Origin of the sequence: Nocardia sp. XZ_19_231 (genome assembly GCF_015355705.1) — a bacterium.
Taxonomy (GTDB): domain Bacteria; phylum Actinomycetota; class Actinomycetes; order Mycobacteriales; family Mycobacteriaceae; genus Nocardia; species Nocardia salmonicida.
Map to the genome: position 1 here is coordinate 227,520 of NZ_JACUZI010000006.1, position 115,343 is coordinate 342,862.

106 protein-coding genes (2 of these 106 cut by a window edge) are annotated in these 115,343 nt (G+C 67.8%); 41 read left to right on the top strand and 65 right to left on the bottom strand.

The genetic code is table 11. The features are described from left to right. The 6 genes from IBJ82_RS26230 to IBJ82_RS26255 all read left to right on the top strand — a co-directional run. Nucleotides 1-288: the 3' portion of a hypothetical protein gene (locus IBJ82_RS26230; RefSeq protein WP_194828651.1), read on the top strand. Its footprint begins 210 nt before the window's first position; only the last 288 of its 498 coding nucleotides appear in the window; the start codon falls outside the window, past its left edge; it ends in the stop codon at nt 286-288. Between the two features lie 127 nt (nt 289-415). After that, complete coding sequence (locus IBJ82_RS26235; RefSeq protein WP_228537725.1) at nt 416-955, top strand: DUF3558 domain-containing protein; 540 nt, start codon at nt 416-418, stop codon at nt 953-955. A gap of 9 nt (nt 956-964) precedes the next feature. After that, nucleotides 965-1,345, top strand: a complete 381-nt coding sequence (locus IBJ82_RS26240; protein ID WP_194828777.1) for a hypothetical protein — start codon at nt 965-967, stop codon at nt 1,343-1,345. Then, on the top strand, nt 1,342-2,661 hold the full coding sequence (locus IBJ82_RS26245) for a hypothetical protein (protein ID WP_194828653.1): 1,320 nt from the start codon (nt 1,342-1,344) through the stop codon (nt 2,659-2,661). Before IBJ82_RS26240 ends, IBJ82_RS26245 begins: the two co-directional genes overlap by 4 nt. Further along, nucleotides 2,648-3,418, top strand: a complete 771-nt coding sequence (locus IBJ82_RS26250) for an ESX secretion-associated protein EspG (RefSeq protein WP_194828654.1) — start codon at nt 2,648-2,650, stop codon at nt 3,416-3,418. The genes IBJ82_RS26245 and IBJ82_RS26250 overlap by 14 nt, the downstream gene beginning before the upstream one ends. Before the next feature lie 77 nt (nt 3,419-3,495). Further along, nucleotides 3,496-4,626: a Fic family protein gene (locus IBJ82_RS26255; RefSeq protein WP_194828655.1), complete on the top strand. Its 1,131-nt coding sequence runs from the start codon at nt 3,496-3,498 to the stop codon at nt 4,624-4,626. Between the two features lie 98 nt (nt 4,627-4,724). On the opposite strand, the gene IBJ82_RS26260 is transcribed toward IBJ82_RS26255, so the two are convergent. Beyond that, complete coding sequence (locus IBJ82_RS26260; RefSeq protein ID WP_194828656.1) at nt 4,725-5,699, bottom strand: hypothetical protein; 975 nt, start codon at nt 5,697-5,699, stop codon at nt 4,725-4,727. Nucleotides 5,700-5,801: 102 nt separating this feature from the next. Here IBJ82_RS26260 and IBJ82_RS26265 point away from each other — a divergent pair, with 102 nt between their 5' ends. Both IBJ82_RS26265 and IBJ82_RS26270 read left to right on the top strand, forming a co-directional pair. Beyond that, a complete protein-coding gene (locus IBJ82_RS26265) occupies nt 5,802-6,410 on the top strand; it encodes a TetR/AcrR family transcriptional regulator (protein ID WP_194828657.1) in 609 nt (202 codons plus the stop codon). Between the two features lie 109 nt (nt 6,411-6,519). Continuing rightward, nucleotides 6,520-7,272, top strand: coding sequence for an LGFP repeat-containing protein (locus IBJ82_RS26270; RefSeq protein ID WP_370585487.1), 753 nt, complete (start codon nt 6,520-6,522; stop codon nt 7,270-7,272). A gap of 60 nt (nt 7,273-7,332) precedes the next feature. Here the strand turns inward: IBJ82_RS26270 and IBJ82_RS26275 are convergent, their stop codons facing one another. The 5 genes from IBJ82_RS26275 to IBJ82_RS26295 form a co-directional block, all read right to left on the bottom strand. Next, nucleotides 7,333-7,686: a YbjN domain-containing protein gene (locus IBJ82_RS26275; RefSeq protein WP_228537726.1), complete on the bottom strand. Its 354-nt coding sequence runs from the start codon at nt 7,684-7,686 to the stop codon at nt 7,333-7,335. An 83-nt stretch (nt 7,687-7,769) separates the two neighbouring features. After that, complete coding sequence (locus IBJ82_RS26280) at nt 7,770-8,591, bottom strand: isoprenyl transferase (RefSeq protein WP_194828658.1); 822 nt, start codon at nt 8,589-8,591, stop codon at nt 7,770-7,772. A gap of 76 nt (nt 8,592-8,667) precedes the next feature. Next, nucleotides 8,668-9,456, bottom strand: coding sequence for a DNA repair protein RecO (gene recO / locus IBJ82_RS26285; protein WP_194828659.1), 789 nt, complete (start codon nt 9,454-9,456; stop codon nt 8,668-8,670). A gap of 47 nt (nt 9,457-9,503) precedes the next feature. Then, entirely contained in the window at nt 9,504-10,103 is a 600-nt protein-coding gene (locus IBJ82_RS26290) for a TetR/AcrR family transcriptional regulator (protein ID WP_062988238.1), read from the bottom strand. Then, nucleotides 10,090-10,956, bottom strand: a complete 867-nt coding sequence (locus IBJ82_RS26295; protein WP_194828660.1) for an alpha/beta fold hydrolase — start codon at nt 10,954-10,956, stop codon at nt 10,090-10,092. Before IBJ82_RS26295 ends, IBJ82_RS26290 begins: the two co-directional genes overlap by 14 nt. A 141-nt stretch (nt 10,957-11,097) precedes the next feature. Between IBJ82_RS26295 and IBJ82_RS26300 the strand changes: the two genes are divergently transcribed. Further along, nucleotides 11,098-12,525: an amidase gene (locus IBJ82_RS26300; RefSeq protein WP_194828661.1), complete on the top strand. Its 1,428-nt coding sequence runs from the start codon at nt 11,098-11,100 to the stop codon at nt 12,523-12,525. Between the two features lie 12 nt (nt 12,526-12,537). Here the strand turns inward: IBJ82_RS26300 and IBJ82_RS26305 are convergent, their stop codons facing one another. From IBJ82_RS26305 to hrcA, 9 genes are all read right to left on the bottom strand, one after another. Then, nucleotides 12,538-15,384, bottom strand: coding sequence for an ABC transporter substrate-binding protein (locus tag IBJ82_RS26305; protein ID WP_370585488.1), 2,847 nt, complete (start codon nt 15,382-15,384; stop codon nt 12,538-12,540). Between the two features lie 85 nt (nt 15,385-15,469). Next, nucleotides 15,470-16,381: a GTPase Era gene (era, locus tag IBJ82_RS26310; RefSeq protein ID WP_194828662.1), complete on the bottom strand. Its 912-nt coding sequence runs from the start codon at nt 16,379-16,381 to the stop codon at nt 15,470-15,472. Then, a complete protein-coding gene (locus IBJ82_RS26315) occupies nt 16,374-16,709 on the bottom strand; it encodes a hypothetical protein (protein ID WP_063003472.1) in 336 nt (111 codons plus the stop codon). The genes era and IBJ82_RS26315 overlap by 8 nt, the downstream gene beginning before the upstream one ends. Beyond that, a complete protein-coding gene (locus IBJ82_RS26320; protein WP_194828663.1) occupies nt 16,702-18,072 on the bottom strand; it encodes a hemolysin family protein in 1,371 nt (456 codons plus the stop codon). The genes IBJ82_RS26315 and IBJ82_RS26320 overlap by 8 nt, the downstream gene beginning before the upstream one ends. Beyond that, a complete protein-coding gene (ybeY, locus tag IBJ82_RS26325; protein WP_194828664.1) occupies nt 18,069-18,617 on the bottom strand; it encodes an rRNA maturation RNase YbeY in 549 nt (182 codons plus the stop codon). Before ybeY ends, IBJ82_RS26320 begins: the two co-directional genes overlap by 4 nt. An 82-nt stretch (nt 18,618-18,699) precedes the next feature. Then, a complete protein-coding gene (locus tag IBJ82_RS26330) occupies nt 18,700-19,764 on the bottom strand; it encodes a PhoH family protein (RefSeq protein ID WP_194828781.1) in 1,065 nt (354 codons plus the stop codon). Between the two features lie 168 nt (nt 19,765-19,932). Further along, the gene (locus IBJ82_RS26335) at nt 19,933-20,673 is read right to left on the bottom strand and encodes a 16S rRNA (uracil(1498)-N(3))-methyltransferase (protein WP_194828665.1); all 741 of its coding nucleotides are present in this window, start codon (nt 20,671-20,673) and stop codon (nt 19,933-19,935) included. Nucleotides 20,674-20,677: 4 nt separating this feature from the next. Further along, nucleotides 20,678-21,832, bottom strand: a complete 1,155-nt coding sequence (gene dnaJ / locus IBJ82_RS26340) for a molecular chaperone DnaJ (RefSeq protein ID WP_194828666.1) — start codon at nt 21,830-21,832, stop codon at nt 20,678-20,680. Nucleotides 21,833-21,962: 130 nt separating this feature from the next. Then, nucleotides 21,963-22,997, bottom strand: a complete 1,035-nt coding sequence (gene hrcA, locus IBJ82_RS26345) for a heat-inducible transcriptional repressor HrcA (RefSeq protein ID WP_194828667.1) — start codon at nt 22,995-22,997, stop codon at nt 21,963-21,965. 354 nt (nt 22,998-23,351) lie between these two features. On the opposite strand from hrcA, the gene IBJ82_RS26350 reads away from it, so the two are divergent. Then, a complete protein-coding gene (locus tag IBJ82_RS26350; RefSeq protein ID WP_194828668.1) occupies nt 23,352-23,765 on the top strand; it encodes a hypothetical protein in 414 nt (137 codons plus the stop codon). A 457-nt stretch (nt 23,766-24,222) separates the two neighbouring features. On the opposite strand, the gene IBJ82_RS26355 is transcribed toward IBJ82_RS26350, so the two are convergent. The 4 genes from IBJ82_RS26355 to IBJ82_RS26370 all read right to left on the bottom strand — a co-directional run bounded on the left by IBJ82_RS26355 (nt 24,223) and on the right by IBJ82_RS26370 (nt 27,460). After that, nucleotides 24,223-24,675, bottom strand: a complete 453-nt coding sequence (locus tag IBJ82_RS26355) for a hypothetical protein (RefSeq protein WP_194828669.1) — start codon at nt 24,673-24,675, stop codon at nt 24,223-24,225. 601 nt (nt 24,676-25,276) lie between these two features. Next, the gene (locus IBJ82_RS26360; protein WP_194828670.1) at nt 25,277-25,519 is read right to left on the bottom strand and encodes a hypothetical protein; all 243 of its coding nucleotides are present in this window, start codon (nt 25,517-25,519) and stop codon (nt 25,277-25,279) included. A gap of 240 nt (nt 25,520-25,759) precedes the next feature. Beyond that, nucleotides 25,760-26,947 carry a radical SAM family heme chaperone HemW gene (gene hemW / locus IBJ82_RS26365; protein WP_370585495.1) on the bottom strand — a complete coding sequence of 396 codons (1,188 nt, stop codon included), beginning with the start codon at nt 26,945-26,947 and terminating at the stop codon, nt 25,760-25,762. 84 nt (nt 26,948-27,031) lie between these two features. Then, nucleotides 27,032-27,460 carry an SgcJ/EcaC family oxidoreductase gene (locus IBJ82_RS26370; protein WP_194828672.1) on the bottom strand — a complete coding sequence of 143 codons (429 nt, stop codon included), beginning with the start codon at nt 27,458-27,460 and terminating at the stop codon, nt 27,032-27,034. A gap of 436 nt (nt 27,461-27,896) precedes the next feature. On the opposite strand from IBJ82_RS26370, the gene IBJ82_RS26375 reads away from it, so the two are divergent. The 6 genes from IBJ82_RS26375 (at nt 27,897) to IBJ82_RS26400 (ending at nt 35,034) form a co-directional block, all read left to right on the top strand. Beyond that, nucleotides 27,897-29,681 carry a nitrite/sulfite reductase gene (locus tag IBJ82_RS26375; RefSeq protein ID WP_194828673.1) on the top strand — a complete coding sequence of 595 codons (1,785 nt, stop codon included), beginning with the start codon at nt 27,897-27,899 and terminating at the stop codon, nt 29,679-29,681. A 44-nt stretch (nt 29,682-29,725) separates the two neighbouring features. Then, on the top strand, nt 29,726-30,421 hold the full coding sequence (locus IBJ82_RS26380) for a phosphoadenylyl-sulfate reductase (RefSeq protein WP_194828782.1): 696 nt from the start codon (nt 29,726-29,728) through the stop codon (nt 30,419-30,421). Further along, complete coding sequence (gene cysD, locus IBJ82_RS26385) at nt 30,400-31,377, top strand: sulfate adenylyltransferase subunit CysD (RefSeq protein ID WP_228537684.1); 978 nt, start codon at nt 30,400-30,402, stop codon at nt 31,375-31,377. Before IBJ82_RS26380 ends, cysD begins: the two co-directional genes overlap by 22 nt. Before the next feature lie 115 nt (nt 31,378-31,492). Further along, complete coding sequence (locus IBJ82_RS26390) at nt 31,493-32,788, top strand: sulfate adenylyltransferase subunit 1 (RefSeq protein ID WP_194828674.1); 1,296 nt, start codon at nt 31,493-31,495, stop codon at nt 32,786-32,788. Further along, nucleotides 32,788-33,720 carry a sirohydrochlorin chelatase gene (locus IBJ82_RS26395; RefSeq protein WP_194828675.1) on the top strand — a complete coding sequence of 311 codons (933 nt, stop codon included), beginning with the start codon at nt 32,788-32,790 and terminating at the stop codon, nt 33,718-33,720. Before IBJ82_RS26390 ends, IBJ82_RS26395 begins: the two co-directional genes overlap by 1 nt. Nucleotides 33,721-34,038: 318 nt before the next feature. Next, complete coding sequence (locus tag IBJ82_RS26400; RefSeq protein WP_194828676.1) at nt 34,039-35,034, top strand: hypothetical protein; 996 nt, start codon at nt 34,039-34,041, stop codon at nt 35,032-35,034. Nucleotides 35,035-35,376: 342 nt separating this feature from the next. Here the strand turns inward: IBJ82_RS26400 and IBJ82_RS26405 are convergent, their stop codons facing one another. Further along, on the bottom strand, nt 35,377-36,000 hold the full coding sequence (locus IBJ82_RS26405; RefSeq protein WP_194828677.1) for a TetR/AcrR family transcriptional regulator: 624 nt from the start codon (nt 35,998-36,000) through the stop codon (nt 35,377-35,379). 103 nt (nt 36,001-36,103) lie between these two features. Between IBJ82_RS26405 and IBJ82_RS26410 the strand changes: the two genes are divergently transcribed. Further along, nucleotides 36,104-37,522: an MFS transporter gene (locus tag IBJ82_RS26410; protein WP_194828678.1), complete on the top strand. Its 1,419-nt coding sequence runs from the start codon at nt 36,104-36,106 to the stop codon at nt 37,520-37,522. A gap of 14 nt (nt 37,523-37,536) precedes the next feature. Further along, nucleotides 37,537-38,232 (top strand): SGNH/GDSL hydrolase family protein, encoded by a 696-nt coding sequence (locus IBJ82_RS26415; protein WP_194828679.1) that lies wholly within the window; start codon nt 37,537-37,539, stop codon nt 38,230-38,232. A 21-nt stretch (nt 38,233-38,253) separates the two neighbouring features. Here IBJ82_RS26415 and IBJ82_RS26420 read toward each other — a convergent pair whose 3' ends face one another. Beyond that, complete coding sequence (locus IBJ82_RS26420) at nt 38,254-39,192, bottom strand: YafY family protein (protein WP_194828680.1); 939 nt, start codon at nt 39,190-39,192, stop codon at nt 38,254-38,256. 94 nt (nt 39,193-39,286) lie between these two features. Between IBJ82_RS26420 and IBJ82_RS26425 the strand changes: the two genes are divergently transcribed. Then, entirely contained in the window at nt 39,287-39,685 is a 399-nt protein-coding gene (locus IBJ82_RS26425; RefSeq protein WP_194828681.1) for a VOC family protein, read from the top strand. A 4-nt stretch (nt 39,686-39,689) separates the two neighbouring features. On the opposite strand, the gene IBJ82_RS26430 is transcribed toward IBJ82_RS26425, so the two are convergent. Beyond that, nucleotides 39,690-40,487 (bottom strand): HAD family hydrolase, encoded by a 798-nt coding sequence (locus IBJ82_RS26430; RefSeq protein ID WP_370585489.1) that lies wholly within the window; start codon nt 40,485-40,487, stop codon nt 39,690-39,692. Nucleotides 40,488-40,668: 181 nt separating this feature from the next. Continuing rightward, the gene (locus IBJ82_RS26435) at nt 40,669-42,915 is read right to left on the bottom strand and encodes an Hsp70 family protein (RefSeq protein WP_194828682.1); all 2,247 of its coding nucleotides are present in this window, start codon (nt 42,913-42,915) and stop codon (nt 40,669-40,671) included. Between the two features lie 525 nt (nt 42,916-43,440). Here IBJ82_RS26435 and IBJ82_RS26440 point away from each other — a divergent pair. Further along, nucleotides 43,441-44,202, top strand: coding sequence for an SDR family NAD(P)-dependent oxidoreductase (locus tag IBJ82_RS26440; protein ID WP_194828683.1), 762 nt, complete (start codon nt 43,441-43,443; stop codon nt 44,200-44,202). A gap of 61 nt (nt 44,203-44,263) precedes the next feature. Here IBJ82_RS26440 and IBJ82_RS26445 read toward each other — a convergent pair whose 3' ends face one another. The 7 genes from IBJ82_RS26445 to IBJ82_RS35490 all read right to left on the bottom strand — a co-directional run bounded on the left by IBJ82_RS26445 (nt 44,264) and on the right by IBJ82_RS35490 (nt 51,325). Further along, entirely contained in the window at nt 44,264-45,850 is a 1,587-nt protein-coding gene (locus IBJ82_RS26445) for an FAD-dependent oxidoreductase (protein ID WP_194828684.1), read from the bottom strand. 12 nt (nt 45,851-45,862) lie between these two features. Continuing rightward, nucleotides 45,863-46,876 carry a diiron oxygenase gene (locus IBJ82_RS26450; protein WP_370585490.1) on the bottom strand — a complete coding sequence of 338 codons (1,014 nt, stop codon included), beginning with the start codon at nt 46,874-46,876 and terminating at the stop codon, nt 45,863-45,865. Nucleotides 46,877-47,235: 359 nt separating this feature from the next. After that, entirely contained in the window at nt 47,236-48,231 is a 996-nt protein-coding gene (locus tag IBJ82_RS26455) for a sulfate/molybdate ABC transporter ATP-binding protein (protein ID WP_194828685.1), read from the bottom strand. Next, on the bottom strand, nt 48,228-49,034 hold the full coding sequence (gene cysW, locus IBJ82_RS26460) for a sulfate ABC transporter permease subunit CysW (protein WP_194828686.1): 807 nt from the start codon (nt 49,032-49,034) through the stop codon (nt 48,228-48,230). Before cysW ends, IBJ82_RS26455 begins: the two co-directional genes overlap by 4 nt. After that, nucleotides 49,031-49,882 (bottom strand): sulfate ABC transporter permease subunit CysT, encoded by an 852-nt coding sequence (gene cysT / locus IBJ82_RS26465; protein ID WP_370585496.1) that lies wholly within the window; start codon nt 49,880-49,882, stop codon nt 49,031-49,033. The genes cysW and cysT overlap by 4 nt, the downstream gene beginning before the upstream one ends. A 92-nt stretch (nt 49,883-49,974) precedes the next feature. Then, nucleotides 49,975-51,024: a sulfate ABC transporter substrate-binding protein gene (locus IBJ82_RS26470; RefSeq protein WP_194828687.1), complete on the bottom strand. Its 1,050-nt coding sequence runs from the start codon at nt 51,022-51,024 to the stop codon at nt 49,975-49,977. 211 nt (nt 51,025-51,235) lie between these two features. Beyond that, nucleotides 51,236-51,325 carry an Ms4533A family Cys-rich leader peptide gene (locus IBJ82_RS35490; protein WP_019045829.1) on the bottom strand — a complete coding sequence of 30 codons (90 nt, stop codon included), beginning with the start codon at nt 51,323-51,325 and terminating at the stop codon, nt 51,236-51,238. Between the two features lie 74 nt (nt 51,326-51,399). Here IBJ82_RS35490 and IBJ82_RS26475 point away from each other — a divergent pair, with 74 nt between their 5' ends. Then, nucleotides 51,400-52,449, top strand: coding sequence for a M48 family metallopeptidase (locus IBJ82_RS26475; RefSeq protein ID WP_194828688.1), 1,050 nt, complete (start codon nt 51,400-51,402; stop codon nt 52,447-52,449). Nucleotides 52,450-52,560: 111 nt separating this feature from the next. Here IBJ82_RS26475 and IBJ82_RS26480 read toward each other — a convergent pair whose 3' ends face one another. Further along, complete coding sequence (locus tag IBJ82_RS26480) at nt 52,561-52,797, bottom strand: hypothetical protein (protein ID WP_194828689.1); 237 nt, start codon at nt 52,795-52,797, stop codon at nt 52,561-52,563. 141 nt (nt 52,798-52,938) lie between these two features. Here IBJ82_RS26480 and IBJ82_RS26485 point away from each other — a divergent pair, with 141 nt between their 5' ends. Further along, complete coding sequence (locus IBJ82_RS26485) at nt 52,939-54,906, top strand: glycoside hydrolase family 15 protein (RefSeq protein WP_194828690.1); 1,968 nt, start codon at nt 52,939-52,941, stop codon at nt 54,904-54,906. A gap of 7 nt (nt 54,907-54,913) precedes the next feature. Here the strand turns inward: IBJ82_RS26485 and IBJ82_RS26490 are convergent, their stop codons facing one another. Further along, the gene (locus tag IBJ82_RS26490) at nt 54,914-56,716 is read right to left on the bottom strand and encodes a GTPase (RefSeq protein ID WP_194828691.1); all 1,803 of its coding nucleotides are present in this window, start codon (nt 56,714-56,716) and stop codon (nt 54,914-54,916) included. Between the two features lie 44 nt (nt 56,717-56,760). After that, nucleotides 56,761-58,755: a hypothetical protein gene (locus IBJ82_RS26495; protein WP_194828692.1), complete on the bottom strand. Its 1,995-nt coding sequence runs from the start codon at nt 58,753-58,755 to the stop codon at nt 56,761-56,763. A gap of 279 nt (nt 58,756-59,034) precedes the next feature. Between IBJ82_RS26495 and IBJ82_RS26500 the strand changes: the two genes are divergently transcribed. From IBJ82_RS26500 to IBJ82_RS26510, 3 genes are read left to right on the top strand one after another with little or no spacing between them, the layout of a single operon-like run. Beyond that, nucleotides 59,035-59,475, top strand: a complete 441-nt coding sequence (locus IBJ82_RS26500; RefSeq protein ID WP_194828693.1) for a hypothetical protein — start codon at nt 59,035-59,037, stop codon at nt 59,473-59,475. A 36-nt stretch (nt 59,476-59,511) separates the two neighbouring features. Further along, a complete protein-coding gene (locus IBJ82_RS26505) occupies nt 59,512-60,204 on the top strand; it encodes a response regulator transcription factor (protein WP_194828694.1) in 693 nt (230 codons plus the stop codon). After that, nucleotides 60,201-61,493 (top strand): HAMP domain-containing sensor histidine kinase, encoded by a 1,293-nt coding sequence (locus tag IBJ82_RS26510; protein ID WP_194828695.1) that lies wholly within the window; start codon nt 60,201-60,203, stop codon nt 61,491-61,493. Before IBJ82_RS26505 ends, IBJ82_RS26510 begins: the two co-directional genes overlap by 4 nt. Nucleotides 61,494-61,513: 20 nt before the next feature. Here the strand turns inward: IBJ82_RS26510 and lepA are convergent, their stop codons facing one another. Next, entirely contained in the window at nt 61,514-63,352 is a 1,839-nt protein-coding gene (gene lepA, locus IBJ82_RS26515; protein ID WP_194828696.1) for a translation elongation factor 4, read from the bottom strand. Nucleotides 63,353-63,458: 106 nt separating this feature from the next. Between lepA and IBJ82_RS26520 the strand changes: the two genes are divergently transcribed. Next, on the top strand, nt 63,459-64,010 hold the full coding sequence (locus IBJ82_RS26520) for a type II toxin-antitoxin system PemK/MazF family toxin (RefSeq protein ID WP_056821455.1): 552 nt from the start codon (nt 63,459-63,461) through the stop codon (nt 64,008-64,010). Nucleotides 64,011-64,065: 55 nt separating this feature from the next. On the opposite strand, the gene IBJ82_RS26525 is transcribed toward IBJ82_RS26520, so the two are convergent. The 4 genes from IBJ82_RS26525 to IBJ82_RS26540 form a co-directional block, all read right to left on the bottom strand. Then, nucleotides 64,066-64,842 carry an aquaporin gene (locus IBJ82_RS26525; protein ID WP_194828697.1) on the bottom strand — a complete coding sequence of 259 codons (777 nt, stop codon included), beginning with the start codon at nt 64,840-64,842 and terminating at the stop codon, nt 64,066-64,068. A gap of 66 nt (nt 64,843-64,908) precedes the next feature. Then, the gene (locus IBJ82_RS26530) at nt 64,909-65,751 is read right to left on the bottom strand and encodes a transglutaminase family protein (RefSeq protein ID WP_194828698.1); all 843 of its coding nucleotides are present in this window, start codon (nt 65,749-65,751) and stop codon (nt 64,909-64,911) included. Continuing rightward, nucleotides 65,748-66,725 (bottom strand): alpha-E domain-containing protein, encoded by a 978-nt coding sequence (locus tag IBJ82_RS26535; protein ID WP_194828699.1) that lies wholly within the window; start codon nt 66,723-66,725, stop codon nt 65,748-65,750. Before IBJ82_RS26535 ends, IBJ82_RS26530 begins: the two co-directional genes overlap by 4 nt. A 5-nt stretch (nt 66,726-66,730) precedes the next feature. Beyond that, on the bottom strand, nt 66,731-68,356 hold the full coding sequence (locus IBJ82_RS26540) for a circularly permuted type 2 ATP-grasp protein (protein ID WP_194828786.1): 1,626 nt from the start codon (nt 68,354-68,356) through the stop codon (nt 66,731-66,733). A gap of 297 nt (nt 68,357-68,653) precedes the next feature. On the opposite strand from IBJ82_RS26540, the gene rpsT reads away from it, so the two are divergent. After that, complete coding sequence (gene rpsT, locus IBJ82_RS26545) at nt 68,654-68,914, top strand: 30S ribosomal protein S20 (protein ID WP_063056037.1); 261 nt, start codon at nt 68,654-68,656, stop codon at nt 68,912-68,914. A gap of 114 nt (nt 68,915-69,028) precedes the next feature. After that, entirely contained in the window at nt 69,029-69,289 is a 261-nt protein-coding gene (locus tag IBJ82_RS26550) for a hypothetical protein (protein WP_194828700.1), read from the top strand. On the opposite strand, the gene IBJ82_RS26555 is transcribed toward IBJ82_RS26550, so the two are convergent. The 4 genes from IBJ82_RS26555 to IBJ82_RS26570 form a co-directional block, all read right to left on the bottom strand. Further along, nucleotides 69,290-70,498, bottom strand: coding sequence for an LCP family protein (locus IBJ82_RS26555; RefSeq protein ID WP_370585491.1), 1,209 nt, complete (start codon nt 70,496-70,498; stop codon nt 69,290-69,292). It abuts the gene before it with no gap. 205 nt (nt 70,499-70,703) lie between these two features. After that, nucleotides 70,704-71,675: a DNA polymerase III subunit delta gene (gene holA / locus IBJ82_RS26560; protein ID WP_194828702.1), complete on the bottom strand. Its 972-nt coding sequence runs from the start codon at nt 71,673-71,675 to the stop codon at nt 70,704-70,706. 9 nt (nt 71,676-71,684) lie between these two features. Further along, nucleotides 71,685-74,456, bottom strand: coding sequence for a ComEC/Rec2 family competence protein (locus IBJ82_RS26565; RefSeq protein WP_194828703.1), 2,772 nt, complete (start codon nt 74,454-74,456; stop codon nt 71,685-71,687). A gap of 444 nt (nt 74,457-74,900) precedes the next feature. After that, entirely contained in the window at nt 74,901-75,914 is a 1,014-nt protein-coding gene (locus tag IBJ82_RS26570; protein WP_194828704.1) for a ComEA family DNA-binding protein, read from the bottom strand. 178 nt (nt 75,915-76,092) lie between these two features. Here IBJ82_RS26570 and IBJ82_RS26575 point away from each other — a divergent pair, with 178 nt between their 5' ends. Beyond that, entirely contained in the window at nt 76,093-77,055 is a 963-nt protein-coding gene (locus IBJ82_RS26575; RefSeq protein WP_194828705.1) for a DUF2332 domain-containing protein, read from the top strand. A 5-nt stretch (nt 77,056-77,060) separates the two neighbouring features. Here IBJ82_RS26575 and lexA read toward each other — a convergent pair whose 3' ends face one another. The 12 genes from lexA to IBJ82_RS26635 all read right to left on the bottom strand — a co-directional run bounded on the left by lexA (nt 77,061) and on the right by IBJ82_RS26635 (nt 87,703). Continuing rightward, complete coding sequence (lexA, locus tag IBJ82_RS26580) at nt 77,061-77,711, bottom strand: transcriptional repressor LexA (protein ID WP_194828706.1); 651 nt, start codon at nt 77,709-77,711, stop codon at nt 77,061-77,063. Nucleotides 77,712-77,744: 33 nt separating this feature from the next. Beyond that, complete coding sequence (locus IBJ82_RS26585) at nt 77,745-78,239, bottom strand: GNAT family N-acetyltransferase (RefSeq protein ID WP_194828707.1); 495 nt, start codon at nt 78,237-78,239, stop codon at nt 77,745-77,747. A 72-nt stretch (nt 78,240-78,311) separates the two neighbouring features. Continuing rightward, nucleotides 78,312-79,154, bottom strand: coding sequence for a DegV family protein (locus IBJ82_RS26590; RefSeq protein WP_194828708.1), 843 nt, complete (start codon nt 79,152-79,154; stop codon nt 78,312-78,314). A gap of 3 nt (nt 79,155-79,157) precedes the next feature. Then, entirely contained in the window at nt 79,158-80,789 is a 1,632-nt protein-coding gene (gene octT / locus IBJ82_RS34840; RefSeq protein ID WP_228537685.1) for a diglucosylglycerate octanoyltransferase, read from the bottom strand. Continuing rightward, complete coding sequence (locus tag IBJ82_RS26600; RefSeq protein ID WP_194828709.1) at nt 80,779-81,438, bottom strand: histidine phosphatase family protein; 660 nt, start codon at nt 81,436-81,438, stop codon at nt 80,779-80,781. The genes octT and IBJ82_RS26600 overlap by 11 nt, the downstream gene beginning before the upstream one ends. Continuing rightward, the gene (gene rsfS, locus IBJ82_RS26605; RefSeq protein WP_056821472.1) at nt 81,435-81,851 is read right to left on the bottom strand and encodes a ribosome silencing factor; all 417 of its coding nucleotides are present in this window, start codon (nt 81,849-81,851) and stop codon (nt 81,435-81,437) included. The genes IBJ82_RS26600 and rsfS overlap by 4 nt, the downstream gene beginning before the upstream one ends. 46 nt (nt 81,852-81,897) lie before the next feature. Then, nucleotides 81,898-82,539, bottom strand: coding sequence for a nicotinate-nucleotide adenylyltransferase (gene nadD / locus IBJ82_RS26610; RefSeq protein ID WP_194828710.1), 642 nt, complete (start codon nt 82,537-82,539; stop codon nt 81,898-81,900). Between the two features lie 44 nt (nt 82,540-82,583). Further along, nucleotides 82,584-83,654 carry a hypothetical protein gene (locus IBJ82_RS26615; RefSeq protein ID WP_194828711.1) on the bottom strand — a complete coding sequence of 357 codons (1,071 nt, stop codon included), beginning with the start codon at nt 83,652-83,654 and terminating at the stop codon, nt 82,584-82,586. A 161-nt stretch (nt 83,655-83,815) separates the two neighbouring features. Next, the gene (locus IBJ82_RS26620) at nt 83,816-84,157 is read right to left on the bottom strand and encodes an MmcQ/YjbR family DNA-binding protein (protein ID WP_194828712.1); all 342 of its coding nucleotides are present in this window, start codon (nt 84,155-84,157) and stop codon (nt 83,816-83,818) included. A gap of 11 nt (nt 84,158-84,168) precedes the next feature. Next, complete coding sequence (locus IBJ82_RS26625) at nt 84,169-85,560, bottom strand: VWA domain-containing protein (RefSeq protein ID WP_194828713.1); 1,392 nt, start codon at nt 85,558-85,560, stop codon at nt 84,169-84,171. A 2-nt stretch (nt 85,561-85,562) separates the two neighbouring features. Further along, the gene (locus IBJ82_RS26630; protein ID WP_194828714.1) at nt 85,563-86,435 is read right to left on the bottom strand and encodes a MoxR family ATPase; all 873 of its coding nucleotides are present in this window, start codon (nt 86,433-86,435) and stop codon (nt 85,563-85,565) included. A gap of 2 nt (nt 86,436-86,437) precedes the next feature. Continuing rightward, the gene (locus tag IBJ82_RS26635) at nt 86,438-87,703 is read right to left on the bottom strand and encodes a glutamate-5-semialdehyde dehydrogenase (RefSeq protein ID WP_194828715.1); all 1,266 of its coding nucleotides are present in this window, start codon (nt 87,701-87,703) and stop codon (nt 86,438-86,440) included. A 173-nt stretch (nt 87,704-87,876) separates the two neighbouring features. Here IBJ82_RS26635 and IBJ82_RS26640 point away from each other — a divergent pair, with 173 nt between their 5' ends. The 11 genes from IBJ82_RS26640 to IBJ82_RS35215 all read left to right on the top strand — a co-directional run bounded on the left by IBJ82_RS26640 (nt 87,877) and on the right by IBJ82_RS35215 (nt 100,501). Then, nucleotides 87,877-88,752: a ribokinase gene (locus tag IBJ82_RS26640; RefSeq protein WP_194828716.1), complete on the top strand. Its 876-nt coding sequence runs from the start codon at nt 87,877-87,879 to the stop codon at nt 88,750-88,752. Between the two features lie 82 nt (nt 88,753-88,834). Further along, the gene (locus IBJ82_RS26645) at nt 88,835-90,058 is read left to right on the top strand and encodes an RtcB family protein (RefSeq protein WP_194828717.1); all 1,224 of its coding nucleotides are present in this window, start codon (nt 88,835-88,837) and stop codon (nt 90,056-90,058) included. Between the two features lie 143 nt (nt 90,059-90,201). Continuing rightward, complete coding sequence (locus IBJ82_RS26650; RefSeq protein ID WP_194828718.1) at nt 90,202-92,325, top strand: ATP-dependent DNA helicase RecQ; 2,124 nt, start codon at nt 90,202-90,204, stop codon at nt 92,323-92,325. 76 nt (nt 92,326-92,401) lie between these two features. Further along, nucleotides 92,402-92,791 carry a hypothetical protein gene (locus tag IBJ82_RS26655; protein ID WP_228537686.1) on the top strand — a complete coding sequence of 130 codons (390 nt, stop codon included), beginning with the start codon at nt 92,402-92,404 and terminating at the stop codon, nt 92,789-92,791. Between the two features lie 207 nt (nt 92,792-92,998). Next, nucleotides 92,999-93,433: an EXLDI protein gene (locus tag IBJ82_RS26660; RefSeq protein ID WP_194828719.1), complete on the top strand. Its 435-nt coding sequence runs from the start codon at nt 92,999-93,001 to the stop codon at nt 93,431-93,433. 28 nt (nt 93,434-93,461) lie between these two features. Beyond that, nucleotides 93,462-95,633: an MMPL family transporter gene (locus tag IBJ82_RS26665; protein ID WP_194828720.1), complete on the top strand. Its 2,172-nt coding sequence runs from the start codon at nt 93,462-93,464 to the stop codon at nt 95,631-95,633. A gap of 78 nt (nt 95,634-95,711) precedes the next feature. Next, nucleotides 95,712-96,671, top strand: coding sequence for a non-homologous end-joining DNA ligase (gene ligD / locus IBJ82_RS26670; RefSeq protein WP_194828721.1), 960 nt, complete (start codon nt 95,712-95,714; stop codon nt 96,669-96,671). Between the two features lie 142 nt (nt 96,672-96,813). Next, nucleotides 96,814-97,764, top strand: coding sequence for a D-isomer specific 2-hydroxyacid dehydrogenase family protein (locus tag IBJ82_RS26675; protein ID WP_194828722.1), 951 nt, complete (start codon nt 96,814-96,816; stop codon nt 97,762-97,764). 86 nt (nt 97,765-97,850) lie between these two features. Further along, nucleotides 97,851-98,582 carry an ESX secretion-associated protein EspG gene (locus IBJ82_RS26680; RefSeq protein WP_194828723.1) on the top strand — a complete coding sequence of 244 codons (732 nt, stop codon included), beginning with the start codon at nt 97,851-97,853 and terminating at the stop codon, nt 98,580-98,582. 36 nt (nt 98,583-98,618) lie between these two features. Beyond that, nucleotides 98,619-98,993 (top strand): hypothetical protein, encoded by a 375-nt coding sequence (locus IBJ82_RS26685; protein WP_194828724.1) that lies wholly within the window; start codon nt 98,619-98,621, stop codon nt 98,991-98,993. After that, nucleotides 98,990-100,501, top strand: a complete 1,512-nt coding sequence (locus tag IBJ82_RS35215; protein WP_194828725.1) for a hypothetical protein — start codon at nt 98,990-98,992, stop codon at nt 100,499-100,501. The genes IBJ82_RS26685 and IBJ82_RS35215 overlap by 4 nt, the downstream gene beginning before the upstream one ends. Nucleotides 100,502-100,698: 197 nt before the next feature. On the opposite strand, the gene proB is transcribed toward IBJ82_RS35215, so the two are convergent. From proB to IBJ82_RS26735, 9 genes are all read right to left on the bottom strand, one after another. Continuing rightward, nucleotides 100,699-101,814 carry a glutamate 5-kinase gene (proB, locus tag IBJ82_RS26695; protein WP_194828726.1) on the bottom strand — a complete coding sequence of 372 codons (1,116 nt, stop codon included), beginning with the start codon at nt 101,812-101,814 and terminating at the stop codon, nt 100,699-100,701. A gap of 106 nt (nt 101,815-101,920) precedes the next feature. Next, the gene (gene obgE / locus IBJ82_RS26700) at nt 101,921-103,384 is read right to left on the bottom strand and encodes a GTPase ObgE (protein WP_062985264.1); all 1,464 of its coding nucleotides are present in this window, start codon (nt 103,382-103,384) and stop codon (nt 101,921-101,923) included. Nucleotides 103,385-103,475: 91 nt separating this feature from the next. Next, nucleotides 103,476-103,742: a 50S ribosomal protein L27 gene (rpmA, locus tag IBJ82_RS26705; RefSeq protein ID WP_056821498.1), complete on the bottom strand. Its 267-nt coding sequence runs from the start codon at nt 103,740-103,742 to the stop codon at nt 103,476-103,478. Between the two features lie 24 nt (nt 103,743-103,766). Next, nucleotides 103,767-104,078 carry a 50S ribosomal protein L21 gene (gene rplU, locus IBJ82_RS26710; RefSeq protein WP_194828727.1) on the bottom strand — a complete coding sequence of 104 codons (312 nt, stop codon included), beginning with the start codon at nt 104,076-104,078 and terminating at the stop codon, nt 103,767-103,769. A 261-nt stretch (nt 104,079-104,339) separates the two neighbouring features. Continuing rightward, nucleotides 104,340-107,525, bottom strand: coding sequence for a translation initiation factor IF-2 N-terminal domain-containing protein (locus tag IBJ82_RS26715; RefSeq protein ID WP_370585492.1), 3,186 nt, complete (start codon nt 107,523-107,525; stop codon nt 104,340-104,342). Between the two features lie 534 nt (nt 107,526-108,059). Next, complete coding sequence (ndk, locus tag IBJ82_RS26720) at nt 108,060-108,476, bottom strand: nucleoside-diphosphate kinase (RefSeq protein ID WP_194828729.1); 417 nt, start codon at nt 108,474-108,476, stop codon at nt 108,060-108,062. 52 nt (nt 108,477-108,528) lie between these two features. Beyond that, nucleotides 108,529-108,924, bottom strand: coding sequence for a DUF4233 domain-containing protein (locus IBJ82_RS26725; protein WP_194828789.1), 396 nt, complete (start codon nt 108,922-108,924; stop codon nt 108,529-108,531). Between the two features lie 5 nt (nt 108,925-108,929). After that, complete coding sequence (locus IBJ82_RS26730) at nt 108,930-110,300, bottom strand: folylpolyglutamate synthase/dihydrofolate synthase family protein (RefSeq protein ID WP_194828790.1); 1,371 nt, start codon at nt 110,298-110,300, stop codon at nt 108,930-108,932. 107 nt (nt 110,301-110,407) lie between these two features. Next, nucleotides 110,408-113,086, bottom strand: coding sequence for a valine--tRNA ligase (locus tag IBJ82_RS26735; RefSeq protein WP_194828730.1), 2,679 nt, complete (start codon nt 113,084-113,086; stop codon nt 110,408-110,410). A gap of 300 nt (nt 113,087-113,386) precedes the next feature. Between IBJ82_RS26735 and IBJ82_RS26740 the strand changes: the two genes are divergently transcribed. Beyond that, complete coding sequence (locus IBJ82_RS26740) at nt 113,387-114,079, top strand: AAA family ATPase (protein ID WP_370585493.1); 693 nt, start codon at nt 113,387-113,389, stop codon at nt 114,077-114,079. Here IBJ82_RS26740 and IBJ82_RS35495 read toward each other — a convergent pair whose 3' ends face one another. Continuing rightward, on the bottom strand, nt 114,080-115,027 hold the full coding sequence (locus tag IBJ82_RS35495; RefSeq protein ID WP_194828731.1) for a diacylglycerol kinase family protein: 948 nt from the start codon (nt 115,025-115,027) through the stop codon (nt 114,080-114,082). Continuing rightward, nucleotides 115,024-115,343: the final stretch of an FAD-binding oxidoreductase gene (locus IBJ82_RS26750; RefSeq protein ID WP_228537688.1), read on the bottom strand. It continues 1,309 nt past the right edge of the window; only the last 320 of its 1,629 coding nucleotides appear in the window; the start codon falls outside the window, past its right edge; it ends in the stop codon at nt 115,024-115,026. The genes IBJ82_RS35495 and IBJ82_RS26750 overlap by 4 nt, the downstream gene beginning before the upstream one ends.

Below are 115,343 nucleotides of genomic sequence, written 5' to 3' on the forward strand. Positions count from 1 at the left end.
ACCAACAACTCGATGATGTCGGAAGGGCCGCCGTGGCGGGTCCGCGTCACGATGGAGGAGGTGAACCCGCCCCAGGAGTTCATCGACCGTGCGCTGGCCAACCTCGAAGCGATGACCACACGGGGATTCACACTCGAACCGAGCCAGCGGCCGGACGACGACCCGGCGAATCGGTTCTACCGAGATTCACACGGCTACACCGTCTCGTCGTCCCGCGACACCTCCGTGGGGCCGACAAAAGAAGTGCGGTTCTCGATGACGGCGACCTCACCTTGCGCGGCGGAGTAGGACGGAGCTGTCGCGATGAGCATTGCAGTGACTACGATCTCGGGAGGGGGACGTCATGAACGAGCACCGGTTCTGTGGGAGGGACGAAGGCATGGCAGTTCGAGGCAGCGCGGTTCGGATGTTCGGCATGCTCGGGGCGGTGGGGTTGGCTGTCGTTGGATGTGGGGGTGGGGAGCAGGGGACGGCTGGTCCGCAGACGAGTGCTGTGAGTGTGGCGGCGAGTCCTACTTCGGTGGATGCCGAGGCAAAGGTGTGGGATCCGTGTTCGTTGCCGGACTCGGCGATCAGCGGGACCGGTCTGAACGTCGGCAGTCGAAAGAGCGAGGTGGCCGGGGTCGACTTCACAGGCTGGAAGACGTGTAGTTGGCAGGACTCTGCCAAGCAGTACACGTTCTCGGTCCTGTCGTCGGAACACACTCTCGCCGAATCCCGAGCGCGAACAGACTTCACCGACTTCACCGAGACGACCGTGGGCTCGCACAAGGCGCTCCAACTTCGGACAACCGGATCCACGTACGAACTGGGTTGCACTGTCGCCGTTGAGGTCCCGAATGGGTCGGTCCTGTTCAGGCTTCTGAACCGCGTCAGCGCATCCTCGCCGCCTGCGCCGTGCCCGGAGGTACGCGGACTCACCGACAGCCTCGCTCAATACCTTCCCGAGGGCTAGCGGGTGACCATGCTTTTGAGCATCGACCCCGGCGAGTGGAGCCAACTCTTGGTTCAGGCGGAAGCCGGTCAGCTCTCGCTCGATCCCGAAGTCGGCAAGGATCTGGACAAGGTTTGCGACGACCACCTGGATCGACTGGAAGAGGTTTACGCCCAGGTTGACCAGGTCCGCAATATCTCCGGCTTCGGCTCGTTCGACTCGAGTCAGACGCTGGAGCGGAAGTTCTCGCTGACCGCGTCAGGAGGCGACCGCCCGCTGGACGAAGTCCTCAAGAAGCACATCGAGGCTGTTCAGACAGCGAAAGAGGTTGTCGCCAAGGCGATTGCGAACTTCGTCGCGCAGGACGAAGCGACCGGCGCCGAGATCTCCGCGACGGGAGAACACCTGTGACCTACGAGGACTACAAGGCCAAGGTGATCGCCGCGCAGGAGCAGTGGAACATCGAGCGTGCCAAGATCTACGACCGCCAGCGATCGGGCAACTACTCCACGATTTTCGACGGCGACACCCAACCTCCGCACATCACCACCCCCGACAACTACGACAGCATGACGCTCGAGCAGATGCAGGCAGCGGTCGCGGTGATGAAACCGCAACTCGTCGATGATGCGGTCACCGCATGGGCGAATATCGGCGGCGCGCTGATGGGCACGTTCACCGGGTTCAACCAGCAGTTCGCACGCACAGTCACCGGCGCAGGCGGCCACAGCGGGTGGACAGGCGCGGCAGCGTCCGCAGCGGTCGCTGCCGTGAACAACTATGCGCAGCAATCGATCCCACTGTCTCAGGCCGCGACCGCGATCAGCCTTAAGCTGAACGAGATGCGCACCGGAATCGAGCAGACCCAAGCGTTGATGCCCGGCCTCACCGAGCGCGCCAACGTCACCGGCAAGTCGCTGCCCGCCGACGGCGTGATGAAGGTCGACGATCACAACCGCGAAGAGGCCACCCAGGAGGCGCGCCGGATCCTGCGGTCCGTCTACAGCCAGGTCGCAGGCCAAACCGACGTCGGCGTCCCCTTTCTGCCCACCGCACCGACGATCGCCAGTGACGACGGCGGCGTGCCCGGTAGCAACGGCGATACGAATACCGATGGCGCCCAAGGTGGTACGAACGGCGGCGCTACGACCGGGAACCCGTCAACCGGCGAACCAGGTGCCGACACAACCACGGCGGAACCGAACTCCGAACCAGCCTCGACCACCCCACAATCCACCGAGGCCGCCTCAACCAGCCCACAAAGTTCCACTGCTGCACCGCAATCCAGCACACCGACCGCCTCGACCCCCACCGCGGCAACTCCGACGGCGACCACCCCCGGCGTCGGCACTCCGAACACGGGTCGACCCGGCGGCGGGTCCACAGGAGGCCGAGGCGGCTCCACCGGCGGGGGCGCCAACGGTGGCCGCGGCGGCTCCGCACGCGGCCCCGCCACCCCGGGAAAGAGCGCACCGGGCAGTCCCGCCGCGGCCGCAGCCGCAGCGGCGGGCACCCGCGCGGGCACGGCAGCCGGCAGTGGTCGCGGCGCCGCGGGAATGGGCGGCATGGGCGCGCCGGGCGCTCGGGGCGGCTCGGATGACGAACGCACCAAGGGCATTCCCGAGTACCTGATCACCCAGGAGAACGGCGAGCTCTTGCTCGGCACGAACGAGATCCGGACCGTACCCCCAGTGATCGGCGGAGACAACGACAGTGCACCGAGCTGAATTCACCGGGATCGAATTCGACATCCTCTGGTCCGGCTACGGGCGTGATCGTCTCCCCTACCCCCTCCAATACCGCACCGACATAGTCGAATTCGACGAACTGAAGCGGCATCGCGAGGAAGCCGTGGAGCGCCTGCTCGGAAAATATGATCCGGCGATCGAACGCGCCATCGCCGTCCTGCTCGACCCCGAAGCCAGAGTCGAATCCAAAGGCTATGTAGGTCAAGATAATTCGACCATCATTCGCTTCCACGGCGCGGTCCGCGGCGAGGCAGGCGCCACCCTAACCCAAGCACCGGGCGCGGACGAGGACACCGGAGCCAACGTCACGCTGACCTACTGCACCCCCGCCCAGGTAGCCGCCCTGACGGTCGCCGCCCTCCCCCGCACCAAACCTGGCAAGAAGCCCCCGATCGAGGTCCGTCGCGACCAGTTGGCCGCCGAAGAAGACCACTTCGAATACCGAGCGGGCCGCCTCAGCTCCGTCGACCAACTCAACCGCATCTTCCACCGCCCCCGTCGAGCCTTCGGCGAAATCTCCGCCCTCTCCGGCCCCGCCCTTGACTCGCGCCCCACCCCCGCCCGCACCTTCTGGTGGATGGACTACGCCGACGGCCGCTACTACGTGAAAACCGGCGACCCCATCATCGCCGAACCCCTCCCCACCGACCGCATGATCGCCGGGGTCCACCGCATGCTCACCCGAGCCCAGCGCTACCACCAGGAATTCGGCACCGACGACTACCGCACCGGGTGACCGAGAAACCCCCGATGCAGCGATTACCACGCTTATTCGCTTCAAATTATGCAGCGAATAAGCGGTAGTATCGCTGCATGGCGAACCGTGGGTACATCTGGGAGGCGACGGACTGGCCTCACTTCACCTACGACGCCGCGCTGCTCGCCAAACCGACGGCAGAGGTCGCGCTCGCGCAGGGGCACCTGCACGGTCGACTCACACACGCCGACGACGCCACACAGGAACGCGCGGGCTTGGAAGCCCTTACCACTGACGTCGTGCAATCGAGCGCTATCGAAGGCGAGTTACTCGATGCGGCGTCGGTCCGATCGTCCATCGCTCGCAGGCTCGGTGTTGATATCGGTGCGACAGCCCCGACCGACCGCAGGGTCGACGGTGTCGTCGACATGATCCTCGATGCAACCCGCCATCACGACCAACCGGTGACTGCGGAACGCCTGTTCGGCTGGCACGCCGGACTCTTTCCCACCGGCTACTCCGGCATCTCCCGAATCCGGGTGGGCGGCTGGCGAACCGATGAAACCGGCCCGATGGAGGTGATCTCCGGACCATACGGTCGGCAGCGAGTCCATTTCGAAGCCCCACCCGCGTCCCGCGTCGACGACGACATGCATCGATTCCTGACGTGGCTCGACGCGGAAACCCCCGAACCCGCGGTGCTGAAAGCCGGTCTGGCACACCTATGGTTCGTGACGATTCATCCCTTCGATGACGGAAACGGCAGAATCGCCCGCGCGATAGGCGATCTCGCCTTGGCCCGTTCCGAACGCAGCCCTCGCCGCTTTTACAGCCTGTCCGCTCAGATCCAGCGCGACCGCAAGAACTACTACTCCATCCTCGAAAGCACTCAACGCGGCGACCTCGACGTCACCGCCTGGCTGCTCTGGTTCCTCGATGCACTACGCCAGTCAATCGACAACGCAGATCGAACCATCGACGCAGCGCTCGCGAAAGCCCGCTTCTGGCGCACCTGGGATACCACCGAGATGAACCCCCGTCAGAGAGAAATGCTCAACCGAATTCTGGACGGTTTCAATGGGAAGCTGACAACCCGCAAATGGGCAATCATCACCAAAACGTCCCAAGCCTCCGCCCTCCGCGACATCAACGAACTCATCGATCTCGGCGCATTGCGACGCTCGGACTCGAGTGGCCGAAGCACATCCTACGAACTGACGGAAGCCGTCAAACCGATCAAGGAGTAGGTGCCGCACCTCCGCATATCACCGCAACGAGTCCTGTCGACATCAGAGCAAACTGCTCCGCACGAAAGCTTTCGTGCGGAGCAGTTTCACGGGGATGGTCAGGCGGGGACGGCCACCGGTTCAGGAGCTGCGGTAGGGGCGCTCGTCTGGCGGGAGCGCAAGGCGCCGAGGCCGAGGAGGGCGACACCGCCTACTGCCCAGGCGAGTAGGACGGCGAGCGGGGCGATGGCGTCGGCACCGTCGAAGTAGGCGACCGAGCGGAGGAGCGAGGCGGCGGCGCCAGGAGGGAGCACCTGGCCGATGGTGCCCCAGGGCTGGGGCAGGAGTTCGGGGGCCGAGGTCGCGGCGGAGAACGGGTTGCCGATCAGCAGCATGGTGAGGGCGCCGATACCGATGCCGGGGCGGCCGATGGCGGCGGCCAGGCCGACGATGACCGCGGCGACGGCGAAGGAGGCGAGGCCCGCGATAGCGGCCAATTCGAGGTAGGAGCCGGGCAGGATCGAGAGCCAGGTGTGGAAGATCAGGGTGCTCAGGAGCCCACCTGCGATGCCGAACGCGGCCAGGCCGGCGAAGCGGGCGCCGAAGGCAGGGATCAGCAGGGTGAGCAGAACCCCCGCGGCCATGCCGGACATGACGAGAGGCAGGACCATCGAGCCGAAGCCGGCGCCGCGCTGGTCGTCGGGGTCGATGGCGATCACGTCCTGAACGGGAGCGGCGGGGACACCGCTGAGCTGTTGCGCGACGGCGGTGAGCTGCTGGGCCACGGCAGGCGAGGCGGCGGAGGCGACCAGGACCTGCGGTGCGCCGTTGCCGGTGACGATGGCGCCGTAGATCTCGTTGTCGACCATCGCGCTTCGCGCCTCCTCCGCGTTGGCGACGGTGGTGATCTCGAAGGCGTCGGGATCGCGCTGCCGCAGTTGCTGGGCGACCTGAGCGGAGGCAGGGCCCGCGACGGCGATCGGCAGGTCGCGCGGGCTGATATTGACGGCGGGCCAGGCGAAGGCGATCAGCATCATGGCCTGGATCGCGGTGGCCGCGAGGCCGAGAGCTACTGCTCGGCGGGTGATCGTCATGCGGTTCTCCCATTAAAGCGAATGTTCGTTCTTTTTGGTGTTTCCACCGTGACACCGCCCACCTCGCTTGTCAAGAACGGACATTCGTTTTACTTTTGACCCATGCCCCGAGTCAGCGAAGAACACCTGGAACGCCGCAGGCAGCAGATCCTCGACGCCGCGCAGCTGTGCTTCGCCCGCAAGGGCTTCCACGAGACCTCGATGCAGGACGTGTTCGCCGAATCGCAGATGTCGGCGGGTGCGGTCTATCGGTACTTCACCAGCAAGAACGAGATCATCGGCGCGCTCGTGAATCGGACGATGGGGCCGTTGCGCGAACGGCTCGCCGAGATCATCCGCGACGAGATCCCGCCTCCCCCGGCAGAAGTCATCCGGCTGCTGACCACCGAGATCGTCAAGCGGAGTGGACCCGAAGGGCCGCTGCGACTGGCCCCGCAGGCGTGGGCGCTGGCCCTGGTCTCGCCCGAGGCGGCCGTCCCGGTACGCGCGGCCATCGCGTCGATGCGCGAGCTGTGGTTCGAGTACGCGGACCGGTTGTGTGAAACCGGCTGGCTGCCCCCCGACACGGATTCCGACGTGATCGCCAAGACACTCATCGGGTTGCTGCCCGGTTTCATCCTGCAGCACCTGCTGCTCGGGGACGTCGAACCGGACGAATTCGCCCGCGGCCTCGCGATCATGCTGCCGGGACCACCGCATCACCCCAGGTGAGAAACGACACTGTTGCCACCGGCTCCCAACGGGTAGGTTCGGGTGCGGCACCGGAGGGGGTCCCGAGCGCCGGACATCGTTGAATACCGATCCGACCAGGGAGTTTCCTGTGACATTGCACCATCGAACCCTTCGATCACGCGGCCTGGCCGCGCTGGCGACAGTTACCGTCGCGGCCGCGCTGCCCGCGGCCATGGCAGGCACCGCGCAGGCCAGGATGATCGGCGGATTCGAGGTGGGCGGCGCGATCGAGGCTGAATACGACCAGGCGGGCGGGTCTGCGCTGGGCGAGCCGACCTCCCCGGAAGCCGACGCGGCGGCCGGTGGCAAGTACCAGACCTTCGCCAACAACGTGGCCATCTACTGGCACCCCGGCACCAACGCCAACACCGTGACGGGCCAGATCCGGGACAAGTTCGCCCAGACGGGCAACGAGTCGGGCAAGCTCGGCTACCCGACCACCCGCGAGCAGACCACCCCGTCGGGCGGCGGTCGCTTCAACCACTTCCAGAAGGGCTCGATCTACTGGTCCGTCGGCACCGGCGCGCACCAGATCAGTGGCCCGATTCTCGACAAGTGGGCTGCGCTCGGCTGGGAATCGAGCCCGCTGGGCTTCCCGCTCACCGACGTCTCCGCGGCGGGCAAGGGCGACGGCCAGTTCACCATGTTCCCGACCGGCGCCATCTACTGGACATCGAAGACCGGCGCGCACGCGGTATGGGGCAGCATCCAGGCCGACTGGATCCGCGCGGGCGGCGAAGGCGGCCGCTACGGCTACCCGACCAGCGACGAATACGACTACCAGGGCGGCAAGGCCCAGGATTTCCAGGGCGGCAAGATCACCTGGAACCCGGAGCGCTGACTTCGGTGGTGGCGGGGCCGGTCCCCGCCACCACCGCCGCTCGAACCTCGATCGGAGCTATCAGGGCGCGAGAAGCCCCTGACGGGCTCGGCTCGCGCCGGACAGGGCCAGCAGCAGCATGGTGGTGAGGGCCCCGTCATCGAGGCCTTCGGCGGGGAAGGTGTAGCGCAGGATGACATCGCCCAGTTGGCCACGGGCGATCAGCGTGACCGAGCCGAACTGGATTTCGTTGTTGCGCTCGGCGACGCGCTTGTGCAGGGCCGCCTTGAGCGGACGATCCCAGGCCAGGACACTGGTCAGGGACAGCACGGTGAGGCCGGGGGCGAGGGTGACGGCGCGGATCGAGCACAGTGCGCCGTCGTATTCGAAACCCAGCGACCTGTCGGAGTCGACGCGGACTTCGATGTCCTGCATCTGCAAGCAGGCACCGGCCCGCGCCTGCAGGTCGAGTTCCGGGGTGAGTAGCGCATCCATGTCGGCTCCGTCTTGACTGTCGCTCATTTGGCGCCACCGAAGCGACGATCGCGCTTGGCGTATTCCAGGCACGCGTCCCACAGGTTACGCCGGTCGAAGTCGGGGAAAAGCGTGTCCTGATAGACGAATTCGGCGTAGGCGGCCTGCCAGATCAGAAAGTTCGAGCTGCGGAACTCACCGGAGGGGCGAAGGAACAGGTCGACGTCGGGCATATCGGGTTCGTCGAGATATTTCGCGACGGTGGTCTCGTCGACCTTCTCCGGGTCGATCTCACCCGCGGCCACCCGGCGCGCGATTTCCCTTGCGGCATCGGCGATTTCGGCACGGCCACCGTAGTTGACGCACATGGTCAGCGTCATCACGTTGTTGTCCTTGGTGAGCTCTTCGGCCACCTCGAGTTCCTTGATCACGCTGCGCCACAGGCGAGGCCGGCGACCGGCCCAGCGCACGCGCACACCCATCTCGTGCATCTCGTCACGGCGGCGGCGGATCACGTCGCGGTTGAAGCCCATCAGGAAGCGCACCTCGTCGGGGCTGCGCCGCCAGTTCTCGGTGGAGAAGGCGTAGGCGGACAGCCACTTGACGCCGATCTCGATGCAGCCTTCGACGGAGTCCATGAGCACGGCCTCGCCGCGCTCGTGTCCGGCGGTGCGCGGCAGGCCACGTTCCTGGGCCCAGCGGCCGTTGCCGTCCATCACCAGCGCGACGTGGTTGGGCACGAGCTCCGGCGGGATCGCGGGCGGGCGCGCGCCGGAGGGATGCTGGGACGGCGGGCGCACGGTGCGGGTGCCGCCGTCCGGCTTGCTCGCGGGAGAAGAGTCACGACGCAGGATCACGGCATCCATCCTGCCTGATCGCCAGGTGCGGGCTGCACGGGCTCCGGATTGAGGAGCGAGGCGGTCGGTGTAGAGCGTCGACCGGTCAGCCGACCCGGCCGACGACAGCGGCGTCGGACCGATCCGTGGACGGGGATTCGATGCGGGATCGCTCGATCAGCGGCAGCGTGCGCAGCTGACGTTCCAGATGCCACTGCAGGTGGGCGGCGACGAGACCGCTGGCCTGGCGGCGGACATTCTCGGGGACGCTGTCGATGTAGGCCCACTCCCCCTTCAACAGGGCGACGAGCAGATCGAGCACCCCGGTGACAGGCGTGCTCGCGCCCGGCGGGCGACAGTGCACGCAGACCGCGCCGCCCGCTGCCACGTGGAAGGCGCGGTGCGGGCCGGGGGTCGCGCAGCGGGCGCATTCGTCGAGCGCGGGCGCCCAACCGGCAAAGCCCATGGCGCGCAACAGGTATGCGTCGAGAATCAGTTCGTGCGGGCGCTGCTTGGCGGCGATGGCACGCAGGGCGCCCGCGGTGAGTACGTGCAGCTTCGGGGCGGGTGCGCGTTCTTCGCCCGCGAGGCGTTCGGCGGTTTCGAGGATGGCGCACGCGGTGGTGTAGCGGCCGTAGTCGTCGATGATGTCGGAGGCGAACGCCTCGACGGTGATGACCTGGGTGACGATGTCGAGTGTGCGACCCGGGTGCAACTGCACGTCGATGTAGGAGAACGGCTCGAGCCGAGCCCCGAACTTCGACTTGGTGCGCCGCACCCCCTTCGCCACCGCCCTGACGAGCCCGTGTTGCCTGGTCAGGAGCGTGACGATGCGATCGGCCTCGCCCAGCTTGTGCTGGCGAACCACAACCGCCTCATCCCGATACAACCGCACGTGGCCAGTCTTGCATGCGGGCCCGACAGCGCCGTCACGGACACGGATCAGGATCGGAGCAGACCGGCGATGAGCAGCAGCAGCGATTGCTGGGTTTCGATGCGGGCGCGGTCGGGGTCATCGGCGTGGGCGACGATGAGCGAGGCTTCGGTGATGGCGCTGAGCAGTAGTTGCGCGAGTACCGGGACCGGGGCGACCGGGATCAGGCCCGCGTCGGTGGCGCGTTGCAGTTCGGCGGTGATGAGGCCGAGTCCGTGGCGCGCTTCGAATTCACGGAAGGCGGGCCAGCCGAGCACGGTCGGGGCGTCCATCAACACGATGCGCAGCATTTCCGGGCGGGCACAGATATCGAGGAACCGTGCCAGACCAGCGGTCATGCCGCCGATGATGTCGGCGCGGTCGACAGCGGCCACGGCGCTCGCGATCTCCTCGGTGGCCTCGGTCTCGACCTGTTCGAGGACGGCGAGGAACAGTCCGCGCTTGTCGCCGTAGTGGTGGTGCAGGGCGCCGCGGGTGACACCGGCGGCGGCCACCAACTGCTCGGCCGACGTACCGGCGAAGCCGCGCTCGGCGAACAGGCTGCGGCCTGCCTGCTCGAGCGCGGCTCGGGTAGTGCGGGAACGATCCTCCTGACTACGGCGCTGCATGCAGCCGAGTGAACTCCACGATCAGTTCGGTGAGCAACTCCGGCCGGTCCTCGGCGACGAAAGTGTAGGAATTGTCGATGGTGCGCAGGCTCGCCCGCGGTAGATCGGCGACCAGTCGTTCGGCCAGCGCCATCGGGAACAGTTTGTCCTCGGTCGACCAGACCACCAGCACCGGGACATCGACCGTGCCGAAGTGTTCGGCGGCGGCCACGGTGCATCGCTTGTCGACACCGGCGGCGAAGCGGCGCAGGTCGTCGCGGATAGCGGCGTTGCGACGGGCGGGCCCCAAATAGGACTGCGCAATCTCTTGCGGCAGTCCGCGTTTGGTGACCATCCCGAATCCGAGTGGCAGTCGCTGCATGAATTCGAAGCGCATCGGCGCCAGCAGCGGGCGGATCACGCCAGGAATCTTCGCCACCTTCAGCAAGCTCGCGAAAGGCTGCGGTGGGAACACTTCGTAACAGTCGACGGCGGCCAGGACGACGCGGCCGATCCGTTCCGGTCGGCGAGTCATCAGGATCTGGGTGAGCGCGCCGCCGGTGTCGTTGGCGACGACGGTGACATCGGTGAGGTCGAGTGCGTCGAGGAATTCGGCGATCAGGTCCGCGATGCCGGTGGGGCTGAGGTCGGCATCGGGCAGCGGGATGGTGTGGGATCCGAGTGGCCAGTCGGGTGCGAGGCAGCGGTGCCCGGCGGCGACGAGGCCGGGCACTACCCCGCGCCAGATATCGGCGTTGACGAGCAGTCCGTGGACGAAGACGACCGGCGATCCGGTGCCGGTGTCGTGATAGCTGATGCGGCCGGACGACAGAGCGATCTCGTGCGCCGGGCCGAGTGCTGAGCTGATTCCCATGGGTCCTCCCCTGGTCGAATACTGGACGCCTCCACTGTTACATACATCCAGTATGTATGTCTATACCCACCCTAGGGGATGTGGACGGGTGACCAGCTTCGGGTTACCGTCGAGCCAAGTACCTGCAGAGATGGAGCTCACATGTCCGCGCCCGACCACATCGCGCCGAATTCCTCGGCCGACCTCGGTCTCACCGACCTGTCCTCGGCGATCGCCGAGGGCAGCATCTCCTCGGTTGCGGCCGTGGCCGACGCGCTCGACCGGATCGAGGCGTCGCAGCCGACGCTCAACGCGTTCCGGGTCGTGCGTCGCGAAGCCGCGCTCCGGGAGGCGGCCGAGGCGGACGCGCGCGTAGCGGCGGGTGTGCGGTTGCCGCTGCTGGGTGTGCCGATCGCCGTCAAGGACGACACCGATATCAGCGGCGAGATCACCGCGTTCGGGTGCGGTGGGGAATTCGCGCCGAAGACCGCGGACGCCGAATCGGTGCGCCGGTTGCGCGCGGCAGGCGCGGTGATCGTCGGCAAGGCCAATACCTGCGAACTGGGACAGTTGCCGTTCACCAGTGGCGACGCGTTCGGATACACCCGTAACCCGTGGGATCGCACGCGCACGCCGGGTGGGTCATCGGGCGGGTCGGCGGCGGCGGTCGCGGCCGGACTGGTCCCCGCGGCACTGGGTTCCGATGGTGCGGGTTCGGTGCGTATCCCGGCCTCGTGGACGAACCTGGTCGGGATCAAGCCGCAGCGTGGGCGCATCTCCACCTGGCCGCTGGCGGAGGCGTTCAACGGGCTCACCGTCAACGGCCCGCTCGCGCGCACCGTGCGGGACGCGGCGATGCTGCTCGACATCGCCGCCGGACCGCACGACGGCGACCGGCACAGGCCCGCGCCGATCGATGCGAGCGCAGCGGTCGGGCGCGACCCCGGCAGGCTCAGAATTGCCCTCTCCCTGAGCATTCCGTACACCGCGACCAAGACCGCGCTCGATCCACAGATCGCGGCAGCCGTGCACGCGCTGGCGGGCACTCTGCGCACGCTCGGCCATACCGTCACCGTGACGGACCTGCACTACGGGTTGATGATCGGCGCGTCCTTCCTGCCGCGCTCGCTGGCGGGGATCAGCCGCGTGCACCGGGATATGCGCGGAGCTGTTGTCGACCCGCGGACCACGGCCAATTCGCACATCGGCCGAGTACTCAGCGGGCCCGCACTCGCCGCGGCGCGACTCGCGGAACCACTGCTGCACAAGCGAATCGGTTCGTTCTTCGACGACTACGACCTCGTGCTGGCGCCCACCACCGCGACCCCTCCCCCGCAGGTGGAACAGATCGATGGCATCGGCGTCGGCGCGACCAACAACCTGATCACCGCCGCGTGCCCGTACACGTGGCCGTGGAACGTGCTCGGCTGGCCGAGCGTGAACGTGCCGGCAGGCTTCACCGAATCCGGGCTGCCGATCGGCGCGCAATTGATGGGCACCGCAGACAGTGAACCGCTGCTGATTTCTCTTGCGGCCCAGCTGGAGTCAGAACTGCACTGGGACCGCAATCGTCCCGTGCGGTGGTGGTGATTCACCGGGGCGCTAACGCCCCGGTTCGATCCACCCTTCGAGATCGCTCTTCGTGCCCGACGGACAACCGTCCTGGCCGGTCTGCCGAGGAAACATCATCAGGCAGCGCTGCGGGCCGGATCCGCCGACCGCGGTGGTGACCAGGACCGCGATCGACGAGCCGTCGGCGACGCGACTGGTCGAGAAGCCGAGAGTGCCGGTGACGCCGCGATAGTCGGACTCGCGCAGCTGGACCGCGATGGCGGTGCGGTTCGGCGGGAGGTCGGCGAGGACGCCACGGCTGTTGCGCACAGCTTGGACGAACAGGCCGCTCACGTCGAAGGCCAGACCGGTGCGGTCGCCTGCCCAGGTGGGCCGGTAGTCGGTGAGCCCGGGGTAGCCACGAAGGTCTTCGATCAACCCGGCCAGTTCGGTGCACAGCTGTTCGTGCTCGAACGGGACCGGCTGGTCGCCGAGTTTGCCTATGCCGCTGACACAATCGGCGCCGCCGAGCATGACCGGCGAGGCCTTGGACACGTAGCGCACGGTGAGGTTGGCGGGCAGTGCGGCGGTGGCTTTCGGATCGGTGATCAGCCTGGTCACCGCGTCGTTGCCGAGGATCGCCGGGCCCGCGCCGCTGAGGCAGCCTCGACTCACCGATTTGGCGAAGGTGGGGAAGTCGTCGTTGCGGCCCGCGAAGAACAGCAGGGTGCGGCGGTCGAATCCGACCGTTTCGCACGGTGCGGGAAAACGGTAGAGCTGCTGTTGTTCGCGCCAGCTCATACTCTCCTGCGCTACCCCGCGTTTGGTGAGTTCCTTCTGCACGTCCTCGACCAAGGTGGTCACGTACAGGTCACCGGCGGCCTCGGGGTGATAGATCGCCACCTTGTCGTAGCGGGGCGCGCCGGTGAGATCGCGAGCGCCCTGCACATAGTCGGCGACGAGGCGGGCCTGCACGCTATTGCTCGGTGCCGCTTGGAAATACAGCGGAGAGGCCTCTTCGAGACCATCCGCGGACAGCGTGGTGGCTACCGCGGGCACACCCAGCTCGCCGAGACGGGTGATGGCTCTGCGGGTTTCGTCGTTGCTGCGATCGATTCCGACGACGCCGAGCACGCTGGGGTCATCGGCCACGAGCTCGCGCAGCGGATTGTCGACCACCCACCCGGCATGGCGCATATCGGAGCCGCCATTGGCGATGATGATGCGCAGCAACGGTTCCGATTCGTCGGAGGCCAGTAACGCGCGGCGCTGCTGCACCGCCAGACCGGCGAGTTCCTCCACCTGGGCGTGCGGGTAGCGCACATTGGTGTCGACGTAGCTGAGGCCGGCGAAGTACACCAGCGAGATCAAGGGGCGGTTCGGATTGCTCGCGCGCGCGTCGGACGCGGCGACGTTGAGCCGGAACACCTCTCGCTGCATCGCCGACAGCTCGGGGTCGTCGGCGAAGGTCTGCCGGGGGTTGTCGCTGTAGCCGACGCATTCACCGCCGCGCAGACTCACCGAGACACCGCCGGTCCACGGCCAATGCGAGCACTGCTCCCCACGCAGCGGCGGAAAATAGACCAGCGTCGCGGCCACGGCGATCACGATCGGGATCAGCACGCACAGACCGACGAACCAGCTGCGCGCGGCGAGCGGCGGCGCGGGCGGCAGTGCGAGACCACGGAATCGGGCGTCGCTCACGCGCGGTGTGGTGTCGGGCGGCAGGATCGCGCGCAACGGCAGGAACCACGCGTCGGCCTGGCGATGAGTGCGCCGGTTGTCGATCTCGCGCACCCACTCCTGTAGTGGATCGGGCGGTTGTGGGGACGGCGTGTCGGCGAGACTTTCCAGGGTGCGCAGTGGGCGCAGATCACTGATGTGCGAGAGCTCGCCGACCTCGCGACTCGGCCCCTCGTCCCGCAACGCCACGACCACCAGCGGATCGAAAAGGCCCGTCTCGTTGCGGATTTCGTTGATCCAGGTGAGGATGCGCGCACCGTCGCTGCCCTCGGCGAGACCGCCGAGCAACGCCACCGGGTACGCGGTGCGCCGCCAACTCGACGGGCGCCAGATCCGGCGTCTGTAGGCGTCGCGCAGGTCCTCGAGAAACGCGTGTACGAGCAGCTTGGCGACCTGCTCCTCGTTCTCGTCGACCCGATGCGAAGCGGTGAGCCGGGACGCGAAACCCAGGAAGCTGCCCGACAATTCGGGCGCCAGGTAGCGCTGGTGCAGGAACCACCGCGTCACCTTCGACATACCGGGGATGCGCCCGGACACCCACAGCCACAACCGCAGCACCGGCCACAGGGCCAGCACACCGAAGACCACGCGTGAAATCGTGTCGCCCGCAACACCTTCGGCGGTGTCGGAGCGGCTCGTCGGCGAACCGCTGCGCAGCAGTTTGGGCAGCCTGCGGCGCAATTCGTCGGGCGCCTCGGATTCGTCGGAGGTCACCCGCTGGCGGGTCAGCCAGTCGGCGGTGCGGTAGCGCGGGAACTTGATCGCACCCATCGCGGTGTCGTCGGCGGCGAAACCGGCCACCAGATGCTGGACGATCGGCAGGCAGTGGCCCGGGATCTCCTGATCATTGGCGTGCGGGCTCGCGTCGATCGCGTTGAGGTCGGGGGTGAGCTGGGTGCGCGGCAGGTCGGGCGCGTGCAGGTCGATCTTGGCACGCGGAGTCGCTCGCCTGCCATCGGATTCACTGAGCCAACTGTAGATTTCGCCGACCAACGCCGTATGCCCGGTGACGCCGACAACTTCGACGATCGGGCGGGGCAGCGCACGCCGCCCGCGTACCAGGGTGCGCAGCACGCGCGGACGGGCGTCGGGAATCTCCAGCGCCCGCAGCAGCTCGAGCAGCTTGCCGACATCATTGGCATCGGGCACTTCCACGGCCTCCCCCGGACGTTCAGTGAAGCACGCCGAACGAACCGGCGTGTTCGCCGAACGATACCCCGAAGCACCGACACTCAAACGGTCAAAAGCCCAGCTTCCCCAGCTGTTTCGGGTCGCGCTGCCAATCCTTGGCGACCTTCACGTGCAAGTTCAGGTAGATGCGAGTACCGAGAATGTGCTCGATCTGTTTGCGGGCATTGGTGCCGACCTCTTTGAGGCGGGCGCCGTTCTTGCCGATGATGATCGCCTTCTGGCTGGGCCGCTCGACATACAGCAGGGCATGCACTTCGAGCATGTCCTCGTTCGCCGCGTAGGGCTCGATGTCTTCGATGACCACGGCCAGCGAGTGCGGCAGTTCGTCGCGCACGCCCTCGAGCGCGGCCTCGCGGATCAGCTCGGCCATGAGGGTTTCCTCCGGCTCGTCGGTGATCTCACCGTCGGGGTAGAACGCCGGGCCCTCGGGCAACTGCGAGGCGATCAGGTCGACGAGCACCTCGACCTGTTCGCCCTTCACGGCCGAGACCGGAATGACCTCGGACTCGGGGCCGAGCAGCTTCACCAGCGCCATCAGCTGATGGGCGATCTCGTCGCGACCCACCTTGTCGATCTTGGTGACCACGCCGAGGATCTTGGTCTTGGGCGCCATCATCTTGATCTGCTCGACGATCCAGCGGTCACCGGGGCCGATCTTCTCGTCGGCCGGGATGCACAGCGCGATCAGGTCGACCTCGGAATAGGTGTCGCGGACCAGGTCGTTGAGGCGCTGGCCGAGCAGGGTGCGCGGGCGGTGCAGACCGGGGGTGTCGACCAGGATCAGCTGGGCGTTCTCGCGGTGCACGATGCCACGAATGGTGTGGCGGGTGGTCTGCGGTCGCGAGGAGGTGATCGCGATCTTGGTGCCGACCAGCGCGTTGGTCAGCGTCGACTTGCCGGTGTTCGGGCGACCGACGAAACAGACGAAGCCGGAATGGAATTCCTTGCCGGAGTCAGCCACCGTGCACCTCGCTCAGCACGGCGCCGGTGCGGTCGGTGCGCACGATCGAGGCCGAAGGCGAGACCTCACGGACCGCGTCGATACCCGCGTCGTCGGCGTCACCGGCGACGACGACCGCCGCTTCGAACCCCTCCGCGCCACTCGAGATCGCGGCGGCCACAGCGGCTTGCAACGCGGTCAGGCGCAGAGCGGTCAGCGCTACCTCGCCCGCGGCGTAGGTGCGCCCGTCGGTGTCGCGCACCGCGGCGCCGCTCGCGCCTCCGGTGCGGCCGAGCGCACCACGCGCCAGCACCAGCAGTTTGTTGTCCTCGGCGTCCAGTTCACTCATGGTTTTCTCCGTTGTCGTCGGGCACGCGCACCTGGTCGGTGTCGGCGGTTGCCTCGTCGGTCGCGCCCTTGCGGGGCTTGTCGGTCTTCTTCTCTGCTTTGTCTGCTTTGTCGGCGGCCCGGCGCACCAGCACGGTGTTGACGCGCATGCGCCCGCGCGCGTCGGCGCCACCTTCGCCGCGCAGCACCAGCCCGTAGACGGTCACCTTGGAGCCGGGCAGCGGAACGCGGCCCAGCTCGTGCGCGAGCAGCCCGCCGACGGTGTCGACGTCGTCGTCCTCGATGTCGAGGCCGTACAGCTCCCCCAGGTCCTCCACCGACAGCCGCGACGAGATGCGGTAGCGGCCGTCACCGAGGTCCTCCACGGGCGGAGTCTCGTCGGTGTCGTATTCGTCGTTGATCTCGCCGACGATTTCTTCCAGCACGTCCTCGATGGTCACCAGCCCCGCGATGCCGCCGTACTCGTCGACCAGCAGCGCCATGTGATTGCGCCGCCGCTGCATCTCGTCGAGTAGAGCGTCGAGCGGCTTGGAATCGGGGACGAAGATCGCGGGCCGCATGACCTCGCGCACCGATACCTTGCGGGCGCGATCGGCATAGGGCACGAGGTCTTTCAGGTAGACCACGCCGCACACGTCGTCGACGTTCTCACCGATCACCGGGATCCGGGAATGGCCGGAGCGCACGGCCAGCGACATCGCCTGGGCGGCGGTCTTGTCGTCCTCGATCCACACCATCTCGGTGCGCGGCACCATCACCGCGCGGGCCGGGGTGTCGCCGAGTTCGAAGACCGACTGGATCATCCGGCGTTCGTCGTCGGCTACCACGCCGCGCTCGCGGGCCATGTCGACCACCTCGCGCAGCTCGATCTCGGAAGCGAAGGGGCCGTTGCGGAATCCCTTACCGGGGGTGATCGCGTTGCCGAGCAGAATGAGCAGACGACTGACCGGGCTGAGCACGGCGCCGATGATCTGCAACGGCACGGCGGCGGCCAACGCGATCGAGTAGGCGTGCTGGCGGCCGAGCGTACGCGGGCCGACGCCGATCACGACGTAGGAAACCACTACCATCAACGTGGCGGTGACCAGCAGTGCCGTGCTCTCGTTCCACAGTTCCAAGGTCGCCGCGGCCAGCAGCACGGTGGCGGTGATTTCGCACAGAATACGCAGCAGGACAACAAGATTCACATAGCGCGGACGGTCGTCGACGATCTTGCGCAGCCGTGCGGCGCCGGAGCGCTCCTCGCGGACCATGTCGTCGAGCCTGGCCCGCGACACCGTGTTCAGCGCCGAGTCGACACCCGCGAACACCCCGCCGATGCCGATCAACACGATCGCCAGCGAGATCAGGGTCAGTTCTGTCACGCGGGGCCTTCACCGGGTGCGGTGAAACCTGCCTTGCCGAGTAGTCGGTCGTCACGCTCGGCCAGCTCGACCCGGCGCTGTTCCTCACGCAGGCTCACGTACCACTCCTCGAGCAGCTGGGCCTGCAGCGCGAACATCTCCTTCTCCTCCTCCGGCTCGGCATGGTCGTAGCCGAGCAGGTGGAGCACGCCGTGCACGGTGAGCAGGGCCAGCTCGTGGTCGAGCGAATGGTCGGCTTTCTGTGCCTGACCCATCGCGAACTCCGGGCACAGCACGATGTCGCCGAGCATGGACGGGCCGGGCTCGGGGCTGTCGGGACGACCGCCGGGCTCGAGCTCGTCCATCGGGAACGACATCACGTCGGTGGGACCGGGCAGGTCCATCCAGCGCACGTGCAGGTCGGCCATGGTGTCGAGATCGACGAGCACCATCGACAGCTCGGCGGCCGGATGGACGTCCATCCGAGCGATCACGAAACGTGCGACGCTGACCAGGTCTTCTTCGGGAACGTCCATGCCCGATTCGTTGGCGATCTCGATGCTCACCTGTTCAGGGTACGGTGCTGGCCCGACGCCGCCGGGAGCGGCATCGGGCCAGCTTGATCGTGTCCCGCCTCGATTCCGCCGGTTAGCGACGGTCGGTGCGGCCCGCTGCCCTGCGCTGGGCTCGATTGCCCGGGTAGTGCGGGCCCGGGACCGCGCGGGTCTCGGATTCGAAGCGGTCGTAGGCGTCGACGATGTCGGAGACCAGCCGGTGGCGCACCACGTCGGCGCTGGTGAGCTCCGAGAAGTGGATGTCTTCGATATCGGTGAGGATCTCCGCGGCTGCCCGCAGACCCGAGCGCTGCCCATTGGGCAGGTCGACCTGCGAGATGTCACCGGTGACCACCATCCGCGAGCCGAAGCCGAGGCGGGTGAGGAACATCTTCATCTGCTCGGCCGTGGTGTTCTGCGCCTCGTCGAGAATGATGAACGAATCATTGAGGCTGCGACCACGCATGTACGCCAGCGGCGCGACCTCGATGACACCTGACGCCATCAACTTGGGGATGGCTTCGGGGTCCATCATGTCGTGCAGGGCGTCGTAGAGCGGACGCAGGTACGGGTCGATCTTGTCGTTGAGGGTGCCGGGCAGGAAGCCGAGCCGCTCGCCCGCCTCGACCGCGGGCCTGGTCAGGATGATGCGGGTGACCTGCTTGGACTGCAGGGCCTGCACCGCCTTGGCCATGGCCAGGTAGGTCTTGCCGGTGCCCGCGGGGCCGATGCCGAACACGATGGTGTTGTCATCGATGGCGTCGACATAGCGCTTCTGGTTGAGCGTCTTGGGGCGGATGATCTTGCCGCGCCGCGACAGGATGTCCAGACTCAGCACCTCGGCGGGCGATTCGGACACGCCCTCGTCGGTGAGCATCGAGATGGTGTGGCGAACTGCCTCGGGGGTGATCACCCGGTTGCGGCCGGTGAGCGCCACGAGCTGCTCGATGACCCGTTCGGCCAGCGCCACATCGCCGGCTTTACCGGTGATGGTGACGGTGTTGCCGCGGACATGGATATCGGCCGGGAGCAGTTTCTCCAGCTGACGCAGGTTCTGGTCGGCCGAGCCGAGGAAACCGAAAACCGACTCCGGGGCGAGCTCGATGCTGGAACGCACGGTCCGCGCCGCGGGACCAGCATTGTTACCGCCTGCGCCGATGTCTGATACGGGGTTGGTGGGGTTGCCGATCTCGCCTGAGTTCTTCAAAAGTGGCTACAGCCTGCTTCCGGTTTCGACCTGGTGTTCGATGAGATCAGTTTACCGCCGAGCACTGACACCGCACAGTGGTTAAAAATGTGCCCGTGGTATGCGGCGACCCATTCCGACTCACCAGCGCGAAGTCAACGCTCCCAGCGCACCGAGCGCGACAGCTGCCGCGGTGGAGGTGCGCAGCACGGTGGGGCCGAGTAGCACGATGTCGGCACCGGCCTCTTCCAGCGCTGCCAGTTCGGCGTCGTCGAGGCCGCCTTCGGGACCGACGATCAAGACCACTTCGCTCGCCTGCGCCAGCGCAAGCTCGGTGAACTTGCCCGCGCCGGATTCGTGCAGGGCCGCAACGATCGCGCCGTCCGCCTTGGCTTTTCGCACCAGCTCGACCAGATCGCGGGTGCGGTGCAGGCCTGCGATCTCGGGGATGTAGGCGCGACGGGACTGCCGGGCCGCGGACTTGGCTGCCGCGCGCCACTTGTCGATTCCCTTGGCGGCCTTGGACTCCCAATTCGCGACGCAGCGCGCGGCCTGCCAGGGGACGATCAGGTCCGCGCCTGCCTCGGTCATCAACTCGACGGCCAGCTCGGAGCGATCGGACTTGGGCAAGGCCTGCACCACGGTCACCTGCGGGCTGGGCGGGGTGGCCAGGCGGCGGTCACGGACCGCGAGCTCCAGGCGATCCTTCTGGGCCGCAACGACTTCGGAGTCGGCGAGCACACCGTGCCCGTCGGACAGGGTGATCGGCTCGCCGACCTTGATCCGGCGCACGGTCGCCGCGTGGCGACCCTCCGGACCGTCCAGCACCGCGACGGCACCCGGTTCGGGCACCTCGTCGAGGTAGAAGACCGTCGCGGCCACGGCCTCAGCGTCCGCTGAACGACGCGCGCAGCCGGGCGAACAGGCCGCTGTTGTGCTCGGACTGGGTAGACATCACCTCGGCGCGATCCTTGTCACGCATGCCCTTGAACTTGCGCAACAGATCGGTCTGCCTGCCGTCGAGCTTGCTCGGCACCACGATGTCGAGGTGAGCGAGCAGGTCGCCACGCGCGCCAGAACGCAGGCGCGGCATGCCGTGCGCACGCAGCTGGATGACCTCGCCGGGCTGGGTGCCCGCCGCGATGGTGAGTTCGGTGGGGCCGTCGAGGATGGTGTCGACGACCACGGTGGTGCCGAGGATCGCGTCGACCATCGGTACACGGACGGTGCAGTGCAGGTCGTCACCGTCGCGAACGAAGGTGTCGTGGGGCTGCTCGACGACCTCGACGTAGAGGTCACCGGCGTGGCCGCCACCGGGGCCGACCTCGCCCTGAGCGGCCAGGCGAACCCGCATACCGCTGGCGACACCGGCCGGGATGGGCGCGGCGATCTCACGACGAGCGCGCACTCGGCCGTCGCCACCGCACTTGTTGCAGGGGTCGGGGATGGTCTCGCCGGCGCCACGGCAGGTGGGGCAGGGACGCGAGGTGAGCACCTGGCCGAGGAACGAACGCTGCACCGACTGCACCTCGCCCGCGCCGTCGCAGGTCTCGCAGCGGATCGGCTTGGAGTTGCCGTTGGTGCCGGAGCCCACGCAGACATCGCACAGGATCGCGGTGTCGACGGTCAGATGCTTGGTGACGCCGACCGCGCATTCGGCCAAGCTCAGCCTGGTGCGGATCAGCGAGTCGGCGCCGGGCTGCACGCGGCCACGCGGCTTGCGCTGGCCACCGCCTTGGCCGCTCATCCCGCCGAAGAAGGCCTCGAAGACGTCGCCGAGACCGCCGAAGCCCGCACCGTTGAATCCTGCTCCGCCGCCGCCGTTTTCGAGCGGGTCACCACCGAGGTCGACGATCCGGCGCTTCTCGGGGTCGGTCAGCACCTCGTAGGCGGTGGAGACTTCCTTGAAGCGGGCCTGTGCACCCTCGTCCGGGTTCACATCGGGGTGCAGTTCGCGGGCCAGTTTGCGGTAAGCGCGCTTGAGCTCCTGGTCGGTGGCATTCTTGCCGACGCCGAGCAGTCCGTAGTAATCCCGTGCCACGTGAGTTCTCTAGTCCTTGGTCGGTGTGGGCCGGCCGAGCGCCGGGCGCATCCTTTAGTCGAATCCACTCAACTTTACCGGCCGAAGTATCGACCTTAACAGTCCGGTTGTTGTCGTTCCCGCGCTGGCTTCACCTTTCGGCGAGCACCTCGCCGATGTAGCGGGCGACGGTCGCCACCGAGGCCATGGTGCCCGGGTAGTCCATGCGGGTGGGGCCGAGCACGCCCATACCGCCCAGTACTGCACCGGCCGCGCCGTAGCCGGTGGAGACCACCGAGGTGCCGCGCATCTGCTCGACCTGGGTCTCCTCGCCGATCTGCACCATCACCTGACCCGGCTGCTGCGCGGCGGCGAGCAGTTTGAGCACGATGACCTGTTCTTCCAGAGCTTCCAGCACGGTGCGCAGGGAGCCGGGGAAGCCGAAATCGGCGACATTGCGGGTGAGGTTGGCGGTGCCGCCGAGGACCAGGCGTTCTTCGGGATGCTCGACCAGCGTCTCCACCAAGACGGTGGAGACCCGGATCAGCACGTCACGAATCTTGGCCGGCGCGCGTTCTGGCACCCCGGCTACCGCGGCGCTGGCCACCGAGAGCAGTTTTCCGTCCATGGCGCCGCCGAGCAGGCCGCGCACGGCGGCGAGATCCTCGTCGGAGATCACCGCGCCCAGATCGACGATGCGTTGGTCGACGCGGCCGGTGTCGGTGATCACCACCAGCAGCAGACGGGCCGGGTTGAGTGCGACGACCTCGATGTGGCGCACGATCGCGGCCGAGACCGTGGGGTACTGCACGACGGCGACCTGGCGGGTGAGCTGGGCCAGCAGGCGCACGCCGCGACGCAGGACGTCGTCGAGGTCGACACCGGACTCGAGGAACTCCATGATCGCCCGACGTTCGGCGCCGGAGAGCGGTTTCACCTCGGCGATCCGGTCGACGAACTCGCGATACCCCTTGTCGGTGGGGATGCGCCCCGAGCTCGTGTGCGGCTGGGTGATGTAGCCCTCGGCCTCGAGCACCGCCATGTCGTTGCGGATGGTGGCACTGGAAACACCCAGGTTGTGCCGTTCCACGAGGGACTTGGAGCCGATCGGTTCCTTGGTGGCGACGTAATCCGCGACGATCGCTCGCAGGACCTCGAAACGTCGATCCTCGGTGCTCGACGCCATCGACCCCACCTTCCTCGCTCGTGCCTGGTACGTCACGCCTGCCGTGCTGCGTTCGCACAGGGTCGCACGTCGACGCTCGCAGCGTCTTGTTGTCCAGTCTAATTGTCTTGTTCTCGATCCCCGGATCGCACGGCTGTCCGGCATCGAACTGTCACACGGGGATATCCGGCTGTGGGGGCGGGATTCGGCCCGCCGACTCGGTCGAGCGCGGCGGCGAGTTATCCACAGGCCCTAGTTGTCCACAGATACGGTTTCGGGGGTTGTCGGGCTCGGGGGGCGAGCGTAGTTTCGGGACTGGATCAGGGGATCTACCAGCAATTTTCGGCTATCGGCACGTGGCGCGGGGAGGCAACTGTGGTGCATCAGGGTGGGGCCGGCGAGGTGCGGCAGATCGGGTCGAGCGCGGTCGCGGTGCGGCCGGCGGAGTTCGCCCGAATCGACGATGCATGTGCGGAATTTCTGCGGGTGATCGCGCGGATTCGGGCACTTGCCGTGGAAGTCGGCGATCAGACGCAGTGGGGATTGGGCGAGGCGCAAGCGCGGTTGATATCCGGTTCCGCTCTGGTGGCGCGCTTGCGTTCCGTGGCAGCGGCGAAGGAGAACAGCATCGCGGCCGTATTGGACGCGCATTCACGGGTCGTGGGCGATATTCGCCAGTCGTTCCGTGATGCGCGCGATCTGATGGTGGTTGCCGACGAAGAGTGGTCTTATCGACTTCGTTCGGCGGAAACCTCTGCAGGACAGCGGATTTCCATGGAGTCAGTGTGACCGCCCACGCGCCGAGCGGTATTCGGGGCGGCGGGAACACATATCCGGACTATTCGAGCGACCCCATCGAATCGGGTGTTCCCGGCGGAGGAGAGAACACACATTCTTGGCGACACCACGAGATCGTCGCGGCATTCGCGGCGCTCGAGGTGACCGACGCGTTGACGCAAGCGGACCGGTTCGAGCAGATCGCCCGGTGGTGGGACGACGGCTTACACGCCTTCCGACACGCGGTGGATGGGTCGCTCGCCCTGGCTTGGTCGGGCGTGGGCGCCGCCGCGGCTGGCTCCGCGGTCGAAGGCTATGTCGCGCGAGCGCACGATCTGACGCTCGCTTTGGAGGAGTTGCCGAGTGTCGTTCGGGCGGCTGCCGAGGCGATCGTGGCGACCAAATACGCGGTCGGGTCGCCGGTCGCCGGGGGCTCCGACGCTGCGGCGTGGTCGGCGAGCAGGGCGGTTCACGCCACGGGTTCAGCATCGACGCACGGTGCGACCTCGGTCGCGGAGGAGGACGCGCGAGCCGCGATGCGGGAGCGGTATGTGTTGCCGTTCGCCGAGCTGGTCTCTCGTATTCCGTTGCTGCCCATACCGTTTCGGCCGTTCGACTCCGGCAGATCGAGCGATCGACAGTTGCTGATCGGCACGGCGGGGCAATCGCGAGGAGAGAGGCGTGCGTGGCCGCCGGGCGAGGTCTCGGCAGGAGCCGGGGAGAACCCGTTCGCCGCGACCGGGGACAGCTCGGACCTGATCAGAGCGATCGCGGATTCGGAAACGATGGGACGCGATGGTCGCGAAACAGGAGTTCCGACCGGCGGTTCGGACAGACTCGACAGCCGGTCGGCGGAATCCGATGACGGGGCGACGCGTTCGGGCAGCGCTACGACCGTGGCCTCGGCGCCAGCGGGTGTCACCGGCGCGACACTGCCGAGCGGCCCGGCTGCGTTGATCACACCCGGCGGCTCAGGGTCGCCCGCAGCGCCTCCCGGGAATTTCGCGGCGGCCATCGACCCCGCGGTCGATTCGGCGGGGCGCGATCCATCGACTGACTCAGCGACTGGGCGTACGGGGCCGACCGCCAGCATGAGGGGTTCTTGTGACCGAACCTCGGGGAGCGCTCCGCGATACCAGCCGCCTGGTCAGCACGACGTGTCGAGGCCACATATCGGGCACAGCATTCCTGGATCGGCAGGCCCGGTCATCGGGGCCAACCCACCGTCGGGCTATACCCCAGCCAAGTCGGTCGATCGCTACTTCCAGTGCGCGGCATCACAGACAGTGCCGACACCCGGTATGGAAGCCGTGCGAGGCCTGCCGGAGTACTTGATCACGTCGGCGAATACCGCGGAACTGCTCGGTGAGCCACGACCGGCGGTAGCAGGTGGCGTAATCGGGGGTGGCGATGACTTCGTGCCCGGCGAGCAGCGCTCACCGGCGACTCGGGGCTGACGGCGATGTCAGCGAGTCGACGGGATTCTTCAGCAATGGCCGCCCGGTCGGGCGGCCGATGCTGAATCAGACTCGGGCAGCTGCGCCGCAGCGAGCGGCCGAGTCGGGAGCGCCGACCTCTTTGCCCGCGAGGGCATCCAGGCCGAGCATCGCCAGCAGCGAGCCGCAGTCGTCGGCGTCGTTGGAGTGCGACGCGACCGTCCTCGCGGCGACTGCGCACTGACGCGCGGTCTCCGCCTTCTCAGCGGAGCGCGCTTCAGCGAATTCGCTCTGCTCGTGGACGAGGGTGATGTGCCGTTCGGTGGACATATAACTCCCTAGGATCGAGTTGAAGCTTACGCCCCTAATCGTTATCTTCCACCCCGAACATACCGAACATACCCTTAGAGCACCCCACTGTTCCGGGCCCCTCATCAGGTGTGCATCGGATTGTTCCCCCACTATGACCGGGCATTCTCTGGTGCCGATCCCCAGGGCGAAAAATCTCGAAATTCAGATCACGCTGACATCACCGCCGCGCGATTCCCCAGCGGGCGGAATGGGAATGAGTCAGTCGAGAAGGTCGCGGACGATGCCATCGGCGAGGAGACGCCCTCGGTCGGTGAGCACCAAGTTGTCGCCGGTGATGCGGGCGAGGCCGTCGGCGAGGATCCGGTCGAGGGCGGGGGCGGCGGACGGGGCCAGGTCGGCGAGGGGCAGGCCGGTGCGCAGGCGGACCGTGAGCATGAGGTGTTCGGTGTAGCGCTCGTCGTCGGTGAGGGCTTCCCAGCCCGCGGCGGGGAGGCCGCCGAGGGCTACCCGGTCGGCGTAGCGGGCGGGGTGTTTGACATTCCACCAGCGAACGCCGCCGACGTGGCTGTGGGCGCCGGGGCCCGCCCCGAGCCAGTCACCACCGTCCCAGTAGCCGAGGTTGTGCCGACAGCGGGCGGAATCGTTTGCGGCCCAATTGGATACCTCGTACCACGTCAGACCGGCGGCGGCGAGGCGAGCATCGATGCGTTCGTAGCGGGCGGCGAGGACATCGTCGTCAGGTGCGGGCAGTTCACCACGCCGGACCTTGCGTGCCAACGCGGTTCCGTCTTCGACGATCAGGGAGTAGGCAGAGACATGATCGACACCGGCCGCCAGCACCGCGTCCAGACTCAGGTCCAGATCAGCGTCGGTCTCGCCGGGAGTGCCGTAGATCAGGTCGAGGTTCACGTGATCGAACCCGGCCGCGCGCGCTTCCTTCGCCGCGGCGACCGCGCGCCCCGGGGTGTGCGTGCGGTCGAGCACCTTCAACACGTGCTGTGCGGCGGACTGCATACCGAGCGAGATCCGGGTGTATCCGGCCGCGCGGAGCCGCTCGAAGAACTCGGGCGAGGTGGATTCCGGGTTGGATTCGGTGGTCACCTCGGCGCCGACGGCCAGGGTGAAGTTCGCCCGCACCGCATCCAGCACCGAGGCCAGACCGTCGCCACCGAGCAGCGACGGCGTCCCCCCGCCGACGAAGATCGTCGATACGTCAGGGGTCGCGCTCGGCAGGGCACCGAACTCGGCCGCGGCGGTCGCGAGCTCACCGCGCAACGCCTCCAGCCACGACTGGGGCGAGGCCGAAGTACCCAACTCCCCCGCCGTATAGGTGTTGAAGTCGCAGTACCCGCAGCGCGTGGCGCAGAACGGCACGTGCACGTACACCCCGAACGCGCCGCCCCCGAAATCGCGCAGCACCGGCCGATCGGCATCGGCCGGTGTCACGCCGGGAGGCCCGGAAGCAGCGCTGGTAGTCACTCCTCCAGTCTGCCGGGCCCTGGTACTGCGCCCCGCGCGACCCCTCTCGCGTCAGTCCGTCACGACAGGGGTGTTCTGGTTGGCGGTGAGCACCCAGGCGCCGTCCTCCTTCGTCATCACATACATCGGCGTGCCCTGACCGGACAGCTCGCCGTCGAGGGTGAAGTAGCTCTGGCGGATCTTGACGGCGGCGACATCGGGCCGCAGGAAGAGCACGTGCTCGACCTCGTAGGTCGCCGAGCCGTGCGTCGTCGCGCCGGGCAGCACCTGAGCGGTGAACTCGGCGATGGCCGGGCGGCCGAACAGGCGCTTGCCGTGGCCGGTGGTCCAGATCGCGTCTTCGCGGAAGACGGCGACGAACTCCTCGGCCAATTCGTTGGCCTGGGCGTGCGCGATGGTGTCCACGACGGCGCGGATGGCCGCGAGTTCGGCGTCGAGATCGGCGGGGGTCTGACCGGTGGCAGTGGCGTCGTTGCTCATGGCACTACTGTGCAACCTCGAGCGCGCTCCAGGTCAACCGAGCTGTGCGACACCGCACACGCGCCCGCTCGGGCGTATCACAAGTCGGTTCCGGACGGCGGGCTATGACCCCCGTCACAGAACAGGACGCCCGTCCAGGGAATTTCCCCCAAAAGTGCGGGAAATATCTCCTTGCTGTCGGAACGACCAGGCTGACGTGGCACAATAGGCACATGCACGCAACTGGAGTACGACTCGTGGCCCGTCGCCACGTCGACTTCCAGCGTGTCTGTAGCGCCTGTTGTCGGCCCGGTTTCCACCGGTAGCGCAGCGGCGTCCACGCCCGGGTCATCCCCCGGTGCCTTCGACTTTCATCGGCCCGCTGACCGCCTGACGCGAGCCAGCCCCTCGCGCCTTCAGCACGGATGTCCAACCACCCCGCAGGAGCGACCCCACCATGACGTCGAGCACCGACGCCGGTTCGACCGAACAGTCGACGGCGCAGGCCCGCACTGAGCGTTCAGCTGCCCAGCGCCCGGCCCGCCCGAGCACCGATGCCCCGGTCGCACCGCGCGCCCGCACCGGAAAGCCGGTCCGCCGCCGCTCCGAAGGCCAGTGGGCCCTCGGTTACCGCGAGCCCCTGAACCCGAACGAACAGTCCAAGAAGGACGACAACCCGCTCAATGTGCGCGCGCGCATCGAGAACATCTACGCCAAGGGCGGCTTCGACTCGATCGACAAGGCCGACCTGCGTGGCCGTTTCCGCTGGTGGGGTCTCTACACCCAGCGTGAAGAGGGCTACGACGGCACCTTCACCGACGACGACAACATCGACCTGCTCGAAGCCAAGTACTTCATGATGCGGGTGCGTTGCGACGCGGGCGCCCTCAGCGCCGCCCAGTTGCGCACCGTCGGACAGATCTCCACCGAGTTCGGCCGCGACACCGCCGATCTGTCCGACCGCGAGAACGTCCAGTACCACTGGATCCAGGTCGAGAACGTCCCGGAGATCTGGCGTCGGCTCGAGTCGGTCGGTCTGCACACCACCGAAGCGTGCGGCGACTGCCCGCGTGTGATCCTCGGTTCGCCGCTGGCCGGTGAGTCGCTCGACGAGATCATCGACCCGACCCCGGCGATCGACGAGATCGTCAAGCGCTACATCGGGAAGAAGGAGTACTCCAACCTTCCCCGCAAGTTCAAGACCGCGATCTCGGGCCAGCAGGACGTGGTGCACGAGATCAACGACATCGCCTTCGTCGGCGTGAACCATCCCGAGCACGGCCCCGGTCTGGATCTGTGGGTCGGTGGCGGTTTGTCGACCAACCCGATGCTGGCCCAGCGCGTCGGTGCGTTCGTGCCGCTCGACGAGGTGCCCGATGTGTGGGAAGCGGTCGTCGCGCTTTACCGCGACTACGGCTACCGCCGCCTGCGTACCAAGGCCCGGCTGAAGTTCCTGATCAAGGACTGGGGCATCGAGAAGTTCCGTCAGGTCCTCGAGGACGAGTACCTGAAGCGCAAGCTCATCGACGGCCCCGCCCCCGAGCAGCCTGCCAAGCCGATCGACCACGTCGGTGTGCAGAAGCTGCGCAACGGCCTGAACTCCGTGGGGTTCTCCCCCATCGCCGGTCGCGTCTCGGGCACCATCCTGAGCAAGGTCGCCGACGCGGCCGAGAAGTACGGCTCCGACCGCATCCGCTTCACCCCGTACCAGAAGCTGATCGTCCTCGACATCGCCGACGACCAGGTCGACGCGCTGATCGACGAGCTCGAACCACTCGGTCTGCAGGCCCGTCCCTCGGTCTGGCGTCGAAACCTGCTGGCGTGCAGCGGCATCGAGTTCTGCAAGCTCTCCTTCGTCGAGACCCGCAAGCGTTCGCAGGTGCTCGCACCGGAGCTCGAGCAGCGCCTCGCCGATATCAATGCCGAACTCGATGTGCCGATCACCATCAACATCAACGGCTGCCCGAACTCGTGCGGCCGGTCCCAGATCGCCGATATCGGCTTCAAGGGCCAGCTCGTCGACGACGGCACCGGGAATCAGGTGGAGGGTTTCCAGGTTCATCTCGGTGGCAGCCTCGGCCTGGACAGCGCGTTCGGTCGGAAGTTGCGTCAGCACAAGGTGACCAGCGTCGAGCTCGGCGACTACATCGATCGCGTCGTCCGCAACTTCGTCAAGAACCGGGAATCCGGGGAACGCTTCGCGGTGTGGGCTGTACGCGCCGACGAGGCCGACCTCCGATAGTCGATGAGGAGACCCCCACTGTGACAACGAATCTCGCGGCGAAGATGTCCGAAGAAGAACTGCGTACGCTCGCCGAGCAGGGCGCGGCCGAGCTGGGCCCCGATGCCTCGCCCGCCGACCTGATCGCCTGGACCGACCGCAACTTCGGCAACGGCTACATCGTCGCCTCGAACATGCAGGACGGTGTGCTGGTCCACCTGGCCGCGCAGACCCGCCCCGGCGTGGACGTGCTGTTCCTCGACACCGGCTATCACTTCGCCGAGACCATGGGCACCCGCGACGCGGTCGAGGCCGTGTACGGAGTGAACGTGGTGAACGTGCGGCCCGAGGCCAGCGTCGCCGAGCAGGACGCGCTGCTGGGCAAGGATCTGTTCGCCCGTGACGCCGCCGAGTGCTGCCGGCTGCGCAAGGTCGTCCCGCTGAAGAGGTCGCTGAGCGGCTACAACGCGTGGATCACCGGCATCCGCCGCGTCGAGGCGCCCACCCGCGCCAACGCGCCGCTGATCTCGTTCGACGAAGGTTTCGGCCTGGTGAAGATCAACCCGATCGCACCGTGGTCCGACGACGAGATGCAGGCCTACATCGAGGCCAACGGCATTCTCGTCAATCCCCTGGTGGAGGAGGGTTACCCGTCCATCGGCTGCGCACCGTGCACGCGCAAGCCCGAGCCGGGATCCGATCCGCGCAGCGGCCGTTGGGCCGGTATCGCCAAGACCGAATGCGGATTGCACCAATCATGACCATCACCACCACTGGGAGTGAGCCTGTGAGTACCAACACCACCGAACGCGAACTCGGCCTGACCGAGTTCGACACCCTCGCGGCGCTGGAATCCGAGGCGATCCACATCTTCCGTGAGGTCGCGGGCGAATTCGAGCGCCCTGTGATCCTGTTCTCCGGCGGCAAGGACTCCACCGTCCTGCTGCACCTGGCACTCAAGGCCTTCTGGCCCGCGCCGCTGCCGTTCACGCTGCTGCACGTGGACACCGGGCACAACCTCGACGAGGTGCTCGAGTTCCGCGACAAGGTGGTCGAGCGCTACGGCCTTCGCCTGCACGTCGCCTCGGTCGAGGAGTACCTCGCCGACGGCCGCCTGACCGAACGCCCCGACGGCATCCGCAACCCGTTGCAGACCGTGCCGCTGCTCGACGCCATCACCGAGCACCGTTTCGACGCGGTCTTCGGCGGCGGGCGCCGCGACGAGGAGCGTTCGCGCGCCAAGGAGCGGATCTTCTCGCTGCGCAACGCCTTCGGCCAGTGGGACCCGAAGCGTCAGCGGCCCGAGCTGTGGAACCTCTACAACGGCAAGCACGCCGCGGGTGAGCACGTGCGCGTGTTCCCGCTGAGCAACTGGACCGAGCTCGACATTTGGCGCTACATCGCCCGCGAGGACATCGACCTGGCTTCGATCTACTACGCGCACGAGCGTCCGGTGTACTCGCGTGACGGCATGTGGATGACCCCCGGCGTGTGGGGCGGCCCGAACGAGAACGAGGTCCTGGAAACCCGTTCGGTGCGCTACCGCACCGTCGGCGACGGTTCCACCACCGGCGCCATCATCTCCGACGCCGCCGACAACCAGGCCATTCTGGCCGAGGTCGCGGCGTCCCGACTGACCGAACGCGGTGCCACCCGCGGCGACGACCGTGTGTCCGAAGCCGCCATGGAAGACCGCAAGCGCGAAGGCTATTTCTGATGCGTTCCGATCTACTCACCAGACCGAACGCGGTGCACAGTGCCCGACTCGGGGCGAGCGACGACAGCGTGTCGGAAGCCGCCATGGAAGACCGCAAGCGAGAGGGTTATTTCTGATGTCCGACCTATTGAGGCTGGCCACCGCCGGTTCTGTCGACGATGGTAAGTCCACCCTGGTCGGACGCCTTCTCTACGACACGAAGTCCGTGCTGGCCGATCAGATCGACGCCGTCACGCGCGCCTCGGTCGACCGTGGGCTGTCCACGCCTGATCTGTCGCTGCTCGTCGACGGCCTGCGCGCCGAGCGCGAGCAGGGCATCACCATCGATGTGGCGTACCGCTACTTCGCTACGCCCAAGCGGTCTTTCGTGCTCGCCGATACCCCGGGGCACGTGCAGTACACGCGCAACACAGTCTCGGGCGCGTCCACCGCGCAGCTGGTGATTCTGCTGACCGACGCCCGCAAGGGTGTCATCGAGCAGACCCGTCGCCACGCCGCCGTGCTGGCGCTGCTCGGTGTGCCGCGTCTGGTGCTCGCGGTGAACAAGATCGACCTCGTCGACAACCCGGCCGAGGTATTCGCCGAGATCTCCGCCGAGTTCAACGATCTCACCTCCAAGCTGGGCTGGGCCACCGAAGACGTCATCGAGATCCCGGTCTCGGCGCTGCACGGCGACAATATCGCCAGCCGCTCCGAGAACACCCCGTACTACGATGGCCCCTCGCTGATCGAGCACCTGGAATCGGTTCCGGTGGACGCGGATTCGACCGGCACGCACGCGCTGGGTCTGCGTTTCCCCGTGCAGTACGTGATCCGCCCGCGCACCGCCGAGTACCCCGATTACCGGGGCTACGCGGGTCAGATCGCGGCGGGTTCGGTCTCGCCCGGTGACGAGATCGTGGTGCTGCCCTCGGGCAAGAAGACCACCGTCGAGCGCATCGACACCCCCGACGGCGAACTGGCCGTGGCACAGGTCGGACGCAGCGTGACGCTGATCCTGGCCGACGAGGTCGACATCTCGCGTGGCGACATCATCGCCTCGGCGCACGACGCGCCGGAGCCGATCGACACCTTCGACGCGACCGTGTGCTGGCTCGGCGACAAGGGTCTGCGTCCCGGCGCCCGGCTGCTGCTCAAGCACGGCGCCAAGACCACGCAGGCCATCGTCGGCGCGCTCGTGGAGCGGTTCGACGAGCAGACGCTGACCGCGCAGCCGAGCCCGGAGTCGTTGGAGCTCAACGACATCGGTCGTGTCTCGCTGCGGCTGGCCGAGCCGATCCCGGCCGACGACTACCGCACCAACCGGCACACCGGGTCGTTCCTGCTGATCGACCCCGCCGGTGGCAACACCCTCGCGGCCGGCCTGGTCGGCGACGTGCTGGCTTCGGTCGAGGTCGGTACCGCGGTCTGATGTATCGCCTGTCCGCCCCGCCGCGTGGTGCCGTTTCGGTGCCACGCGGCGCAGGCGGGCCCGCGTTGATCGCGGTCGCCCACGGCAGCCGTGATCCGCGTTCGGCGGCGACCATGGCCGCCGTGGTCACCGAAGTCGCCGCCGCCCGGCCCGATACCCCGGTTCGGCTGGCTTTCCTCGATCTCAGCGCCCCTTCGGTGGACGAGGTGGTCGATGACCTCGCCGCGCAGGGGCACACCGACGTGATCGTCGTTCCCCTCCTACTGGGCAGTGCTTTTCACGCGCGTGTCGACCTCCCGGCCCTACTGGCCGATGCCACCCGTCGGCACCCCCGGCTACAACTCACCCAGGCACCTGTACTCGGCCCCGATCCGCTGCTCATCTCGGCACTCGCCGATCGGGTCGCAACGGCGTGGCGGCTCCCGTCACTTACTGCCCCGGCGGCGACGAATTCGCAACCGTCGGCGCAGCTGTCAGCGGACCATGGCTCGACGGCGACCACACTTCACGCCTCGGTGGGACCATCGTGGCTCGCGCCACTGAGCGTGGTGACTCCGGCGACCGGACCGATAGGTAGCCCTTCGCTGGGGATCGCCGTCGCCGCTGTCGGATCGCGCGATGCCGCGGCCAATCGGCGGACCGCCGTCGTGGCGCGCCGACTGGCGGCCGTCACCGGCTGCCCCACCGAAATATGCTTCGCGACAGTCGAACCCGGCCTCGCTCCCACCCTGGATCAACTGCGCGCCCGCGGTGCGGAACGCATTGTCGTCGCGCCGTGGTTCTTGGCGCCGGGGCTGCTGACCGATCGGCTGGCCGCCGCCGCGCCCGAGGTCGTGCATGCCGACGTCATCGGCGCGCACACCGCGCTGGTCGACGTGATCTGGACCCGTTACGACGACGGCGTCGCCGCCGATCTCGAACTCTCCGCCTGATTCCGGCGCGATCCCGGCTGCCGACTTCCCCACCAGTCGTAGCCCGACCTGCGATCTACGCCGGCCGGACTCGCGGAGGCGAGTGCAAGGCCATCCAGGTCCTCACCGCGACCCGCGCCGCCCCTCTGATGGACACCGTCGGCAGCAGGGCCACACGTACCGAGATCGTCATCCGCAGAGCAGCTGGTAGCACGGCATATCTATAGCCCGAGCGTTCGACACTCCAGTGCCGCAGCTCACACGCCTCCACCCCTGTACTTAATACCCCCCAGGGGTATAGTTCAAGTCAACGCACAGCGAACTGAGAGAGGCGAAACGATGACCACCAACGCCCACGCCGGACACCCGGACCACGCCGCTACCGCAGCCGAGCCCGCACACGGCGATCACCTGAACCACACCGCTCACGGAACCCCTGCCGACAACCACGACCACGGACGACATGCGGCCGCCGAGCAAACCGCGCCCACGCACACGACCGCCCACGCAGACCACGGTCCGGCCACGCACACCACCGGCCACGCCGAACACAGTGGCGCGCACGCAGGACATGCTGCCGGGCACGATGCGGGTTCACCCGGCGGACTGCAGATCACGCAGGACGGATACACGCTCGATCTCGATACCGCGATCGCCGAACCGGGCAGGATCGACTTCCGGTTTCGGATCCTCGGACCGGATGGATCGGCCGTGACCGAGTTCGACACGATTCACGATCGAGAACTGCACCTGATCGTGGCGCGACGGGAGTTGACCGGGTTCTGGCACGTGCATCCGCAGCGGGAAGCGGACGGCACCTGGGTGATCCAGCTGGAACTGCCGGAGGCGGGGGCCTACCGGGTGTTCACCGATATCGCCCCGCGGGCACTCGGCCGGACGATCACGATCGGCGCGGACCTGGCCATCGCGGGACACTATGCGCCGCAACCTGTTCCAGCGGTAGCTCGCGCCACCGAGGTCGACGGCTACGAGGTGACGGTAGACGGCGAGTTGCGCGCCGAAGGCGATCTGTTGACGCTCACCGTGCGCAAGAACGGCGAGCCGGTAACCGATCTACAGCCCTACCTGGCGGCTTTCGGACACCTCGTCATCCTTCGCGCGGGAGACCTCGCCTACGTCCACGTGCACCCCAACGGCGAACCCGGCGACGGCGTCACCCCTTCGGGCCCCGAAATCACCTTCCACACAGCAGTTCCCGGCCCGGGCACCTATCGACTGTTCCTCGATTTCGAACACGACGACGTCGTCCGCACCGCCGCCTTCACTCTCACCACCGCTCCACAGCACACCCCCGAACACAGCCACCACCAGTGATCCCGGCCGTGCCCACGCACCACACGGCCTCATCACACGGAGCACAGACGGCGCCGCTACCCTCACCGGTGGCGGCGCTGTTCCGTTCCGCCTCCCCGTCGGAACAGTGTCATCTCCGCTGCGGCCCGGCCACCCTGGAATTCCCAGCCATCACCATCGCAGAACTCCGCGCCGCGTATTCCGGCCGGAATCAGGCGCTACTTCGGCAACACGGGCGAGCTCGCCAGTTCCCGGCGAGTGGCCCATACTTCCGGAATCACTGACCGAAGCGAGTCGACGAAGCAGCGTTTCTCGTCGCGACAGAGCTGAATACGCGCGCCAACAGACCGCGAGAGCGCCGGGCTAGGTCCCACTCGGCACGTGCGACAGCAGGCGGGTCGCGATGGTACGGGCCACCTCGACGCGGGCCGAATCGCCGGTCTGGCGGGCGATATTGGCGGCGCTCACGATCGCGTCGAGCTCGAAGACCAGCAGATCAGGGCTGACGTCGGCGAGTTCGTTCATGGCTTGGGCCTTGCGGACCTCGTCGGCAAGGAAGGACAACCAGCCGTCGTGGTCGGCGACGACGGCGTCGCGCACGGGGCCGGGCTTGCTGCTGAATTCGGTGAGGGTGGCCACCCGGAAGCAGCCGCCGGGGAAGGGGGGATTCTCGATGTGGGCGAACCAGTTGTCGACCATCGCGCGAACCCGGGCTCCGCCGCGCGGGGTGCGCAGGCCGGGGGTGATGACTCGCTCGATGAAGATGTCGCGGCCCGCCTGGACAGCGGCGAGTTGCAGGGCTTCCTTGGTGCCGAAGAGGGTGGCGATGCCGCTCTTGCTGATGCCCAGATCGGTGGCGAGCCGGCCGATGCTGAGGCCATCGAGGCCTTCGACGGAAGCGAGTTCCGCGGCGCGGCGGGCGATGGTGGCGCGGGCGCGGGCGCCCTTGGCCAACCGCTGGTCGCTCGGTTCCGTCAGCTGGGTCATAGGAATCATTGTTCCACCGCGGGGTTGCAAAGGCGAACGATCGGTCGTACTTTTATTTACGAACGATCGTACGTTCTTATTTCTCTCCCTCGAAGGACTCCGCATGACCGACGTGTCAGCTCGGCCCGAAGATCCGCTCAACACCATGACTCCCGACTCCAGCGCCGCGGGCCGCACCCTCGCAGTGGCCGCGGGTGCCGCATTCATCGCCTTCCTCGATCTCTCGGTCGTCAATATCGCGTTCCCGACGATCGCCCTGAGTTATCCCGGCACCTCCACCGGCACGCTGACCTGGATCGTCAGCGGCTACGCGATCGCGTTCGCCGCACTACTCACCCCGGCCGGTCGCATCGCCGACGCCCTCGGCCGGCGGCGTCTGTTCGCCCTGGCACTGGCCGGATTCGCCGTCACCTCACTGCTGTGTGGACTCGCGCCCGGCGCGGACTGGCTCATCGCGGGACGAGTTCTGCAGGGCATCACGGCGGCATTCATGGTGCCCGCGGCACTCGGACTTGTCCTGGAGGCCACGCCTCGGGCAAAGATCGGTGCCGCCATCGGCGCTTGGTCGGCGGCCGGCGGGTTCGCGGCGGTGGTCGGTCCGGCGCTCGGTGGGGCGTTGGTCGAGGTGTTCGGCTGGCGTGCGGTCTTCCTGATCAACGTGCCGATCGCGGTGGCGTTGATCGTGCCGGGGCTGCGGCTGCCCGGCGGCGACAAGGCGGCGGGCGAGACGGCGCTGCCCGATCCGCTCGGCACGCTCGCCATCGCGATCGGACTCGGCGCGATCGTGGCCGCCGTCACCGAAGGGCAGTCATGGGGTTGGACCGCGCCCGGCACGCTCGTCGCCTTGCTCGGCGGTACCGCGTTGACGGTGTTCGCGCTGGTTCGCTCGCGTCGCCATGCCAACCCCGCGGTCGCCGTCCAGCTCTGGCGTGAGCGGCAATTCGCGCTCGCGAACGCGGGTTCGTTCCTGTTCGGCGCCTCGATGTTCGCGTGGCTGCTGGCCGGGCCGCTCTTCCTCAACGCGATCTGGGGCTACTCCGTACTCGAGTCGGCGGCGGCGCTGACCGTCGGCGCCGTGGCATCGATGGTGACCGCCGTTGTCACCGGGCGGATCACGACACCGCGTGGCCAACGGTGGGTGGGAGTGCTCGGTGGACTGATGTCGACGGCCGCGCTGGCCTGGATGAGCACCGACGCCTTCGGGCCCGAACCCGCGCTGTGGACGGCGTGGATTCCCGCCGGCGTGCTCGGCGGCGGCGGTATCGGCATCGTCGTGACGGTGCTCGGCACAGCGGCGGCGAATTCTGTTCCACCGCAGCAGTTCGCGACGGGCATCGGGATGAATCTCACCGCTCGCCAGGTGGGCGGCGCGCTCGGTATCGCCGTACTGGCGGCGATCTTCTCGGCGACCTCCGACGACCCACTCAGTGGTTTCCACATCCTGTTCGCCGTGTGCGCGGGGATCAATATCGCCGTCGCCGTGGTACTCGCCTTGCCCGCACAGGCCCGTTCGACCAACTGAACCAGGAGATCGACATGTTTTCCAGCACATCACTATCCGTCGAGTTCACCGTCGAGGCCGAGGACCCACTGGTGCCGGCGCCGGAGCAGATCACCGCACTCCTCGCGGGGGCACCGTGGCAGCGTTTCGCGGTGCTCGGCGATTCCATCGCCGCGGGGACCGGGGATCGGAGCCCCGGTTACGCCCCGACCGGCTGGGCCGACCGGGTCGCGGCGAACCTCGCCTCGGTGAATCCCACACTGGCCTACCGCAATACGGGACGTATCGGTGCGACCAGCGGCCAGATCATCGACCGGCAGCTGTCCGAAATCCTGGATTTCGCGCCGGATCTCGTGCATGTCAGCTGCGGCGGCAACGATCTGTTCACGGCAGGCGGCAATGTCGATCAGCTGCGGGAGAATCTGTCGACGATCCTCACCGCGCTGGCTGCCACCGGGGCGCAGCTGTCGATTTTCACGACGGCCGACGTGTGGGACGTCGAACGGATGGCACCGATGCGACCCATGCGGTCACAGATGATGGTGCTCAACGAGGTGCTGCGGGCGATGGCCGACGAATTCGATGCGGTACTCACCGACTTCTGGACGCATCCACTGCGGTCGCGACCCGGGTTGATGAGCGACGATCTCATCCACTTCACCACGAGCGGGCACGCGGTCGTGGCCGGCGAGGTGGCCAGGTCGCTGGCCGCGCGCATCGACAGGGCGTAGTGGATGCACTGCGCAGGACACTCACCTGTTGTCGCGCACCAATCGAGTGCCGAGTGCTACCAGTTCTGATCTGACCTCGGCGGGGCCGACGACCTCGATGTCCCCGCCCCAGCCCGCCAGTTGACGGGCGAGCATTTTCGCGGTGTCGGCGGTGATCTGCGCTCGCACCCGGCCGTCCGGGGTCGGGCCGAGCAGGGTGCAGTTGCGACCCTGTTGGTCGGCCAGGACAGGGGCGAGACCGGCGGAGACGAGGACCGTCGCGGCGACGGCGGCGCGACGGCCCTCCATCCGCTCGACAATCTGCGACCACTGCGCCTGTAGATCGAAATCCGCAGGCCGGTCCGCTGTTTCATCGAGGGTGACCACCTCCACGACACGGTCCAGCCGGAAGGTGCGCTGCCCACGGTCGGTGCCCGCGACGAGGTACCAGACCGTTTCCTTCTCGACCAGGCCCCATGGATCGATCGTGCGGACCGTGCGTTCACCCTTGCGCAGATACTCGATGCGGACGCGGCGGCGATCTACCACCGCCCGTTGCACAGTCTCGAGCACCGCGGGTGCTTGCGGGTCAGGGCGCCCCCAGCGGGCCGGATCGACGACAACGGCGTCGGCCGCGGCGGCCGCATCGGCACGGAAGGTGTGTGGGAGGGCCCGAACCAATTTGCGCAGCGCCGACTTCAGTTCGGGCGCGGCCTGGGCCGCCGGACCCGCGAGCAGGAACAGCGCCCTGGTCTCCCCCGCCGTGAGTCCGGACAGGTCTGTGCGTGCGCCGCCGATCAGCGACCAACCACCCCCGCGACCCGATTGCGGGTAGACCGGGATGCCCGCGGCCGACAAGGCCTCCAGGTCACGCCGGGCCGTCGCCACCGAGACTTCGAGCTCGGCGGCGACCTGGGCGGCTGTCACCCGCCCGCGCGCCTGCATCAACAACAGGGTCGCTACCAATCTATCGGCTCGCATACTCGGCAATTCTGCCGAACAAAGTGCTCATTTGGTGAGCACTTTGCCTGGCAAAGTCGTTTTCACACCGAAGCGACAACCGAATGGAGCAGACATGCTGCGCGGAATGGCCACCACCACCTACTACGCCGACGACCTCACCGCTGCCAAGGACTGGTACAGCGAATTCCTCGGCATCGCGCCGTATTACGAGGTTCCCGGTGGGTACTACGAGTTCCGGCTCGGACCGTTGCAGGCCGAGCTGGGAATCATCAACCGCGCGTACGCCCCGGCGGGCGCGCGCAATGCGCCGGGCGGGGGTGGGGTGGTGTTCTGGCAGGTCGATGATCTCGCGGCCACCCTCGCCCGGTTGCTCGAGCTGGGCGCCACCGAGTACGAGCCGATCACCGAACGTGGGGAGGGCACGGGCTTCGTGACCGCGGCGGTACTCGATCCGTTCGGCAATGTGCTCGGGATCATGGCCAACCCGCACTTCGTGGCGATGACGACCTAGGAACTCAGACGAACCAGCGTTCGAGGACGGTGGCGACACCGTCCTCGCTGACGTGTCCGGTCACTTCGTCGGCCAGGGCCAGCACGGCATCGGGCGATCCGGCCATGGCGACGGAATGTGCTGCCCAGCGCAGCATCTCGCGGTCGTTGAAGCCGTCGCCGATGGCCAACGTCGCCTCGGCCTCGATGCCGAGAAGGAGCCGAAGTTGTTCCAGCGCCCAGCCTTTGGACACGCCACGGCGGGAGACGGTGAGCCATGGGCCGTACTCACCGTGCACCCAGGACGCGTCGGGAATGTCGAAGGTTTGCAGCAGGCGCAGCATTTCATCGGGGCTGCCGTCGGGCCACCAGCCGTTGAGGCGCGGCGTCGGCACACTGGCGAGCTCGCGGTGGTCGACGAGTTGGAAGTCGCCGATCGAGAACTCCCCCGGCCCGTGCCCGGTCGCCCAGATCCCGATGCCGACCCGTTCCGCGGCGAAGACCATCTCCGGGAACAACGCGCGCAGAGCGAGCACCGCCGGTCCCGGATCGAAGGATTGGATCGCGACCGGCTCGCCGCGCGCCACGTCGATGTGCACGGCACCGTTGGAACACAACGCATGCCCCTCGGCGAGCCCGAGCTCGCTCAGCACCGGGCGCGTGGTGAGCAGGGTTCGCCCGGTGGTGACCACCACATGCGCCCCCGCCGACACCGCCGCACGCACGGCCGCCCCCACCCGCGCGCTGATCTCGAACCCTGTTGCCAGCAGAGTCCCATCCACATCGAGCGCGATCAGCTTCGGCGCTCCCCCGACTTCAGCCACCGTCCTATTGTGCCCGCCCCCACCGACACCCACCGCCGTTTCACCGTCGTGACGATGCGGACAACCGCTGTAGCACTGTCAGCCTCTGGTCAACCCGAGACCTCGGACTGCCTGGCAGTGACGCACCGAACGCCAGCATGTTCCGTCGTGGCAATACTGCTGTGCCAGCGTGGCCGGTTGGTCAGCGGCGAGAACCGCCGCCGCCGCCACCGCCACCGCCACCACCTGCGGAGCCGCCCGAAGACGCTCCACCTTTGGAGCCACCCGAGGAGGCACCACCAGACGAGGCACCGCTCGAGGAGGCACCACCCGACGCACCGCCTGACGATGCACCGGCGGAGGACGTACCGCCGGAGGACGCACCACTGTCCGATCCACCACCGGACACACCGCCGCCCGAGGCGCCACCACCGGACGCACCACCACTCGAGGCACCACCACCTGAAGCACCGCCACCCGACGCACCACCATCCGACGCACCACCGGAGGCACCGCCACCGGGGGCACCACCCCCCGATGCACCGCCGTCGGCTCCACCGCCGGACGCGCCACCGCCCCCGGCACCACCTGATGTGCCCCCACCGGAGGCACCGCCATCGGATTCGCCGCCGGACGCACCGCCACCGGTCGAAGCACCGCCACCGGCAGCGCCGCCGGAAGAATCTGTGCCGCCGGTGGTTCCACCGCCGGTCGAGCCTCCTGCGACACCGCCGTCAGTGGTTCCGCCGGTCGTCGCTTCTCCCGAGGTGCTTCCGCCCGATCCACCAGGATCGGAAGCTGGTGTACCGGTACCCGTTCCACCCGTCGACGCAGATCCTCCGACTTCGACGGAGGCACCACCCGTACTCGGTGTCGATGTCCCGCCGGTCGATGCGGACGTGCCGTCCGTCGGAGCGGTCCCCGGCGCAGGCGCGGTACCGGCCGCCGGAGCAGTGCCAGGGTCTGTCGCACCGGGTGCGGTAGGAGTGCCCGGGGATTCCGGCGTGCCGGGGGGCGAGATCGGCCCGCTGTGGGGAAGTTCGGGCGTGCCGGGTTCGGTCGGGGTGTTCTGGGGTTGGGCGGCCTGGTGGCCGAAGGGTAAGGGGTTGATGAAGCGGGCCGGGTCGCCGTACGTGGTGCGGGCCAGGACCGGCGACTTGCAGTCGTTGCGGACGTTTTGATGGCCGAGACCGCTACGGTCGGCGCCGCTACCGTTGTGCGCGCCGGGACGTGACTTACCGCCGGGTGCCGTCGCGGGGGCGATGAAGTTCTCGTAGGCGCTGCGGGCCGCGGCCACGCTCGCGACCTGGATGCGACCGGTGAACGGGTCGACCTCGCTGACCAGGCCCGCGGTTCGAGCGGCGAGGAGGTCGGCACTCATGTCGTAGAGCAGCGCGTCGACCGGGGCGCCGAGAACGGGGAACCGTTCGAGAACCGGCATCAGGCCGGGATCGAAGGGGCTGCCGAACACCGTCATCGCCGACATGGCTAGCGCGGAAACGACTGCCGCGCTGGAGAACACCGCGACCTGCGGCACCGGACCACCGCTCTGCTGCTCGGGCGCGAAGGTGCGAGCCGCCAAACCCGCTGCGCCCGAGGCGATCACCTGGCCGGGATCGGCCACGGTGACCAGCGGAACGCCGAGTTCGGCGAGGGTGCGGGCGACTTCGGGTGGGCGCGAGGCCCCGCCGACGACGAGGATGCGAGACAGGTCGGCCAGCCGCAGACCCGCCGCGGCGACGCTCTTACTGACCAGCGGAAAGGTGTCGCGGATGTGTTCGGCCCGCAGCGCGTCGATGTTCACCATGGAGGTGAGGGTCTGGGTCGCACGGCCGAGCCCTGGTGCGCCCGCGTAACGGGCGACCATCTCACCGAGCGGCTTGCCCCCGAAATCGGTGGACCGCGTGGGGGTTCCGACCATCGGGTGGTGCGGCCAGTCGGGACCGACACGCAACACCGTGAGGTCGAGACTGGTGGCACCCAGGTCGTAGACGAGCACGAAGCCCGGCTCCAAGGGACCGCGATCGATCTCCAACCATTCCGCGGCGGCGACCGGTTCGGGCACCAGCAGGACCTCACCGGCACCCGCGAGATGCAGCGCCTGGCCGAGTAGCGAGACCTGCTTGTCGGTATAGACCGCCGGATAGGTCAAGACGATCCCGGCCGGTGTCTCGGCCAGCTCGATCAGACCGGTGACCACCGCGGCGATCAGGTTGGTCGCCGAGTAGAACCGCCCACCCATCACCATCGGCTCCGGCTCACGGGTCAAATCCGCGAAATCTGTGATCGCCGAGGCGAATTCGTTGATTGCGCCGATGCGAGGCTTGCCCGCGTCGTCGAATGTCAGTGCGGTGCGTCGTGTGCGCACCGCAGGTTTGGCCGGATCATCGGCGACTACCGCCGAAATCGCATTGACCGCACCGATACTCAAGCCCAGACCTCTGGTCATGTTTTTGCTATCCCGTCAACGCACCGTGACCACGTCCAGCACGCGAGCGCACCATGTGGCCGCGGTCGTCTTCCAAACAGCTCGCCTAGATTAACTGGCACGTCCGCGAATTGCTGCCAGATTGATACGGAATCCGCAACCATGCGCCACCACAAGATCATTCGTGCAGGTGGGATGGTTGAAGGTTGAATATCCACCCCCCTGAACGCTTCACCAGCGATGCGCAGACTCCGAGAGGCAGCTACCTGCGAGTAATCGGACAGAGCGCCCAATAAATACATTCCCAAGGTTTGTTATCCCGGCCAATAAGCACACTTACCGACCGGTAACCAATTCATTTACTACCGGCATGATTTCCCTGACGGCGAATCACATTCCCCCATATCGGAATAGACCCATTAGTTGGTGACACGTCAACGCAGCGACCGATTCCCGCCAGCACGGCCCATCGCACCCCGGTTGACTGAAAGAGCGGACAGATACCGACCGTTTCTTCGAAACACCAAGGGAAAGCAGGCACTACGCATGTCCACTCGATTCGCCGACCAGGTCGTACTCATCACCGGCGCCGGCTCCGGCATCGGCAAGGCGGTCGCACTGCGGGTCGCGTCCGAAGGTGCGGCCGTAGTCCTCGGCTCTCGCGGCAAGGACCAGGGCGAGCGGGTCGCCGAGCAGATCAGGGCGACCGGCGGACGCGCGCTGTTCGTCGCGACCGATGTCACCGTCGACGCCGACGCCGAACGACTCACCCAGGCCGCGCTCACCGAGTACGGCCGCCTCGACGCGGCCTTCAACAACGCGGGCGCGGTGAATGCCTTCGGGCCGATCGACGAGATCGACGACGCCTCTTGGCGCGCCGACATGGATCTGAACCTCGACGGCGTCTTCTACGGTCTGCGCCACCAGGTTCCGGCCATCACCGCCTCCGGCGGCGGCGCGATCCTGAACAACGCCTCCAACCTGGGCGTGGTCGGGATGGCACAGGTGGCGCCGTATGTGGCGGCCAAGCACGCCGTTGTCGGACTGACGAAGTCGGTGGCGCTCGAGACCGCGGCGACGGGCGTGCGGGTCAACGCACTGGTCTCCGGCGCGGTCGACACCCCGGCGTTCCGCGCGTCGATGGGCGCGACCCCGGAGGGCGAGGCGGCCATCGCGGCGCTGCACCCGCTGGGGCGGATCGCACAGCCCGACGAGATCGCGGCGCTGTGCGCGTTCCTGCTCAGCCGCGAGGCATCGTTCGTCACCGGCGCGGCCATCGCCGCGGACGGCGGCTTCACCGCGCAGTAGAAATACCGAAGGCCCGCAACGTCACTGGTAGACGCTGCGGGCCTTCGGTTTTCAGGTGTAATCAGGTGCGAGCGAACAGTCGCCTCACCGAGCGCTCGCGCGGCACCGCGGCACCACCGGCGACCGCCTGCGGGCGACGGGCGCGCACGAGTCGGTCGAACTCCTGCGCGTCACGAGTGGGCTCGCGCAGCGTGCCACCGTTGAAATCATCGGCGAGCTGCTGCACGGTCTCCTGCGCACACGACTTGTTGGTACCGATGAAGCCGGTCGGGCCGCGCTTGATCCAGCCGGTCACATAGGTGCCGGGGAAGATCTCGCCACCGGGCGCGGTGAGCACCCGGCCCGCGTCGTTCGGGATCACCGCGCGGGCGTCGTCGAACGGCAGATCCGCGGTCGGCACGCCTCGGTAACCCACCGAGGTGAGCACGACACCTGCCTCGAGGAGCGCGGTATCGCCGGTCGGCCTGGCGGCCACGCGACCTTCGGCGTCGGTGACGAGCTCGTTGCGCTCCACCCGCACCCCGGTCACCGTGTCGGTGCCGACGATCTCCACCGGCGAGGACAGGTAGCGGAACACGATGCGCTTGCGCGCACCGAACGGGCGATTCGCGACGCTGTGCAGCAGGCGCAGCTTCTGCTCGACCTTGTAGGGCAGATCGGACGTGACGGCGGGCAATTCACCCTCGATCGCGATGTCGATATCGGCGGCCAGCAGACCGACGAACTCGGGCACCGTGAACGCCGACTCCGCCGGACCACGACGGCCGAGGATCACGACCTCTTCGATCTTGCTCTCGCGCAATGCCTTCAGCGCGTACGGGGCGATATCGGTGTCGGCGAGCAGGGCCGGATCGACGGTCAGGATGCGGGCGACGTCGAGGGCGACGTTGCCGTTACCGACGATGACGACCCGCTTCTGGTCCAGATCGAAACGGTCGTCGGCGTGGTCGGGATGGCCGTTGTACCAGGCGACGAAGTCGGTGGCCGACACATTGCCCGCCAGACCCTCGCCCGGGATGTCGAGCTTGCGATCCGAGGACGCACCGACGGCGTAGATCACACCGTGGAAGTGCTCGAGCAACTCGGCATGGCTGATGTGCTTGCCGATCTCGACATCGAGGTAGGTACCGAAGTCGTCCTGCTTCGACATGATGTCGAACAGATCCGCGACCTTGCGGGTGTGCTTGTGATCGGGCGCGACGCCGAGGCGGGCCAGACCGTAGGCCTGCGGCAGGCGATCGAACATCGTGACCGCGACGCCGGGCTGGGTGAGCAGCTCGTCGGCGGCGTACATCGCCGACGGGCCCGACCCCACGATGGCGACACGCAGCGGGGAGCGCTGGGTGTCGATCGCGGGCGGCATCACCGGTGCGGCCAACGTCGGCCGGTCCCGCTGCACGCGGTAGAAGTCGGCGTTGATCTCGATGAACGGCTTCTGTTCGTCGGTCAGCTTCTTCGACGAGGTGATGGCATCGACGGGGCATGCGGTGGCACAGGCACCACAGTCCACGCAGGCCGCCGGATCGACGTACAGCATTTCCGCGGTACGGAAATCCGGCTCATCCGGGGTGGGATGAATGCAGTTGACCGGGCATGCGTAGACGCACGAGGCATCACTACAGCATGACTGGGTGACAACGTATGGCATCGATCTACCGTCTCAGGCAGCGTGCTTCGCGGAGCGCTTGGGCTCCGAGCGGTACCGGCTGGACGGGCCATCGATCCCGAGCAGCTTCCACACCCTGCGCGCGACCGGATTCATCAACCCGATCTCCTCGGCCAACGCACGCACATCGACGTAATAGTCGGCGAAGGTCCGCTTGGCTTCCTTGGAACCGTAGAACAGGTCCTTACGGACCTCGGCGGGCATGTCGAACTGCTTGAAGAACGACTTCGGCGGCGTCGCGATGGCACGGCCGAGGACGAACATCACGATCGGCATCGCGATCGAGAGCACAGCCTTGTTCAACGCGGGCTGGGCAGGCACGTTCTTCTTCAGGAACTCGTGAGCGAAGGAGATATGGCGAGCTTCCTCGGCCACATGGATCGCCATCACACCACGCATGATCGGGTGGATATCGTCACCCGAGCGCAGGATGTCCTTCTGGATATGGTCGATCGGCTCCTCGCCGGCGAGCACGGCCATGAAGAAGAAGTTCGGCAACAACGCACCGGCCGGGGCGGCCAGGTGACGCAGCTGACGCACCAGCGGGTTCATGCCCGGCACGTCGGCGACACGGTTCACCATCTCCTGGAACATCAGCGTGTGGTTGTGCTCTTCGATCATCTCGTGCGAGCAGTACCGGAACTCCGGGTCGTTGTTCTTCAGGTTGAAGATGTGCTGCATCATGCCGATGATCAGAATGGCCTCGAACTGCAGGCCGACCTTGGCGACGTTGGCCTGACGGACCTTGCCGATCTCGATCTTCTGATCCAGCGGCAACGCCTGGTACCAGGGGTGGCGACCGATGGGGTCAGCCGAGGTCACCAGGACCCAACGCTCGGGCTTGCAGTTCGGGTCGAAGTCGGGGGCGTCCCAGTCGATGTCCTCGAACGGGTCGAAGTGGCGATCGACCGATGCCTCGGACAGCATCAGCAACTTCTCGGCGTACGCCTGAGCCTCGGTGACTACAGGATCGACGTCAGGGGTGGTGGGCGCAGACATCGTCGTCACTGCCTCTCCTCTAGGGACGTTTACTGTTTCCAATGGTTACACCTACAGCGAGTCACGTCAACTCCGTGCATTGCCGGATTTTGCGTGTTCGGTGCGCCGAAAGCCCTGTTGAGAAAGCTACTGGCCAGTAAAAGTGCTTCTACCTGTGACACTGCGTCATGCACAGTCTGCGAAGGCCTGTCGTGAGACGAGGAAAATAGTTGTCCGTCGAGCGCGTGGTTGCGGCAGACGGACCGCCGGTACCGGTTAACCTGCGCCGATCCGCGTCCGGCGGCGGATCGCGGACCGTCGGCGAATCCCTCGACAACGAGACCGGGCCCCGCGACGTACGTCGCGGGGCCCGGTCACAGCAGGGTGGATCAGGCGTGGGGAAGGTCCGGGATCCGGGTGGCACGGGCATAGACCGTCTCACCCTCGGTCAGGCGCAGCGCTGCCGCGTCGCCACGGGTGACCTGGGCGGCGAACTGGTCGCCGGTCGCGGCATTGCGCAGTTCCAGGCGCACCTCGAAACCGAGACGCACGATCCGCTCGACCGTGGCCCTGGTGACGCCCGCCGATTCGGCGGTGCCCTCGTGTTCGGCCATCGCCATGCTCGGATCGCGGCCGACACGGATGTCGTGCGGGCGGACCAGATGACCGTTGAGCCGGGCGACCGCGCCGAGGAACGACATCACGAACTCGTTGGCAGGCCGGTCGTAGACCTCCTCGGGCGAACCGACCTGCTCGATGCGGCCCTTGTTCATCACCGCGATCCGGTCGGCCACATCCAGGGCCTCCTCCTGGTCGTGGGTGACCAGCACGGTGGTCACGTGGACCTCGTCGTGCAGCCTGCGCAGCCACTGCCGCAGATCGGTGCGCACCTTGGCGTCGAGCGCGCCGAACGGCTCGTCGAGCAGCAGCACCTGTGGGTCCACGGCCAGTGCACGGGCCAGTGCCATGCGCTGACGCTGACCGCCGGAGAGCTGCGCCGGGTAACGGTGCTGGAATCCGTCGAGGCCGACGATGCCGAGCAGTTCGTCGACGCGCTTGTCGATCTCCTTCTTCGGCCGCTTGCGGATGGTCAGGCCGAAGGCCACGTTGTCGCGCACGGTCATGTGCTTGAACGCGGCGTAGTGCTGGAACACGAAGCCGATGTCGCGCTTCTGCGGCGCCACGTGGGTGACGTCGTTGCCCGCGATCACCACCACACCCGAGTCGAGGGCCTCGAGACCGGCGATCGAGCGCAGCAGCGTCGACTTGCCCGAGCCCGAAGGGCCGAGCAGGGCGGTGAGCTGGCCTGCGGGGATATCGATACTGACATCGTCGAGGGCGGCGAAGGAACCGTAGTTCTTGCGCCCGTTGGTCACGGTGATCATTCGGTGCCCCGCTTGCGTTCGAGGAGAGTCATCAGGAGAAGGACGATCAGCGCCATACCCATCAGCAGGGTGGCCGCGCTGTAGGCGCCGAAGGTGTTGTGGTCGTTGATATAGCGGCCGTGCACCAGCAGGGTCAGCGTCTGGGATTTTCCGGGCAGCGCGGTGGAGACCATGATCACCGCGCCGAATTCGCCCAGCGCACGGGCCACGGTGAGCACGATGCCGTAGGTCAGACCCCAGCGGATGGCGGGCAGGGTGATGCGCCAGAACGTCTGCCAGCGCGAGGCGCCGAGGGTGGCCGCGGCCTGCTCCTGATCGTCACCGATCTCGTGTAGCACCGGCTCCACCTCGCGCACCACGAACGGCAGCGTGACGAAGATGGTCGCGATCACCATGCCGGGCAGGCTGAAGATCACCTTGAACCCGAGTGATTCCAGCCCGCCGAACCAGCCGCCCGCACCCCACAGCAGGATCAGCGACACACCGACGACCACCGGCGACACCGCGAACGGCAGGTCGACGATGCCCTGCATCAGGCTGCGGCCGGGGAACTTGCTCCGGACCAGCGCCAGCGCCGTCACCACACCGAAGACCACGTTCAGCGGCACCACGATGATCACGATGATCATCGACAGCTGGAACGCCGAGATGGCCGCGGGCGTGGTGATCGAGTCGATGAACGCGCCGATCCCCCGCTCGAACGTGCGCAGCAGGATGATCACCAGCGGCAGCACCAGCAGGATCAGCAGGTAGCCCAGCGCGACCGTGCGCAGCGAGATCCTGGTGAACGCGGACAGTTTCATCGAGCCGCCTCTTCCTTGCGCGACGTGCGTTCGGCGACGATCCGCAGCACGAGCAGGCTGATGAACGAGATCGCCAGCAGCACCACCGACACCGCGGCCGCGTTGACCGGCCGGTCGACTTCGATCTGCTGCTGGATGTACTGCGAGGTCATCTGGGTCTCGCGCGGGATATTGCCACCGATCAGCACCACCGAGCCGTACTCCCCGATCGCCCTGGCGAAGGCGAGGCCGCCGCCGGAGATGATCGCCGGAGCCAGGGTGGGCAGCACGATGCGGCGGAAGGTGATCCAGTTGCTCGCGCCGAGGGAAAGCGAAGCCTGCTCCACTTCCTTGTCGACCTCGATCAGCACCGGCTGCACCGACCGCACGACGAACGGCAGCGTGACGAAGGCCAGCGCCACCACCAGACCGGCCTGGGTGGCGTTGAGGTGGATGTCGACCGGGCTGTTCGGGCCGTAGAGCGAGAGCAGCACGATCGAGGCGACGATCGTGGGCAGCGCGAACGGGAGGTCGATCAGCCCGTTGACGATGCCCTTGCCGGGGAACTCGTCGCGCACCAGCACCCAGGCGATCAGGGTGCCCATCACGACATTGATCACGGCGACGATCACCGAGACGCCGACCGTGATGCGCAGCGAGTCGAGCGCCGAGGGCGCGGTGACCGCGTCCCAGAAGCCCGACCAGCCGTCTTCGAAGGAGCTGACGGTGAGCGCCGCCAGCGGCAACAGCACGATGACGCTGAGCCACATCACGGCGACACCGATGCCGAACGGGCCCACCGAGCCGGTGACGCGCAGCCACGACGAGCGAGGTCGGCGCGGGGTCGGCGGCTTCTTGTCCAGTTTCACGGCGACGCCGGGATCGGGGGTTTCCCCGGTCCCGGCGGGCCCACTGCTGTCAGTCACAGTTTTCCAGTATCACGTGTGAGCCGGGTCACCGACTACTTGGTGGCCTTGTCGTAGATGACAGCGACCTTGCCGGTGCCCTGCGCGAACAGATCCTTGTCGACGGCCTTCCAGCCACCGAGATCATCGATGGTCCACAGCTTGGCCGGGGTCGGGAAGTCCTTGGCGAACTCGGCGGCGACCTTCGGATCCACCGGGCGGAAGCCGGCCTGCGCCCACGCCTTCTGGCCTTCGGCGGTGAACAGGAAGTCGCGGAACGCGGTGGCCTTGGCCAGGTTCTTGGAGTTCTTCAGCACCGCGACCGGGTTCTCGATCTTGAAGGTGGTCGGCGGGTTGATGTGCTCGATCGGGTCGCCGTTGCGCTCGGAGAAGATGGCCTCGTTCTCGTAGCTCAGCAGCACGTCGCCGGTGCCCTGGAGGAAGGTCTCGGTGGCTTCGCGGCCCGACTTGGGCTGCACCTTCACGTGTTCGGGCGAGACGAGCTGCGACAGGTAGTCCAGACCGGCCTGCTGGTTCTTGCCGCCGTCGCTCTTGGCGGCGTAGGGCGCGAGCAGGTTCCACTTGGCCGAGCCCGAGCTGAACGGGTTCGGGGTGACGACCTCGACACCCGGCTTCAGCAGGTCGTCCCAGTCCTTGATGCCCTTGGGGTTGCCCTTGCGGACCACCAGGGTGACGACCGAGCCGAAGGGGATGCCCTTGGTGGCGTCGGCGTTCCAGGTGGACTCGACCAGGCCGGCGTCGACCAGGCGGGTGATGTCGGGCTCGACGGAGAAGTTCACGACGTCGGCCTCGGCGCCGTCCTTGACCTTGCGCGACTGGTCGCCCGAAGCGCCGTAGGAGGCCTGGACCTGCACGCCCTTGCCCGCGTCGGTCTTGTTGAACTCGGGCACGACCTTGTCGAAGCCGGGCTTGGGCACAGCGTAGGCGTAGAGGTTGATGGTGCCCCCGCTGCCGTCGGCGGTCGCTTCTCCGTCGGTCGAGTCGCTGGCGCCACCACCGCAAGCGGTCAGGGCGACCGCGGCGACAGCAGTGAGAGCGATGGCGGCGGCGCGGCGGCGCGAACCGATCCAGGTGTTGCGAGACATCGGGATGAACCTTTCGGGAAAGGACCTGCGGCACAACGAAGTTCGTGGCGGCAGGGAATGCTCATGTCGATCGGTAGACCTGTCGCGTGTGGATACACGACAGTTGGCGCGACTCGGGCCCATCGGCCCCCGGAGTTACGGACAACGACTGCGAAAGGAAAGCGCGCGCCAGTCTACTGGGCAGAAACGCGCAGACGAGTCCGGTAGCCGATCATCGACAGAGGATGTCTGCGACCGCGAGGTTGCCGACAGCGATCAACGCCAACTCATGGCGGATCTGCGGGGCGACACTCGACGACACAGGCAGACTGTAGCAGATTGCGCCATGATGATCGCAATCGACGAGAGTTCTCTAACCAGGGGGGATTTCATCCTATGACCATGGCTCCAGACCGGGTGCGCACGCGTTTGCCGGAGATCAGCACGCGCGCTTGGGAACACCCGGCCGACCGCACCGCGCTCGTGGCGCTGCGCTCGCTCAGCGGCTTCGACACGGTGCTGCGGGCGCTGTCGGGATTGCTGCGCGAGCGCCAGCACCGGTTGATGTATCTGGCCACCGCGGTGCGGGTCGACGATCGACAGTTCCGCACCCTGCACCAGTTGCGCGCGGACTGCGTCGGCGTGCTCGACGCGCAGTCGACCCCGGAGATGTTCGTACTGCAGGACCCGTCGGTGAACGCGTTCACCATCGGGATGGACAAGCCGTTCATCGTGCTCACCACCGGCCTACTCGAACTGATGGACACCGAGGAACTGCGGTTCGTCGTCGGCCACGAACTCGGCCACGCGCTGTCGGGCCACGCGGTGTATCGCACGATGCTCATGCACCTGATGCGGCTGTCGGCCTCGGTCGGCTGGATGCCGGTCGGCGGTTGGGCGCTGCGGGCGATCGTGGCGGCGCTGATGGAGTGGAGCCGCAAGTCGGAACTGTCCGGGGACCGGGCGGGGCTGCTGTGCTGCCAGGACGTGGAGGCCTCGGTCCGGGTGCACATGAAAACCGCTGGTGGTGCGTGGCTGCACGAGATGAACCACGGCGCGTTCCTCGACCAGGCCGACGATTACATGCGCTCGGGCGACCTGCGCGACGGCGTGCTCAAGCTGCTCAACCTGGAGCTGCAGTCCCACCCGTTCTCGGTGCTGCGCGCGGCCGAGTTGCGCCGCTGGATCCAGTCCGGCGACTACGAGCGGGTGCTCGGTGGCAGCTACCCGCGTCGCGGGCAGGACAAGAACGCGAGCATCGGCGACGAGGCCAAGGAGGCGGCGCGGCACTATCGCGAGACGTTCGATCAGTCCGAGGACATGCTGGTTCGCACGGTCCGTGATCTCGGTCGCGATGTGGGCTCGGCGGTGAACACGGTCGGCCAGGAAGTCGGGCGGACGGTATCGGACCTGGGCAAACGGTTCGACGACTGGCGTAAGAACTAGCCGCTGTGTCGGCGCGGGCGACTGCCCGCGCCGGTCACCGCGTGAAGAACCAGGCGATGACGACGAGAACGAGCAGGGCGATGAGCGCGAGCTGGACGCGAGAACGTGGCATCAGCGGGCACCGCTGCCGACGGTCGGGCGTTCGGCGAGGGTGACCGGCATCGGCGGTTCGGTGCGATCGTCGCGGCGCAGCACGCGGAAGGCCATACGCAAGCCGCGGTCGAGCAGGAAGGCGATGGCGAAGCTGATCGGGACCATGCCGACCAGGACCACGAGAAACTGGGGAATGAAGGGCAGCCCGGCTACCCAGAGTTCGAAGCCGTCCCACCAACCTGCGATGCGTTGCACGTCGACCAGCCTAGTCGGTCACCGTGAACGCCCTCGCCGTCCGCATCGGGTGCAGGGGAATTCCGGGTCACAACCAGCCGATCCACCGAGATCGCCGTTGGCAGCGGTGGACGCGCGCCCGTACCGCCGTGATGATGGGGTATGGAGTCTTCCAGCGCTGACAGCCTGCCGATTCTGAGTCCGGTCTCCGCCAGCGGCCGCCGCGGCGCGTTTCCACCGATCGACGACTACGCCTTCCTGTCCGATTGCGAAACCAGCTGCCTGATCTCCAGCAGCGGTTCGGTGGAGTGGATGTGTGTGCCACGCCCCGACTCCCCCAGCGTTTTCGGCGCGATCCTGGACCGCAGCGCCGGGCATTTCCGGCTCGGCCCCTACGGAAAGAACGTGCCTGCGGCCCGACGGTACCTGCCCGGCGGGATGATCCTGGAAACCACCTGGCAGACCGAAACCGGCTGGCTGATCGTGCGCGACACATTGGTACTCGGCCCGTGGCACAACAACATCGCCCGTTCCAAGACCCACCGGCGCACCCCGATGGACTGGGATGCCGAACACGTCCTGTTGCGCACAGTCAAGTGCGTGAGCGGCACCGTCGAGCTCGAAATGAGCTGCCAACCCTCGTTCGACTATCACCAGGGCGGAGCCAAGTGGGAGTACACGGGCAAGGTCTACGAGCAGGCGACGGCGCGGGCGTCGAGCGATCCCGAGAGCGGGCCGTCGCTGGTTCTCACCACCGATCTGCGCCTCGGCTTGGAGGGCAGGGAGGCGCGCGCCCGCACCAGGATGGCCGAGGGCGACCAGGTGTTCGTCGCGCTCACCTGGTCGGAACTGCCCGCGCCCGCCACCTACGACGAGGCCGCGCAGAAGATGTGGGCGACCACCGAGTGCTGGCGACGCTGGATCACCCAGGGCGATTTCCCCGACCATCCGTGGCGCAGCTTCCTGCAGCGCAGCGCGCTCACACTCAAAGGCCTCACCTACGCGCCGACGGGTGCGCTACTCGCCGCCTCCACCACCTCACTGCCGGAAACCCCTGGCGGACACCGCAACTGGGACTACCGCTATACCTGGGTGCGCGACGCGAGTTTCGCACTGTGGGGCCTGTACACCCTCGGTCTCGACCGCGAGGCCAACGACTTCTTCGCGTTCCTCGACGACGTCACCACGGGTGAGAACGGGGACGCGGTCCCTCTGCAGGTGCTCTACGGGATCGGTGGCGAACGCCACATCACCGAATACGAGCTGCCGAATCTGGCCGGCTACGACGGCGCGCGTCCGGTCCGCATCGGCAACGCCGCCTACGACCAGGACCAGCACGACATCTGGGGCACCATGCTCGACGCGGTGTACCTGCACGTGAAATCGCGTGGGCAGGTGCCGGAATCGCTGTGGCCACTGCTCGAACGCACCGTGCACGCCGCCATCGCCAACTGGCGCCAACCCGATCGCGGGATCTGGGAGGTGCGCGGCGAACCACAGAACTTCACCTCGTCGAAGGTGATGTGCTGGGTGGCGCTGGATCGTGGTGCCCGACTGGCACAGCTGCACGGCCAGCACGAGCGCGCGGCCGAGTGGTTCGCGATCGCCGAGGAGATCCGCGACGACGTCCTCGAATTCGGTGTCAACGAGGAGGGCATCTTCACCCAGACCTATGGCGGCGACACCCTCGACGCCTCGCTGCTGCTGGTGGTGCTGACCCGCTTCCTGCCGCCGGACGACCCGCGCATCCGGGCGACGGTACTCGCCATCGCCAACCATCTCACCGTCAACGGGCTGGTGCTGCGCTATCACACCGACACCACCGACGACGGCCTCGACGGCGAGGAGGGCACCTTCACGATCTGTTCGTTCTGGCTGGTCTCGGCGCTGGTGGAGATCGGCGAACTCGAACGAGCCACCAATCTGTGCGAGCGACTGCTCGGACTGGCCAGCCCGCTGCGGCTCTACGCCGAGGAGATCGACTCACGCACCGGTCGGCACCTGGGCAACTTCCCCCAAGCTTTCACTCATCTGGCGCTGATCAACGCGGTGACCCACGTGATCCGGGCCGAGGATCAGCGCAACGCCGGTCAGTTCCAACCGGCGCATACACCGGCCAACCGGTCGTAAGAAGAGGTCAATACCCGAGACGTTCGGCGCGGGCGCGCAGCCCTGCCACGGTGCGCAGGCCCTCGTCGATCTCGGTGATGCGCAGTTCGCGGTGGTCGCCGTAGCGCAGGCCGGTTTCCTCGGCGGCGCGCAGTGCCTCGTCGGCGGTGCGGCCCACTTCGGCGGCGATCTCGGTGTAGTGGTCGCGCAGCACCCGCTGTAGTGCGCGCAGGCGGTTACGCGATTCTTTGCCCACCTGGAAGATCACGTCATCGGCCAGCCGGGCGACGGCCACCTTGGCCTCGGCCTGCCTGCGCTGCTTGCGGTTCTTGCGATCGTCCCAGAGCGCGTTCACGCCGAGCAGTACACCCGCGCCCGCGGAGTACCAGTTGACCAGCGACATGCCGAGCAGGCTGGTGGCCAGACCGACCATCAGGATGCCGCCGTAGGAACCGCGCAGCGCGGTGAGCAGCTGTTGCCCCACACCGGCTTTGGCGCTTTCCAGCGGTTCCAGCGGCTGTACCGGCTCCAGCACTTCGCCGGGGTTGGTCAGTCGCAGCTCGGGCAGCGGCGGAGTTCGGTTGTCGGGCGGGAACTTCGAGGCCACCTGCTCGGTGAGCTCGACAGCGCGGTAGTGCGCCATCACGAAGTTCTCCTCGACCGCCTCGCAGATCCGCGCGTCGAGCTCGGAGGCGAAATCGGACCACTTGCGGGCGGGATCGGTGCGGGTGATCTCGGCCTCGGCCTCGCGGACCAGGCTGCGTAACCGGTGCCGCAGATCGTGTTCGATATCGGCGCTGAGCTCGGAACTGCCGTCGACGAGAGTGACCTGCCAGGTGGCGGTGCGCTGGCGCAGCTGATCGGCGGTGGTGCGCGCGGCGGCCAAGCGCTGGGTGATCTCGGCGCGCCTGCGCGGGTCGCGCAGCGTGTCCGACTCGGCCCGCAGGGTGACGGTGAGTTGGTCGGTGATCAGCACGATATCGCGCACTGCAGCCGTCACGGCCACCGAATCAGCCTGGGCGACAACATATTCACGCAGGTGATCGATGAGCTGGGGCACCCCCGACTCGGCATCGCGCTGCTGGTCGCCGCGCTCGGTGGCCTCGCGATGCAGCAGAGCGGAAACGGGAGCCACCGCGAAGTTCAGCCCGGCACCGTCGAGCAGGGCGCGATTGCGCCGCTGGGTCAGCGACCAGTGCGGATTGCGGTCGATCTTGGTGAGCACGCAGACCACCGACGGACACACCTGCTCGACCCGGCGCAGGTAGTCCAGCTGGGCTTCGGTGAGTTCGGCGGCGGCATCCGCGGCGTAGAGAACCACGTCGGCGGCGGCGATCATCGACCAGGCAGCCGCCTCGTGGGCGGTCGATCCCGGGGCATCCATCACGACGAGCCCGTCGGCCAGCAGGGCGCTCGGCTCGGCGAATTCGGCGCGCAGCACGCCGAGAGCGGTCAGCGCGGGAAGGGGATTCAGCGGATCGACGGGTACTCGTTCGACCCGGCTGCCGGGCGCCGATTTCACCAGCGTCGCCTTCGGCGCCTGGCCGTATTCGACGATCACCGGAACGCTCGGCTTGCCCTCGGTGGCACTGACCGGGGATCCGACCATGCTGTTGACCAGCGTGCTCATCCCCGCCTGCGGCTCACCGACGACGACGATCCGAACCCGCGGATCACTGAGCCTGGCCCGCACCATGCCGAGGCGCGCATCGAGGTCGTTGCGGCCGCCCGAGCGGACCAGTTCCCGCAGTTCGTCGACCAGCGCGACAACGGGAGCCATCACATCCGGATGCTTCACCGTCGCGGTCTGCAGTCCGGCTGCGGCAGACAACTGTTCCTCACTCTCGTCGCATCGACACGGCCGAAATCGTCGTGTCAGACCACGAAGTCATACCCATGGTGCTCGACGGGAAACGCGGAAGCGAGCAAATCCCCGCCACCCAGGCCCGTGTCGAACAATCCGGCCGAAACGCCATGGTAGCCGCTATCGTGCTGGTCGAATTCGGCGGCGATCGGCTTGGTCTCGATGACCGGGGGTTTTACCGGCGCGACGGTCGGCTGCACGGTGACCGCCGGTGGGGTGACCACCGACGGCGGATCGATGTCGACGGTGGGCTGCTTGGTCGGCGCATCGATGGTCGGCTGCTTGGTGGGAGCGGTCGACTGGGTGGTGGGTACCGGCACGGTGGTGTGCGGCGTGGTCTGGCTCGGCACGTCGACGGTCGGGGTGCTCGTGCCGGTCGAGGGTGTCGTCACGCCGCCGGAGGTGCCCGGCTTGGTGGTGAGATCGTCGTCGGGGACGGTGGGCTTGGCCGGACCGGTCGGCGAAACGGTGGTCGGCACCGGCACCTTGGTGATTTCGGGCACGGTCGGGACCGTGGACGCACCGGGCAGCTTCACCGTGGTCGGGGTGTCGACATCGACCGTCGGGACCTTGGACGGGACGGTGACCGGCACGGTCGTCGAGGGGTGAGTGCCACCGGTGACATCGGGCAGCACAACGGGTTTCGTCGGCGTGGCCGGGGTGAACAGCGCGGGCACCGAGGCCGCGGGGGCGGTGAGCGGCGAAACACCTTGGGGGCCGAACACATTCGCGATCGGGGTGGAGGCGACGTCAGGCTGGATGGTGGTCTGCAGCGGCGTGCTGACCACGGGGTTGACAGCGACCGGCGCGGGCGCGGCAGGTGCGATCGGCGCCGGAGCGGGGGCAATCGGGGCCGGAGCAGGGGCGAACGGCGTCGCGGCGACGGGTGCGGGAGCAGGCGCCACGACGGCAGGGGCGGCGGCCGCGGGCGTACCCGGAAGTCCGATGCCCGAAGACGAGGATCCGGGCAGACCGGGGGCACCCGACGACGAGTTGCCGAGACCGGACCCGGTCGGCGAGGTGGCCGCCGGGTCACCGGGAACCTTCAGTCCGTCACCGAGCCACTGGCCGTAGTCGTCGAGTTGATCGCCGACCTGGCCGACCTGCACGTCGACCTTCATCTGCGAGGTGGCCCATACTCCGTCGAGCCCGACGTGGACGTCGACCTGCCAGTCGGTGGTCACCATCGCGCCGACACCGTCGAACATGCCGCCGACACCGTCGAACATGCCGTCCAGGTTGCCGATTCCGTCGAACATGCCGTTGGAGCCGCCGGGATTGCCACCGGGCATACCGACGCTGTCATAGCCGGGGATCCCGAAGCCCTGTCCGGGCAGGCCGTCGTAGCCCGGAATGCCGATACCACCGCCCGGCAGACCGTCGAAATCGGGCAGGCCGTTGCCGGCGCCGGGCAGGTCGAAACCGGGGAAATCGCCGCCACCGGGCAGACCCTCGAAACCCGGGAGTTCGAAGCCGGGGTCCGGAGTGGCGCCGGGTAGCGGGTGCGGGTTGTCGTTGTATCCGGGTCCGGCCGGTGTGTGCCCGTAGCCGGGAATGCCGATGCCGCTGGACGACTCGTCGTTGGCGGGGATCCGGAATTCACGATCACCATCGGAGCCGGGAATCTCTGGGCGCCAGCCGGATTCGTCCGGCGCGGCGACCATCGAGACGTCGGGACTCGTCGGCGCGAAGAACGGCGTGTGCGGCACCACGGGGGCAGGCGTGGGCTCGACGGCCAGGTCGGGGAAGGTCACGATCGGGCTCGGTGCGTCCGGGCTCGGATCGGTGGGCACGGTCTGCTGCGACCAGCCCGCGTACCGGCTGTCGGCATTACTGGTGCCCGGTTCACGCGAAGTCCCGTTGGCGGCGACCAACGCACCACCGGTGACATAGGCGCCCGCCCTGGCCACCCTGGCTACGCCGTTGGCGACCCGGTAGGCCGTGTCCGACCCCTCCGACCCCTCTTCGCGCGCGGCACCGTCGTCGAAAGGCAGATCACGCGTCATCAAAGCTCCAACACTCGCATCGCTGTGGTTCCCCACCACAACAGCGGCGAAGTGAGGCCCATCCAACACTATTTTCCGAACGTCGGCCTGTCATTTCGTGCAGGCCGGTTGGTACTCACCTTATGGCGAACAACATGTTTCGGCGAGCCCGGGGAATCAGGGGCGCTGACGATCCGAAGAGAACTCTAACGATTGCTCAACGGAGTGTGAAGTTCAGCGCCATAACGTCGGGGCTCGCCGGCCGAGGGGTCGGTGAAACTCCCAGTCAGGAGCCTGACCATGACCGCATTCTCGACCCGCACTCGCCGCGCGGCCCTCGCGCTGCTCGGTGGCGCCGCCGTGATCACCGCCACCTCGGCCGGCATCGCGACCGCCGAGCCGGGCGCACCGTCGCACGGCGATGAGCGCACGACGATCATCTGCACCGATCCGGGCGGCGGCGTGCCGGACCTGCCGCCGCTGACGGACGGGCCGGACATCGGGTTCCACCACGCCGTTCCCGACGGACCGCGCGTCGAATTCCGCCACGTCGCGCCCGGTGAGCCAGGCCGATTGCCCGCGCCGGGCAACGTCGGGCCGCGGGTGGACGGTCCGGTCGAGTGCACGCGGATCGACCCCGACGGAGGGCGGACCATCGTGATCGCGCCGCGCGAGTTCTCCGAGACGGCGCCCGCGCCGGGTAGCGGCTCCGCCGACTCGATCCCCGCGCACCCTTTCTGACCAGCGGCAACAATGACCATCACTAGGGTGAGTGCCATGACCGGACAGCAGATCTTGGTCGTCGACGACGAGGTCCGCGTGCTCGCGTCGTTGCGGCGCGGCCTCGAGCTCTCCGGGTTCGACGTGATCACCGCACCCGACGGCGCTCGCGCACTCACCCTGGTGGGGTCCGCCGCGCCGGACGCCATGGTGCTCGATGTGAACATGCCCGAACTCGACGGCGTCGGTGTGGTCACCGCCTTGCGCGCGATGGGCAACGACATCCCGATCTGTGTGCTCAGCGCGCGCAGCGCGGTCACCGATCGGATCGCGGCACTCGAGCGCGGCGCCGACGACTACCTCACCAAACCGTTCGATCTGGGCGAGTTGGTCGCTCGGCTGCGCGCGCTGTTGCGTCGCAGACCGGTGACAGCGGCCATCACGGCCGACACGATCCAGGTCGGCGAGGTGGTGATCGATCTGGCCGGGCATCGGGTGCACGCGGGTTCGGCGCCGGTCGACCTCACCAAACGCGAGTTCGAACTGCTGGCGATGCTGGCGCGCAATGCCGGGATCGTGCTCGGGCGCGAACAGATCCTGTCGACCGTGTGGGGTTACGACTTCAGCACCGACACCAATGTGGTCGATGTGTTCGTCTCGTATCTGCGCCGCAAGCTGGAGGCCGACGGCGTCGCGCGGGTGGTGCACACCGTGCGCGGGGTCGGGTTCGTGTTGCGGGATCAGCCGTGAAGGCCTCGTGGTCGTTGCGGGTCCGGGTGGCACTCGTATCGGCCGTGGTCGCCGCGATCGTGGCGGTCACCCTCGGCCTGACCTATGGCGCGCTGCTGAAGGTGGCGGGTACCAGCCAGCTCGATCAGACCGTGTCCAGCATGCGGGTGCAGGTCGCGCAACGATTCGACGGTGATCCGGCGAATCCACCGTCCGATCCAGGGGCTCCTTCCCTACCCGGACCCCAGGTCCTCGCACCGCCCTTCCCTCGTGAGCACACGATCGTGGTTCCCGGCAGCCCGACGGACCAGTCGCTCGCGCAGGTGCAGGGCGCGCCGGGGCTGTTGGTCCGGCTCGACCCCGATCGTGAACTCGTCGACGCCGCCATCACGCGCAGCCAGCTGATCGGACTCGGCATCGGCGTGGCCGGGGTGATCGGCGCCGCCGTATTGGGTTGGGTGCTGGCCGGATTCGCCGCCCGTCCGCTGCGCAGACTGGCCACGGCCACCCACGAAATCGACACACTCGACGAGTTGCCGCCGCTGTCCGGACGTGGGGCCAAGGAGGCCGAAGAACTCTCCGACGCGATCAACCGGATGCTCGCGCGCCTCGAGACCGCGCACGGCGAGACCCGGCAGGCGCTGGCGAGTGCCCGCGACTTCGCCGCCGTCTGCGCCCACGAACTACGCACCCCCCTCACCGCCATGCGCACCGACCTGCAGGTGCTGGCCGGCACCGAATTGCCCGCCGACCAGCGCGGCGCCGTGCTGGCCGACGTGCTGGCCGCCGAGGGCCAGATCGAGCGCACCCTCACCGATCTGGAACGTCTCGCCGTCGGCGAGCTCACCGATCACGACGCGTTCGAACCGTTCGAACTGTGCGAAACCCTCGACCGCGCGGTGCAGAACGCCCGCCGCGCGAATCCCGGCGTCGACATCACGCTCGCCGCCTGCGACCCGGTTCCGGTACACGGGCTGCCCGGCGGGATCATGTTGATCGTGACCAATGCCGTGGCCAACGCGGTGCTGCACGGGCACGCCACCGAGGTCACCGTCGCCGCGCAGACCACCGGAAACGGCGCCGAGATCACCATCGACGACAACGGCGCCGGCATGCCGGAACACCTGTCCCCCACCGCTTTCGACCGCTTCGCCAAACGCCCCGGCTCCCCCGGCTCCGGCCTCGGCCTCGCGCTGGTTCGCCAGCAGGCCGAACTGCATTCCGGCACCGCCGAACTCGACCGCAGCCCACTCGGCGGCGTCCGTCTGCGGGTGGAAATAGCTCAGGCGCCGGTGAGCACCGGCGCCTGAGAGTCGTGCTGGGGACGTGCCTACTTCTTCGGCTTGTCCGAATCCGAGGACAGTGCCGCCACGAAGGCTTCCTGGGGGACCTCGACGCGACCGATGGTCTTCATGCGCTTCTTGCCCTCCTTCTGCTTTTCGAGGAGCTTGCGCTTACGGCTGATATCGCCGCCGTAGCACTTGGCGAGAACGTCCTTGCGGATCGCCCGAATGTTCTCGCGGGCAATGATCTTCGCGCCGATCGCGGCCTGGATCGGCACCTCGAACTGCTGACGCGGGATCAGTTCGCGCAGCTTGCTCGTCATCTTGTGGCCGTAGGCCTGTGCGGCGTCGCGGTGCACGATCGCGCTGAACGCGTCGACGGCCTCGCCCTGCAGCAGGATGTCGACCTTCACCAGATCGGCTTCCTGCTCGCCCGCCTCTTCGTAATCGAGGCTGGCGTAGCCGCGGGTGCGCGACTTCAGCAGATCGAAGAAGTCGAAGATGATCTCGGCCATCGGCATGGTGTAGCGCAGCTCGACGCGGGTCTCGGACAGGTAGTCCATGCCGCCCAGCTCGCCGCGGCGCTGCTGGCACAGCTCCATGATCGAGCCGATGAACTCACTCGGCGAGATCACGGTGCACTTCACGATGGGTTCGTACACGTGCCGCGACTTGCCCTCCGGCCAGTACGACGGGTTGGTGACGACGTGTTCGGTGCCGTCCTCCATCTCCACCCGGTACACCACGTTGGGCGCGGTGGAGATGAGCTCGAGTCCGAACTCGCGCTGCAACCGCTCGCGGGTGATCTCCATGTGCAGCAGACCGAGGAAGCCACAGCGGAAACCGAAGCCGAGTGCCACCGAGGTTTCCGGCTCGTAGGTGAGCGCGGCATCGTTGAGCTGCAGCTTGTCCAGCGCGTCACGAAGGTCCGGGTAGTCCGAACCGTCGACCGGGTACAGACCCGAGTAGACCATCGGGCGCGGCTCGCGGTAGCCGGTGAGGGCCTCGGCGGCGCCGTTGCGGGCGCTGGTGACGGTATCGCCGACCTTCGACTGGCGAACGTCCTTCACACCCGTGATCAGGTAACCGACCTCGCCGACCCCCAGACCCTGGGTGGGCTTGGGTTCGGGCGAGACGATGCCGACCTCGAGGAGCTCGTGGGTCGCACCGGTCGACATCATCTTGATCTTCTCGCGCGGGGAGATCTTGCCGTCGACCACGCGGATGTAGGTGACCACGCCGCGGTAGGTGTCATAGACCGAGTCGAAGATCATTGCGCGAGCGGGTGCGTCGGCGTCACCTACGGGAGCGGGGACCGCCTTGATCACCTTGTCCAGCAGTTCTCGTACGCCGACACCGGTCTTGCCCGAGACCCGCAGCACGTCGTCCGGCTCGCAGCCGACGATGTGGGCGATCTCGGCCGCATAGCGATCGGGATCGGCGGCGGGCAGGTCGATCTTGTTCAGCACGGGAATGATCGTGAGATCCTTCTCCAGCGCCAGATACAGATTCGCCAGTGTCTGCGCCTCGATGCCCTGTGCGGCGTCGACCAGCAGGATCGCACCCTCACAGGCCTCGAGCGCGCGGGAGACCTCGTAGGTGAAGTCGACGTGGCCCGGGGTATCGATCATGTGCAGGACGTACTCGGTGTCGTCCACCTGCCACGGCAACCGCACGTTCTGCGCCTTGATCGTGATGCCGCGCTCACGCTCGATATCCATCCGGTCCAGGTACTGGGCGCGCATGGCGCGCTCCTCGACCACACCGGTCAGCTGCAACATCCGATCGGCCAGGGTCGACTTGCCATGGTCGATGTGGGCGATGATGCAGAAGTTCCGGATCCGGGACGGATCGGTGAACGTCGTATCGGCAAAACTGGAAGCCACTCCACTCCTCGCGGGGTATAGGCGAACTGCGCCTATCGTCCCATGCGCGCCACCGCGTCTGTGCCACCGGTGCGCTCCAAGGGTGCGTCGGCGTTATATTTCAGGGATGGCCAGCAGTTGGAACAGTCTCGGCAAGCAGCTCGGCGTCATCGCCAAGGAGCAGGGGCCCAAAATCGTGCGCAAGCAGGGGCCGCGACTGCTCGAGAAGCTGGTGGACGCCCTAGCGACCAAGTCCGGACCCGCCGTCGCGGTTCGCCCGACGGCCTCGACCCCCGTACCGACGGCTCATCGCGCCCGCCAGATCGTCTACTGCCCGCAGCTCGACGGGCGCGCCGATCCCGGCGAGATCGTGTGGACCTGGGTGCCGTTCGAAGAAGACCCGACCAATGGCAAGGACCGACCGGTGCTGGTGGTCGGACGTGACCGCAAGACTCTGCTCGGACTGATGCTGTCGTCCAAGGCCGACCGCGCACACGACCACAACTGGGTCGGGATCGGCACCGGGCCGTGGGATCACGACGGCAGGCCGAGCTGGGTGCGACTGGACCGGGTGCTCGACGTCCCGGAGGACGGCATCCGGCGCGAGGGCGCGATCGTCGAGCGCAAGACCTTCGACCTGGTCGCGCACCGCTTGGTCGCCGAATACAGCTGGAGCTGAACAACAATCGACCCCCGCTCCGGTGCGCCCGGGTCGGGGGTCGATTGTTCGATCTCTAGGTGAGCACGTCCTTGGACCGGCCGAAGATCAGGCCGTAGAGCAGTGCACCCAGTGCCCCGCCGATCAGCGGGAACACGATGAACGCCCACACCTGCCCCATCGCCCCGACCTGATACGGCGCGACGCCGAGGCTGCGCGCCGGGTTCACCGAGGTGTTGTCGATCGGCAAGGAGACCAGGAAGACCACGGTGAGGGTGACGCCGATCGAGAGCCCGGCCAGCGGCACGTCGGAGATCTGATCGGTCGAGGCCAGCACCACGAACACCAGCAGCGCGGTCAACATCACCTCGATGATGATGGTGGCCGCCAAGCCGTACCCGTTCTGCACGACGACCTCACCGAGTGGCCCGGTCACCGCCGACGGGCTGTGCGCACCCCAGCCGTTGGCGCCGAGACCGTCGACGGTGCGGTCGTAGGCGGGCAGATTGTTGGCCAACGCGAACAGCACCAGTCCGGCGAGAAACGCGCCGACCAGCTGAGCGATGACATAGCCGACCGCACCGATCGCGCTGATCCGCCCGAGCAACAGGTGCCCGAGCGTGACAGCCGGATTGACGTGACACCCCGAGATCGGCCCGATCGCGTAGACCAGAAACATCAGCGTCAACCCGAAGGCGAAGGCGACACCGAGCGAGCCGACCCGATCGCCCGCCAAGACCATCGTGCCGACGCCACAGATCACGAGGACGAAACTGCCGAGCCCCTCGGCCGCCCACTTCTTCGGCTCGGGGACGACTTCGATTTCGACGAGTTCCTGTGCAGTGGGAGACATCTGCTGCCACCTCTCCGAGAGGAATCAACCCCACGGCGAGCGGGGTCCGCACGAGCCTCTCGGACACTACGCGAGGCGGGTGACCTCCACAACGACCTCGAGGTCTGTCGAGCCGCCGCCGGAGAAGACGCCTTTCAGTGGCGGCACATCCGCGTAGTCACGGCCGACACCGACCGAAACGTGCTGCTCGTTGACGGCGAGGTTGTTGGTCGGGTCATACCCCCACCACTGCCCGGTCCATGCCTCGATCCACGCGTGCGACTGGCCCGCCACCGTCTCGCCGATCTCCGCGCCCGGCTTCGGATGCAGATAGCCCGACACGTAGCGACTGGGAATCCCCATGCTGCGCAACAACACCAGCGTCAGGTGGGCATAGTCCTGGCACACCCCGCGGCGCTCGGCGAAAGCCTCGAGCGCGGAGGTGTGCACCGAGGTCGTGCCCGCGATGTAGTCCATTTCCTTGTGCACCCACTCGGCCGCGCGCACCACCGCCTTGGCAGGCTCCTCACCGCGCGAGAGCTGACGCGCCACGGTCGACAGTTTGCGATCGCGCGGCACATAGGCGGTGGGGCTGAGCATTTCGTCGAATCGGTCGATGACACGCCCGCCCTGCAGCTCGTCCCAACTCAGTTCCTCGGCCGGTTCGGCGAACGGTTCGGTCTCGACCACCGAGGACCCGGTCACCTCGAGTTCGGTGTGCGGTGCGTGCAGGTCGAAGGCCGTGACCGCGGTGCCCCAATAGTCGGTGTAGCGATAAGCCCTTGTCGCCGGCACGGTTTCGACGCGATTGAGGATCACGTTCTGCCTGCTGTCGGCGCGGGGGGTGAGCCTGGCCTCGTTGAACGATCGCGTCACGGGCGCGTCGTAGACATAACCGGTGGTGTGCACCACCCTGATCCGCCAGCTCATAGCTCTCCCTCTACCTGCACGCGGCTGTCCTGATTGTTGCGTACGTCGGTCCACGCCACCCACGGGGCGGCATGGAAATACTGACGTGACACGGCTTCACTGAGCTCACGGCACGATTTCTGCAGGGCGAGCAATCGGGCCTGCAGGTCTTCCAACAACACTCCCGGCGGCAGGAATTCGAGTTCACTGCGGGCGCGGCCGAGCACACGTTGCGCCTCGTGCCGCGCGCCGACTCGGCTACCGGGTCGTTGATCGAGCTCGGTCAGGCAGGCCTCGGCGACCCGCAGCGTGTGGAACACCGATCGCGGGAACAGGCGGTCGATCAGGATGAACTCGGCGACCCTGGCGGCATCCAGCGCTCCGCGGTGCGTGCGCAGGTAGGTGTCGTGGGCACCCGCCGAGCGCAACACTGTCACCCAGGCGGGCGAGGAGGTCTTGTCACCGGCACGCGAGAGCAGCAGGCGAACCATCATGTCGACGCGTTCGATCGAGCGGCCGAGCAGCAGGAAGCGGTAGCCGTCGTCGCGACTCAGGGTCGAGTCGGTCAGTCCGGTGAACATCGCCGCCCGACCCTTGATGTAGGAGAAGAACTCGTGCGGGCCGAGCCCACGCGCCGCTCGCTCCGCCGTGGCCATGCCGTTGTAGGTGGCATTGAGGCACTCCCACATCTCACTCGAGGTGACTTCGCGTGCGCCGCGGGCGTTTTCGCGGGCCTTGTTGATGGAGTCACTGATCGAGACGCCGTGGTCGTGGCTGAACGCGACGAGATCGGTGACCGACCACACGTTCAGGCGCAGACCCTCTGGCGGTTCTATACCGAGCACCTTGAGCAGCACGCGCGAGGTGCGGTCCGCGTCTACGGTGGCGTCTTCGAGCAGTTGGTGCACCGCCACGTCGAGGATGCGCGCTGTGTCGTCGGCGCGCTCGACGTATCTGCCGATCCAGTAGAGAGATTCGGCGTTTCGAGCAAGCATGTCTGTTATTCCCCGATCAGCCGCTGTGTCTGCTGTTGTTGCTGCTGTTGCTGGTTGGCCTGCGGCGTGCTGAGTTCGCGGCCGAGCTCGAACGAATCGGCCTCCTGCGGCTCGCTGACCAGTTCGGGTCCGGCCAGTTCCCGGTCGACCGCCCCCGAGCGGGGGGCCAGCACCCAGGTGTCCTTGCTGCCGCCGCCCTGGCTGGAGTTCACCACCAGTGAGCCCTCCGGCAGCGCGACCCGGGTGAGTCCGCCGGGCAGCACCCAGATGTCGTCACCGTCGTTGACCGCGAACGGTCGCAGGTCCACGTGGCGGGGTGCGAGATCATTGCCGATTTTCGTCGGCACCGTCGAGAGCTGCACCACCGGCTGCGCGATCCAGCCGCGCGGGTCGGCCTTGATCTTGCGCTTGATCGCTTCCAGTTCGCGCGGCGAGGCGTCGGGCCCGATCACGATGCCGTAGCCACCGGAACCCTCGACCGGTTTGACCACCAGTTCTCCGACCCGGTCCAAAACTTCCTCTCGTTCGTCGTCGAGCCAGCAGCGGAAGGTGTCGACATTGGGCAGGATCGGCTTCTCGCCCAGGTAGTACTCGATGATCTTGGGCACATAGGTGTAGATGAGCTTGTCGTCGCCCACGCCGTTGCCGACCGCGCTCGAGATCACCACATTGCCAGCTCGAGCGGCATTGAGCACCCCGGCGACGCCGAGCACGGAATCGGGACGGAAGTGCATCGGATCGAGGAAGGTGTCGTCGATGCGCCGGTAGATCACGTCGACCTGCCGCTCGCCCGCGGTCGTGCGCATGTAGACGACGTTGTCGCGGCAGAACAGGTCGCGACCCTCGACCAGCTCCACGCCCATCTGCCTGGCCAGCAGCGAATGCTCGAAGTAGGCGGCGTTGTGCACACCCGGCGTGAGCACCACCACCGTCGGGTCGACCTCGTTGGGTGCCGCCGAGGCCCGCAGCGCGCGCAGCAGGTGCCCCGGATAGTCGCCTACCGCGCGCACCCGATGCGAGGAGAACAGATCGGGGAAGACCCTGGCCATCGTGCGCCGGTTCTCCATCACATAGGACACACCCGACGGCGAGCGCAGGTTGTCCTCGAGTACCCGGAAGTCGCCCTTCTCGTCGCGCACCAGGTCGATGCCGGAGACGTGGATGCGCACACCGTTGGGCGGGACCAGACCCGCGGCCTCGCGGTGGAAGTGTTCACACGAGGTAACAAGGCGCTTGGGGATCACCTGATCGCGCAGGATGTTCTGCTCGCCGTAGACGTCGGCGAGGAACAGCTCCATCGCGGTGACCCGCTGTTTGATGCCGCGCTCGAGCTTGGCCCACTCCGCGGCGGCGATCACCCGCGGCACCAGATCCAGCGGGAAAGGCCGCTCCTGACCCGACAGGGAGAAGGTGATGCCCTGGTCGATGAACGCGCGGTCCAGCGCGTCGGAGCGTTTGGCCAGGTCGTCGACGTCGTTGGCCGCCATCGCGGCGTGGATACCTTTATACGGCGCCCGCACCTTCCCCGACCCGTCGAACATCTCGTCGAACGCGTCAGCGAAGCGGCCGGGACCGTATCCCTCGAACAAGCCGGTGTGCGTGGGTGCCGGGTGCCCGTTCGTTCTCACCATCGCCGGTGATGCAGATCGAGCCGTACTCGGCGCAGTGGTGGAGGTCATGACAAAAACTCTGCATCACCCGGCAGCAGGGTCGTGTATGAGACAGGTAAATTCTTTGCATCACCTGAAACGGGTGAAATCGGCACACACGTCTTGTCGGGCCGATTTCGCCGGGCGGTGCCGAGCTGGTAACCTCGATCTTCGGCGCGGTGTTACCCGTAGTTCAGCACCATCTGCTGCATCGTGGGCGCGCGCCCAACGAGCTTTCAAGGAATACCACCCAGCGACAGGAAACCAGAGGATACAGGCGTGGCCAACATCAAGTCCCAGATGAAGCGGATCCGTACCAACGAGGAAGCGCGCAAGCGTAACCAGTCGGTCAAGTCCGCGCTGCGCACCGCGATCCGCAACTTCCGTGAAGCTGCCTCCAGCGGTGACAAGGAAAAGGCTGCTGCGCAGCTGCAGTTCGCGAGCCGCAAGCTCGACAAGGCCGCGTCCAAGGGCGTCATCCACGCCAACCAGGCGGCCAACAAGAAGTCCGCGCTCGCGCTGGCTCTGAACAAGATCTGATCGTCGGCGAGCCTGGTGCTCGCTGTAGGCTGAAACATCGCAAGACGCAGCCGCCGTGGCCTCGATGACCACGGCGGCTTTTGTCGTCCCTTTCCACCAGCTACCATTCGCGCCATGTTGACGGTGTACGCGAATCAGACGGTGGTACGAGGCGATGACCTGGCCGAGGTGATCCGCGCGGCGGAGATCCTGGGGATCGGTCTCAAGGTCGAAAATGTGATGGTGCCCGACGAGGAGGGTGGTTACGGCGCCGCGTGGATCGTCACCCGTGAAGACGAAGTTCCCCTCTACGACGAGTGGGAGGGACGCTACGACGATCTCGAAGACGCCGACGACGAGGATGTGGACATCTCGCTCGTCGTCGCCGGCGAGTAGTCAATTCACGCAGGGCACCTGCCCCGAGGTGATATCGCTGCGGACCGGCTTGCCCGCGTCGGGAGTCTCCGTCTCCGATGTGGTCGTGCTGGTTCGCCAAGCGCCCGCGGTCGACTCCGACGACCAGGCGGCAGGCGGTTCCGTGCGTTGTCCGGTGCGCTTGGCGGTGGTGGACGTCGGTACCGGCATACCGAAGGCCGCGGCGATCTCGCGGCGGATCGCGGGCCGGTCGACGATGTTCACGTCCTGGCCGTTGATCACGTCGTAGCGCAGCACCGGCAAGGTGCGGAACTCGACCTGTGGATCATCTGCGGCGCCGAGGGTGCGAACGAATTCGGTCATGTTCCAGTCATCCGACAGCACGATATTGCGATGCGCCACATCCATCAGTGCCGAGAGCTTGCCCGGGTCGGTGAGCGTGCCCGCGCTTCGTAGCTGCCTGGCCACCGAGGTCAGGAACGCCTGCTGACGGTGGGTTCGGTCCAGGTCGCCGTTCTCCAGCCCGTGCCGCTGCCGGACGAAGGCCAGCGCCTGTGCGGGATTCAGCTGCTGGCGGCCCGCGGGGAAATCGGCACCGGAGAACTCGGCGTCCTTCACCGGCTTGTTCAAGCAGACCTCCACGCCGCCGAGCGCGGCGGCCAGATCGTAGAATCCCCCCAGCGTGACCTCGGCGAACCTGTCGATCGGCACCCCCGTCAGATCCCGGACCGCGGCCACGGTCGAGGCCCGCCCCGCCTCCCTACCCGCCTGTTCCAGCTTCCGCTGATCGGTGACGCCCCGCGCGATCAGCTGGTCCTGCACGGCGGCCTTCTTCAACCCGTACGCCTCCTTGATCTTGGCGTGGGTGTAGCCCGGGATGCCGCTGACCGGCACATAGTCGTCGCGAGGAATCGATACCGCGACGATCTTGTCCATCGCGGCCGGAATGTGTACCAGGATCAGGGTATTGGCGTTGTATCCGCCCTCGTCACCGTCGCCCGCGTGCAGCTGGTCGAGGACTTCGGGCGGCAGCTCGTTGCCGTTCTGATCGCGCCGGGTATCCAACCCGATCAGCAGGATATTGAGATCGCCCCCGAGTGAATGCGGTGCGTCGTCACCGATCGCCCGCGACCGCAAGAACCCCGCGTCGAAACTTCCCGCCGTCGACCACCCATACGCCGTGACAACCACCACCGCAGCCGACAACACCGCCGCGACGACCTTCACCACCTGCCGTGCTGTTCGCCCCGCCGAGCCCCGACCGCGTCGACCGCGCCCGCCTCTTCCATCCCGGCTACCACTCGGCTCAACCATCTCATGATCAACTGTGCCAGCCGCGATAGCGACCGGACATCGCGATTCGATCCCGATTGGATGGAGGTGCGGCGCGCCTGTTCAGTGGGGCGGGGTGCCGAGATCCTGTGAAATGCGCGGGCTAGCCGGTGGTGCGGAGATCGAGGATGCGGGCGAGGGCGTGTTCCACGGCGTAGGTGGCGTCGGCGGCGCCGCCCTTGACGTCGGCGTTGAGGGTGGCGACTACCTGTAGGGCGGTGCCGATGGTGGTGGGGTTCCAGCCGCGGGCTTGGGCCTGGGCTTTTTTGATCTTCCAGGGGGGCATGCCGAGTTTCTGGGCGAGGGCGAACGGGTCGCCTCGGCCTGCCGAGCCGACTTTGGCGATGGTGTGGACGGAGTCGGCGAGGGCGTCGGCCAGCAGGACGTGTGGAACACCGCGGTCGGTGGCCCAGCGCAGGGCCTCCATCGCGCCGGGGCGGTCGCCGGCGACAGCGAGATCGGCGACGTCGAAGCCGGTGACCTCGGCTCGGCCGGAGTAGTAGCGACGGACCGCGTTCGCGTCGACCTTGCCACCGGTGTCGGACACCAATTGTGAACAGGCGGCGGCCAATTCGCGCAGTTCCGAACCGACGGATTCGAGCAGGACCTGCACGACTTCGGTCGGCACCTTGACCCCGAGCGCCCGGAACTCGCCCCGCACGAACTCCACCCGCTCGGCGCCCTTGTTGAGCTTCGTGCACTCGTGGACGGTCGCGCCCTTCTTCTGGAGCGCGGGCGCCAGCGCCTTGGCCCGGCCGCCGCCCGAGTGCAGAACCATGAGCACCACACCGTCGGGCGGATCGGCCGCGGCCTCGGTGATCACCGCGACCGCGTCCTTGCCCGCTTCGGCCGCCGACTCGAGCACGATCACCCGGTCTTCGGCGAACAGCGACGGACTGAGCAACTCGGCCAGCTCAGCGGTGCTCGCGTCACCGGCGCGCAGTCGATCGACCGGCACCGAATCCGGATCGGGCGCACAGGCCCGCACCTGCGCGGTCACCTTCGCAACCGCACGTTCGACCAGCAGTTCCTCGTCGCCGAGGACCAGGTGCACCGAGGCAGGGCGTTCGCTCACCAGGCGATCCTACGTACGCCCACTGACAACCGGGACACGCGCCGCCTCCCCGCTCCACCTCCGGCGATTCACCCCGAAACCATGCCGACGGCGTCGGGGGGCGGGTCCGTGACGGGCAGGCCGCGCGCGGCGGCGGGACGTGACAGTCCGCAGTTCGGAGGCGGTGCCCACGATCACGACGTCACCGTCGACGTCGGTCCGAGCCACGGTGGTGCCGAGCGCGGCAAGGGCGGTGGTCACCGTCGGGTGCGGGTGGCCGAAGGTGTTGCCTGACCCGGCGCTGACCAAGGCCAGGCGCGGGCGGACGGCTCGCAGGAATTCCGCTGTGGTGGTGCGCGATCCGTGATGCGGCACCTTGAGAATGTCCGCCCTGACATCACCGTTACGCACGATCCGGTCCTGTGCCTCGGCCTCGATGTCACCGGTGAACAGGATCGTCCCGGCCGAGGTACGAGCCCGCATCACCAGCGACCGATCGTTGGCCTCATCAGCCGCCAATGATGCCGGCTCCTCCCTGCTCGGCGCCAACACACGTAATCCGACTGTCCCGAAGGTCATTTCGTGCCCTGCGTGCAGTTCCATGAGCGGAATACCGGCCGCACCCGCGAGTTGCGCCACCCGCTCGACTCCACCGGAGTCGTCACCGTGGCCATGCGGTTCTCGCTGGGAGACACCGTGGTCCGCTGACCGACTATCACCCTTCGCCGGCCTCTCCCCCGGGGTTCCACTCGGGCACACGACCTGATCGATTCCCGTCCTCGAACGCGAATCGCCACCCACAGTCGGCGCTCGCTCCCTCTGGTGTGCGGCTGCAGCCAGCTGCGGTTCCCCTGACACGGTCGGTGTCGGTACTGGGGCCGACGTCGGCTCGTGGGTTCGGTTCGCGACGGCGCAGGTTCGGGCGATGGCTGGGCGGAGTTCGCCCGGGGCGGTGGCTATCGCGTCGACGGTGCGGCCGCGGAGGGCGCCTGCGAGTCCGTTGATGTGGTCGGCGTGGGGGTGGGTGAGGACGAGTAGGGGGATGTGGGTGATTCTCAGGCGGTCCAGGCACGCCCGCATCGGGCGAGGATCGGGGCCGACGTCTATGACGACCGCGGCACCAGGAGCGACCGACAAGGCCAGGCCATCGCCTTGGCCCACGTCGCACATCGCGAGCACCCAACCCGATGGCGGCCAACCCGGCTGCAAGAAGCGCACCGGGACCAGCACTATCGACACGCCCAACGCCGCTACGGCGAGGAATCTGCGGGTGTGCGACCAACGCAAGGCGGCCACGACCGCCACGACGATCACTGCCGCGACCGCTCCCCCGCCAGCACCTCCCGGCACCGTTACCGCGGCTCCCGGCACCGCGGCAGCGCGATCGGCGACGCCGAGCAACCACCACATCGGTGGGCGGGCACACCAGAGCACCCGTACCGCACCACCACCCCACCCGCACGCCACGACCGCGCCCACCGCACCGATCACCGTGATCAGCCCCACCACCGGTGCGACGAGCGCGTTCGCCACGATCGCCACGAGGCTCACCCGCCCCGACAGGGCGACCATCAACGGCAAGGTGACGACGAACGCGGCCGCCGATACCGCGACAATCTCCGCGGGCGCGCGCCACCATCCGCGCGCTCGCAACCAGTCCGCCCAGCTGGGCGCCAGCAGGATGAGCCCCGCCGTGGCGATCACGGACAGTGCGAATCCCGCGCTCACCGCCAATTGTGGTGCGACGGCGAGCAATCCGATCACGGCCGCGCACAGCGCCGGTAGCGCCTGTTTGCGCCGGCCGGTGAGCAGAGCCAGCACTGTCACCGAGCCCATCACCGCCGCGCGCAGCACACTCGGGTCCGGACGCGCGATGACGACGAACAGTAGGACGACCCCCGCCGCCGCGGCGGCACTGATCCGCGGACCTGCCGTGAACAGTCGGGTGAGTGCCAACAGGGCAGTCAACAGGATCGTGAAATTGGCTCCACTGACAACACAAAGGTGCTGCAGCCCAGCCACTTCGAACGCGTCACGCACTTCTTCTGACAAGGCGACGGTATCGCCCACGACGAGCGCGGGCAGCAACCCTGCCGCGGTAGGTGGCAGTGCCGCGGCGGACGCTTCGACCAGGTCCGATCGCACGCTCGCCGCGAGCCGCTGCCACCACGGCGGCTCGCCGATCCGCTTCGGTGCATCGGTGGCACGCAGGGTGGCAACCGTCAGATCCGCGCGGCTCGGCTCGCTGACCTCGGCCCTGAACAGCACCAGCTGTCCAGGCGACAACTCCGCCCATTCGCTACCCTGCGCGAGCACCACGATCGAACCGCTCGCCTGTGTCCACTCCCGGCCCTGACCGAACTCGCGCAGACCTGCACGAACAATCCACCGCCGCTCGCCACCGAACCCACCGGCGCGCATCGGCTTCGCATCGTCGGTGACGACCGCGAGCACGTTCACCGATCGACCGAACGACTCTCGCAGCGGGTGCGACTGGACATGATGCTCCTGCCAAGCACCCGCAGCCGCGAAGCCTGCGCCGAGCAACATCGTCGCCAACCCGGTAACCGCGACAACCCGCCACCGCTCCCGCCGATGCGCCATCGCCCACACCAGCACCACCCAGAGCCCGATTGCCACCACCACGGCACCTACCGCCAACACCGAGCCCGCAACCCACCCCATGGTCACCGCGACGATCGTCGCCACCCAACACCCGAGGGCCGCGGGCACCAGCCGCATATCGAGCACCTGATGCTCCACGTCGGCAACGACTGCCTCCCCCTGCGGCCCCGCGCTCATCCGCCGATCCCGTTCCGGTCTTCCCACTGCGTGTCCGAACCGCGCTACCCATGTCCGCCGAAGCTTCCCGGCCCTCACCGGCGGCACGGCCCTCGATGCTCGCCGCTCCGCTGACTCCTCCTGAACTGGTTCCTCGCCCAGCGCCGCTCTCATCCGCCGGCCACGTCGTCACGTCTGGACGTGCAGCTGTCCGAATTCCCCGTCGACATGTCTGCGGCGCACTGCGTTTCGCCGAGTCCGATCGCGCATGCCGCACGGACGTCGCCCGGCTCCGAGGCCCGGTCGTCCAGCGTTCTCGCGGATCGGTCTGTGGCGTGCCGACTTGCCTGCCGCACGCATGGCCACATCGGGCAGGTCATGCGGTCGCCTCCGCGGCATCAGCGACCAGGTGATCGGTCGTGGTGCAACAGCTTTCGTGCTGTCCGCTACCCCGGCGGGGAGGCATCATGTCGTCACCAGCTCGCGCAGTCGAGCCAAGCGCGCCGGGCCGATGCCGTCGACCTCGCCGAGTTGAGCGACATCGGTGAAACGGCCGTTGGTCGAGCGCCACGCGAGGATCGCTTTGGCGGTGACCGGGCCGACGCCGGGTAGTGCGTCCAATTCGGCTTCGGTCGCGGTGTTCAGATCGATGCGGGATTTTGCGCCCGTACCACCGCCGGAGCCCTGGCCTGCGGTATGCGAACCCACTGTGCTCGGGCTCGCGGCGCTCGGGCCTGCGATGTTCGGCGCAGCTGAGGGCATTCGACCCGCACCGATCATGATGCTGCCGAGGCGTGGTTGTCCGACCTGTGGGTCGGTTGCACCGACGACGACCTGATCACCGTCGGAGAGTCGTTGGGCCAAGTTCAGGCCTGCCAGATCAGCACCTTCTCGGGTCCCGCCGGCCTTCTCGAGTGCATCGGCGATCCGAGATCCGTCCGGCAGTCGGTGCAGCCCAGCCCGCTCGACCAAACCGACCACGCTGACAACAACCTCAGCACTCGTACTCGGTCCTCGGCCCGACACGGCCGCAACCGCAGCGGTCGGATCGGCCTGCACCGCGATGCTCTCCGCCCGGAGTACCGGCACCGGTGGCACCGCCCGCGCCACGGGCTGATCGCGCAGCACCATCACACCGGTCAGCACCACGGCGATGACTCCCACCAGGCCGAGGACTATCGCTCCGCGACGACCCGGATCCAGCCGTGCGTCACGAAAGCGCTCGGGCACCAGCCGGTTTCGTCCTCGCGAGGCACCATCGTCGAGCCACCCGGGTGTCGCGACCGCTCCCGGCGGCCCGGACGAGGGTGCGAGTTCGTCTTCGTCCCAATGCCCTGCATCGTCGTCGACGCGCGAATCAACCGTCCCGGAACCCCTCCCGGACTCGTGCAGCGGTCGACTGCTCGGTCGTCCTCGCTCGCGGACCGCCAGACCACCCAGCCGCTGCCGTACCCGCTCGTGCTCCTCGTGACGTGACATGGCAGCGACGCTATGCCGACGCCGAGCCGGCGAAGACCCGCTGACCTGGGCCGAAAAGAAACCTGTGGATAACTCGGAGCCTGTGGACAACCCACCCTCGGCGACCCGCGCGCACGGATTCCGGCCTGCCCGAGTGGATACCGTGCGCTCATGGCCGACTCGAAGTACTCAGGTACCTATGGAACTCGCACAACGATTCCGCGACTTCGCACTCCGCGAGGCGCGCGACAATTCCCCGCTCTATCACCGACGAGCACTGGATATCAGCACGGATCCGGCGACACTGGCACTGATCGCCGGATTGCCGACGGACAAGCAGCAACCCAACCTGATCCTGGCTGCCGCGCGAGTGAACGGTGCGATCGCGGTTCCCTACAGCGAGTTCCGCGAACAGCTGCGCGAGAACTGGTCGGCGATCTCGGCAACGGCACTGACCCGGCGAACGCAGACGAACGAAGCGGGCCGGGCGGCGACCTTACTGCCGGTACTGGCCCGGCTACCCGGGCCCCTGTCACTCATCGAGGTCGGCGCCTCGGCCGGACTGTGCCTGTACCCGGACCGTTTCAGCTATCGCTACGACGGAGCCGCGTTGGATCCGTCCGACGGCCCGTCGCCGGTTGTGTTGACCTGCAGGACAACCGGTCCGGTACCGATCCCGGACCAGCTCCCCCGAGTCGTCCATCGAGCAGGAGTGGATCTGAACCCGCTCGATGCCGGCGACGAGGACGACCAGCAGTGGCTATCTGCCCTCATCTGGCCGGGTCAGGACGAGCGGCTGGCTCGGCTGCGCGCGGCCTGTGCGATCGCCGCCGCGGTTCCTGCGACCATCGCGACCGGCGACCTGAACGAGCAGGTCACCGAGTTGGTACACGACGCACCACGCGACAGCACGGTGGTGGTGTTCCACAGCGCCGTGCTCACCTATCTCTCGCCGCGGGCACGCGCGGACTTCCGTGCGACGGTGCGGGATCTGCCCTGCCATTGGGTTTCGCAGGAGGGCACCGGGGTGATCGCCTCGCTTGTCGATCGGCTGCCGGCGCGCGAGTCGGCGGCGGCCCGGTTGGTGCTCGCCCTCGACGACGAGCCGTTGGCTTACGCCGGGCCGCACGGCCAGTCGCTGGACTGGTTCGGCCCGGCGTAGCGACCTCAGAGTCGGCGCATCACCGACACGACGCGACCCAGGATGACCGCTTCGTCGCCGTCGATCACGGAGTAGGCGGGGTTGCGCGGTTCGAGGTGGACGTGGCCGTTGCGGCGGCGGTACACCTTGACCGTGGCCTCCTCGCCGATCATGGCGGCGACGATGTCGCCGGAGTTGGCTTCTCGCTGACTACGGACCACGACGAGATCGCCGTCGCAGATCGCGGCGTCGATCATCGAGTCGCCGCGTACCCGCAGACCGAAAACCTCACCGCGGCCGACCAGTTCACGCGGCAGCGTCATGACGTCGTCGGGGTTGTGCTCGGCCAGGATCGGGGCGCCCGCGGCGATGTCGCCTACGACGGGCACCGACACCGAAGCGTCGGAGTCGGCGGCGGGTGCGCCGCGCAGGAACAGGCGCACGTCGATGGGACGGGCCATGGTGGCGGCACGCCGCAGGAAACCGTCCTCCTCCAACGCCTTCAGGTGTTGGGAGACCGTGGATGTGGAGCGCAGGCCCACCGCGTCGGCGATCTCCCGTGTGCTCGGCGCGTAGCCGTGGGCGAGCACCGAATCCCTGATCACGGCGAGGATGTGTTGCCTGCGAGGAGGCAGGTTCGCGGCGTCGAGCTGGTCGAAGTCGTCGTATCCGGTCATCGGGGAATCCTAGATCCCCACGCGATCACCACTTCAGTGCAGGTTCCTCGCGAAACAGTTCGACAACGGCAGGACGTGATACGGCGCGAACAACGGAATCCGGTGATAACCGCTGCGTTCGTAGAAACGCACCGCGTCGGGCTGCAAATGCCCGGTCTGCAGGATCATCCGGGGCCTGCCCGCCGCTCGGACAGCCGCCTCGGCCGCTCGCAGGAGCGCGGTCGCGGTTCCGGTGCCGCGATAGGCGGGGCGGACGAACATTCGCTTGAGTTCGAGATCATCGGAGTTCCACCGCAATGCGGCGTGGCCGGCTGGTTCTGCCGCCGCGTAGGCGACGAAGGTTCGGTGCACGCTGGAAAGATCGACCGCATGGGGCGCGAGCCCACGCTCTCCCAGCTCGAGGTAGGCGTAGCGAGGGCCGACCTCCGCCGACATCTCCGCGCGCAGCGTCTCGGCATCGGGATGTTCCCAGTCGACTTCGAGTACCCGCGGTGGGAGGTCGGTTCGTGGAGAAGTGGTGCCCGCCATGCCACCTACGGTAGGCACCGGATCGCCGACACCGAAGGGTTTGCCCTCAGCGAGATTCTGAACCGGCACCGCTCAGACGCATCCGCCCGGCAACACCGCGACGGCGACTGCGCCGACACCGAGGTGCACACCGAGCGCGGGGCCGAACTCGGCGACATAGAGTTCCCGTACCTCCGGCAGCTGTTCACGCAGTTGCGCCGCAATGTTCTCGGCGGCCTCGGGAGCACCGAGATGTTGAATGCCCAGGGCCGCACCGTCGGAGGCGGCCGCGTCCACCGCGGCGGCTACCAGCTTGGCGTAGGCGCGCGATCTGGTGCGCACCTTCTCGCGCATTTCGAGCTTGCCCTCCACCAACTGCAGCAGCGGCTTCGTCACCAGTTCGCTGCCGAAGAACGCGGCGGCGCTGCTCAACCTGCCGCCCTTACGGAGTTGCTCGGTGCGGTTGACCAGGATGAACGTGCGAGAACGGGTCGCGGCCGACACCGCGCACTCGTAGACGTCGGCCAGCGCCTCGCCTGCCATCGCCCTGCGCGCGGCGGCCAGCACCGGCAGACCGGTGGCCAGACCGGCGCCGAGCGAATCGACCACGCGCACACGGTCTTCGGCGCCCATGTCGCGCACCGCCTGGCGACCCGATTCCCAGGTCGCCGACAACCGGCGCGACAGATGCACCACGACAACCCCGTCGCCATCGCTGTGGCTCAACGCACGCTCGTAGGCTTCACGCAGCTCTCCGGGCGAAGCGGCCGAGGTGGTGACCGAGTCAGCCGTGTAGTCGATCTCGATCGGATCGACGCCCTCCCGGATCTCCCGCTCACCGACGAGCACATGCAACGGCACCACTTCGATACCGAACTCGGCGACAAGATCAGCGGACAATCCCGCCGCCGAATCGGTGACCACCACAACGGCCACGGACTACCGGACCTCCTGCAGCGCCTTGGTCATCGCCGTCGCCACTGCCGCGTGTCCAGCCCAGCCCCAGTGGATGCCATCCGGGTTCGCTGTGCCCGACTCGATGTCGTCATGTACGGCCTCACCGAGGTCGACGAGCGGCACCGAGGTGCGACCCGACCACGCCTGCAAAGCCTTGACCGCCCGCGGCCTGCCCCTGTGCACCCGCCCGTAGGCATCGCACTTGTGCACCGACGGCAGCACCGCGACGACCGGAAGCTCCGGCCGCAGGTGGTTCAACGCGGTACGCGACTGCTCCAGGTAGTCCACGCTCACCCTCGGCGGAAGGGCAACCGGGCGACCGAGTTTCGACAGCTTCGGCTGCAACCAGTTGTACGTCGCTCGTACGCCACGGCGCAGACGTGGCGGACGGATGTAGCGGATCATCTCCCGCAGCGCGGTGGGCAGTGGAGACGGCAGGGTGTCCATGCCGCCGACGGCGAACACGACCGCCCCGGCACGCGGCACCGCGGCCCATACCCGCGGATCACCGATCAGTGCCCAGTACGCGTCGCGACAGGTCCAGCCGATCCGCGCGATCAGCTCGACGTCCCAATCCAGTTCCGCGGCGACCATATTCGGCCAGATCCGCGGATCGTCGGCGGGCAGGCCGCCTTTCGGACCGTAATAGGCGAGCGAGTCCGCGATCACCAGCAGCACGGGGCGCGGTGCGGCGGACTCCACCGGCCTCGGCGAACCGGCTTCCTCGACGAGCAGAGAACCGGCGGTTGCCACAGCAACCGATTCGCCCTGCGAGGCAACCGCGTTCGCGGACGCCGCGACAACGAGACTCGCGTCTGCGGCAGGCGAAGTCGTCACCGAGCTGTCTGCGGAGTCCAGGTCCAGGCGTGCAGCGGCGGGATCGGCCCGCACACCAGCAGGATCGATTCCGTCGGCGGCGGCCGCGACCTCGACCGAAGCAGCTCCGGGATCGTCGACCGAGGTAGTGACCTCGGCGGCGGACAGAACCGGATCAGCCGTTTCCGGTCGGAGTGTTTGTGGCACAGCCGATCCGGTGGCAACCGCGAGCGACTCGGCGACTACCGCCGAATCCTCAGCGGATACATCGCCGACGGGAGCCGAATCCGCAGCCACATCGGCCGCGATGATATCCGCAGCCGACTGGTCGGTATCCGTATCTACGACAACAGAGTCCGCGTCGCCGGGTTCGGCTTCCTGCACAGCGGAACTCGATGCGATCTCGACCGCGTCGAGTTCACCCTCGTCATCGTCACCGATCGAGGTCCCCGCGCTGTCGGCATCGACGCTGTCGTCGGAGGGAACCTCGACGGCCGAGGACTCGGAATCCGCTGCCTCCGAGCCGGACTCGACGGCTGCTGCCGCCGAGTCGACCGGCTCGGGTTCAGCGACGACCGGCGGGGGAAGCGGGCCGAACAGGGCATCGGGCAGCGATCGTTCGCTGCGCGCGGTGACCTGCTTGAAGAGTTCGTCCGGTACCGAACGGATCGGCTCCTCGCGCTCTGCGCGAGCAGGTGGCGGACCGAATAGCGCGTCCGGCAATTGCCGTCCGGCTTTGGCCGTCACCTGCTGGAACATCTCATCAGGTACTGATCGGACGGGCTCTTCATTGGACATCGGGAGCTACCTTCGCCGCTGCGTTCCAAACATCGAGGCGCCAGCCGGGTCGGTCGACATCCGGGCCGTGACTGGAAAGCTGCACCCAGCTGGTATTGGCCAGCCCGCCGAGGGCAGGCCAGTTCTCCGGTGGCAGTTCCAGCAACGCGGCCGTCAGAGCAGCGATCAACCCGCCGTGCGCAACCAGGATGATAGTCCGACCGGGCCAATCCTGCCGCTCGTTGTACAGTTCGCGCACCACAGGCAGTGCCCGTGCACCGACCTCGAGCTTGCTCTCGCCACCGGGCGGTGTGTAGGTGGCGTCCAGACGCCACTGCACACGCGCGCCGGGGTAGTCGGCGTCGACTTCGAGGTGGGTCAGACCTTCCCAGTCACCCAGGTGGGTCTCGCGCAGCCGCGGATCGGTGAGGACAGGCAGATCGCTGATGTCGCCGAGCGCCTGCGCGGTTTCCTTGGCGCGACGCAGATCGGAGGCGTGGATCGCGATGGCGTTGCGTGAACCCAGTTCGCGCGCAGCCTCTTTGGCCTGTTGGCGACCGAGTTCGGTGAGATCGGTGTCGATCTGGCCCTGCATCCGGTCGGCCGCGTTCCATTCGGTCTGCCCGTGCCGCAACAGGATCAGGTTGCGCACATGGGCGTACTTACTCACTCGTTGATTCCCTCTACCTGCGCGTCGTCGTCCGCTGCCGGAGTCGGGAGTGCGGCGATGCCCTCGACGGGAACTGCCGGGCAGTCACGCCACAGGCGCTCGAGTGCGTAGAAATTGCGCTCGTCGTTGTGCTGGACGTGCACGACGATGTCGACGTAGTCGAGCAGTGCCCAGCGACCCTCACGGGTGCCCTCGCGACGGACCGGCTTGTGACCGGCTTCACGCAGCTTGTCCTCGATGTTGTCGACGATCGCGTTGACCTGGCGCTCGTTGGGCGCCGAGGCGATCACGAAGCAGTCGGTGATCACCAACTGCTCGGAGACGTCGAGCACGACGACATCGGTGGCGAGCTTGTCGTCGGCCGCGAGTGCGGCGACCGTTGCCATCTCGATCGCTTCGGTAGAGGCACTCATACGGTCTCCTCCTGTGGGGTCAGACCCTCACTCATGTGGCTCAACGTCAGCTACCTTCCGTTCCTGCGGGCACGTAGAGGTGCCGCTTCGATATGTACTGCACCACGCCGTCGGGGACGAGGTACCAGACCGGCCGACCAACCGCTGCGCGGCGGCGGCATTCGCTCGACGAGATGGCCAGCGCGGGGATCTCGACCATCGTCACGGCGTCGGCGGGAAGGTCCCGCAGATGCTCCTCGAGATGATCGGTGTTCAGTTCGTAACCCGGTCGGCTCACCCCGACGAACTTCGCCAGTTCGAACAGTTCGGTCCAATCCTGCCATGTCAGGATGTTGGCCAGCGCGTCCGCACCGGTGATGAAGTACAGCTCCGCGTCGGGATGCGTGTTTTGCATCTCGCGCAGGGTGTCCACCGTGTAGGTGACCTTGTTGCGTTCGATGTCGGCCCGGCTGACCGAGAACCTCGGGTTGGACGCGGTGGCGATGACCGTCATCAGGTAGCGATCCTCGGCGGGGCTGACCTGCTTGTTGACCTTCTGCCACGGCTGACCGGTCGGTACGAAGATCACTTCGTCGAGCTCGAACCGGTTCGCGACCTCGCTCGCCGCGACCAGGTGGCCGTGGTGGATCGGGTCGAAGGTGCCGCCCATGACGCCGAGCTTGCGACGCGGCCGAGCTGTTTCGTGCATGAGGTCTGAGCTTAATCCGGCCGACCGGACCGGGGCGGACCGGACTACTCGGGGCCGTCACGGCGCTCGCGAGGTCGGGTCGCCTGCGCGCACATCTGGGCGAACTGGGCGCGGGTGTGTTTCAGCTCTTCGACGAGGTGCGCGGCCGGATCGGCGGCGACCCGGCCATTCAGTTCGGTCAGCAACACATCGATCGTCACCCACCACGGCCCGCGCACGCGCCCCTCGGGTCCGCGCAGTTGCAGCCAGGCGGCGGCGCGCAGGCAGCGGGCCCTCGGCACGATCTTGTCCTGTTCACCCCACAGCCCCGCGGCGCGCAGGTAGCCCCCGAGAGCCTCGGACTCCTGCCCACAGCACTCGCGGGCGACCGCGGCCGACCACACCAGATCGGCATGACGGCGGCGCTGTGCGGGCGTACCGGCGATCAGCCGTGCCGCCTCGGCGAACTGCCACGCGGCCTGGCGGTAGCGGCCGAGGTGATTCAGCGATTCGGCGAACTGGGCGCGGACCCGCGCGAGCTCGGCGGGTGGATAGCCGACAGTTCCGGTCAGCAGCGGACGGTCGAAAGCGACCACCGCCTCGCCGTGCCTGCCCGCCCGATGCCAGGCACGCCCGGCGACCAGCCACAGATGGACAGCATCGGCCTGCGAGATCGGCTGCCAACAGGCGGCGGCCGCCGCGGCCGCACGAGCCATCTCACGGTCGCGCCCCGGCTGGGCGGCGACGGCGGTGACCAACTGGGTGCGCATCGCGGCGAGTTCTCGACCACCCAGTTCACCGGCGCCGACGACGAGCGCCCGCCGCAGCTGTTCCTCCGCCGCGGCCGGGGCATCCGCAAGGCGTGCCGCAGCGATCCCGGCCAGCCGCCGCGCGGCCCGCGCCCCCGAACCGGGCGCGGGGCGTCGAGGGGCACCTTCCGCGGCAGCCGCGTCCCGTGCTGCGACAGCATCGCTCGTCAGACCCGGCGCGCGTTGTCGTCCCAGGTCTCCGGCCGCGGCCGCATCCGGCACTGCGATGGTTCGACGTCCTGGATCTTCCACCGAGTCGGCAGGACCGCCGATGCTGACGGGCTCATCTCGCGGGCGATCGGTCTCGTTCGTGAGCGGGTCGGTCACCGAGCGAACCACGCCCAGCCGGCGAGGAAATGACCCGATCGCAGCTTCCCTACGTCCGATATCCGTCGATCGGATCGCTCGTCGTCGCGCGACGCCCCTGCCCACATGGGCGTGATCTTCGTTGTGGCGCCATGTGAGTCGCTTAACGTCGGCTGAAGGACTCAGGCAGTGGGGCGCTTCGACTTCGGGAGTTTGGCGGCGACCGCGTCGTAGGAGGCGTCGATCAGTTCGCGCAGTTCGTCGTCGGGGACCGCGCCGCCGACGCGAACGCTGTTCCAGCCGTAGCGGCCGATGTAGGCCGACACGGTGACATCGTCGGGGTAGATGTTGACCAACTCGTCGGCTTCGGTGCGGTCGCGGCCGCATTTGAGGCCGATCGACGTGCCCGCACCGAGGAACGCGAACACTTTGTCGCCGACCTTGGCGACGGTGTCGCCCTCCCACGGCTCGTCTTCCCAGGCACCCGGTTTCGCCAGGCAGTAGGCCAAGACATCAACGCTCATCGTCAGCTCCTTCAGACGGGCAACAACCTGGAGACCACCTCGGTCAGCTGCCGAGCTGATCGGCATTCGTGCATCTCGATCACCGAACCGTAGTCGCGAGCCGCCGAATCCCCTGTCCCCCACAGATTCTTGGGTTCGGGATTGAGCCAGTGCGCGTGCCGGGCGGTACCGACCAGTTCGCGCAGCGTGTCCAGTTGCGGGTTGCGATAGTTGGTGCGGCCGTCGCCGAGGACCAGCAGCGAGCTGCGGCTGGTGACGGCTTCGCCGAAGTTCTCGGCGAAACTGGTCAGCGCGTAGCCGTAATCGGAGTGCCCGTCGGCGTCGATGATGCGCGACTCGGTGAAGATCCGGGTCATCACATCGTCGAGGCCGGCGTACGGCTCGAAGAAACCGGTGACCTCGTCGGTGCGGTCGACGAAGGCGAAGATCCGCACCCGCGAGAACTGCTCACGCAACGCGCTCACCAGCAGCAGCGTGAAGTTACTGAACCCGGCCACCGAACCCGAGATATCGCACAGCAGCACCAGTTCCGGTCGGCCGGGGCGAGGTTTACGGTTCACCAGGTCGATCGGCACCCCACCGGTCGACATCGACGCGCGCAGGGTTTTGCGCAGATCGATCTCGCCGCGCCTGGCCCGTTTGCGCCGCACCGCCAGCCGGGAGGCCAGGATCCGAGCCAAGCGCTGAGTGCCGCGCCGCAGTTCGGTGAGCTCGCGTTCGGAAGCACGGAGGAAGTCGGCGTCCTCGGCCTGGCGAGCGACACCATAGGTCGCGACGCGGTCGCGCCCGATCTGTTCGGCCACGCGCCGGTTGGTCTCGGCTTCCACACTGGCCCTGAACCCCGCGATGCGTTCCCTGGCGACGCGGCGAGCAACCTCGGTGTCTCGCTCGCTCGCATCCGGTGGCAGGCCGAGACCCGCGAGTATCTTGGCCAGCAAGGACTGGGGCGCAACGTCTTTGAGTGCCTGGTACGCGGAGAACGACGGCCCGCGCGCGGACTGGTATTGCCCGAGTTGCTCGACTATCTGCCCGGCTAGCAATTGCTGTTGGGGGCCACTGTCCTCGGCGGCGAGCAACTCGGCCAGTTGCTCACGGAGCGCGGCGAGGTCGACCTGCCCGTCGGGGGTGCGCGGCAGGTCTGGAGCCTCGCCGGTGCGATCACCGACGGCGACGGGGAACCACAGGTCGAACAGTCCGTCGAAGGTGGCGCGATGGGTGGGTCTGCGCAGCAGCGCACAGGCCAGCCCCTCGCGCACGGCCTCGCGATCGAGCAGGTCCAATACGGTCAGCACCCGGCCGGCGTCGACGGTTTCCGACGGGCCGACCGGCACGCCACGGGCCCGGAGCGCACCGACGAAACCGGCGACGTGGCCGCCGATTCCGTGCGGTGCCGGTGCGGTCATGATCAGGCCAGTTTCAGCTCGGCCAGCGCGCGCTGGTGATCGCTGCGGTGCTTGAGCACCACGCCGAGCGTGGCGCGCACGGTCGCGTCGTCGAGATCGGCGGCGCCGAGGGCGAGCAAGGTGTTGCCCCAGTCGATCGTTTCGGCGACCGAGGGCAGCTTCTTGAGTTGCATTCCGCGCAGTACGTGCACGACCCGCACCAGTTGCTCGGCCACGGCGTTCGGGAGTTCCGGTACGCGGCTGGCCAGGATGCGGCGCTCGAGGTCCTCGTCGGGGAAGTCCAGGTGCAGATACAGGCAGCGGCGTTTGAGCGCCTCCGACAGTTCCCTGGTGGCGTTCGAGGTGAGCACCACGAACGGCTTGCGGGTGGCGGTGATGGTGCCCAGTTCGGGCACGGTCACCGCGAAATCGCTGAGCACCTCGAGCAGCAGGCCCTCGATCTCGACATCGGCCTTGTCGGTCTCATCGATCAGCAGCACCGTCGGCTCGGTACGGCGGATGGCGGTGAGCAACGGGCGCGAGAGCAGGAATTCCTCGGTGAAGACGTCGGCTTTGGTTTCGGCCCAATCGTTTTCACTCGACGCCTGGATTCGCAGGATCTGCTTGGCGTGGTTCCACTCGTAGAGCGCGCGGGCTTCGTCGACGCCTTCGTAGCACTGCAGGCGAACCAGTTCGGCGTTGGCGACCTGGGCCACCGCTCGCGACAGTTCGGTCTTGCCGACACCGGCCGGGCCTTCGATGAGCAGCGGTTTACCCAGCCGATCGGCGAGGAAGACCGACGTGGCCGTTGCCTTGTCGGCCAGGTAGCCGGTGGTCGCGAGCCGGTCGATGACATCGTCGACCGAGGTGAAGATCGGATCCTGTACGAGAGTCATGATCACACCGGCCGAGTCTGGCCGTCGCCCCACACGATCCACTTCGTGGAGGTGAGTTCGGGCAGTGCCATCGGGCCGCGGGCATGCAGCTTCTGGGTGGAGATGCCGATCTCGGCGCCGAAGCCGAACTGCTCACCGTCGGTGAACGCGGTGGACGCGTTCACCATCACCGCGGCGGCGTCCACGCGAGCGGTGAACTCGCGGGCGGCGGCCAGGTCGGCGGTGACGATGGCCTCGGTGTGGCCGGTCCCCCAGGTGTTGATGTGCTCGACGGCGGCATCGAGGTCGTCGACGACCTTCAGCGCGATATCCATGGTGAGGTACTCCTCGCCCCAGTCGGCATCGGTGGCCGGGACCTGACCGGGCAGATCACCGTGGATGGTGACGCCCGCGTCGTCGAGTGCCTTGCTGAGGCGGGGCAGCGCGGTCTCGGCGACGGCGGCGTCGATGAGTACGGTCTCGGCGGCATTGCAGACGCTGGGGCGGCGGGTCTTGGCATTGAGCACGATGGCCTCGGCCATGTCCAGGTCGGCGGCCGAGTGCACGTAGACGTGGCAATTGCCGGTGCCGGTCTCGATGGTGGGCACCTGCGCGTCGCGGACGACGGCGTTGATCAGGCCCGCACCGCCGCGCGGGATCACCACGTCGACGAGGCCGCGAGCCTGGATCAGGTGGGTGACGCTGGAGCGGTCGTTGCTGGGCAGCAGCTGCACGGCGTCGGCCGGGACACCCTGGACGACAAGGGCTTCGCGCAATACGTCGACCAGCGCCGCGTTGGAGTTCGCGGCCGAGGACGACCCGCGCAGCAGCGCCGCGTTGCCCGACTTGAGGGCGAGGCCGAACGCGTCGACGGTGACATTGGGCCGTGCCTCGTAGACCATGCCGACCACGCCGAGCGGAACACGGGTCTGGCGGATCTCGAGGCCGTTGGGCAGGGTCGAGCCGCGCACGATGACGCCGACCGGATCGGGCAGCGTGGCGACCTGACGCAGACCCGAGGCGATGCCGTCGATGCGGGACTTGGTGAGCCGCAGCCGGTCGAGCAGATTCTCCTCGGTACCGGCGGCTTGCGCGGTCGCGATGTCGGCGGCATTGGCCGCGAGCACGCGATCGGCGGCGGCGAGCAGGGCGTCGGCCGCCGCGTGCAGTGCGTCGTTCTTCTGCGCCGTGGTCAGCTGGGCCAGCACACGGGACGCGACGCGAGCCCTGCGGGCGGCGTCGTGCACCGCTGCGCGGATGTCCAGCTCGGGGGTCACTTCTACCGTCATGGGTATCAGCGTACGCAGTCCGCCGTGCGCACTCGACGCCGCCCGCCGCGCGGAATACGGCTCCGACCGGCGGCGGGACCGAGTTATCCACAGGTCCGGCGGAGCTGTCGACGTAGATATAGACAAGGACGCCCCGCAGGTCGGGTGGCGCTGTCGCCGCTAGATTCAGTGCTATGGATCGCACCGATTCGCCGACCGTCGTCGTGCTGGGCAGCGTCAACATGGACCTGGTCACGACGGTCTCGCGCAGGCCCGCACCGGGAGAGACGGTGCTCGGGACCGCGTTCGCGACGGTGCCCGGCGGGAAGGGCGCGAATCAGGCGATCGCGGCGGCACGGTCCGGGGCGCGGGTGCGGTTTCTCGGTGCGATCGGCGATGACGCGTTCGGGGCGGAACTGACGGCGACGCTGTCGGACGCGGGCATCGATACCACCCTTGTTCGCAGGGTCGACGGCGCCAGCGGGATCGCCTCGATCATCGTCGACGACACCGGCGAGAACAGCATCATCGTGGTGGCGGGAGCCAACGGCCGGGTGACCGATCTGACGGCCGCCGAACTCGCGGCGATCGCGGCGGCCGACATCCTGTTGTGCCAGTTGGAGATTCCGATCGACACCGTGCTCGAAGCCGCCCGACATGCTCGCGCCTCGGGCACTGTCGTCGCGCTGAATCCCTCGCCGGTTCAGCCGTTGCCCACCGAACTCTGGACCGCCGTCGACCTCGCGATCGTGAATTCGCTGGAGTACGAACAGTATTCGGCCGAGCTGGCCCAGGTCGCGCACGTCGTGCGCACACTCGGCGGTGACGGGGCGGTGTATCGCGGCGAGGACGGGACCGAGCTCTCCGTCGCGGGACTCGCCGTCGATGTGGTCGACACGACAGGCGCCGGTGACGCGTTCACCGGCGGACTGGTCGCAACCTGGAATCAGGGCGCGACTACCGCACTGAACTGGGCGAATACCACCGGCGCACTGGCGACCACCCGCCTCGGCGCCAGCTCGTCGATCCCCGACCGCGTTCAGATCGCGGCGGCGATCACCACCGGCTGACCTGCCGGGCGCGGTGAAAATCAGATGCGCCACATCCGTCCCGACCCCTACCGTTGGTCCTTCATCAAGGAGAGGACCGACCATGTTTCCCGTCGAGCTGCGCGGTACGCGAGCGCAGACGCTCATGTGGGCCAACGAGCACGAGATCGAGCAGTCAGCACTGCGCCAGCTCCGCAATATCGCGAATCTGGAGTGGGTGCACGGGCTGCGCGTGATGCCCGATGTGCACCTCGGTAAAGGCGCGACGGTGGGTTCGGTCATCGCGATGCGTGGTGCGGTCGCGCCCGCCGCGGTCGGCGTCGATATCGGGTGCGGGATGGAGAGCGTGAAGACCGATCTCACCGCCGCCGATCTCCCGGACGATCTGCGGTCACTGCGCAGCCGGATCGAGCAGGCGGTCCCTGTCGGCTTCCAGGCGCACAAGGATGCCGTGAACGTGACGAAGCTCGGTGCCGAGCTCGCGGGTTCGCACGGGCAGGCCGCGTTGCGCGCCAACGGCTGGGAGCGGTTCTGGCGCTCGTTCGGCGAGCTGCATCCCGGGGTCTCCCAGTTGGAGTCCAAGGCGCACAAGCAGATCGGCTCGCTCGGCGGCGGCAATCATTTTATCGAAGTCTGCCTCGACACCGACGATGCCGTCTGGATTCTGCTGCACTCCGGTTCGCGCAATATCGGCAAGGAACTTGCCGAGCGGCACATGGCGGTTGCGCGTGCGCTGCCGCACAACCAGTCGCTGCCGGATCGGGATCTGGCCGTCTTCGTGTCCGGAACCGCAGAGATGGACGCCTACCGGCGTGACCTCACCTGGGCTCAGGAATACGCCGCGCGCAATCGCGCGGTGATGCTGTCGCTGGTGTGCCGGGCGGTGCGTGACGAATTCGCCGGACGGGACGTGCGTTTCGACGAGCCCATCTCCTGTCACCACAACTATGTGGCCGAGGAGATCATCGACGGTGTGCCGATGCTGGTGACCCGTAAGGGTGCGGTGCGGGCCGGATCCGGCGAACTCGCGTTGATTCCGGGGTCGATGGGCACGCGGTCGTATGTGGTGCGGGGCAAGGGGAATCCCGCGTCGTTCCAGTCGGCCTCGCACGGTGCGGGGCGACGGTTGAGCCGGTCGGCCGCCAAGAGGCAGTTCACGGTCGCCGATCTGGTCGCGCAGACCGAGGGCGTGGAATCGCGGAAGGACGCGGGCGTGGTCGATGAGATCCCGGCCGCGTACAAGGACATCGATCAGGTGATCGCGGCACAGGCCGATCTGGTCGATGTGGTGGCGACGCTGCGTCAGGTGCTGTGCGTCAAGGGGTGATTCCTCGTCGCTCACCACCAGAAGCAGCAGCGCGGCGATGATGATCTGCAGGATCGAGCCGAGCGGTCGGCGGCAACACAGACGACGGCCCCCTGTCTGTGTTGCCGATCGAACCTGTCGGAGGGGTGCGGCACGATAGGCACATGACCTCACCCGCAGGCAACGATGTGCTCGACCTGACGGCTCCTGACCTGCGCGAACGAGCCGAAGAGCTGCTGCGTCAGCTCGCCGGGCCCGACGCGCGGTTGCGGGAGGATCAGTGGATCGCGATCGAAGCGCTGGTGGTGCAGCGTAGGCGGGCGCTGGTGGTGCAGCGGACCGGGTGGGGAAAGTCGGCGGTGTATTTCATCGCGGCCAAGCTGTTGCGGGGGGCGGGACGCGGGCCGACGGTGATCGTGTCGCCGCTGCTGGCGTTGATGCGCAACCAGGTGGCGGCCGCCGAGCGGGCCGGGGTTGTGGCGGCCACGATCAACTCGGGCAATGTCACCGAGTGGGACGAGATCCATCAGCGAGTGGCCGACGGCGAGGTCGATGTGTTGTTGGTGAGTCCGGAACGGTTGAACAATCCGGACTTTCGCGATCAAGTACTGCCGCGTCTGGCCGCCGACGCCGGGCTGGTCGTCATCGACGAGGCGCACTGTGTGTCGGACTGGGGGCACGACTTCCGGCCCGATTACCGCCGCATTCGCACGCTGATCGCCGACCTGGGATCCGATGTGCCGGTGCTGGCGACCACCGCGACCGCCAACGACCGGGTGGTCACCGATGTGGCCGGACAGATCGGCACCGACACGCTGGTGTTGCGCGGCACGCTGGATCGCGAGTCGCTGCACCTGTCGGTGGTGCGGTTCGACGACGCGGTGCAGCGCACAGCGTGGCTCGGTGAACAGCTCAATCGGATGCCGGGCTCCGGCATCATCTACTGCCTCACCGTCGCCGCGGCCAACGATCTGGCCGACCTGCTGAATTCACACGGCCACACCGTCGCCGCCTACACCGGCCAGACCGACCCCGCCGAACGTGAGCTGCTCGAAGCCGCCCTGCTGAACAACGAGGTCAAAGCGTTGATCGCGACGTCAGCGCTCGGGATGGGCTTCGACAAGCCCGATCTCGGTTTCGTCGTGCACGTCGGGGCCCCGTCCTCGCCGATCGCGTACTACCAGCAGGTCGGTCGTGCGGGCCGCGGCACCGAGCGCGCCGAGGTCGTCCTGCTGCCCGGCCCCGAGGACGCGCGGATCTGGAGTTACTTCGCGTCCGTGGCCTTCCCGCGTGAGCACATCGTGCGTTCGGTGCTCGCCGCGCTGGACACCGACAGGGCGATGTCGACGGTGGCGCTCGAACCGCTCGTCGAGTTGAACCGATCGCGGCTCGAGATGGTGCTGAAGGTGCTCGATGTCGACGGTGCCGTGCGGCGGGTGCGCGGCGGGTGGCTCTCGACCGGCCAGGACTGGACCTACGACACCGAGCGCTACGAGGGTTTGGCCGCGGCACGCGACGCCGAACAACAGGCGATGATCGACTACCAGTCGACGTCTACCTGCCGGATGACCTTCCTGCGCCGCCAACTCGACGACCCCGGCCTGGCCGGGCTGTCCACAGCAGAGCTCGATTGCGGCCGCTGCGACAACTGCACCGGCACCCGCGCCGACACCACCGTCGACGACGCCGCGATCGCCGCCACCCGAGCCCGCCTCGACCGACCCGGCCTCGACCTCGCACCCCGCAAGCAGTGGCCCAGCGGCATGGCGAAATTGGGAATCCCGTTGTCGGGCAAGATCTCCGGTGGCACCGAAACCGGCCGCGTACTCGGCCGACTCACCGACCTCGGCTGGGGCATGCGTTTACGCGCCCTGCTCGACGCCCCCGACGCACCGGTCCCCGACGCGGTCTTCGACGCCTGCATCGCCGTGCTCCGCGACTGGACCTGGACCACCCGCCCCACCTCGGTGCTGGCCCTGGAATCCCCCCGCTACCCCCAGCTCACCACCAGCCTTGCCGCGCGCCTGGCCCAGATCGGCAAACTCGACAACCTCGGCACCCTGCACATCAGACCTGATCGACCCCCGGTGTCCGCGGCGAACTCCGCCCATCGAGTAGCCGGGCTGTTCGACTCGTGGGAGGTCCCCGACCTCTCCGGGGTCGACGGGCCGATCCTGCTCGTGGACACCCTCACCGATACCGGCTGGACCATGACCGTCGCCGCCCACGCCCTACGCACCAGTGGCGCCGACGCGGTCCTCCCCTTCGCCCTGGCAACCCCCACCTGACCCGACCCCCACGCCAAAAGTCCAACACGCCGCCCAGATTGTGGGCGCCCACCATCTCCGGTGCTTGAATGCGCCTATGACCAGGACCACATTTGCTCGAACCCTGATGGCCGTTGCCGCGGGCTGTGCGGCCGGATTCACCCTCTTGACCGTTCCCGCCCAGGCGTCGAACGAGAACCCCCTCGACTGCGTCGGCGTCCCCGGCGCCCAGGCCGCCGCCGACCGCGAGAGCGCCATCCGTGGCATCGCCATCACGCCGTTGTGCTTCAGTGGCGGCCTCTACAGCGGCGTTCACGCCGGCATCCCGTTGGCCGTGCTCAACCCGCTGACCATGCCCGGTACCGCGAGCGTGTGCATCGCGGAACGCGAAACCGTCGAGGCGGCAGCCAGATTCGAATGGACCGAGCGAGTTCATGTGATGCCGATGTGCATCCAGAACCGGGCGTTCGGGGTCTACGAGCTGTAGTTCGGCCCCGCACGGAGCAGTCCGCACGGAGGTGATCCGTGCGGACTTTTTTTGCCTCTTGATCTATACGTATACATCTACTTATAGTGAGTCAGACGGAATCCACGTATCACCGATACAGACCCACGACGACGGCCCGAAACAAGGGGCACGCCGCTCGTACACCCATGCCCATATGCGCACTGCATTATCGAATCGGAGCGATCGATGACCACCGAGCCCCACCCCACGACAACCGAGCTGAACACCACCGAACCGGACGCCGACGGGTTCGCCCCGATCATCGTCAAGGTCGGCCCCGGCGGTGGCCGCACCCAGCGCTTCACCGGCCGACAGGTCGGCGAATCACGCCGGGTAACCCGCAAGGCCATCGACACCGTCCGGGTCTACCTCACCCGCAAGGGCAACTACCTGGTGCACAAGCAGACCTCCGCGTGGTCGGACTACAACGAGCTCGGCGACTGGACCCAGGATTGGAAGGACTGGCGCTCGATCCTCGGCAAGGGCGAGCAGAGCTGGGGCGACTACACCACCGAGGTGGTCGATTCGCTCGACGCACTGCGCCCGCTCGTCTCGCCGAAGGTCCACCTGATGATCGTCGACCGCGCCCAGCACCCGCTGAACCACGACCTCGACGTCTGACCAGCAGGCCAGGAAAGGACCTACCACCATGTTCGCCAGACTGGGACGCGTCGTCGTTCACCATCCCTGGAAAGTGATCGGCCTGTGGGTACTCGCGATCGTCGCCGTGTTGTCGACGGCCCCGACGCTCACCGCGACCACCGACCAATCCGAGTTCCTGCCTTCGCATTACGAGTCGATCCAGGCGATGAAGTTGCAGGAGCAGGCATTTCCGCAGTACGCCGCGCCGGCCGCCCTCATCGTGGTGGTCCGCGCGGACGGCGCGGCGCTGACCGAAGGCGACTCGGCCGCGGTCACCGCGACCGCCGACGCACTCACTGCACGCAATATCAAGGGCGTCAACGGCATTCAGGTGACGCCACCGTCGGAGAACCGTCTGGTCCAGGTCATCGCGGTGCAGATGACCAAGCTGACCGATGCCGCCGACAAGACACAGGGCGAGGCGGTGAAGAGCCTGCGCGAGCAGTTGCGGGAACAGGTGCGTGACACCGGGTTGAAGGCAGGCATCACCGGAACGGCGGCACAGACCCTCGATCAGACCGAGGAGGGTGAGAAGGGCATGGCGATCATCGGCATCGCCACGATCGTCCTGATCCTGGTGTTGCTGCTGATCATCTTCCGCAGCCCGGTCATCGCCTTGCTGCCGGTGATCACCATCGGTGCGATCTCGAGCACCGTCAGCGGCCTGATCGCGATGGCCGCCAAGGCATTCGACCTCGATATCGACACCTCGATCAGCGCGATCCTGCTGGTCGTGCTGTTCGGTGTCGGGACGGATTACATCCTGTTCCTGATGTTCCGCTACCGAGAACGACTGCGGGCAGGCGACGATCCGAAGACCGCGATGGTCAATGCCGTGGCCCGCGTCGGTGAGGCCATCACCTCGGCGGCGGCCGCCGTGATCATCGCGTTCATGGCACTGACGCTGTCGAGCCTCGGGATGTTCCGGGCGCTGGGTCCGGCGCTGGCGATCGCGGTCGCGGTGGCGCTGCTGGCAGGCCTCACGCTGGTGCCCGCGATCGTCTCGCTGCTGGGTACCAAGGTGTTCTGGCCGTCGAAAGCCTGGCAGGTCGAGCCGCGGGGCGCCCGGTTCGGCGCGATCGGTGCGGCGATGGGCAGGAGACCCGGCGTGTTCGCCCTCGCCTCCGGCGGCGTGCTGGTGGCGCTCGGGGTGTTCGCGATCGGCTTCAACCCGACCTTCGATCTGAGCTCGGGGTCCACCTCCGACGCCTCCGAATCGGTGGTCTTCACCGCCGAGCTGCTGGAGGGCATGCCCGCGGGCGCCACCCAGCCCTCCGATGTGCTGCTGCACTCGCCCGGCGGGCCGCTGAGCGATGATCAGCTCACGACCTACCGGACGGCATTGACCCAGGTCGAGGGCGTCGGGCAGGTCGGGCAGGCGCAGCTGTCGCCGGATCGGACCATCGCGAGTTTCCAGGTGACGCTCACCGACACACCGGAATCCGACGCCGCACTCGACACGGTGGCCGGTCCGCTGCGTGAGGTCGCGCATCAGGCAGCGCCCGAGGGAGCCACGGCGGCGGTCGGCGGCATGACCGCGGTGTTCGTGGATTTCAAGGAGGCGATGAACCACGACTACGCGATCGTTTTCCCGGTGGCCGCGATCCTGATCATGCTCGTACTGGCGCTGCTGCTGCGCAGTCTCGTCGCTCCCTGGTACCTGATGGCCTCGGTGTTCCTCGGCTTCGCCGCGACGCTGGGTGCGACGGTGCTGGTGTTCCAGCAGATCCAGGGTGAGAACGGCCTGATCTTCACGCTGCCGGTGATCATGTACCTGTTCGTCGTCGCGCTGGGCACCGACTACAACATCCTCATGGTCGCCCGCTTGCGGGAAGAAGCTCGCGAGGGGCACACACCACGGGAAGCGGCGGCGCTGGCCGTGCGCCACACGGGGCCGACGGTGGCCGCGGCCGGTCTCATCCTGGCCGGCACGTTCGCCTCGATGATGTTGGCGGGCAACAGCACCCTGTCGCAGATGGGCTTCGCCATCTCGGTGGGCATCGCGATCGCCGCGTTCGTCATGGCACTGTTCTTCACTCCCGCGGTGACCGCGCTGCTCGGGCGCCGTGCGTGGTGGCCCGGCCACGGTGGTGACAGCGACGAGGACACGAAGTCGCGCTGGGCGGAGCACTCCTACGCCGAGAGCTACTACACGCCGCCGACGGAGCACAGCCGCTGACAGCGAGCCGTCCGACGCACCACGCGACGCAGGTCCGCTCCCCGTCGGGAGCGGGCCTGCTCGTCTATCGTTGGGCGGGTGGCCAAGTCTGCGGCGCCCGCGATCGAACTCTCGGTGGGTGAGCACACGGTGCGGGTCAGCAATCCCGACCGGGTGTACTTTCCCGAGCTCGGCGTGACCAAGCTCGACCTGGCGCAGTACTACCTGAGCGTCGGGGACGGGATCGTCAACGCCTTGCGGGATCGGCCCTGCATGCTGCACCGATTCCCCAAAGGTCTCCCTGGCGGAAAGGTGCATCAGAAGCGGGTGCCCGCGGGTGCGCCGGACTGGATTTCGACGGTGCGCGTGCACTTCCCGCGCTACGGCAGGCATGCCGACGAACTGTGCGTGCGCGAGCTCGCGGACGTGATCTGGGCGGTGCAGATGTCCACGGTGGAGTTCCATCCGTGGAATTCGCGGGCTTCCGATACCGAGTCACCCGACGAATGGCGCATCGACCTCGATCCGATGCCGGACTGCCCGTGGTCACGGGTGCAGCGGGTGGCCGGGGTGGTGCACGAGGTACTCGATGAGCTCGGGGCCGTCGGCTGGCCGAAGACCTCCGGTGGGTCCGGGCTGCACGTGTATGTGCGGATCGCGCCGGAGTACGGGTTCGGGCAGGTCCGAAGGGCGGCGCTCGCGTTCGCGCAGGAGGTGCAGCGGCGCGCGCCCGAGGATGTGACGACGGCCTGGTGGCGCAAAGACCGCGATCCCGCGCAGCTGTTCGTCGACTACAACCAGAATGCACGCGACCACACCATCGCCGCGGCCTACTCCGTGCGGGGCGTTCCGGAGGCGACCGTGTCGACCCCGGTTCGCTGGAGCGAGATCGACGACATCACCCCGCGCGACTTCACCATCCAGACCGTGCCCGCCCGATACGCCGAGCTCGGCGATCTGCAGGCCGACATGGACCAGGCCGTCTTCGACATCGCGCCCCTGCTGGAACTGGCCGATCGGCACGGCGTGGAAGAGCCCGTCGACCTCGACGAATCGTGAACCGTCCGCGCACGGGGAGGGTGCGGCTGCGCCGTCGACAGCGACGAGGAAGAATCAGAGTCCGGTCACCGTGCGCGGTGCCGATGACAGCGCTCGAGCCGCGTAGTGCGGCGCAGACAGCCGATCGACCCAGGAGGCTTCAGTGCAGGATTCCGCGACCACGATCGCGATCGCCCCGGACCAGCCGGCGCCGCGCTTGCTCGAGAAAGCGGTAGTCGGGGCGGGTGCTCGGGTCGGTGAGCTCGCGGAGGCCGACGCACTGATCTGGACCGGCAAACCCGGCGACTTTCCGACGACCCTGCCCTCGTCGGTGCGCTGGGCGCAGTTGCCCGCCGCGGGGATCGAGGACTTCTTCCACGCCGGCGTGTTCACCGCGCACCCCGATGTGCTGTTCACCTCCGCGGCCGGGGCGTTCTCGCACAGTGTCGCCGAGCACGCGCTGATGATGTTGCTGGCCGGGGTGCGGTATCTGCCCGAGCAGTTGCGCGCGACCTCGTGGCAGCAACGCGAGTTCTTCCCACACGTCGGATCGTTGCGCGGCAAGACCGTGACGATCGTCGGCGCGGGCGGGATCGGGCGCGCGTTGATCCCGATGCTGGCGCCGCTGGGCGCCCATGTGATCGCGGTGAACCGGTCGGGACGCCCGGTGACCGGTCATGGCATTCCCGCCGATGTCGAGACGGTGTCCACCGATCAGCTCGCGCGGGTGTGGTCGCATACCGATCATGTGGTGGTCGCGGCACCGGCGACGGCGCAGACCCGCCACCTCATCGGCGCGGACGAACTGGCCCGGCTCAAGCCGTCGTCGTGGGTGATCAATGTGGCCCGGGGCAGCCTGATCGACACCGACGCGCTGGTCGACGCGCTCACCGGCGGATTGATCGGTGGCGCCGGACTCGACGTCACCGACCCGGAACCGCTGCCCGACGGGCACCCGCTGTGGACTCTGCCGAACGCGATCATCACCCCCCACGATTCGAACCCACCGCAGCTGCGGTTGGCGGCGTTCGCCGATCATGTCGGCGCGAATGTGTCGCGATTCGTCGCGGGTGAGCCGTTGGAGGCGATCATCGACGCCGCGCGGGGTTACTGAGGTACTCAGACCTGATCGGCACGCCGGAATCGGAGACCGCGGGTTAGGCTGTCCCTCGTCCTGGTTCGGTAAGGATGGGATCGGCAATGGGATGGACCTTCACCGCTGACGAATTCGCGCACGTCTGGCGGGAATCGGGTCAGGACCGCATGCCGTTTCCGCTGCGCGTGCTCGAGTCACCGCACACCGAGAACGACGCGGCCCGATTGCGCGTGGGACTGCGCGACCGACTACCCGGGGGCGACCCCGACCTGGCCGCCTGCCTGCGGATCATCGCCGAACCGCACGTCAGGGTCGTGCTGGTGGGCGGCGCCCATACTCCCGGCAGCGAAATCCGGCTGCTCGCCTGCGCGGTCTACGACCACGCGGTACTGGTGGTGCAGGATCCGAGTACCCGGCCCGATTACGGTGGCAGCGTGCGTGTCTCGATCGGGCATACCGCAGGGATCGGCGCGCGCGTCGCGGCCTGTCTGCCCGATACTCCGCCCGGTCGTGAACCCGCGCGCGAGGCCGCGACCGACGCTGTGCGCGACGAGGAAGCGGTGCTCGCCACCCATCCCGCCGTGCCGCGCATCCAGCGATTACTGCGCAGGCCGCACACCGCCGAGGGCCACATCCGCATCGAAACCGGGCTCGACCGTCCGACGCCGAGTCCGCCGGTGCACTACAGCTGGATCGATGTGGCCAACGATGGTCGCTACCTGCTGCGAGCGGGCGAGACCGTGCACGTGGTGCCTGCGTCAACTGGGCAACTCGCGGCACAGTTACAGCGAAGGTTGGTGCCTGCGCACAGTTCACACAGCAGAAGGTCCGGCTAATCTGGACTCCACCGCATCATCTGGAGGGGAGACGCGATGACGATCGAGAGCAGCAGAGCCGAGATCTCCCGGTTCCGCAGTGCCGCCGCGGCGGGGACACTCACATTCGATCCCGATGCCGCACGTCGGTGCGCCGACCTCTACGAACAGCAGGCCGAGCATCTCGCCCAGTTGCGTCACGGGCTCGAGAATGCCGCTGAGGCAGAGGGTTTCGGCGGGTTCGTCTCCGCGCAACAGTTACAGGCGGGCTTCGCGCACAAGGCACGTGACGCCGCCGAACTGCTCGACCGCTACATCGAGGCGGCCTACCGGATGAAAGAGGCGTTCCTGCTCAGCGCGGGCCTCTACGAGGAAGCCGACGCCGCCGCGGCCGCCGCCCTGCGCGCCGTCGATACGAGGGTGCGCGGATGAGCACCGACCCCACCTACATCAGTGCGATGGAACATTTCGAATCCATACCGCACGAACAGATCTACGCGCGCGCCCAGCAGATCGACGCCGGTGCCATCCTCGGCGCATCGATGACCTGGCTGGAGACCGCCGCTACGCTCACCACCTCGATGCCGCTGACCAAATCCGGCGCCGACCGGGTGATCAACGAAACCGGCTGGACCGGAACCGCCGCCGATGCCGCCGCCGCGAGCACCCGCAGCTTCGCCGCCTCCATCGACGAACTCGCTGTGGTGATGGCCGAAGTCGGCGCCCGCCTCGGTGGTGTCGCCGCGGCCGCCGAAGCCGTGAAGCTGGCCGTTGTCGCGCCGGGCGGTTCGGGTCCGATCGGGGCGATCGCCCGTCTGCTCGAGTCCGCGCAGGTGATCGACGCGCAGATGGCGGCCGAGGCGCTGCGCCAGGAAGCGGTGCTGGCGATGAACATGATCTACAAGCCGGCGTATTCGCTTGCCGGAACAGGTGTTCCAGCATTGCCCATCGCGCCCGGGGAGTCGGAAGCGCCGTCGAGTCGAGGGGGCTCGCACTCGCAAGGCAACGGGTCGACGCCGAGTCCTGGCGCGAGTCCCTCGGCACCACAAGGCAATTCGCCGGAATCGCCGCAGGACCCCGAATCCACTGAGACCCCAGCGCCCGGCACCACTGTGACGCCGGGCGAAGAACCTACAGACCGGACTCCGGCACCGACGGAAAGCCCTGCACCTCAGGGCTCTACTCCACCGTCCCCGACACCGGACACACCTGCTCCCACCACCGAGCCGCCCGCGCCATCTACCCAAGCGCCCGCACCCACCAGCGAAGCGCCCGCACCGCCCACCGAAGCGCCCGCACCCACTACCGAGCCGCCCGCACCGCCCACCGAAGCGCCCGCACCCACTTCCGAAGCGCCCGCGCCCCCGAGCGAGCCATCTACCCAATCGCCCGTGCCGCCTTCGGAAACGCCCGCTCCGCCCACCGAAGCGCCAGCACCCGAACCACCCGCACCGTCCAGCGAACCGCCCGCTCCACAGAGCCAGGCCCCGACCACTCCGCCGACGAGTTCGCCCAGCGAGACACCCACACCCCCGCCTTCACAACCGAACCAGCTACCGACACAGCAGGATTCGAATCCGCCTTCCCCGAAGCCACCGACTGTGGAGGCTCCGCCGACGACGGAAACCCCTGCGCCACCGCCGGTCTCGCCGTCCCCGCAGCCGCCTGTCACCGAGTCGACGCCGCAGCCGCAAGCCCCGGCGCCGCCCGCGCAGCCGAACGTGCCCCCGCCGACCTCGGAGCAACCGGCCTCCCCTGCCCCACCCGGTCGCCAAGCGCCACAACCACTTCCGCTGCCAGGTATGCCCGACATGTCCGACCCCGGTGGTCAGCCCGGCGTCACCGGACCGGTTCCCGGGACCGAGGGCCCGCCCGAACCTGTCCAGCCCGCACCACCTACCGACACCGCGCAGCCGGGAGTGGTCCCACCACGGCGGTAGTTCGTCGGTCTGCCATCTGGCCGACGCACCATGCACAACCGCGAATCGGCAGGTGACGCCGTACGGCCTTCGGCGAGCTCGGTATGCGGCCACGCGGTGCCGATCGCACACCGCGGCATCGGCACGACCCGATCGGGATATGCGGCAAGTGCCCCTCGAACGCGGCCACCGATCGCCGACGATGTCGTCGGTGCGGATCAGACCTTGACGAGGTCGTCGGCGTGGATGACGGGGCGCTGCATGGTGTCGGGAAGTTCGGTGGTGGAGCGACCGAGCATGGTGATGAGTTCGGTGCTGTCGTATTCGATGACACCGCGGGCGATGACCTCGTCATCGGGGCCGACCAGATCGACCACATCGCCGCCGAAGAAGCGGCCGCGAATGCCGGTGATGCCTGCCGCCAGCAGCGAATGGCGTTGCGCCACCGCGGCCACCGCACCCGCGTCGAGCATCACCGCGCCACGGGGGTCGGCGGCGTGACGGACCCAGAACTTGCGGCCGGACAGGCGGATCGGGCGCGCGGCGAATGCGGTACCCACCAGGCCGTCGGTGAGCGCGGACGAGGCGTCGGCGGCCGAGGCCAGTAGGACGGGGATGCCCGCGTCGGCGGCCAGGCGGGCGGCGGAGAGCTTGGAAGCCATGCCGCCGGTGCCGAGCGCGCCACCGCTGCCCGCGATGACGCCGTCGAGGTCGGCGCTGCCGCGCACCTCGGGGATGAAGTTGGCGTCGCCCTTGCGCGGGTCACCGTCGTAGAGGCCGGCCACATCCGACAGCAGGATCAGCGCTTCGGCACCCACCAGGTGCGCCACCAGAGCGGCCAGGCGGTCGTTGTCGCCGAAGCGGATCTCCTCGGTGGCGACGGTGTCGTTCTCGTTCACCACCGCGATCGCGCCGAGCGAACGCAACCGGTCGAGGGTGCGCTGGGCGTTGCGGTGATGCTCGCGACGGGCGAAATCGTCGGCGGAGAGAAGGATCTGGCCGACGGTGCGGTCGTAGCGGGCGAACGAGGTACCCCAGGCGTGGGCGAGGGCCAACTGGCCGACGCTGGCCGCGGCCTGCTTGGTCGCCAGGTCCTTGGGCCGCTTCGACAGGCCCAGCGGTGCGAGTCCCGCACCGATCGCGCCCGAGGACACGACCACCACGTCCGACCCTGCCCGCATCCGCGCTTCGACCGCGTCGGCCAGCAGATCGAGTCGATCGGTATCGAGCCCGCCTTCGAGGCTGGTCAATGCCGACGAACCGATCTTCACCACGACGGTGCGCGCCGACACGATCGCCGCGCGCCCCTGACTCAGCTCCGAATCCACCTGCATCGTCCAACTCCCTGCACCGTGATCACCGAGCTACCTCGCCAACCCATCGCAGTATGCCGATCCAATGGTCGTGTGCGACAGCGAATTTCGCCGAACGCGACCACTCTCACTCTTTTCGTTCACCGTTTTCGTCGAGCAGACCGCGCCGTGCCTGCGAGGCGAGCTTGCGCTCGGCCGCACCGATACGGTCGTTGGTCTCGAGCCGGAGATCGGTACCGCGGCCGGTCGGCTGCATATCGACACCCGCCGAGATCATCGGCTCCCATTCGAAGGTGACCCCGGCGATGGTGACCGGGCAACCCGGCTGCGCGCCCTGCTTGACCAGCTCGGCTTCGACACCGAGGCGAGCCAACCGGTCGGCCAGGTAGCCGACGGCCTCGTCGTTGTTGAAGTCGGTCTGCCGGATCCAGCGCTCGGGGCGAGTGCCACGCACGATGAAACCACCCGCCTCCTCCGGGTCGGCGATGACGCTGAAACCGGTCTCGTCGGTCGCGATCGGGCGGATGATGGTGCGCTTGGGCGCGGCCTTGGGGTGATCCTCGCGATACTGACGAACCATGTCGGCCAGCGCGAAGGTCAACGGGCGCAGGCCCGCGCGGCTCACGGCGGAGATCTCGAACACCGGCCAGCCACGTTCGGCGAACTCGGCGGACACCATTTCGGCCAGCTCGGCCGCATCGGGCACGTCGGTCTTGTTGAGGATCACCACGCGCGGGCGGTCGGCCAGATCGCCGAGGCTGGCGTCACCGGACAAAGCGGGCTTGTAGGCGGCGAGCTCCGCTTCGAGCGCGTCGACGTCGGAGACCGGGTCGCGGCCGGGTTCCAGGGTCGCACAGTCGACGACGTGGGCGAGCACCGCGCAGCGTTCGATGTGGCGCAGGAAGTCCAGGCCGAGGCCGCGGCCTTCGCTGGCGCCGGGGATCAGGCCGGGCACGTCAGCGATGGTGAAGGTCGTGTCACCGGACAGCACGACGCCCAGGTTGGGAACCAGCGTGGTGAACGGATAATCGGCGATCTTCGGCTTTGCCGCGGACAGCACCGAGACCAGCGACGACTTGCCCGCGGACGGGAAGCCGACCAGTCCGACGTCGGCGACCGACTTCAGCTCGAGAACGACATCTACCTCGTCGCCCTCTTCACCGAGCAGCGCGAAACCGGGCGCCTTGCGGGCCTTGGACGCCAGCGAGGCGTTGCCGAGGCCACCGCGGCCGCCACGGGCGATGATGAATCGGTTGCCCGCGCCGACGAGGTCGCAGACCACCTTGCCGTCGTCATCGACGACGACCGTGCCGTCGGGGACCTGCAGCACCAGATCGGCGCCGTTCTTGCCCTCCCGGTTGCTGCCCTCGCCCGGCTTGCCGTTGCCTGCCTTGGCGTTGGGGTGGAAGTGGAAATCGAGCAGGGTGTGGACGTTGGCGTCGACCTCTAGGATCACGTCGCCACCGCTGCCGCCGTTGCCACCGTCGGGCCCGCCGAGCGGCTTGAATTTCTCACGATGCACCGAGGCGCAACCGTGTCCACCTCTACCGGCACGAACATGCAGCACGACGCGGTCGATGAATTTGGACATGGATTGATCATCCTCCTTGTGCACCAAAGAGCGGGTCAGGGAATCAACCCTGACCCGCTCTGGTGTCTGTGGGGAGCGAAGCTCCAGGCGGTCAGGCCTGGACCGGCTCCGGTACGACGATGTTGACGGTCTTGCGGCCACGCTTGGTGCCGAACTCGACCGCGCCCGCCTCGAGGGCGAACAGCGTGTCGTCGCCACCACGGCCGACGTTCACGCCCGGGTGGAAGTGGGTTCCACGCTGGCGGACCAGGATCTCGCCCGCGCTGACCTTCTGGCCGCCGAAACGCTTCACGCCGAGGCGCTGGGCGTTCGAATCGCGGCCGTTCCGGGAGCTGGATGCGCCCTTCTTATGTGCCATTGCTTCGTCTCCTCGGGAAAATTCTTACTTGATGCCGGTGACCTTGATGACCGTCAGCGGCTGACGGTGACCCTGGCGCTTGTGGTAGCCGGTCTTGTTCTTGAACTTGTGGATCCGGATCTTCGGGCCCTTGGTCTGGTCGATGACCTCAGCGGCCACGGAGATCTTGGCCAGCTTGTCGGCGTCGGTGGTCAGATCGGTGCCGTCGACGACGAGAACCGGGGTCAGCGCCACGGCGGTGCCGACGGGACCCTCGATCTTCTCGACCTTCACCAGGTCACCGACCGCGACCTTGTACTGCTTTCCGCCGGTCTTGACGATTGCGTACGCTGCCATCGGTCGGCTTCCTCCACTCACATTGGTCCTGCACATGTCCACGCCGCAGCTGCGACGCGTATTACTGGGCTCATCCCCGCAGAGCGGGGGAAGAACGTTTGCTGCCTGCGGTATACACCCGGCCTGTTCGGCCAGATGCTCAATCACTGGACAGCGACCGACCTAGGTTACCAGAGCGGTATCCACTCCCCCAATTCGGCCGGTCAGGGCCCGAATCGAGGGCTTGCGTGCGCGGAGCGATCCGCGCACGCAAGCGTCGGGTTACTTCGATTCGGCGGCCGGAGCGCCCGCGGGACGACCCACGGCGCGCCGGCGCGGCTTGCGTTCCGGGACGACGACGGGCTCCGCGGCGAAGTCCACGACAGCCGCTGCGGGCGGCTGTTCGTTCGCCGACAGGACGAACACGGCTCCCGCGCTGTCCGGTGCGGGCGCCGCCGTCGACCGGGCCACGCGACGCCTACGAGGTGCCCGCGGTGCGGGTTCCTCGGCGACCGGAGCCGGTTCGGGCTGCGGCGTCTCGACGACCGCGGCCGGTTCGGGCTGCGGGGTCTCGACGACCGGGGTTTCGGCGGCGGCCTCGGCGGGCGCCGGGATCACCGCTTCCTCCTCGACCTCGGCGGCCTCGGGTTCTGCCTCGCCGGAGATGACCCCGGTGAGCGGACCCTCGGTGCTCTGCTCGGTGTTCGCGGCAGCGGCACCACGACCCGCCCGGCGCGACCGCGAACGCGAGCGCGACCTGGTCGGCTCTGCGGGCGCTTCCTCGACGGCCTCGGTGTGCTCGTCGCCGTGCTCGTCGTCGTGATGACCTGCCATCGCGAGCACGACCGGGTGGGCACGCTTGACCGCGATGTCCTCTTCGGCGTGTTCGGCAACCGGTGCGGTGCCGTTGGTCGCCGGTGCGGCGGTGGCGGTGGCCGGCTTGTCGCGATCCTTGCCGCGGCGACGGCGCGAACCGCTCTCCTTCGCCCGCGGCTCCTCGACACCGGACCCGGAATCCACCGGGTAGGAGTGCACGAGAATGCCGCGACCGTGGCAGTGCTCGCAGGTGGTGGAGAACGCCTCGACCAGTCCGGTGCCCAGCTTCTTGCGGGTCATCTGGACCAGGCCCAGCGAGGTGACCTCCGATACCTGGTGACGGGTGCGGTCGCGTCCGAGTGCCTCGGTGAGACGACGCAGCACCAGGTCACGGTTGGATTCGAGGACCATGTCGATGAAGTCGACGACGATCATGCCGCCGATATCGCGCAGCCGCATCTGGCGCACGATCTCTTCGGCCGCTTCCAGGTTGTTCTTGGTGACGGTCTCTTCGAGGTTCGACGAGCCCGAGCCGGTGAACTTGCCGGTGTTGACGTCGACGACGGTCATCGCCTCGGTGCGGTCGATCACCAGGGTGCCGCCCGAGGGCAGCCACACCTTGCGATCGAGCGCCTTGGCCAGCTGCTCGTCGATCCGGTAGGCGTCGAACACGTCGACGCCGTTGTTCTCGTGCCGATTGACCCGCGCCAGCAGGTCGGGTGCGACGGTGCGAACGTAGGTCTCGACGGTGCTCCACGCGCGCTCACCCTCGATGACCAGCTTGACGAAGTCCTCGTTGAACAGGTCGCGGATGACCTTGACCAGCATGTCGGGCTCTTCGTAGAGCGCCTTCGGTGCGTTGGTCTCCTTGGCGGCGGCCTCTTCGATGGTGCGCCAGGCAGCCTGCAGCCGCTCGACGTCGCGAGCCAGCTCGGGCTCGCTGACGCCCTCGGACGCGGTCCGGATGATCACACCGGCGTCGGACGGGACGATCTCGCGCAGAATCTCCTTGAGACGCTTGCGCTCGGTGTCGGGCAGCTTGCGGCTGATCCCGGTCGACGTGCCACCGGGCACATACACCAGGAAGCGACCGGCGAGCGAGATCTGGGTGGTCAGGCGGGCGCCCTTGTGGCCGACCGGGTCCTTGGACACCTGCACCAGCACCTGATCGCCGGGCTTGAGCGCCTGCTCGATCTTGCGCTCGCGACCACCGAGACCGGCGGCCTCCCAGTTCACCTCACCGGCGTAGAGCACACCGTTGCGGCCGCGGCCGATGTCGATGAACGCCGCCTCCATGCTGGGCAGCACGTTCTGCACCTTGCCGAGGTAGACATTGCCCACCATCGACGCCTGACCGGAACTGGTCACGAAGTGCTCGACGAGGATGTTGTCCTCCAGGACCGCCACCTGGGTGGTGGTCTGGTGGCCCGGCGCGTGTTCGGCGGGGTCGAACGCCTTCTCGCGCACGACCATCACCCGGTCGACCGCCTCGCGGCGGGCCAGGAACTCCGACTCGGTCAGGATCGGCGGACGGCGACGCCCGGCTTCCCGGCCGTCACGGCGGCGCTGACGCTTGGCCTCCAGGCGGGTGGAGCCGGAGATGCCCTGCACTTCGTCGGGGTTGTTCGCGCTGGAACGTTCCCGCCGCTTGTTGCGGGGTTCGCGCTCGTGCACGACGGTGTTCGGCGGATCGTCTTCGGTGGCCGCCTCGGCGTCGCCGGACTCACCACCGACCTTGCGGCGGCGACGACGACGGCGACGACGGCTCGCGCCATCGGAGGATCCGTCTTCGTCATCGGTCTCGGATTCGGTGTCGTCGGCCTGCTCGGCCTCGGCGCCGACCTGCTCGGCCGGCTGCTCGGCCTCGTCGGTGTCGTCGTCATCGGCGTCGGACTCGTTGTCCTCGCCGTCGGCGGACTGCTCGCCACGACCGCGACCACGGCCACGGCGGCCACGGCGACGGCGGCGCGGCTGGCCGTCGGCGTCGTGGTCACCGGACTGATCGGCGGACTCGTCGTCGACCTCGGCTTCGGGCTCCTCGGCCTTCGGCGCGACGGGCTGCTCGTCGACCGGCGGCGCGGCGGGCTCTTCGGTCTTCTTGGGGGTCCGCTCGGCGCGACGGCGCTTGCGGGCCTCCTCGGCGGCGGTGGCGTCCGGCGGGAGGAACAGCGGCATGCCCACCGAGGCGGGCGCCTCGAAGGTGACCGGCTCGGCCTGCGCGGGGTTCTCGGACACCCGGTGGGTGAACAGATCGGTGTGCGCGTCGTCGCGCATCGCGGCGAACACCTCGTCGGTGCGCGCGACGTGCGGCGCGGAGAACAGCGACGCGGGCGCCGCGGAAGTGTCGGCCGGCTGCTCGGCGACGGGTGTGGACGCGGCGCGCTTCTTCGCGCGCGTCGTGGGTGCGGGTGCTGATTCGTCGGGGGCGCCGGGTTCGGCGTCAGCGGCGGCGATCGCGTCGCGCACCGTTTCGGCGACCGAGCGGTCGACGTTGGATTGCACGCTGCGCGCCTCGGCGCCCAATTCGGCCAGTTTGGCCAGGATGCGTTTGCTGGTCACTCCCAACCGTTTGGCCAGTGCATGAACTCGAATTCGCTCCGGCAATTGATCGGCATCCTGTTGTGTTGTGTCCAGCGGCTCTTTTTCGGCCACGAAAGTCTCCTCGGGCCCCCGGGCGCGTCCTTCCCCGGTACGGGAGTGACGCGGCCGACGCGGGGGCATCGTCCGTGCACCTCGTACCCGATGGTACGAGGGTCATCTGGTCTCGCCCCGCGTGTCCGGTCGCACCTTGATCGATCGTCTGGCGCGCCAACCGGTCACACGGCGCCTGGCTGTACGGCGTGGCACCGCGCTTTCGAGCGCTCATCCAGCGTGCCGGTGCGGGCAACCCCAGCAACAGGGCCGTCCGTGGCAGCGATGATCGGCATCAACCGCGGTGTCAATCCGGTCATGTCCGCCACCGAGTCACGTACCTGCGCGACAGGTCGGCGTCGAACACATCCATAGTCAGTATCCCATACGGTCCGCGCGGGGATCGCCATCGGCGCAACTCACGCGAACTCCGCCCCGCTCGCGGCCGTCGTTCATCCGGCGGATCCAGCGAGCGAGGGCGACCCGGTCGAGCGGAGTTCGATACCGCCTGACCGGGTGTCCTACTACCTTTACTGCGCTACCGACCGCTGCGGGTCAGACGGGAAATTCGGGGAACCAGAGGGCGATCTCGCGCTTGGCGGACTCGGGCGAGTCGGATCCGTGGACCAGGTTGAACTGGGTCTCCAGGCCGAAGTCGCCGCGGATGGTTCCGGGCACGGCCTTCTCCACCGGGTCGGTGCCACCGGCGAGCTGACGGAACGCCGCGATCGCGCGCGGGCCTTCGAGCACGGCCGCGACGACCGGGCCGGAGGTGATGAATTCGATGAGCGAGCCGAAGAAGGGCCGCTCGGCATGTTCGGCGTAGTGCTCGGCCGCGAGTTCCGCGGACACGTTCTTCAGCTCCAGCGCCTGGAAAATGAGGCCCTTGCGCTCGATGCGCGCGAGGATCTCGCCGGTGAGGCCACGGGAGACACCGTCCGGCTTGATGAGTACCAACGTCTGCTCAGTCACGGGGTAACCCTAGCGTCGGCCGCGTCAGCACGCCGATCGGGCCCTCGAGCGGTCAGGACTTGGTGCCCATTCGCTGACTGGGGAGTAGGCCGGCATCCATGCGGCGCTGAACGTCCGAGCGCAGGATGAGGATGAACGCCCATACCGCGATGAACACCACCGCGATCACGCCGATCGACAGGTGGATGAACGTGCCCGCGAGCAGCAACACCTGCAGACCCAGGTTGAACGGGATCGCCCACGGCTTACGCTGCACACCCGCGCCCAGGACCATCAGCACCGAGAGCACCACGAGGTAGGTCCCGGAGAACCAGGTGACGCCGCCGCCGACATCGGCGACCACCGGCAGCGCCAGCAGGACCACGATCGCCTCGAGGATCAACGTCCCCGCCATGACCCCGCGCAGACCCTTCCACGGATCGTTGGCGGGAGGAGGCACTGCACTCATGTCACTCACGCCGGAGCCTTTCCGAACAGGGCGCGCGCGGCGCCCGCGGTGACGACCGACCCGGTGACCACCACGCCGGCGCCGGAGATCACGTCGCCCTCGTCGCCCGCCTGCTCGGCCAGCGCGATCGCCGACTCCAGCGCGTCGGGCAGGATGTCGGCGGTGATCACTCGTTCGTCGCCGAAGCGCTGCACGGCCAGGTCGGCCAGCGCGTCCACATCCATGGCCCGCGGTGAACCGTTGCTGGTGACGACGATTTCGTCGAAGACCGGTTCGAGCGCGTCGAGAATCCCGGCGGCGTCCTTGTCGGCGAGCACCGCGACCACCCCGACCAGCTTGCGGAAGTCGAACTCGCCGGTGAGCGTCGCGGCCAGCGCTTGCGCACCCGCCGGGTTGTGGGCGGCGTCGACGAAGATGGTCGGAGCGTTGCGCATCCGTTCCATCCGCCCCGGGCTCGACACTGTCGCGAAACCGGTTCGCACGGCCTCGATATCGAGCTGGCGATCCGCACCCGCGCCGAAGAACGCCTCCACCGCGGCCAGCGCCAGCGCCGCGTTGCGGGCCTGGTGCTCGCCGTGCAGCGGCAGGAAGATCTCGTCGTAGACCCCGCCGAGTCCCTGCAGGGTGAGCAGCTGTCCGCCGACAGCGACGCCCCGTTCCAGCACGCGGAACTCCGCGCCCTCGCGGGCCACCGCGGCGTCCTCGGCCACGGCCCGGCGCAGCAGCACATCCATCACCTCGGGCTCCTGCTCGGCGATGACCGCGACGGTATCGGTCGGGATCAGCGCCTCGGGAGCGCGCTTGATGATCCCGGCCTTCTCCTTGGCGATCGACTCGAGGTCGGGACCGAGGTATTCGGTGTGATCGAGGCCGATCGGGGTGATCACCGCGACCTGCGCGTCGATCACGTTGGTGGCGTCCCAGGTGCCGCCCATGCCGGTTTCCACGACGGCCACGTCGACCGGCGCCTCGGCGAACGCGGCGTAGGCCATGCCGGTGAGCACCTCGAACTTGCTCATCGCCGGGCCGTCGGATTCGGCGGAGCGCTGGTCGATCATGCCGATATAGGGCGCGAGCTCGTGATAGGTCGCCACGTAGTCGGCCGGCGAGATCGGCGCGTTGTCGATGCTGATCCGCTCGGTCGCCAGCTGCAGGTGTGGGCTGGTGATCCGGCCGGTGCGCCGGTGCAGCGCGGTGAGCAGGGCGTCGATCATCCTGGTCACCGAGGTCTTGCCGTTGGTGCCCGCGATGTGGATCGCCGGATAGTTGTTCTGCGGGTTACCCAGCAGATCCATCAGGGTGGCGATCCTGGTGAGCGACGGCTCGATCTTGGTTTCGGGCCAGCGCTTGTCGAGTTCGGCCTCTACCAGGGCCATCTCGGCGAGGTCGACCGGCGACGGCCCGGTGCTGAGCTGGGCCGCGCTGTAGTCGGTGCCGCCGAAGTCGGCGTCTTCGGGGTCGAGGTCGCCGGGGCCCGTGTCGCTCACTTGGCGCTCAGCTCCGCCAGGCGGGCGCCGATGCGCGTGACTTCGGCCGCGGCCACATCACGTCGCCCGGTGATCTTGTCGACCACCGGCTGCGGCGCCTTGGCCAGGAAGGCCTCGTTGCCGAGTTTCGCCGTGGTGGTGTCGAGGTCCTTCTGCGCGGCCGCGAGGTCCTTCTCCAGCCTGCGACGCTCGGCATCGAGGTCGATCGCGCCGGAGGTGTCGAGCTGCACGGTGACGGTTGCGCCGGACAGCCGGACCTGCACTTCGGCGGTGGTGGCGAAGTCGTCGCCCGGTTCGGTGAGACGGGCCAGGTTGGCCACCGAGTCGGCGAACGCGCCGAGCCCGGCCTCGTCGATCCCGACGAGGGTGGCCTTCACCTTCTGCTTGTCGGCCAACCCCTGATCGCCGCGGAACCGGCGGATCTCGGTGATCAGCCGCTGCGTATCGGCCACGCGCTGGGCCGCGACTTCATCGGTCGCGATGCCGCCGGCCTGCGGCCACGGGGCGATCACCAACGATTCGCCGCCGGTGAGCGCCTTCCACAGGGTCTCGGTGACGAACGGGATCACCGGGTGCAGCAGGCGGAGCACCGCGTCGAGCACACTGCCGAGCACCACCGCGGTGCTCTCGGCGCGCGCGTCGGACTCGGCGAACTGCACCTTGGAAAGCTCCAGGTACCAGTCGCACAGCTCGTCCCACGCGAAGTGGTAGAGCGCCTCGCAGGCCTTACCGAATTCGTAGGCGTCGAAGGCGGTGTCGACCTCGGCGCGCACCGCGTCGAGCCGGTCGATGATCCAGCGGTCGGCGTCGGTGAGGGTCTCGCGCGGGGGCACCTCGCCGGTGCGCGCGCCGTTCATCAGCGCGAACTTGGTGGCGTTGAAGAGCTTGGTGACGAAGCTGCGCGAGGCCAGCGCGTGCGCGTCGCCGACGGACAGATCGCCGCCGGGCTGGGCGCCGCGGGCCAGGGTGAAGCGCAGGGCGTCGGCGCCGTAGGAGTTGATCCAGTCGAGCGGGTCGATGCCGTTGCCGCGCGACTTCGACATCTTCTTGCCGTGCTGGTCGCGGATCAGGCCGTGCAGGAACACGTCTTCGAACGGGACCTGCTTCTGGGCGCCCTTACCGGCGGTGAGCACCGGATCGTCGCTGACGTACATGCCGAACATCATCATCCGGGCCACCCAGAAGAACAGGATGTCGTAACCGGTGACGAGCACGCTGGTGGGATAGAACTTCGACAGCTCGGGGGTCGAGTCCGGCCAGCCCATCGTGGAGAACGGCCACAGACCCGAGGAGAACCAGGTGTCGAGCACGTCGGGGTCCTGCACCCAGCCCTCCGGTGCCTCCTCCCCGTGGCCCAGGCACACGATCTCGCCCTCGGGGCCGTACCAGATCGGGATGCGGTGACCCCACCACAGCTGCCGCGAGATGCACCAGTCGTGCATGTTGTCGACCCAGTCGAACCAGCGCGGTTCCTGGCTGGCCGGGTGGATCTTCACATCGCCTTCGCGCACGGCGTCGCCTGCGGCCTTGGCCAGGGTGTCGACCTTGACCCACCACTGCATCGACAGGCGCGGCTCGATCGGCTCGCCGGAGCGCTCCGAGTGACCGACCTGGTGCTTGTAGGGGAACTTGCGGCCGACGATGCGACCTTCGGCCTCGAGACGCTCGCGGATCTTCACGCGGGCCTCGAAGCGGTCCATGCCGTCGAATTCGGTTCCGCTGTCGGCGATCCGGCCGGACTTGTCCATGATCGTCGGCATCGGCAGGCCGTGGCGCAGGCCGAGTTCGAAGTCGTTGGGGTCGTGCGCCGGGGTGATCTTCACTGCGCCGGAACCGAATTCGGGGTCGACGTAGTCGTCGGCGACGATCGGGATCTGGCGGCCGGTGATCGGGTGATAGAGCGTGGTGCCGATGAGCGCCTTGTACCGCTCGTCGTCCGGGTGGACCGCGACGGCGGTGTCACCGAGCATCGTCTCCACGCGGGTGGTGGCCACGACGACGTGCGGCTCGTCGTCGTTCAGCGAGCCGAACCGCATGCTCACGAGCTCGCCGTCGACCTCCTTGTGATCCACCTCGAGGTCGGAGATACCGGTCTGCAGCACCGGCGACCAGTTCACCAGGCGCTCGGCGCGGTAGATCAGGCCCGAGTCGTAGAGCCGCTTGAAGATCGTCTGCACGGCGCGCGAGAGGCCGTCGTCCATGGTGAAGCGGTCGCGGCTCCAGTCGACGCCGTCACCGAGGCGACGCATCTGTCCCTGGATCTGCCCGCCGGATTCGCGCTTCCAGTCCCACACCTTGTCGATGAACAGCTCACGCCCGAAGTCCTCCTTGGACTTCCCGTCGACGGCGAGCTGCTTCTCCACCACCGTCTGCGTGGCGATGCCCGCGTGGTCCATGCCCGGCAGCCACAGCACCTCGTAGCCCTGCATCCGCTTGCGGCGGGTGAGCAGGTCCATGATCGTGTGGTCGAGCGCGTGGCCCATGTGCAAGGTGCCGGTGACGTTCGGCGGCGGCAGCACGATCGAGTACGGCGGCTTGCCGGAGGAGGCGTCGGCGGCGAAGTACCCGGCGTTTACCCAGCCCTCGTACAGGTCGGCCTCTACCTCGCTGGGGTTCCAGCTCTTGGGCAGGGCATCGGCACGATTACGCGAGTTGTCAGGGGCTGCGCTGGTCACGTCCCAATCCTAAGGGGAGCGGCAACCAGCTTTTTCCCCGCCTACCCGAGGACAAAAAAAGACGGAATCTTCGGTGGATGAGGGACACCGAAGACTCCGCCTACAGCACTGATCCTACCGGCGATTAACCCCGCCGAGCGGAATCCATATGGAATTCTCAGCTTCTGCACCGCGCTGGTCGGCAAGGCTTGTGACGCGCCACGACGACACGCGGAAACCCTTGTCCCCCAAGCCTCGAACCCGAAATATCCGGGTAACCACGGATTGCCGTTTTGTCCGTTTTACCGGACCCTGGAGAGGGTGACGCCCCCGCTCGATTCCTCGTCCCCCGTTTCCCCGTCGGCGCCGAAGATCATCACCCCGATCGCGCTGGTGGACCTGCGCGCGAGCGAGGTCGAAGAACTGCGCTACCCCAGCACCAGCGTGCTGGTCTTCGCCGGCGTGCCGGGCGCGGGAAAGTCCACCGCACTACATCGCTTCTTCGGCGCGGGCCCCGACGCCGAACATCCGGTGCGCACCGCGTCCGGTGCCCTGGTTCTCGACTCGAACCACACTCGCAATCGCCTGCGACACCGGTTGGGCTGGGCGCCGTATTCCCTGTGGCGCCCACTGGTCCACCTCGCGCACTACCGCGCGATCCGCGACGCGATCCGGGCCGGCGACGGACCGGTCGCCATCCACGACTGCGCGACCTTCCGCTGGAGCCGTCGCCTGATCGCCCGCTGGGCCGCGCAGGGCCGTCGCGAACTGCACATGGTGCTCATCGACGTGCCCCCGGAGCAGGCCAGATCCGGTCAGATCAGCCGAGGAAGAAGCGTCAACAGCGTTGCCTTCACGGGGCACTGCCGCCGCTGGGAAACGATGATGGATTCCCTCGGAGCCCGTGACTCCACCCTCGCGCCGGACCCACAACCGCTGTCCTCGACATCGGTGGTGATCATCGACCGTCCGACGCTGCACGCCGTGTCGCGCATCGCCTTCGACGCGGTCTGATCAGGGCACCAGCACGCTCAGCGCCCCCGGCATCGCCTGCACCGTCACCGGCAGCATCCCGGCCGGCTCACCGTCGGCCGCCGCGTACCCGCCCTCGGCGCTGACCGTGATCCGCCGGGCCCGATAACGCTTCGTCGCGGGATGGTCGATCCGTTTGCCCGCCGACAACGCGGGCAGCAACCGCGCCATCTCCAGCCGCGACACCGCACCGACCACCGTGATGTCGAGATAGCCGTCGTCGGCGAGTGCCTCTGGACACACCAGCATCCCGCCGCCGTAGGTGCGGGTGTTGCCGATCGGCGCCATCACCGCGTCGGTCAGGATCACCACGTGTGAGTCGGGTGGATTGTCGAGCGCACCGGGCGCCAGGCCGGACAACTCGATCCGGAACGGCAGTGTGTAGCCGCGCATGAGTTCGACGACAGCGGCGGCGGTGTAGCGGAGGGGTCCGCGGGGGTAGCGCATCTTGTTGGCGCGCAGGGTGACTCGTGCGTCGAACCCGGTTCCGACCACGGTCGCGAACCAGGTGGGTGTGAGGTCCGGCGATTCGATCCGCCCCAGGTCGATGGTCCGGACTCGACCACCCAGCACGATCTCGACGGCTGCCCTCGGGTCTCCGGTCGGTATGCCGAATTCGCGCGCCAGGTCGTTGCCGGTGCCCGCGGGCACCAGTCCGAGCGGCACCCCGCTGTGCGCGAGCGCGGCCAGCAGCACGTTCATCAGGCCGTCACCACCGACGCAGATCACCGCATCCGGCCGGTCCTGGCCCGCGACGAGCGCCCTGACCTGCGTCACCGACTCGTCCGCACTCGGGGCCCGCACCTCCACCACCTCGACACCGCGGGCCAGTAGTTCGGCCAGCACCGTCTCGGCGACACCGTCGCCGCGGCCCGCCCCGGAATGCGGGTTCGTGACAACCACCACACGCCGCACCGACTGTTCGCTCACGGCACCAGCTTCCCAGGATTGAGCACTCCGGTGGGGTCGAGTTCGCGCTTCACCGCGCGCAACACCCGAACCCCCAGGTCACCGATCTCGGCGCCCATCCACGGACGGTGGTCGGCGCCGACGGCGTGGTGGTGGGTGATGGTGCCGCCCGCGGCGACCATCGCGTCGCTCGCGGCGGATTTGGCGATGCGCCACTGCGCGATCGGATCGTCGAGCTGTTTGGCCACGACGGTGAAGTACAGCGACGCCCCGGTCGGGTAGGTGTGCGAGATGTGGCACATGACCAACGCGGGTGTGCCCTGCGCACCGAGCGCGT

Bases quoted from the DNA above. Each gene is read 5' to 3' on its own strand.
- IBJ82_RS26280 (WP_194828658.1), bottom strand. From the start codon at position 8,591: ATGGATGCCGTGATCCTGCGTCGTGACTCTTCTCCCGCGAGCAAGCCG.
- IBJ82_RS26540 (WP_194828786.1), bottom strand. From the start codon at position 68,356: ATGGTGAGAACGAACGGGCACCCGGCACCCACGCACACCGGCTTGTTC.
- IBJ82_RS26570 (WP_194828704.1), bottom strand. From the start codon at position 75,914: ATGTCACGTCACGAGGAGCACGAGCGGGTACGGCAGCGGCTGGGTGGT.
- IBJ82_RS26255 (WP_194828655.1), top strand. From the start codon at position 3,496: ATGGCGAACCGTGGGTACATCTGGGAGGCGACGGACTGGCCTCACTTC.
- rplU (WP_194828727.1), bottom strand. From the start codon at position 104,078: ATGGCAGCGTACGCAATCGTCAAGACCGGCGGAAAGCAGTACAAGGTC.
- proB (WP_194828726.1), bottom strand. From the start codon at position 101,814: ATGCAGGTGGATTCGGAGCTGAGTCAGGGGCGCGCGGCGATCGTGTCG.
- IBJ82_RS26420 (WP_194828680.1), bottom strand. From the start codon at position 39,192: ATGCGAGCCGATAGATTGGTAGCGACCCTGTTGTTGATGCAGGCGCGC.
- IBJ82_RS26315 (WP_063003472.1), bottom strand. From the start codon at position 16,709: ATGAGTGAACTGGACGCCGAGGACAACAAACTGCTGGTGCTGGCGCGT.
- IBJ82_RS26435 (WP_194828682.1), bottom strand. From the start codon at position 42,915: ATGACCAGAGGTCTGGGCTTGAGTATCGGTGCGGTCAATGCGATTTCG.
- IBJ82_RS26520 (WP_056821455.1), top strand. From the start codon at position 63,459: ATGGCCAGCAGTTGGAACAGTCTCGGCAAGCAGCTCGGCGTCATCGCC.
- rsfS (WP_056821472.1), bottom strand. From the start codon at position 81,851: ATGAGTGCCTCTACCGAAGCGATCGAGATGGCAACGGTCGCCGCACTC.
- IBJ82_RS26665 (WP_194828720.1), top strand. From the start codon at position 93,462: ATGTTCGCCAGACTGGGACGCGTCGTCGTTCACCATCCCTGGAAAGTG.
- IBJ82_RS35215 (WP_194828725.1), top strand. From the start codon at position 98,990: ATGAGCACCGACCCCACCTACATCAGTGCGATGGAACATTTCGAATCC.
- IBJ82_RS26620 (WP_194828712.1), bottom strand. From the start codon at position 84,157: ATGAGCGTTGATGTCTTGGCCTACTGCCTGGCGAAACCGGGTGCCTGG.
- IBJ82_RS26455 (WP_194828685.1), bottom strand. From the start codon at position 48,231: ATGATCACCGTGACCAACGGGCGCAAGAACTACGGTTCCTTCGCCGCC.
- cysD (WP_228537684.1), top strand. From the start codon at position 30,400: ATGCGGATTGCACCAATCATGACCATCACCACCACTGGGAGTGAGCCT.
- obgE (WP_062985264.1), bottom strand. From the start codon at position 103,384: ATGTCCAAATTCATCGACCGCGTCGTGCTGCATGTTCGTGCCGGTAGA.
- IBJ82_RS26650 (WP_194828718.1), top strand. From the start codon at position 90,202: ATGACCTCACCCGCAGGCAACGATGTGCTCGACCTGACGGCTCCTGAC.
- IBJ82_RS26725 (WP_194828789.1), bottom strand. From the start codon at position 108,924: ATGAGTGCAGTGCCTCCTCCCGCCAACGATCCGTGGAAGGGTCTGCGC.
- IBJ82_RS26375 (WP_194828673.1), top strand. From the start codon at position 27,897: ATGACGTCGAGCACCGACGCCGGTTCGACCGAACAGTCGACGGCGCAG.
- cysW (WP_194828686.1), bottom strand. From the start codon at position 49,034: ATGAAACTGTCCGCGTTCACCAGGATCTCGCTGCGCACGGTCGCGCTG.
- IBJ82_RS26275 (WP_228537726.1), bottom strand. From the start codon at position 7,686: ATGCAGGACATCGAAGTCCGCGTCGACTCCGACAGGTCGCTGGGTTTC.
- IBJ82_RS26655 (WP_228537686.1), top strand. From the start codon at position 92,402: ATGACCAGGACCACATTTGCTCGAACCCTGATGGCCGTTGCCGCGGGC.
- lexA (WP_194828706.1), bottom strand. From the start codon at position 77,711: ATGACCGGATACGACGACTTCGACCAGCTCGACGCCGCGAACCTGCCT.
- IBJ82_RS26535 (WP_194828699.1), bottom strand. From the start codon at position 66,725: ATGCTTGCTCGAAACGCCGAATCTCTCTACTGGATCGGCAGATACGTC.
- IBJ82_RS26485 (WP_194828690.1), top strand. From the start codon at position 52,939: ATGGAGTCTTCCAGCGCTGACAGCCTGCCGATTCTGAGTCCGGTCTCC.
- IBJ82_RS26575 (WP_194828705.1), top strand. From the start codon at position 76,093: ATGGAACTCGCACAACGATTCCGCGACTTCGCACTCCGCGAGGCGCGC.
- IBJ82_RS26550 (WP_194828700.1), top strand. From the start codon at position 69,029: ATGTTGACGGTGTACGCGAATCAGACGGTGGTACGAGGCGATGACCTG.
- IBJ82_RS26680 (WP_194828723.1), top strand. From the start codon at position 97,851: ATGGGATGGACCTTCACCGCTGACGAATTCGCGCACGTCTGGCGGGAA.
- IBJ82_RS26645 (WP_194828717.1), top strand. From the start codon at position 88,835: ATGTTTCCCGTCGAGCTGCGCGGTACGCGAGCGCAGACGCTCATGTGG.
- IBJ82_RS26685 (WP_194828724.1), top strand. From the start codon at position 98,619: ATGACGATCGAGAGCAGCAGAGCCGAGATCTCCCGGTTCCGCAGTGCC.
- IBJ82_RS26660 (WP_194828719.1), top strand. From the start codon at position 92,999: ATGACCACCGAGCCCCACCCCACGACAACCGAGCTGAACACCACCGAA.
- IBJ82_RS26295 (WP_194828660.1), bottom strand. From the start codon at position 10,956: ATGGGAATCAGCTCAGCACTCGGCCCGGCGCACGAGATCGCTCTGTCG.
- IBJ82_RS26475 (WP_194828688.1), top strand. From the start codon at position 51,400: ATGACCATGGCTCCAGACCGGGTGCGCACGCGTTTGCCGGAGATCAGC.
- IBJ82_RS26240 (WP_194828777.1), top strand. From the start codon at position 965: ATGCTTTTGAGCATCGACCCCGGCGAGTGGAGCCAACTCTTGGTTCAG.
- rpmA (WP_056821498.1), bottom strand. From the start codon at position 103,742: ATGGCACATAAGAAGGGCGCATCCAGCTCCCGGAACGGCCGCGATTCG.
- IBJ82_RS26425 (WP_194828681.1), top strand. From the start codon at position 39,287: ATGCTGCGCGGAATGGCCACCACCACCTACTACGCCGACGACCTCACC.
- IBJ82_RS26730 (WP_194828790.1), bottom strand. From the start codon at position 110,300: ATGGCCCTGGTAGAGGCCGAACTCGACAAGCGCTGGCCCGAAACCAAG.
- IBJ82_RS26445 (WP_194828684.1), bottom strand. From the start codon at position 45,850: ATGCCATACGTTGTCACCCAGTCATGCTGTAGTGATGCCTCGTGCGTC.
- IBJ82_RS26415 (WP_194828679.1), top strand. From the start codon at position 37,537: ATGTTTTCCAGCACATCACTATCCGTCGAGTTCACCGTCGAGGCCGAG.
- IBJ82_RS26525 (WP_194828697.1), bottom strand. From the start codon at position 64,842: ATGTCTCCCACTGCACAGGAACTCGTCGAAATCGAAGTCGTCCCCGAG.
- IBJ82_RS26405 (WP_194828677.1), bottom strand. From the start codon at position 36,000: ATGACCCAGCTGACGGAACCGAGCGACCAGCGGTTGGCCAAGGGCGCC.
- IBJ82_RS26505 (WP_194828694.1), top strand. From the start codon at position 59,512: ATGACCGGACAGCAGATCTTGGTCGTCGACGACGAGGTCCGCGTGCTC.
- IBJ82_RS26640 (WP_194828716.1), top strand. From the start codon at position 87,877: ATGGATCGCACCGATTCGCCGACCGTCGTCGTGCTGGGCAGCGTCAAC.
- IBJ82_RS26530 (WP_194828698.1), bottom strand. From the start codon at position 65,751: ATGAGCTGGCGGATCAGGGTGGTGCACACCACCGGTTATGTCTACGAC.
- IBJ82_RS26410 (WP_194828678.1), top strand. From the start codon at position 36,104: ATGACCGACGTGTCAGCTCGGCCCGAAGATCCGCTCAACACCATGACT.
- IBJ82_RS26635 (WP_194828715.1), bottom strand. From the start codon at position 87,703: ATGACGGTAGAAGTGACCCCCGAGCTGGACATCCGCGCAGCGGTGCAC.
- IBJ82_RS26565 (WP_194828703.1), bottom strand. From the start codon at position 74,456: ATGAGCGCGGGGCCGCAGGGGGAGGCAGTCGTTGCCGACGTGGAGCAT.
- IBJ82_RS26440 (WP_194828683.1), top strand. From the start codon at position 43,441: ATGTCCACTCGATTCGCCGACCAGGTCGTACTCATCACCGGCGCCGGC.
- IBJ82_RS26495 (WP_194828692.1), bottom strand. From the start codon at position 58,755: ATGACGCGTGATCTGCCTTTCGACGACGGTGCCGCGCGCGAAGAGGGG.
- IBJ82_RS26395 (WP_194828675.1), top strand. From the start codon at position 32,788: ATGTATCGCCTGTCCGCCCCGCCGCGTGGTGCCGTTTCGGTGCCACGC.
- IBJ82_RS26380 (WP_194828782.1), top strand. From the start codon at position 29,726: ATGTCCGAAGAAGAACTGCGTACGCTCGCCGAGCAGGGCGCGGCCGAG.
- IBJ82_RS26300 (WP_194828661.1), top strand. From the start codon at position 11,098: ATGTCCGCGCCCGACCACATCGCGCCGAATTCCTCGGCCGACCTCGGT.
- octT (WP_228537685.1), bottom strand. From the start codon at position 80,789: ATGTCCAATGAAGAGCCCGTCCGATCAGTACCTGATGAGATGTTCCAG.
- IBJ82_RS26360 (WP_194828670.1), bottom strand. From the start codon at position 25,519: ATGTCCACCGAACGGCACATCACCCTCGTCCACGAGCAGAGCGAATTC.
- IBJ82_RS26370 (WP_194828672.1), bottom strand. From the start codon at position 27,460: ATGAGCAACGACGCCACTGCCACCGGTCAGACCCCCGCCGATCTCGAC.
- nadD (WP_194828710.1), bottom strand. From the start codon at position 82,539: ATGCACGAAACAGCTCGGCCGCGTCGCAAGCTCGGCGTCATGGGCGGC.
- IBJ82_RS26625 (WP_194828713.1), bottom strand. From the start codon at position 85,560: ATGACCGCACCGGCACCGCACGGAATCGGCGGCCACGTCGCCGGTTTC.
- hrcA (WP_194828667.1), bottom strand. From the start codon at position 22,997: ATGGCGTCGAGCACCGAGGATCGACGTTTCGAGGTCCTGCGAGCGATC.
- IBJ82_RS26400 (WP_194828676.1), top strand. From the start codon at position 34,039: ATGACCACCAACGCCCACGCCGGACACCCGGACCACGCCGCTACCGCA.
- IBJ82_RS26265 (WP_194828657.1), top strand. From the start codon at position 5,802: ATGCCCCGAGTCAGCGAAGAACACCTGGAACGCCGCAGGCAGCAGATC.
- IBJ82_RS26235 (WP_228537725.1), top strand. From the start codon at position 416: ATGCTCGGGGCGGTGGGGTTGGCTGTCGTTGGATGTGGGGGTGGGGAG.
- IBJ82_RS26390 (WP_194828674.1), top strand. From the start codon at position 31,493: ATGTCCGACCTATTGAGGCTGGCCACCGCCGGTTCTGTCGACGATGGT.
- IBJ82_RS26260 (WP_194828656.1), bottom strand. From the start codon at position 5,699: ATGACGATCACCCGCCGAGCAGTAGCTCTCGGCCTCGCGGCCACCGCG.
- IBJ82_RS26630 (WP_194828714.1), bottom strand. From the start codon at position 86,435: ATGACTCTCGTACAGGATCCGATCTTCACCTCGGTCGACGATGTCATC.
- IBJ82_RS26470 (WP_194828687.1), bottom strand. From the start codon at position 51,024: ATGTCTCGCAACACCTGGATCGGTTCGCGCCGCCGCGCCGCCGCCATC.
- IBJ82_RS26500 (WP_194828693.1), top strand. From the start codon at position 59,035: ATGACCGCATTCTCGACCCGCACTCGCCGCGCGGCCCTCGCGCTGCTC.
- IBJ82_RS26585 (WP_194828707.1), bottom strand. From the start codon at position 78,239: ATGGCGGGCACCACTTCTCCACGAACCGACCTCCCACCGCGGGTACTC.
- IBJ82_RS26290 (WP_062988238.1), bottom strand. From the start codon at position 10,103: ATGCAGCGCCGTAGTCAGGAGGATCGTTCCCGCACTACCCGAGCCGCG.